The sequence below is a fragment of the Rathayibacter sp. VKM Ac-2928 genome, from assembly GCF_022815545.1.
GTDB classification, from domain to species: domain Bacteria; phylum Actinomycetota; class Actinomycetes; order Actinomycetales; family Microbacteriaceae; genus Rathayibacter; species Rathayibacter festucae.
On sequence record NZ_JALGRU010000005.1, the window covers coordinates 1 to 110,508 of the forward strand.

Consider the following 110,508-nt stretch of genomic DNA (forward strand, 5'->3'; position numbering starts at 1 on the left):
TGAGTTCTCAAGAATCGGACACGTCCCGCCTCCACACCTGAAGAGGTGCTTCACAACGGAAGTGATCGAAGATGTTGTACCGAGAGCCGGCCTGATTCAGGCGGGCCGTTCGATTTGTTCGTGTCGCCGAGACCGGGTAGACTTATCAGAACCGAAGTCCCGATCGCCTCCGTGGCAACTCGACTAACTTAGCACATCCGCAGGCCGTGTCAAGTCGGCGTCTTCGTGATGATCAGCGTCGGATCCGGAGATCGTCTCGCCGTCATCGTGCGCAGCCGAGGCCGTGCACCGAAGCCGAGGACCTGGGTCCCGCGGAGGCTTTGCATCTTACGCTCGCGATCCGCCGCCATCAAGAGACGAATCTCTAAGAGGCTTGAGAGCGAGGGGATGGTCATCGCTTGAGGGGGGTCGGCGGGTCACGATGCTCTGCATCCGACTCTCGCTGTCCGCTCCTTTGGGCTGACGAGGAGTTACATTACGTCGAGGTTTCGCGGCCCTGCAAATCGCTCGTCGCCCGGGCGTGTCGCGATCCGGGCTCCTCTCGGGGCGAACCGCGTCCGCGTCAGGAGACGAAGGCGCCGGCGAAGCTCTTCTTGCCGCGGCGCAGCACCGCGATTCCGTCGATCAGCGGGAGGTCGCCGAGCACGGCGGCGTCGTCCGACACCGCGCTGTTGTTCACCGAGAGCCCGCCCTGGCCGATCGCCCGGCGGGCCTCGCCGAGGCTCGCGACGAGCCCGGCGTCCACGAACGCCTGCACCACCGGAGTCGCCGCGGTCGCCTCGACCGTCGTCACCGCCTGCAGCGCTCCCCGCAGGATCCCGGGGTCGATGCCCTCCAGCGACCCGCGACCGAAGAGCGCCGAGGAGGCCGCGATCACCGAGGCCGTCACCGCCTCCCCGTGCACGAGGACGGTGACCTCGCTCGCGAGCGCGCGCTGCGCCTCGCGCTTGAACGGTGCTTCCACACTCGCCTGCTCGAGCCGCTCGATCTCCGTGCGCGGCAGGAAGGTGAAGGTCTTCAGCCGGGCCGCCACATCGCGGTCGTCGGTGTTGAGCCAGAACTGGTAGAACGCGTACGGGCTGGTGAGCGACGGGTCGAGCCAGACGGCGTTGCCCTCGCTCTTGCCGAACTTCGTCCCGTCGGAGTTCATCACCAGCGGCGTCCCGATGGCGTGCACCGAGACCCCCTCCGTCCGGTGGATCAGATCGGTCCCGCTGGTGAGGTTGCCCCACTGGTCGCTGCCACCCGTCTGCAGGATGCAGCCGTACTGGCGGTAGAGCTCGAGGTAGTCCAGCCCCTGCAGGATCTGGTAGCTGAACTCGGTGTAGCTGATCCCCGCGTCGGAGTTCAGGCGGGCACTGACCGCGTCCTTCTTGAGCATCGTGCCCACCCGGAAGTGCTTGCCGATCTCCCGGAGGAAGTCGATCGCCGACAGCGGCGCCGTCCAGTCCAGATTGTTCACCAGCCGCAGCGGGTTCTCCCCCTCGGTCGAGAGGAACCGCGACACCTGCGCCTGCAGGCGGGACACCCACTCGACCACCGTCTCGCGGGAGTTGAGCGTCCGCTCCGCCGTCGGCCGCGGGTCGCCGATCAGCCCGGTCGATCCGCCGACGAGACCGAGGGGCCGGTGCCCGGCGAGCTGGAGCCGGCGGAGCACGATCAGCTGGACCAGGTTGCCCAGGTGCAGGCTCGGCGCGGTCGGGTCGAAGCCGCAGTAGTAGGTGATCGGGTCCCCGGCGAGGAGCTCGCGCAGCGCTGCCGCGTCGGTCGACACGTGGATCGCGCCACGCCAGACGAGCTCGTCCCAGACGTTCTCGAACGAGGGATCGAGCGACGGCATGGTCGCGGATCCGCGGGAGTCCTGATCGGTCACCCGTCCAGGGTAGCGCGAGGCCGGCGGCTCGCCCGGCGCGCGATCAAGTCCAAGAGCTTGATCTCACGGCATCAAGCCCTGATACTTGATCGAGGAGGTCATCGTGTTCGTCATCACTGCCGATCAGCGCGACAGTCGTCACGACGACGACCGGGTCGAGCAGGCGATCGCCGCTCTGCTCGAATCGGAGGAGTCGTCCTTCGTGCTCCCTCCCGAGCGCACCGCGGGCGACGAGTTCCAGTTCGTGCTCGACCGCGCCGAGGCCGTCGTGTCCGTGGTCCTCGCGCTCCACCGCTCCGGGCACTGGAGCATCGGCCTCGGCATCGGCGCGATCGAGCGGCCGCTGCCCCGGACCACCCGCGCCGCCCGCGGAGCGGCGTACTTCGCGGCGCGGCGCGCGGTCGAGGCGGCGAAGGGACGGGCGACCCGCTTCTCGCTCGACCCCGATGCCTCCGGCTCCGATCCGTCCGGCCACGGCTCCCCCGACGACGCCTTCCCCTCGGTCGGCGACGCCCAGGCGCTGTTCGATCCGCTGCTCCACCTCCGGGACTCGCGGACCCCGGCCGGCTGGGAGATCGTCGACCTCCTGGACGCGGGGCTCTCGCAGAAGGAGGCGGCCGAGCGTCTCGCCGTCTCCCCCCAGGCGGTCAGCCTCCGGGTGCGGACCGCGAGCGCGCGCGCCGACGGACCGGCACGGGACGCCCTCGCCCGGCTGCTGACGGTGGTCGACCGTACGCTCGACCCCGACGCGGCGGCGACCGCCGACCCGTCGGCGCACGGCTCCACGGAGACCAGCGACCCTTCCGCTTCTGCTTCCGCTTCCGAGAGGACACCCCGATGACGGCACTCCGCACCGCACTGCCCGAGACCTTCGCCGTCGCCGCGCAGTCCGCCTCCTGGACCGGCGTGCTCCTGGTGCTCCTCGCCGGAGTCGCGGGCGCCGTCCTCGCGGCGCGCCTGCGCCGCCCCTCGCTCGGCTGGATCAGCATCGGCGCCGCGGCCGCCGCCTTCCTGCTGACCGGCGTGGCCGGCGCCTCCGCTCCCCCGGCGCTCGCTCTCGCCGTCGTGGTGCTCGCCTTCGCACTCGCGGTCCTCGGCGGCGGGCCGGTGGTCCTGCTCACCCTCGATCTCGCGACCACCGACTCCCGCAGCGGCGCACACGGCGGCATCATGATCGCCGCCGCTCAGCGTCCCGGGACCCCCGGGGTCGCTCCGTCCGCGATCGGCCAGCCGATCGAGGTGCTGCGCGGCGGCACCACCATCGGCGTGCTCGAGCGGATCGCCACCGCGGGCGCCCTGCTCAGCGGTCTGCCGGAGGGCGTCGCCGTGATCGTCGCCGTCAAGGGCGTCGGCCGCTTCAGTGAGCTGGCGTCCCCGGAGGCACGCGAGCGCTTCATCATCGGCACGCTCGCCAGCCTCGCCTGGTCCGCGGCGCTCGGGATCCTCGCGCGGCTCTACCTGGCGGGCTGACCGCCGCCCGTCTCCGGGCGACGACGCGCCACCGCGCGCCGGTACGGCGAGACGGTCGGGTCGCCGGCGATGAGGAACCGCCAGGGGAAGGCGGCGTCGCCGCCCTCGCCGGAGACCCCGGTCCGGGCGGACGACTCGATCGGCACCGGCGACTCGCGCGGCAGCAGCTCGAAGGAGAGAGCCATCGGATCGCCCGACTCCGCGAGGGTCACCCCCAGCGCCTTGGCGAGCCGCGCCGGACCGCGGGCGAGGTCCCTCGGGCGGACCGGTCCGCGTCGGAGCAGGGCCAGCTCCTCCCCCGCCACGATCTCGCCCGCGCGGAGCAGCACCGCGGAGGCTGTGCCCGCCGGGGAGCAGACCAGGTTGACGCAGGTGTGCATGCCGTAGGTGAAGTACGCGTAGACCGTCCCCGGCTCCCCGAACATCGGGGCGTTCCGCGGCGACCGGCGCCGGTGCGCGTGCGAACCCGGGTCCTCGCCGAGTCCGAGGTAGGCCTCGACCTCGGTCAGCCGGACGCCGACGACGCCCTCGCCGGTGCGGTGCAGCAGCACCGCTCCGAGCAGATCGGGAGCGACCTCGAGGGCCGAGCGCGACAGGTCGAGCGGCTCCGGCATCCCTAGAAGAAGCTCTGGCCCGAGACCACGGTGACGATGATCACCGCGATGATCACGACGCCCGCGACGACGACCAGGGTCCGCTGCTGCCACGGCGGCAGCGGCGGACGGCCGTCGTCGCCGGGCGGGCCCTGGAGCGTCACGACGCGTCCCCGCGGAGGGCGGACCGGACGACGCGCACGCGCTCGGTCAGCTGCGCGAGCTGCTCCGCCACCCGGTCGGGTGCGGTGCCGCCGACCCCGTCGCGGCTGGCGACCGAGCCCTCGATGCTGAGCACCGAGCGGACGTCGGGCGTCAGCAGCGGCGACACCGAGCGCAGCGCCTCGTCGTCGAGGTCCTCGAGACCGAGGCCCCGGGTCTCGGCGAGCTTGACCAGCTCTCCGGTGATCTCGTGCGCGTCGCGGAACGGCACGTGCTTCTTGACCAGCCATTCCGCGACGTCGGTCGCGAGCGAGAAGCCCTGCGGGGCGAGCTCGGCCATCCGCTCGGTGTGGAAGGTCAGCGTCGCGATCATCCCGCTGAAGGCGGGGAGGAGCACCTCGAGCGTGGTCACCGAGTCGAAGACCGGCTCCTTGTCCTCCTGCAGGTCGCGGTTGTATGCGAGCGGGAGCGCCTTCAGCGTCGCGAGCAGGCCGGTCAGGTTGCCGAGCAGCCGACCCGCCTTGCCGCGCGCGAGCTCGGCGATGTCGGGGTTCTTCTTCTGCGGCATGATCGACGACCCGGTCGAGTAGCCGTCGTCGAGGGTGACGAAGGCGAACTCGCGCGTGTTCCAGAGGATGATCTCCTCCGCGATCCGCGAGACGTCGATGCCGATCATCGCGCTGACGAAGGCGAACTCGGCGACGAGATCGCGGCTCGCGGTGCCGTCGATCGAGTTGGGCACGCTCGCGGCGAAGCCGAGCTCGCGGGCGACCGCCTCGGCGTCGAGCCCGAGGGTCGAGCCGGCGAGGGCACCGGAGCCGTACGGCGACACGTCGGCGCGGACCGCCCAGTCGCGCAGCCGCTCGAGGTCGCGCAGCAGCGCCCAGGCGTGCGCGAGGAGGTGGTGCGCGAGCAGCACCGGCTGCGCGTGCTGCAGATGCGTGCGGCCGGGCATGATCGCCGCCGGGTGGGCGGAGGCCTGGGCGGCGATCGCGTCGATCAGCTGCACCACCAGCTCGGCGATGACGGCGGCGTGGTCGCGGAGGTACATCCGCACGAAGGTCGCGATCTGGTCGTTGCGCGAGCGCCCGGCGCGCAGCTTGCCGCCGAGCTCCGGGCCCGCCTCGAGCATCAGGCCGCGCTCGAGTGCGCCGTGCACGTCCTCGTCGGCGTCGTCCGCGGTGAAGCGGCCCTCGACCACCGCCGAGCGCAGGCGCTCGAGCGCGTCGAGCATCCCGGTCAGCTCGGCGTCGTCGAGGTAGCCGGCGGTCGCGAGGGCCCGGGCGTGCGCGCGGGAGCCGGCGATGTCGTACTCGGCGAGCTGCCAGTCGAAGTGCGTCGACTTCGAGAGCGCGGCCAGCTCCGGCGACGGGCCGCCGGCGAACCGGCCTCCCCAGAGCGCGCCGGCCTCGCCCGCGCGGGCGGAGGGTCGTTCCGTCATGGTTCTCCTCGGGGTCGGCTGTCGAGTCTACTGAGCGGCGTCGGGCGTGCCGGCGCGCTCGAGGAGCCAGACCAGCAGGGCCTTCTGGGCGTGCAGGCGGTTCTCCGCCTCGTCCCAGATCACGCTCTGCGGGCCGTCGATCACGTCGGCGGTCACCTCGTAGCCGCGGTCGGCCGGGAGGCAGTGCAGGAAGAGCGCGTCGGACGCGGCGGCCGCCATCGTGTCCGAGTCGACGCGGTAGTCGCGGAAGGTGGCGACCCGCGCGGCCTTCTCCTCCTCCTTGCCCATCGACACCCAGGTGTCGGTGATCACGATGTCCGAGCCGGCGGCGCCCGCGGCCGGGTCGGTCGTGGTGGTGGCCGAGCCGCCGGTGGTGGCGGCGATGCGCTGGGCGTCCGCGAGCACGGCCGGAGCGGGAGCGTAGTCCGCGGGCGAGACGATCCGGACGTGCATCCCCGCCGTCGCGCCGGCCAGCAGGTAGGAGTGCGCCATGTTGCTCGCGCCGTCGCCGAAGAAGGTCAGCGTGAGGCCGGCGAGGCGGCCGCGGTGCTCGCGGATCGTCAGCAGGTCGGCGAGCAGCTGGCACGGGTGGAACTCGTCCGAGAGCGCGTTGACGACGGGGACGCGGGTGCCCGCCGCCATCTCCTCCAGCCCGGACTGCGCGTAGGTGCGCCAGACGATGGCCGCGACCTGGCGCTCGAGCACGCGCGCGGTGTCGGAGGCGGTCTCCTTGCCGCCGAGCTGGCTGCTCGCCGTCGAGATGATCAGCGGGCTGCCGCCGAGATCGGCGATGCCGACGGCGAAGGACACCCGGGTGCGGGTGGAGGACTTGTCGAAGATGACCGCGACGGTCTGCGGGCCGGCGAGCGGCGTCCGCGAGAAGCGGTCGCGCTTGAGCTCCAGGGCGAGATCGAGGATCTCGGCCTGCTCGGCGGGGGTGATGTCGTCGTCGCGGAGGAAGTGGCGGGTCACGGCTGCGGTTCGCTTTCGATCGGGGAAGGAGGTCGGGTCGTTCAGGCGTCGAGCGCCCGCACCGCGCGGCCGAAGCGGGCGACGAACTCGTCGACGTCGGCGGCGGTGATGATGAGCGGCGGAGCGATCCGGATGCTGGACTCGTTCGGCGCGTTGACGATCAGTCCCTCCGCCATCGCGGCGGCGGCGAGCCGGGAGGCGACGGGCTCGCTGAGCGCGATGCCGAGCAGGAGACCGGCGCCACGCACGCCGGCGATCAGCGGTGAGCCGAGGCCGAGCACACCCGCGGTCAGCTGCGCCCCGCGCTCCCGGGCGTTCCGGAGCAGGTCGGCGCGCTCGATCTCGCCGATCACCGCACCGGCGACCGCGGTCGCGAGCGGGTTGCCGCCGAAGGTGCTGCCGTGGTGGCCCTTCTGCAGCAGCTCGGAGGCCGCGCCGAAGGTGACCAGGGCTCCGACGGGGAAGCCGCCGCCGAGTCCCTTGGCGAGGGTGATCGCGTCGGGGAGGATGCCGGCCCGCTGGTAGGCGAACCAGCTGCCGGTGCGGCCGATGCCGGTCTGGATCTCGTCGACGATCAGCAGGGCGCCCCGCTCCCGGGTCAGCTCCCGCGCCCGCTCGAGGAAGCCGTCCGGCAGCGGGATCACGCCCGCCTCACCCTGGATCGGCTCGACGATCAGCGCGGCGACCGACTCGTCGATCGCGGCCTCGAGCGCCTCGAGCGTCGCCTCGATGTGCTCGACTCCACCGGGCATCGGCTCGAACGGCGCGCGCATCGCGGCCTTGCCGGTCATCGCGAGGGCGCCCATCGTGCGACCGTGGAAGGCGTTCTGCAGCGCCAGGATCCGGTGCCGACCACCGGCCGCGTGCAGGCGCGCGAGCTTGAAGGCCGCCTCGTTCGCCTCGGTGCCGGAGTTCGCGAAGTAGACGCGGCCCGCCTCGCCCGCGCCGGTCAGCTCGCGGAGCTTCTCGGCCAGCCGGATCTGCGGGGCGGTGGCGAAGTAGTTGGAGACGTGCGCGAGAGCGCCGGCCTGGCGGCTCACGGCCTCGACGAAGACCGGGTGCGCGTGGCCGAGCGAGTTCACCGCGATCCCGCCGAGGAAGTCGAGGTACTCGCGGCCGTCGACGTCCCAGACCCGGCAGCCCTCGCCGCGCTCGAGGACGGCGAGCGGAGCGGCGAAGGTCTGCATCATCGCGGCGGCGTAGCGGCCGCGGGCCTCCGCGGTGCGGGCGGAGACGGGTGCGGGATCGGAGGCGGGGACCTCGGGCGCGGGGACGCCGGGAGCGGTATCGGTGGACATGTCGAGCCTTTCGAGCAGAAGCGGTCCGGCCGGGAGGGCCGTCGGTGCGCGCACCCCGTCGGGGCGGCGCTCGGAGCCGGGGCCGCTGGTGGTCAGCGGCCCGACGTTCGCTCCCGGTCGCGGGGGTCGGCCGAGGCGACGACCTCGGTGCCGACGCCCTCGGAGGTGAAGACCTCGAGCAGCATCGAGTGCGGGACGCGGCCGTCGATGATCGCGGCCTTCGGCACGCCGCCGCGGACCGCGTCGAGGCAGGCCGTCATCTTGGGGATCATCCCCGACTCGAGCGACGGCAGCAGCGCCGCGAGCTCGTCGGACGCGATGTGCGAGACGAGCGAGTCGCGGTCGGGCCAGTCGGCGTAGAGACCGGGGACGTCGGTGAGGATCACGAGCTTCTCCGCGCCGACGGCGACGGCGAGCGCGGCCGCGGCGGCGTCGGCGTTGACGTTGAGCGACTGCGTCGGGTCGTCGGAGTCGGGCGCGATCGAGGAGACGACCGGGATGCGGCCGGCGTCGAGCTGGGCGAGGACGGCCGCGGGGTCCACGGAGATCACGTCGCCGACCAGGCCGAGGTCGTGCTCGACCCCGTCCAGGACCACGCCGCGCCGGCGGCCGACGAAGAGGCCGGCGTCCTCGCCGGAGATGCCGGCGGCCAGCGGCCCGTACTCGTTGATGCGCCGGACGATGTCGCGGCTAATGCTGCCGGTGAGCACCATCCGCACGACGTCCATCGCCTCGGGGCTGGTCACCCGGTAGCCGCCGCGGAACTCGCTGGCGATTCCGAGCCGGTCGAGCATCGCGGAGATCTGCGGACCGCCGCCGTGCACGACGACGGGGCGGATGCCCGCGTAGTGCAGGTAGACGATGTCCTGCGCGAAGGCGCGCTGGAGCTCCTCCGACACCATGGCGTTGCCGCCGAACTTGATCACCATCGTCCTGCCGTGGAACCGCTGCAGCCAGGGCAGCGACTCGATCAGGGTGCCGGCCTTGACGGCCACGGCATCGCGCAGCGCGAGCGTCTCGGCGTCGGTGGGGTCCCCGGTGCTCACCGGGTTCTCGGAGTCCCTCGGATTCTCGTCGGCCATCAGCTGGAGTACGCCGAGTTCTCGTGGACGTAGTCGTGGGTGAGGTCGTTGGTCCAGATCGTCGCCGTGGCGTCGCCGGCGTGCAGATCGATGTCGACCGAGACCTTGCGCGGGGCGAGGTCGACCAGGTCGCGGCTCGCGTCGGGCTCGCCGGCCCGGCAGACCTGCACGCCGTTCATCGCCACGTCGATGCCGTAGGGGTCGAACTGCGCATCGGTGGTGCCGACCGCGGCCAGCACCCGGCCCCAGTTGGGGTCGTTGCCGAAGATCGCGGCCTTGAAGAGGTTGCTCCGCGAGACCGCGCGGGCGACGACGACGGCCTCGTCCTCGGTCGCGGCGTTCAGCACCCGGATCGCGACGTCGTGCGCGGCGCCCTCGGCATCGGCCTGGAGCTGGAGGGTGAGATCGCGGCAGACGTCGGTGAGCGCGGCGGTGAAGTCGGCCGCCTCGGGGCGCACCCCGCTCGCGCCGCTCGCCAGCAGCGCCACGGTGTCATTGGTCGACATGCAGCCGTCCGAGTCGAGGCGGTCGAAGGTGACCCGGGTCGCCGCCCGCAGCGCGGTGTCGAGCTCGGAGGAGTCGAGGACCGCGTCGGTGGTGATCACGACGAGCATCGTCGCCAGCCCGGGAGCGAGCATCCCCGCGCCCTTGGCCATGCCGCCGACGGTCCAGCCCTGCTCGGAGCGGACGGTCGCCTGCTTGGGCACGGTGTCGGTCGTCATGATCGCGCGGGCCGCGTCCTCGCCCGCCTCCGGACCGGTCGCGCCCGGAAGAGCCGCCGACGCCTCGGTCACCCCGGCCGTCAGCTTGCCGAGGTCGAGCTGATCGCCGATGAGACCGGTGGAGCAGACGAGCACATCGCCGGCCGAGACGCCCAGGCTCCCGCCGACGGCCTCGGCCGTCGCGTGGGTGACCTGGAAGCCCTCGGCGCCGGTGTAGCAGTTGGCGCCGCCGGAGTTGAGGACGATCGCCGAGACGACGCCGTCGCGCATGACCTGCTCGCTCCAGAGCACCGGGTTCGCCTTGCAGCGATTGCTGGTGAAGACCGTCGCGGCGTTCTGCAGCGGGCCGAGGTTGTGCACGAGGGCGAGGTCGCGGGCGCCGGTCGACTTGAGACCGGCGACGACGCCGGCCGCGGCGAATCCTGCTGCGGCGGTGATGCTCACGGCGCGACTCCGTTCGTGCTCAGGCCGAGGGTCTCCGGGAGACCGAGGGCGATGTTGGTCGACTGGATCGCGGCGCCGGCGGTGCCCTTGACCAGGTTGTCGAGCGCGGTGACCACCACGACGCGGCGCGCGCGCTCGTCCACGGCGACCCCGATCAGCGCCGTGTTCGCGCCGACGGTGTCGGCCGTGCGCGGGAACGTCCCCTCCGGCAGCAGCTGGACGAAGGGCTCGTCGGTGTAGGCCGACTCCCACGCGGCGCGCACGTTCTGCGCGGACACGCTCGGCGCGAGCCGAGCGGTCGAGGTCGCGAGGATGCCCCGCGACATCGGCACCAGGATCGGGGTGAACGAGATCGAGACGGGACCGGCACCGGCGAGCGCGAGGTTCTGCCGGATCTCCGGGTTGTGGCGGTGCCCGCCGCCGATGCCGTAGGCGTGCGCCGAGCCGAGCAGCTCGCTCGCGAGCAGATCGGTCCGCAGGCTCTTGCCCGCCCCGGACGGGCCGACGGCGAGGACCGAGACCAGGTCGGCGGCCTCGATCACGCCGGCGTGCAGCCCCGGCGCGAGGCCGAGAGTGATCGCGGTGACGTTGCAGCCGGGCACCGCGATGCGGCGGACGCCCGCGAGCACGTCGCGCTGCCTGCCGGTGCCGGGCAGCATCAGCTCGGGCAGCCCGTAGGGCCAGGCGCCGGCGAACTCGCCCCCGTAGTAGTCGGCCCAGTCCTGCTCGTCGGTCAGCCGATGGTCGGCGCCGCAGTCGACGACGAGCACGTCGTCGGGGAGCGTCGCCGTGATCTCGCCGGACTTGCCGTGCGGCAGGGCGAGGAAGACGACGTCGTGGCCCGCCAGGTTCTCGGTCGTCGTGTCGACGAGCTCGAGGTGGCGCAGCGAGCGCAGGTGCGGCTGCACCGCGGCGAGGGGCTGGCCGGCGTTCGAGTGCGCCGTGACCGTGCGCACCTCGAACTCGGGGTGATCGGCGAGCAGGCGGAGCAGCTCGCCGCCCGCGTACCCGCTCGCTCCGGCCACCGCCACGGAAAAAGTCATGCCCGAGAGCCTAGTCGCTGGCGGGACCCGCCCTGGCCCGGTCGCCGCGGGCGGCCGCCGACCGGAGCCGGCGGCCGTCCGCTCACTCGCGCGGGCTCGCGCCGAAGCGCTCGGCGGCGAGCGCGGTGCCGCTCTCCTTCGCCGCGCTGGCCTCGGCGGCGGTGAGCGTCCGGTCGGCGGCACGGAAGCGCAGCGCGAAGGTCAGCGACTTCGAGCCCTCGGGGACGCCCGCACCGCGGTAGTCGTCGACCAGGCGGATCGCCTCGAGCAGCTCGCCGGCGCCCTCGGCGACGGCGGCCTGCAGGTCGGCCGCCGGCACGGCCACGGGCACGACCAGCGAGAGGTCCTGCGTCGCGGCGGGCAGCGCCCCGACCGGGCGCGCCACCACGAGGCGGCCGGCGCGGGCGATCAGCGGATCGAGGTCGAGCTCGACCACCGCCACGCGGTGCGGCAGGTCGAGGTCGTCGGCGAGCGACGGGAGCAGCTCGCCGGCGTGGCCGACCACGGCGCCGTCCAGCAGCACCTCGGCCGTGCGGCCCGGGTGCAGGGCGGCGTGCGAGCCCTGCCGGATCTCCAGCTGCACGCCCGAGGCGGCCGCGACGTCGCGGACGACGTCGAGCGCGTCGCGCCAGTCGAAGTCGCGCGCGGCCACTCCGGGCTGACGCTCGAGCGCCGAACCCGTCAGCAGCGCGGCCACGTGCAGCGGCTGCCGCGGGATCCCCGCGTTCAGGGCCGCCTCGATCTCCGCGGACGGACGCGCGCCGGCGAGGGGCAGCCCCTCGGAGCCGAACGGAGCGCCGCTCTGCGGCAGGAAGACCGAGCCCATCTCGTAGACGGCCAGGTCGACGAGACCGCGCGAGCGGTTGCGGGCCGCGACCTGCACGAGTCCGGGGAGGAGGGAGAGCCGCAGCTGTCCCGCGGTCGCGTCCAGCGGGTTCGCCAGCGAGACCTGCTGCACCGGCTCGCCGTCGACGGAGCCGAAGCGGTCGTTCATCGAGCGGGAGAGGAACGGGTAGGACAGCACCTCGGTGAGCCCGGCGGCCGCCAGCGACTGCGCGACCGTCCGGCGCAGGCGCTGACCGGGCGTGAGGCCGCGACCGGGAGGCGCGACGGGGAGGATCGACGGGATGCGGTCGTACCCGGTGATCCGGGCGACCTCCTCCGCGAGGGTCGAGCGGTCGGTCAGATCGGGCCGCCAGCTCGGCGGGGTGACGAGCAGGCCCCCTCCCCCGGCCTCGACGCTCGCGCCGATCTCGACCAGGGCGCCGCGGATCTCCTCGGGCGTGTACTCGAGGCCGATCAGGCCGGAGATGTAGCCGTCGGGGAGCTCGATCGCCGACGCCATCCCGGAATCGGCGAGCACCGAGCCGAGCTCGTCGGCGGTGCCGCCCGCGAGCTCGACCAGCAGCTGCACCGCGCGCGCGGCGGCGACCGGCGCGACCAGCGGGTCCACGCCGCGCTCGAAGCGGCGCGAGGCCTCGCTCGGCAGCTTGTGGCGGCGGGCCGTCCGCGCGATCGAGACCGGGTCGAAGTTCGCGGCCTCGATCAGGACGTCGACGGTCGTGTCCGTGATCTCGGTGCGGGCGCCGCCCATCACGCCGGCGAGCCCGATCGGCCCGCCGTCGTCGGTGATCAGGAGGTCCTCGTGGTGCAGGCGGCGGGTCTGGCCGTCGAGCGTCTCGAGCGTCTCGCCCGAGCGCGCGCGGCGGACGACGATGCCGCCCTCCAGGCGCTCGAGGTCGTAGCCGTGCAGCGGCTGGCCGAGCTCGAACATGACGTAGTTGGTGATGTCGACGACCAGCGAGATCGAGCGCACACCGGCCAGGCGCAGCCGCGCGATCATCCACGGCGGGGTCGGCAGCGACGGGTCGATGCCGCGCACCACGCGGGTGACGAAGACGGACGAGCCGACGCGACCGCGGATCGGCGCCTCGTCCTCGACCGTGACAGGGAAGACGGGAGCCGACTCGAGCCGCTCGGGCGCGCTGATCGCCAGCGCGGGATCGCGGAAGGCGGCGCCGGTCGCGTGGGCGTACTCGCGGGCGATACCGCGGATGGAGAAGGCGTAGCCGCGGTCCGGGGTCACGTTGACCTCGACCGCGGCGTCGTCCAGCCCGAGCAGCGCGATCGCGTCGGTGCCGACCTCGGGGTCGATGCCGAGGCTCGCCAGCCGGAGGATGCCCTCGTGGTCGTCGCCGAGGCCGAGCTCGCGGGTGGACGCGATCATCCCGTCGGACACGTGCCCGTAGGTCTTCCGCGCCGAGATCGGGAACGGCCCGGGCAGCACGGCGCCGGGCAGCGAGACCACGACCTTGTCGCCGGCCGCGAAGTTGTGCGCGCCGCAGACGATGCCGCGGACGTCGTCGCCGCCGTCGGCCGCGCGCTCACCCTCGGGCGCGACGCGGACGGTGCACCAGTTGATGGTCTTGCCGTTCTTCTGCGGCTCGGGCACGAGGTCGAGGACCTCGCCCACCACGACGGGGCCGGAGACCTCGAAGCGGTGGACGTCCTCCTCCTCCAGGCCGACCGACACGAGCGCCGCGTGCACGGCCTCGGTCGTGACGCCCTGCTCGAGGTCGACGTACTCGCCCAGCCAGCTCAGCGGGATGCGCATCAGATCACCATCCCGTACTGCTTGCTGAAGCGGACGTCGCCCTCGACCATGTCGCGCATGTCCTTCACGTCGTTGCGGAACATCAGGGTCCGCTCGATCCCCATCCCGAAGGCGAAGCCGGAGTACTCGTCCGGGTCGATGCCGACCGAGCGCAGGACGTTCGGGTTCACCATCCCGCAGCCGCCCCACTCGATCCAGCGGGCACCGCCGACGAAGGTCGGGTGCCAGATGTCGAGCTCGGCGCTCGGCTCGGTGAAGGGGAAGTAGTTGGGGCGCAGGCGGATCTTCGCCTCGTCGCCGAACAGGAGGCGGGCGACGTGCTCGAGGGTGCCGCGCAGGTGCGCCATCGTCAGGCCGCGGTCGACGGCGAGGCCCTCGAACTGCGTGAAGACAGGGGTGTGGGTGGCGTCGAGCTCGTCGGTGCGGTAGACGCGGCCGGGCGCGATCACGTAGATCGGCGGGGTGCGCTCGAGCATCGAGCGGATCTGCACCGGCGAGGTGTGGGTGCGCAGCACGAGGTGCGACTCGACCGGGTCGACGAAGAAGGTGTCCTGCATCGCGCGGGCCGGGTGGTCCTCGTCGAAGTTCAGCGCGTCGAAGTTGAACCACTCGTTCTCGAGCTCCGGCCCCTCCGCGATCTCCCAGCCCATGCCGACGAAGACGTCGGCGATCGACTCCTGGAGGAGCGAGAGCGGGTGGCGGGCGCCCTGGCGCACGAAGCTCGCGCCGGCGGTGACGTCGACGCGCTCGGCGTCGAGCGCCGCGGCCTGCTCTGCCTCGACCAGCTCCGCCTCGCGCTCGGCGTACACGTCGCCGACCTGCTTGCGGGCGCCGCCCACGAGCTTGCCGGACGCCGCCTTGAACTCCGGGGGAACGGAGCGCATCAGCGCGTTCAGTCGGGCGAGGGCCGAGCCCTCGCCGAGGTGGGCGGTGCGAGCCGCCTTCAGGGCGGCGGAATCGGCGGCCGCGCGGATCGCGGTGAGCGCCTCCGCGGTCGCCGCCGAGACGGCCTCGTCGGTGATCGGGTTGCTGTCAGACACGATCCCCCAGTGTAGGGATGCCTCGCGCGGCCCGCTCGCTGCGCCGGGCGTACGCGCTTGCCCGCCGGCGCGGCTGATCGCGGACCCGGCCGGCCCCATGCTGATCGAGCGGCCCGCGGAGCAGGCGTATCGAGATCCACCAGCGCCGGAACCGACGCCCGCCAGTCCTCCTCGCGGAGCGGTGGGTCTCGATACGCCCCTCCGGCGCTACTCGACCAGCATGTGCACCGTTGCCGGACAGGAACCCTGCAGATCGGCGATCGCCCTCGAGGCGAACGTGTGAATCGCATACGAGCGATTCGCGCTAGCCGGACGCAAGACGCTCTTCCCAATGCGACCGCCTCGGTGGCCGACCGCGGTGGGGGTCGCCGCAGGCGATCCCCACCATCGGATTCAGTCCTGCGCGGCGATCAGTGCCGTGTCAGTGGTCGCGCGAGCCGCCGGGTGGCCGGTGCCCTTGCGGCCGCCGGTCTTGGTGCGGATCTCGACCCACTTGGCGATGCCGGAGAGGATCAGGCAGATGCCGATGTAGATGGCGCCGACCACGATGGCGGCGGGGATGATCGGGCTGTCCAGGCTCGGCTGGTTGCCGAGGTAGCGGGCGTAGTAGAGCAGCTCGTTGTAGGTGATGATCGAGCCGAGCGCCGTGTCCTTGAGGGCGACGACGAGCTGGGCGATGATCACGGGCAGCATCGACCGGATCGCCTGCGGGAAGAGGATGAGGCGCATGACGCCCGCCTTGCGCAGGCCGATCGCGTAGCCCGCCTCCTTCTGGCCGCGCGGGAGCGCCTCGATGCCGGCGCGGAAGATCTCGGAGAAGACGGAGCCGTTGTACAGCGTGAGCGCGATGACCACGGCGAGGTACGGCGTGAGCTTGAGCCCGACGAACGGGAGCCCGTAGTACATCAGCATCATCAGGATGAGGACCGGGATCGCGCGGAACAGCTCGATGAAGAGCGTGACCGGGATGTTGATCCAGCGGCGGTCGGAGAGGCGGCCGATCGCCAGCAGCAGGCCGAGCACGATGCTCGCGACGCCGGCGGTGGCGAAGGCGGCGAGCGTCTGCCCGAGAGCGGCGCCGATGCTCTGCCAGACCAGCGGGTAGCCGAACGCCCGCCACTTGGCCGGCGAGAACTGGCCGGACTCGGCGAAGCGCCAGAGCACGAAGGCCAGCAGCGCCACGAGGACGAGGACGACGACGGCGCCGATGACGCGGTTGCGGGCGACCGCGCGGGGTCCGGGGTTGTCGAAGAGGACGGAGCTCATCGGGCGACCCTCCACTTCTTCTCGAGCTGACGTTGGAGGAGGGAGAGTGCGGTGACGAGGACCACGAAGACCAGGGCGACCCAGAGCACGACGATGAGGCTGTTCTCGCCGCGCTCGTTCAGCACGCGGACGATCGTCCCGGCCTCGGCGACCGAGAAGCCGGCGGCGACGGTGGTGTTCTTGAGGAGGGCGATCAGCACGCTCATCAGCGGCGGGATGACCGAGCGGAACGCCTGCGGCAGCACCACCTGGGTCATCGTGAGCCCGAAGTCGAGGCCGATCGCTCGAGCCGCCTCGGCCTGGCCGATCGGCACGGTGTTGATCCCGGAGCGGAGCACCTCGGCGACGTAGGTCGCGGTGTAGATGCTCAGGGCGGCGATCGCGAGGTTCGTGTACTCGACGTCCGGCAGGTCGAGCTTGGGGTAGCCGAAGGCGAAGAAGAACATCAGCAGCGTCAGCGGCGTGTTCCGGATGGTGTTGACGTAGACGGTGCCGACCGCTCGCGCGATCGGGACGGGCGAGACGCGCATCGCTCCGACCACGGTTCCGAGGAGGAGGGCGAAGACGAGCGACACGACGAACAGCAGCAGGGTGTTGCCGAACGCGGGGACGAACACGTCGAGGTTGTTCAGGAGAACATCCATGCTGCGTGCCCTTTCATCGGGGAGGTGGAAGCGGTCGCCGGTGCGGCGCGGGGCAGAGGAGGTCCCGGGGCGAGGCGCGACGCACCGCCCCGGGACTCCTCAGGGGTGTCGGCCTAGTACGCGTCGACCGCGGGCTGCTCGACCGTGGTGCCGGACTGGCCGAGGGTCTCGTCGTAGATCGCGCTCCAGGTGTCACCGCCGTCGGTCAGCATCTCGTTGATGAAGCCGCGCAGTGCGGTGTCGTCCTTCGCGAGGCCGATGCCGTAGAGCTCGGTGCTGAAGGGCTCGCCGACGACCTTCAGGTCGTCCGGGCGCTGGGCGGCGTAGCCGATCAGGATCGCGCCGTCGGTGGTGACCGCGTCGACCTGGCCGTCGGCCAGGGCGTCGACGCACTGCGAGTAGGTGTCGAACTCCTCGGTCGGGACCTCGGGGTAGTTGGTGCGGATGTTCTGGATCGGGGTGGAACCGGTCGCGGAGCACACGGTGGTGTCGGCCGAGAGGTCGTCCGGACCCGTGATGGTGTCGTTGTCCGCGGCGACCAGCAGCTGCTGCCCGGTCTCGAAGTACGGTCCGGCGAAGCCGACCTGCTCCTTGCGCTTGTCGGTGATCGAGTAGGTGCCGACGTAGTAGTCGATGTCGCCGTTCACGATCGACGCCTCGCGGTTCGCCGAGGGGATCGGCTGGTACTCGATCTTGTCCGCGGAGAAGCCGAGGGAGGCGGCGACCCACTTCGCGATCTCGATGTCGAAGCCGGAGCGCTCGCCGGTCGCGGCGTCGAGGTAGCCCAGACCGGGCTGGTCCTCCTTGACGCCGATGGTGACCGTGCCGTCCTCCGTCATGGCGTCGAAGGTGGGGCTGCCCTCGAGGGTGACGTCGGTGGCGACCTCGTAGGCCGCTCCGCTCCCCTCGGAGCCGGAGTCGGAGCCGGTGCCGGTCCCGGAGTCACCGGCGCAGCCGGCGAGGGTGAGGGCCGCTGCGGCGAGTCCCGCGGTCATGAACATGAGCTTGGTGCGCATGATCGTCCTTCCTGGGGTGTGGCCCGCTGGAGCGGGCGATGTCCGGTCGCTCCCGGGGGTTCGGGGGGCGACCTGTCGAACGGCGGCCGAGGCGGAGTCCGTCCGCGGCGCCGGAGACCTAGTGGGTGATCAGCTTCGAGAGGAAGTCCTTGGCACGGTCGGTCCGGGGAGCGGTGAAGAACGACTCGGGATCGGTGTCCTCGAGGATCTCGCCGTCGGACATGAAGACGACCCGGTGCGCGGCCTTGCGCGCGAAGCCCATCTCGTGGGTGACGACGATCATCGTCATGCCCTCCTCGGCGAGGCCGACCATGACGTCGAGGACCTCGTTGATCATCTCGGGGTCGAGCGCCGAGGTCGGCTCGTCGAAGAGCATCACCTTCGGCTTCATCGCGAGGGCGCGGGCGATGGCCACGCGCTGCTGCTGACCGCCGGAGAGCTGGGCGGGCGTCTTGCCCGCCTGGTGCCCGACGCCGACGCGGTCGAGCAGCGCCTGCGCCTCCGCCTCGGCCGCCTTGCGCGAGAGCTTGCGGACCTTGATCGGCCCGAGCGTGACGTTCTCGAGGATCGTCTTGTGCGCGAAGAGGTTGAAGGACTGGAAGACCATGCCGACGTCGGCGCGCAGGGCGGCGAGCCCCTTGCCCTCCTCCGGCAGCGTCTGACCGTCGATCGAGATCGTGCCGCCGGAGATGGTCTCCAGGCGGTTGATCGTGCGGCAGAGCGTGGACTTGCCCGACCCGGAGGGACCGAGGACCACGACCACCTCGCCGCGGTTGATCGTCAGATCGATGTCCTTCAGCGCCTGGAACTCGCCGTAGTGCTTCTGGACCCCGTCGAGGACGACGAGGGGCTCGCGGGCGGCAGCGGACGATCGCCCGGCCTGGGAGGGTGCTTCCATTCCGTCAGAGAATCACACGGGCATGGGTGGGTCAAATCATGAGCGGATTCTTAACCAGAGCGCAACAACCGAGGCTCGCTCCCAGCCTCGTACCATGCCGAGGTGGTCTTCTCTCAGTTCTGGCGTGAAACGTCTCAGGTCGAGTGCGCGTCGGGTCGTCAGGAGCGGAGCGCGAAGGCGCTCTCGTAAAGGCAGACCGAGGCGGCGGTGGCGAGGTTCAGCGACTCCGCGGCGCCGTAGATCGGCACGGCCACGACGCCGTCCATCAGCTCGAGCGACTCGTCCTCGAGGCCGCGGGCCTCGTTGCCGAACACCCAGACCGTCGGCTGCGCGAGGTCGCCCCGGGCGCGCACGTCGAGCAGGCCCTCGCCCTTGACGTCGGCGGCGACGGCGCGAAGGCCCGCGGAGCGCAGCCGCTGCAGCACGTCGGGCAGCTCGGCACCGACCGCGACGGGCAGGTGGAACAGCGAGCCCGTGGTCGAGCGGACGACCTTGGGGTTGTAGAGGTCGACGGAGCGGCCGGTCAGCACGACGGCGTCGGCACCCGCGGCGTCGGCCGCGCGGATGATCGTGCCGAGGTTGCCGGGGTCGCGGACCTCCTCGAGCACGGCGACGAGGCGGGGCTCGGAGGCGACGACGTCCTTGAGGGAGGTCGGGAACTGCCGGCAGACGGCCACGAAGCCCTGCGGCGTGACGGTGTCGGCCATCGAGTCGAGGACGTCCTCGGTCACGTACTCGATCTCGACCTCGGCCTCCTCGGCCGCGGCGACGATCTCGGGGTGGCGCTCGAGCGCGGTGGGGGTCGCGAAAGACTCCATCAGCAGCTCGGGCCGGTAGCGCAGCGCCTCGGACATCGCCTGCGGGCCTTCGAGGAGGAAGAGCCCCGACTCCTGCCGTGCCGGACGCCGGGTGAGCTTGGCGACGGAGCGGACACGGGGAGAACGGGGGTTGTCGAGCATGCGGCGAGCCTATCGGCGCACCGTCGCGGGGCCCGGTCGACACGTCGCCCGTGGGGAAGGCCGACCCGCGGGGACGAGGTCCTGCGGGAACCAGGTTCTGCGGGAACGACGAAGGGGGTCACGACTGTCGTCGTGACCCCCTTCGGGGAAGTGCTGCGGACTACGCGGCCTTCGGGGCCGAGGTGTCGGCGGGCAGTGCGGCCTTCGCGCTCGCCACGAGGGCGGTGAAGGTCGCGGGCTCGGTGATCGCGAGGTCAGCGAGGATGCGGCGGTCGACCTGGATGCCGGCCAGGGCGAGGCCCTGGATGAAGCGGTTGTAGGTCAGGCCGTTGGCGCGGGACGCGGCGTTGATGCGCTGGATCCAGAGGCGGCGGAACTCGCCCTTCTTCGCGCGGCGGTCGCGGTACGAGTAGACGAGGGAGTGGGTGACCTGCTCCTTGGCCTTGCGGTACAGACGCGAGCGCTGGCCGCGGTAGCCCTTGGCGCGCTCGAGGATGACGCGACGCTTCTTGTGGGCGTTGACCGCCCTCTTGACTCTTGCCATTTCTCTTTCTTCCTTACGATCCGGGTCGGTTGTCGAGGACTACGGCGGCAGCGGGCTGCCGCGGTGGTCGACTACAGGCCGAGAAGCTTCTTGGCGACCTTGGCGTCCTGCGGGGCGAGGACCTGGTCCTGGTTCAGGCGGCGGGTGCGGACGCTGGACTTCGACTCCAGGTTGTGACGCATGCCGGCCTGCTGCTTCATGAGCTTGCCGGAGCCCGTGACCTTGAAACGCTTCTTGGCACCCGAGTGGGTCTTCATCTTGGGCATGTTCTCTCCTTGTCGACGTCGCACGCGCACTCGGCGGGCGAAACTGGTGCCCCGCGAGCGGGGCGTCCACCGGCCCCGAGGACGGGGCGGCGAAGTATCAGACGGATTCGGACTCGGCCGATTCCTCTTCGGGGGTGTTGGCCTCGCGACGAGCGGCGCGGACGGCGTTCGCCTCGGCCTTCGCCTCGGACTTGTTCTTCAGCGGGCCGATGACCATCACCATGTTGCGACCGTCGATGGTCGGGGTGGACTCGACCTGGCCGAACTCGGACACGTCCTCCGCGAAGCGCTGCAGGAGCCGGACGCCCATCTCGGGGCGGGACTGCTCGCGACCGCGGAACAGGATCATGGCCTTGACCTTGTCGCCGGCCTTCAGGAAGCCCTCGGCGCGCTTGCGCTTGGTCTCGTAGTCGTGCTTGTCGATCTTCAGGCGGAAACGGACCTCCTTGAGGATCGTGTTCGCCTGGTTGCGACGGGCTTCCTTGAGCTTCTGGGCCTGCTCGTACTTGAACTTCCCGTAGTCCATGATCTTGGCGACGGGAGGCTTGGAGTTGGGAGCAACCTCGACCAGATCCAGGTCTGCGTCCTGCGCGAGTCGCAGGGCGACCTCGATTTTAACGACGCCGACCTGTTCTCCGGCGGGACCCACGAGGCGGACCTCGGGGACGCGGATTCGGTCGTTGGTACGGGGATCGCTGATTGCGTTTCTCCTCTGATCTCGGTGAGTTGCTGCTCTGCGGCCGGATTCTTCGTCCGGCGCATCCCGAGAGAGGTGATTCCCTGTGCGAAGCGCATCTACTGCGCTGCGCTGCACCCTACGACGCGCTCCCCGAGACGTGTCTCGAGGACCGCAGCCCTGCCCCCGTTGCCGGAGGCGGAGTGCTTCTGACCCGGTAACCTAGTGAAGCGGTCAAGCGCGGGTGGGAGAATCTCCACTTTCGAACCGAGGACATGCCTCGGAGCCCGCATCACCATAGCAGACTTCCGGCCGGAAGGGCAGCGGGCGGAGCCCGCCACTCCCCCTCCCCCGCGAGCGCCCCCTCGAGCACCGCCTCGGGGTCCTCGCGAGCGCCGGACTCACCGAACGAGGGACCCATGGCTCAGCACGACGACGACTACGCCCGACGGTTCGGCGACGACTCCGACGTGGAGGCGACCCGCGACATCGCCGAGGTGCCGGCGGTCGAGATCATCACGACCGCCGCGGTGCACCTGATGAGCGCCGCCGCGGTGAAGTGCGGTCTCGCCGACGAGCCAGGCGCGCAGGTCGACCTCGACGAGGCGCGCAAGCTGATCAACGCCCTCGCCGGCCTGGTCACGGCGGGTGCCCCCGACATCAGCGACATGCACGCGCGCAGCCTGCGAGACGGACTCCGGACGCTGCAGCTCGCCTTCCGCGAGGCCTCCCCGATCGCCGACCCGATCGGCAAGGGCCCCGGCGAGAAGTGGACCGGCCCGGTCACCTGAGTCGGGAGGCCCCGCGTCAGCTCGGAGGAGCGGACGCCAGCTGGAGGGTCATCGAGTCGACCCGGGCGGCGACGATCTCGTCGGCGGCCCAGCGCTCGCCCAGTCGCGCGACCAGCTCGCCGAGCGCCGAGCGGTCGAGGCCGGGCCGCAGCTCCAGCACGATGACGAGCTCCGGTCCCGTCAGCCGCTGACGGGCGTCGCCCGGCCGCACGGCGAGCGAGACGACGGCGTCCTCCCCCTCGGCGCTCGCCCGCAGCGCGGTGAGGACCTCCGGATCGGCCGGGCTCGATCGCCACGGCGAGCCCTCGGCGATCGCCCAGAGCGCGGGGCGCCGGACGGCGAACTCGTGCGGCGAGGCGGGGTCGAGGACCATCAGCTCGGTCTCCTCCGCCACCGCGGCCAGCGCCGCGCGCCGGCCGTCGACCGGGACGGGGCGTGCGAGGCGGTCCCAGCGCCGCATCGCCTCGACGTCACTGAAGACCGGGAGCACGGTCCGGCCGTCCGGCCCGGCGACCGTCACGATCGAGAGCTCCTGCGACTTGTCGGCGCGGAGCCCTGCGACTCCCTCGCCCTCCTCGCCGAGCTTCGCGACCAGGGGGATGAGCAGGCGCGAGACCCGCAGCGCGTCGACCACCGCCTCCGGGCCCGCGTCTCCGGCGCCGAACGAGCGCAGGGCACCGACCAGGGCCTCGGGCGCGCTGCCGTCGTCGTCCGTCGAGGCGCTCTGCTCGAAGTGGCGGCCGGCCCACGGGGTCCCTGCCGAATCGGTCAGGTGCGCGGGGAGCGCCCGGCCCTCACCCGAGGGCGACCCGGTCACTCGGAGGCGACGTCGAGCGCCTCGGCGAGCGTGAACGCTCCGGCGTAGAGCGCCTTGCCGACGATCGCGCCCTCGAGGCCCTGCGGTACGAGGTCGCGGAGCGCGGCGATGTCGTCGAGGTTGGAGATGCCGCCCGAGGCGATGACGGGGCGGTGGGTGCGCGCCATGACCTGCTCGAGCAGCTCGAGGTTAGGGCCCTTGAGGGTGCCGTCCTTGGTGACGTCGGTGACGACGTAGCGGGTGCAGCCGGCCTCCTCGAGGCGCTCGAGGACCTGCCAGAGGTCGCCGCCCTCCTTGGTCCAGCCGCGCGCCGCGAGGGTGGTGCCGCGCACGTCGAGGCCGACGGCGATCTGGTCGCCGTACTGCGCGATGACGCTGGCGGCCCACTCCGGGTTCTCCAGGGCGGCCGTGCCGAGGTTGATGCGCTTCGCCCCGGCGTTGAGCGCGGACTCCAGGCTGCGGTCATCCCGGATGCCGCCGGAGAGCTCGACGTTGACGCCCTTGACCTGGCGGATGACCTTCTTCATGATGCCGTGGTTGTCACCGCGGCCGAAGGCGGCGTCGAGGTCGACGAGGTGGATCCACTCCGCGCCCTGGTCGGCCCAGTCGCCGGCCGCGTCGATCGGGTCGCCGTAGTTCGTCTCGGTGCCCGCCTCGCCCTGCGTCAGGCGGACGGCCTTGCCGCCGGCCACGTCGATCGCGGGGAGAAGGACCAGGCCCGGGGCCTTGGTGAACTCGCTCATCGTCATCCTCAGTCTCGGAGCTGGTGCGGCCGCGGCTCCACCGGAGCCGCCGACCACCGGCCGATCCTAGTTCGTGCGGAGCCCGCCCAGCCAATTCGAGAGCAGGCGCAGGCCCGCGGCGCCGGACTTCTCGGGGTGGAACTGCGTCGCCGAGAGCGGGCCGTTCTCCACCGCGGCGATGAAGGGGCCGCCGTGGTCGGCCCAGGTGACGGCCGGACGCGGGAACGGCGGCATGACGTCCAGCGTCCACTCCCGGGCGCCGTACGAGTGCACGAAGTAGAAGCGCTCGTCCTCGATGCCGTCGAACAGCCGCGAGCCGGACGGCACCGCGACTGTGTTCCAGCCCATGTGCGGCACGACCTCGGCGGGGAGCAGGTCGACCGTCCCCGGCCACTCCCCCAGACCCTCGCTCTCGACGCCGCGCTCGACGCCGCGCTCGAAGAGCACCTGCATCCCGACGCAGATGCCGAGCACCGGGCGACCGCCGGCGAGGCGCTTCTCGATGATCTCGCCGCCGCGCGCCGCCGTCAGCGCCGACATCACCGCGCTGAACGCGCCGACCCCCGGGACCAGCAGGCCGTCGGCCTCGAGGGCGCGGGTGCGGTCGGAGGTCAGCTCGACGTCGGCGCCGGCGAGCTCGAGCGCCTTGACGGCCGAGTGGACGTTGCCGGAGCCGTAATCGTAGACGACGACGGACGGCCGGGCGCCGCTCACAGCGCGCCCTTCGTCGACGGCACCCCGGCGACCAGCGGGTCGAAGGCCTTGGCCTGGCGGAACGCGCGCGCGAACGCCTTGAACTCGGCCTCGGCGATGTGGTGCGGGTCGCGCCCGCCGAGCACGGTGACGTGCACGGTCAGACCGGCGTTGAAGGCGATCGCCTCGAAGACGTGGCGGACCATCGAGCCGGTGAAGTGGCCGCCGATCAGGTGCAGCGCGAAGCCCTCCGGCTCGCCGCCGTGCACGAGGTAGGGACGGCCGGAGATGTCGACCACGGCCTGGACCAGCGCCTCGTCGAGCGGCACGAGGGCGTCGCCGAAGCGGGAGATGCCGGCCTTGTCGCCGAGCGCCTGCTTGATCGCGGTGCCGAGCACGATGCCGATGTCCTCGGCGGTGTGGTGGATGTCGATCTCGACGTCGCCGGTGGCGCGGACGGTCAGGTCGGTCAGCGAGTGCTTCGCGAACGCCGTCAGCAGGTGATCGAAGAAGGGCACGCCGGTGGAGAGGTCCGCGACACCGGTGCCGTCGAGGTCGATCGACAGCTCGATGCTCGACTCGCTGGTGGCACGACGGAGGGAGGCGGTGCGCCCGGGAGCGGCGCTCGAGGAGGTCATGGTCTCCAGTGTATTCGGGGGCCGCCGACCCTCCGGGCGGCTACTCGCGGGCCAGGGCGACCGCGGGGTCCGCCGTCCGGGCGGGCAGCGCGGCGACCGCCTCGAGGAAGGCGGTGGTCTCGGCCTCGGTGCCCGCGCTCACCCGCAGGTGGTTCGGGATGCCGACGTCGCGGATCAGGATGCCGCGGGCGAGGAGCGCCTCGAACATCGCTCCGGGGTCGGCGACGCCGCCGAAGAGGACGAAGTTGCTGCCGGTCTCGTGCGGGGTGTAGCCGAGCTCGCGCAGTCCGTCGATCATCCGGTCGCGCTGGACGATGATCTCGCCCACCATCGCGAGCATCTCGTCCGCGTGGGCGAGCGCCGCGGTCGCGGCCGCCTGAGTCAGCGCGGAGAGGTGGTACGGCAGGCGCACCAGTCGGAGGGCGTCGACGACGGCGGGGTCGGCGGCGAGGTAGCCGAGGCGGACGCCGGCGAAGGCGAAGGCCTTGCTCATCGTGCGGGAGACGAGCAGGCGAGGGCGGCCCTCGAGGAGGCCGAGGGCGGTCGGCGCGTCCCGTCCGGCGAACTCGGCGTAGGCCTCGTCGACGACGACGATGCCGTCGGTCGCGTCGTAGACGGCGGCGATCGTCTCGAGGTCCAGCGGGGTTCCGGTGGGGTTGTTCGGCGCGCAGAGGAAGACGATGTCGGGGCGCTCGCGGCGCACCGCGTCGGCGGCGTACGAAGCGGACACGCGGAAGTCGGCCTCGCGCTCGACGCCGATCCAGCGCGTGCCGCTGCCCGAGGCGAGGATCGAGTACATCGAGTAGGTCGGCGAGAAGCCGAGCAGCGACCGTCCGGGGCCGCCGAAGGCCTGCAGGATGTGCTGGAGCACCTCGTTCGAGCCGTTGGCGGCCCAGATCGAGTCGGCGGTCAGACCGTGGCCGAGGTAGCCGGCCAGGGAGTCGCGCAGCTCCCGGAACTCGCGATCGGGGTAGCGGTTCACCGTGCGGAGGGCGACGGACACCCGCTCGACGATGTCGGCGATGACGTCGTCAGGGACGGGGTGGGTGTTCTCGTTGACGTTGAGGGCCACGGGCACGACGGCCTGCGGAGCGCCGTAGGGCTGCTGACCGCGCAGGTCGTCGCGGAGGGGGAGATCGTCGAGAGTCGTCACCCCGGAATGGTACCGGGGCACTCGGTGCGCTCGATCAGTCCGCGAGGTCGTACTGCGCCGGGATCGCGAGGCGCTGCCCGGGCTCGAGACCGGCGTTCGCCAGCTGGTTGAGCGACTGGATGTCGTAGACGACGTCGCGCGGGTCGGAGTCCGGTGCGAGCTCCTCCGCGAGGGACCAGAGGGACTCGCCGGCGCGGACGGTGACGTACTGGAACTCGACGTCGGCGCTCTCGCCCGAGGCGACGGCTCCGCCGCCGTTGAGTCCGAAGACGAAGGCGCCCGCGACGAGGGGCAGGGCGCCGAGCGTCGCGAGGACGGCGCGGCCACGACGGGTCAGGCGCAGGCGGGTGCGCGCACCGGGCTGCTCGGCAGCGGTGACGTGCTGTGCGGAGGTCTGGTGCTGCGCGATGGTGGAGGGCTGTGCGGTCATGGTGATCGCTCCTTTCAGCAGGGGTTCGGGCCGGGTCCTCGGCCGGGAGGACCCGGTCCGAACCTCTGTTCCGAATATATCTTCGAACACCGCGCCGGGCAAGACCCGGTCGCGTCGCATCCGTTGCTGGATCGCGCGACACACTCGAACGAATGTTTCGAACGCGGACCCCCGCCGGATACAGTTTCGAGAGTCCGCAGTCAGTACAGCAGCGACCACCGACATCGGTGCTCGACGCGGACGGAGAGGGCGCGCACGCGGCGTGCGCACCGAGAGAGGGACGATCGTGAGCGACGCGCAGACGGCCGGGGCGAAGGCGGCCAGGACGACGACTCCGGCGCCGAAGGCGAAGGCGGCGGCGAAGCCCGCGGCGGGCCGCCGACGGAAGAACCTCAGCGCGAAGCAGCTCGCGATCCTCGACGCCATCCAGCGCTCGGTGTCCAGCCGCGGCTATCCGCCGAGCATGCGGGAGATCGGCGACGCCGTCGGGCTCGCCTCGCTCTCCAGCGTGACCCACCAGCTCAACCAGCTCGAGCTGAGCGGATATCTGCGCCGCGATCCCAACCGCCCCCGGGCGCTCGAGATCCTCATCGACGTGCCGAGCTCGACCGAGGACGACGGCTCGTTCGAGTCGACGGCGACGGTCGCCGACGCGGCGATGGTGCCGCTGGTGGGCCGGATCGCGGCGGGTGTGCCGATCATGGCGGACCAGCAGATCGACGAGGTCTTCCCGCTCCCCCGCCAGCTGGTCGGCAAGGGCGAGCTGTTCATGCTCAAGGTGGTCGGCGAGTCCATGATCGACGCCGCCATCTGCGACGGCGACTGGGTCGTCGTCCGCTCGCAGCGCACCGCGGAGAACGGCGAGATCGTCGCCGCGATGCTCGACGGCGAGGCGACCGTCAAGGTCCTCCGCCAGCGCGACGGCCACACCTGGCTGCTCCCCCGCAACTCCAACTTCGAGCCGATCCTCGGCGACGAGGCCGAGGTCCTCGGCAAGATCGTCGCGGTGCTCCGCTCCGTCTGACGCGGCGGCGCACACGCGCAGGAGGGGCGGACGGCATCGAGCCGTCCGCCCCTCCTGCGTTCACCGGGACGCACGGCGAGCAGCTCGCGCAGCGTGACGACGAAGCGCCCGCGACCGCGGAGGTGATCCGTGGTCGCGGGCGCTTCGAGCGCCGGGTGCCGGCTCCGCCGCTACGCCTCGACGGCGGCGACGGGAGCCGCGAACTCGCCGAGCGAGCCGGCGAGGTCCTCGTGCACGAGCGCGTGGACGTGCGTGCCGCCCTCGACGTACTGCGTCGAGAGGATCCGGCCGTTGCGGTGCAGCGAGGAGACCACGTCGCCCCGGTCGTACGGGACCAGCAGGTCGATCTCGATCTGCGGCTCCGGCAGGATCTCGGCGATCTTCGCCTGGAGCTCGTCCATCCCCTCGCCGGTGCGCGCCGACACGAAGACGGCGCCGGGGGCGAGACCGCGCAGCACGAGCCGCTGGCCCTCGTCGACGAGATCGGACTTGTTGAACGCGATGATCTCGGGGATGCTCCGCGCGCCCACCTCGCCGATGACGTCCCGGACGGTCGCGATCTGGCCCGCGGGATCCGGGTGCGAGGCGTCGACGACGTGGACGATGATGTCCGAGTCGGCGACCTCCTCCAGGGTCGAGCGGAACGCCTCCACCAGCTGGTGCGGCAGGGCGCGCACGAAGCCGACGGTGTCGGCGAGCGTGTAGCCGCGCCCATCGGGGGTCTCGGACTTGCGGATGGTCGCGTCGAGGGTCGCGAAGAGCGAGTTCTCGACGAGCACGCCCGCGTGCGTCATCCGGTTGAGCAGGCTGGACTTGCCGGCGTTGGTGTAGCCGGCGATGGCGACCGACGGCACCGCGTTGCGCTTGCGGTTGGCGCGCTTCGCCTCCCGGGCGGGCTTCATCGCGGTGATCTGCTTGCGCAGGCGCGCCATGCGGGTGTGGATGCGGCGGCGGTCGAGCTCGATCTTCGTCTCACCCGGACCACGCGAGCCCATGCCGGCGCCGGCGCCGACCTGGCCGCCGGCCTGGCGGGACATCGACTCGCCCCAGCCGCGCAGGCGCGGCAGCAGGTACTCGAGCTGCGCGAGCTCGACCTGCGCCTTGCCCTCGCGGCTCGTGGCGTGCTGGCTGAAGATGTCGAGGATGACGGCCGTGCGGTCGATGACCTTGACCTTCACCACGTCCTCCAGCGAGCGGCGCTGGCTCGGAGCCAGCTCGGTGTCGGCGACGACCGTGTCGGCGCCGAGGGCGGCGACGAGCCCGGCGAGCTCCTCCGCCTTGCCCTTGCCCAGGTAGGTGCTCGGGTCGGGGTGCGGCCGGCGCTGCAGCAGACCGTCCAGGACGGTCGCTCCCGCGGTCTCGGCCAGGGCGGCGAGCTCGTGCAGCGAGTTCTCCGCGTCCTCGATCGAGCCCTGCGAGTACACGCCGATCAGCACCACGTTCTCGAGGCGCAGCTGGCGGTACTCGACCTCGGTGACGTCCTCGAGCTCGGTGGAGAGGCCCGCCACGCGCCGCAGCGCCTGCCGGTCCTCGCGATCGAACTGATCGCCGTCGCCGGTCTGCTCGGCGTCGCGCTCGACGTCGCCTCCAGCGCTCTGCAGCGCCTGGGCTCCGCCCGCGACGAACCGCGAATATCCCGACGAGCGCGACTGCGCGTTCGCCAGGACCCGCGAGACGACGTCCACGGCCTCGGTCGTGTCGGTCTCGTTCAGGTCTTCCGTCATCCGGATAACACTAACTCCTCAGCTGTTGATAAGTTCACTTCTCATGGCCGCCGAGCACTACTTCACCAGCACTCCCGACGGCGACCTCCGACCCCGGAGGATCAGCGCCCGGATCGCCGGCCGCGACCTCGAGGTCACGACCGCCGGCGGGGTGTTCAGCCCCGGCCACGTCGATCTCGGCACCCGTGTTCTGCTCGACGCGGTCCCCGACGCCCCCGCGAGCGGGGACCTCCTGGATCTCGGCTGCGGCTGGGGACCGATCTCGCTCGCCCTGGCGCTCGGCTCCCCCGACGCCCGGGTGTGGGCGGTCGACGTCAACCAGCGGGCGCTCGAGCTCGTCCGTCGCAACTGCGCAGAACTCGGTGTCTCCAATGTCAACGCCGTGCTGCCCGAGGATGTTCCCGAGGACGTCCGCTTCGCCGCCGTCTGGTCGAACCCGCCGATCCGGGTCGGCAAGGCCGAGCTGCACGCGCTGCTCGAGCGCTGGCTGCCGCGCCTCGAGCCCGATGCGGAGGGCTGGCTCGTCGTGCAGCGCAACCTCGGCGCCGACTCGCTGCTGACCTGGCTGACCGAGACGTTCGAGGGCCGGCTCGAGGTCGATCGGATCTCCTCGGCCAAGGGCTTCCGCGTCATCCGCACCACGCGCATCGCCTGATCGCAGGAGTCGGCCGCGCTCGCCGGAACGGATCGGTGCCGCGCCGGTCGATCGATCGATCCCGAGCTAGTCGATCCGGATCGTGCCGGTGTAGACGAGGTCGGCCGGGCCGGACAGGCCGACGTGCTCGCCCTCCTCGGTCGGGAACATCGTCACGCCCAGCGTGCCGCCGGGGACCTCCACGCGCCAGGACTGCGGAGCGCGCGCTCCGGCCCAGTAGCGCACGGCGAGGGCCGCCGCGGCGGCGCCCGTGCCGCAGCTGAGCGTCTCGCCGCTGCCGCGCTCGTGGACGCGCATCCGGATCCGGCCGATGCCGTCGTGCACCAGCGGCTCGCCCGGCACGACGAACTCGACGTTCGCCCCGTCGGCCGGCTCCGGCTCGATCTGCGGAATGTAGCTGAGGTCGGCCTCGTCGAGCTCCTCGTCGTTGCTCAGCGCGACGACGATGTGCGGGTTGCCGAGGTCGAGCCCGAGACCGGGACGCGGCACCTTCAGCTCCTTGGCCCGCACGAGCGGCTCGCCGCCGGCCAGCTCCCAGCGGCCGAGGTCCACCTGGAAGCCGGCGCCGCTGCGGGTGACGTCGCGGACCCCGGCACGCGTGCCGATGGGGAGGGTGTCGCCCTGCTCGAGGGTCGCCAGACCGCCGGCGAGCAGGAACGCCGCGTAGACGCGGATGCCGTTGCCGCACATCTCGGCGATCGAGCCGTCGGCGTTGCGGTAGTCCATGAACCACTCCGCCTCCGGCTCCTGCTCGAGGGCGGCGGCACCGTCGGCGAGGGACCGGGAGCGGACCGCGCGGATGATGCCGTCGGCGCCGACGCCGAAGTGCCGGTCGCAGATCATCGCGATCTGCGCGGGCGAGAGGTCGACCTCACCGTCCGGGTCGCTGAAGAGCACGAAGTCGTTGCCGGTGCCCTGGCCCTTGGTGAAGTGCAGCTCGATCGTCATGGCGCTCAGCCTAGCGAGGCGCCGGAGCGCCGGCCTGGGCGAGGACGAGCGCCTGCTCGAGCAGGTCCGGAGCGTCGAAGGGCAGCCAGTGCGCCGCCTGGTAGCGGCGGAACCAGCTGTTCTGCCGACGCGCGTAGCGGCGGGTGAGCGCCTGGGTGGAGGCGATCGCCTCCTCCCCGGTCAGCTCGCCCGAGCGCTGCGCGAGCGCCTGGGCGTAGCCGATGGCGCGGCTGGCGGTGACGCCCCGCTCGATGCCGAGCGGCACGAGGCGCTCGACCTCGTCGAGCATGCCGCCCGCCCACATCCGCTCGACGCGGCGGTCGAGCCGCTCGACGAGGACGTCGCGCGGCGCGGACAGCGCGAGGACCGTGCTCGGCCGCCACGGGACGGGGGTGTCCGACATCAGCGCGCTGTTCGGCGAGCCGGTGAGCTCGGTGATCTCGAGAGCGCGCACGATCCGTCGGACGTTGTGCGGGCCGATCCGGGCGGCGACCTCGGCGTCGACGGCGCGGAGCCGCTCGAAGAGCACCGCGGACCCCTCGCGCTCGGCCGTCTCCTCGAGAGACCGCCGGAGCGCGGGATCGGTGCCGGCGAAGGAGAACTCGAAGATCACGCTCGAGACGTAGAGGCCGGAGCCGCCGACGAGGATCGGGGTCGCGCCGCGCGCCAGGACGTCGTCGATCACCGCGCGGGCCTCGCGCTGGTACCGGGCGACGGAGGCGTCCTCGGTGACCTCGAGGACGTCGAGCAGGTGGTGGGGCACATCCTGCCGATCCTCGACGGGGAGCTTGGCGGTCCCGATGTCCATCCCGCGGTAGAGCTGCATCGCGTCGGCGTTGACGACCTCGGCCGCGCCGCCGGACGCGCGGATCGCTGCGGCGAGGGCGAGCGAGAGGTCGGACTTGCCGGTGCCCGTGGCGCCGACGACGGTGAGGAGGGCGGACGCCGCCCGCTCAGCGCTCGCCATCGAGGGCGTCGTAGATCGGCGTGGTCAGCGTCTCCGGCGCGGCCGGCGTGATCGGGCGGAGGCGGAGCGAGGGCAGCCCGAGCGAGACCCTCGGTGCTCCGGTGGCGTCCGGCGCGGCGGGGACACCGCAGGACTCCGTCTGAGCACGGTCCCAGGCGTCGCCGGCGCGGGTGCGGCGGACCTGCAGCGGAGCACCGTCGAGGGAGTCCGCGATCAGGTAGAAGGGTGCGGCGCGGGTGACCTCGACACTGACGACGTCGCCCGGGCGCGGCTGCTCGGAGCCGGCGGGCACGTCGAAGTGCACCAGGCGGCTGTCCTCGGCGCGGCCGCTGAGGCGGTGCGTCTCGCTGTCGCGGCGACCCTCGCCTGTCGCGACGAGCACCTCGACCCGGCGGCCGACGACCGTGCGGTTCTCGCTCTCGCTGATCGAGTCCTGCAGCGCGGCCAGTCGCTCGAACCGCTCCTGGACGACGGCCTTCGGGATCTGGTCGGGCAGCGTCGCCGCGGGCGTCCCCGGGCGGATGGAGTACTGGAAGGTGAAGGCGGAGGCGAAGCGGGCCGCCTCGACCACGCGGAGGGTCTCCTGGAAGTCGGCCTCGGTCTCACCGGGGAAGCCGACGATGATGTCGGTGCTGATCGCCGCATGCGGGATCCGGTCGCGGACACGGTCGAGGATCCCGAGGAAGCGCTCGGAGCGGTAGGAGCGGCGCATCGCCTTGAGGATGCGGTCGGAGCCGGACTGCAGCGGCATGTGCAGCTGCGGCATGACGGCCGGCGTCTCGGCCATCGCGTCGATGACGTCGTCGGTGAAGGCGGCCGGGTGCGGGCTGGTGAAGCGGATCCGCTCGAGGCCCTCGATCGTGCCCGCGGCGCGGAGCAGCTTCGAGAACGCCTGCCGGTCGCCGAACTCGACGCCGTAGGAGTTCACGTTCTGGCCGAGGAGGGTGACCTCGATCGCGCCGTCGTCGACGAGTGCCTGGATCTCGGCGAGCACGTCGCCGGGACGGCGGTCCTTCTCCTTGCCGCGCAGCGCGGGGACGATGCAGAAGGTGCAGGTGTTGTTGCAGCCGACGGAGATGGAGACCCAGCCGCTGTAAGTCGAGTCGCGCTTGGTCGGCAGCGTCGAGGGGAAGACGTCGAGCGACTCGAGGATCTCGAGCTGGGCCTCGTCGTTGTGCCGGGCCCGCTCGAGCAGTCTCGGTAGTGCGCCCATGTTGTGCGTCCCGAAGACCACGTCGACCCACGGAGCCTTCTCGAGGATGACGCTCTTGTCCTTCTGCGCGAGGCAGCCGCCGACGGCGATCTGCATGCCCTCGTGCCGGCGCTTGACCGAGGCGAGGTGGCCGAGGTTGCCGTAGAGCTTGTTGTCCGCGTTCTCGCGGACGGCGCAGGTGTTGATGACGACGATGTCGGCCTCGGCGCCGTCGGCCGAGACGTAGCCCGCCGCCTCGAGCGAGCCGCTGAGCCGCTCGGAGTCGTGGACGTTCATCTGGCAGCCGAAGGTGCGGACCTCGTAGGTCCTCGGCCGCGCATCGACGAGGGGGGAGGTCACCGGACCGAGCGTGCTCATGGTGTGCGATTCTACGCGCCGCTCCGGCCGACTCTCGGCGACCGGGCGGCGCGGAGGCTCAGCGGAAGCGGACGCTCGAGCCGGGCTTGCGCACCGTCTCGCGGACGACGCGCTGGACGAGCGCGCCGGCGTAGCCGCGGCGCGCGAGGAACCCGGAGAGGCGGCGCTCGGCGACCTCGTCGGAGAGCGACCGCAGGCTCGGCAGGCGCTTGCGCGCGAGTTCCATCGCGGTGCGGTACTCGTCGTCGCCGTCGAACTCGTCCAGCGCGGTCGCGATCGCGTCGGGGTCGAGCTTGCGGGCGCGCAGCTCCTGCATGATCGACGAGCGCCCGAGCTTCTTGCGCTCGCGCAGCTGGATCACCAGCGACTCCGCCATCTTGTAGTCGTCGAGGTAGCCGAAGCGGGTGAAGCGCTCGAGGATGTCGATCGCGTCCTTCTCGGCGACGCCCTCGGTGTAGAGGCGTGCCTCGACCTCGGCGACCGAGAGGCTCTTGCGCGACAGGCCGCGGACGATGCGGTCGGCGATCTGCTCGGGGTCGGGCTCCTCGGGGAGATCCTCAGCGAAGGAGTCCTCCTCCGGGGAGTCCTCTGCGACGTCCGCCGCGGAGTCGTCCGATCGGGACGACCGACCCGGAGCCCTCGAGGGCGCGGCGTCGCGCCGCGCGACGTGAGCCGACAGCTCGGAGATCGCGTCGACGGCGGGCCCGGCCGCCTCGGCGGCCGCCCCGTCGTCCTTGACCCAGGGGAGGAAGGCCACGGGCCGACCCTGTGCCCCCTCCGCAGCCTTCTCCCCCACGGGCTAGGCGCCCTTGCGGACGGGCGGCTTGGTCTCGCGGACCGGCTGCTTCGTCTCGATCGCGACCGGGGCGGCGTCGACCACGGCGTTCGGGTCGGCGACGACGCCGAGCTTGATCAGGATGCGCTTCTCGATCTCCGCCGCGATGTCCGGGTTGTCGATGAGGAACTGGCGCGCCTTCTCCTTGCCCTGGCCGAGCTGGTCGCCGTCGTAGGTGTACCAGGCGCCCGACTTGCGGACGATCTCGTGCTCGACACCGAAGTCGATCAGGCTGCCCTCGCGGGAGATGCCGATGCCGTAGAGGATGTCGAACTCGGCCTGCTTGAACGGCGGCGCCATCTTGTTCTTGACGACCTTGACACGGGTGCGGTTTCCGACCGCGTCCGTGCCGTCCTTGAGGGTCTCGATGCGGCGGATGTCGAGGCGGACCGACGCGTAGAACTTCAGCGCCTTGCCGCCCGCGGTGGTCTCGGGGCTGCCGAAGAAGACGCCGATCTTCTCGCGGAGCTGGTTGATGAAGATCATCGTGGTGTTCGTGGTGTTCAGGCCACCGGTGAGCTTGCGGAGGGCCTGCGACATCAGGCGGGCCTGGAGGCCGACGTGCGAGTCGCCCATCTCGCCCTCGATCTCGGCGCGGGGCACGAGCGCCGCCACGGAGTCGATGACGATGAGGTCGATGGAGCCGGAGCGCACGAGCATGTCGGCGATCTCGAGCGCCTGCTCGCCCGTGTCCGGCTGCGAGACGAGGAGCGAGTCGATGTCGACGCCGAGCTTCTTGGCGTACTCGGGGTCGAGCGCGTGCTCCGCGTCGATGAAGGCCGCGATGCCGCCGTTGCGCTGGGCGTTGGCGATCGCGTGCAGGGTCAGCGTGGTCTTTCCCGAGGACTCGGGGCCGTAGATCTCGACGATGCGGCCGCGCGGGAGTCCGCCGATCCCGAGCGCGACGTCGAGCGCGATCGAGCCGGTCTGGATCACCTCGACGGGGGCGCGGTCGTCGCTGCCGAGGCGCATGACGGCGCCCTTGCCGAACTGGCGGTCGATCTGGGCGAGTGCGGTCTCGAGGGACTTCTCGCGGTCTGAGGAACTGGGCATGGCCGTCTCGCTCTCGTGTCGTGGTGGTATCGCCTACAGGCTGTCGTGTCGTACCGGGACCGTTCGCGGGCGAGTGCCCCTGAATGCGGTCCCGGCCGGTTGCGACAAGGCGGTGAAGCAGTCCGTGTGACTGATGTCGACGGTAGGCCCGACCACCGACATCGGCGCCGAGCCGGACCGCTTCTGTGGAGACGGAGGCGATCCTGCTTCTGGTGAGGAGCTTAGACCCGTTCGAACAGGGATTCGATGGTGGCGCGCCCGGCGTGTCGAACACGACTTCGGGCCGCAGACCGCCGCCGGAGCCGCGCGACGTCAGTGCCGGCGCTTCGCCGGGTCGATCCCGTGCCAGCGGCCCTCGGGGACGTCGTTGGCGCGGCACAGCGCGATCCAGACCTCTCGGGGCTCCGCGCCGTCGCGGAGGGCGCTCTGCGCGGTCCTCCCGCCGAGCTCGGTCAGCACGAGGTCGGAGACGAGGACGCGCGCGTACGCGTCGCCGAACTCGTCGTCGACCAGCTGCTGGAACTCGCTCAGGCGCATGCGTCCACGGTAACAAGCCGAACCGGGGCGGAAGCCCGGAGGGTGCGGGCGGGTGCGTCTCCGGGAACGACGAAGGGCGCCGGAGCCGGAGCTCGGGCGCCCTTCGCGAGGTGCGGTGCGGTGGGTGGGAAGAGGTCGGATCCGCTACTGCGAGACGAGGTCCGCGTCGAATCCGGCGACCATGTCGGCCGGGATGGTGTCGGGGATCGTGTCGATCCCCTCGATGACCGCGAGACGGTCGCCGACCTCGCGCATGATCACCGAGATCGGAGTGTCGAGCGCATCGGCCACCGAAGCGAGGATCTCGGACGACGCCTCCTTCTGACCGCGCTCAACCTCGCTGAGGTAGCCGAGAGCGACACTCGCCTTGCTCGCCACCTGGCGCAGGGTGCGACCTTTCTGCAGGCGAAAGTCCCTGAGGACATCGCCGATCTCCTGACGAACTAGAACCACTGGACCCTCCTTCTCCACGTCAACCGCTTCTCGCGCACCGCTTCGAGGAATGCCGGAGCATCGGATTCGAAGGGGATGTGTACGAGAGAGCCGGATAGCTGTTCACTACCCGGCTCGTGTGAGTCGACTCTAATACCGGATGACTGGACTTTGCGTGTGAGCGACGTCAGATGTAACCCGGCCGAAACCCCGCGCATTCCACGATTCCGAGGCGGTTCGGGACTCTCGGACGTCACACGGCCGAGGCCGCGAGCTCGCCGGCCAGATCGAGTGCCGCGGCGACGGACGCGGCGCGGATCTCGGGCCGCCCGCCGCCGAAGCGGTACTCGCGCACGAGCTCGACCCCGCCCAGGACCGCCGCGACGAACACGGTGCCGACGGCCGCTCCGCCCTGCGGCTCCGGGCCCGCGACCCCCGTCGTCGCGACGCCGACGGTCCGCGCGCGGGCCTCGCCGAGCTGCCGGGCGACGCCGCGCGCCATCTGCACGGCGACCACGGGGTGGACGGGTCCCTCCTGCGCCAGGAGCTCCGCGTCGACCCCGAGCAGGCGGTGCTTCAGGTCCGTGGCGTAGGACACCACTCCCCCGCGGTAGACGGCGGAGGCGCCGGGCACCTCGACCAGTGCGGAGCTCAGCGCCCCGCCCGTCAGCGACTCCGCGACCGCCAGCGCGAGACCGCGCTCCGCGAGTGCCTGCAGCAGCTCCTCGGCGCTCATCGGCGCCCGCGGGCCGCGCGACTCTGGCGCGCCGCGTCGGCGAGGTAGTCGATGCCGGTCACGACGGTGAGCACGACCGCGGCCGTCATCGTGATGCCGTTCAGCCAGTGCACCCACTCGCCGAGGAAGGTCCAGAGCGGCAGGAGCGCGAGTGAGATCGCGACGGACTGCACGATCGTCTTCAGCTTGCCGCCGCGGGAGGCGGGGATCACCCGGTCCGAGAGGACGGCCATCCGGAAGACGGTGATGCCGATCTCGCGGACGAGAATGACGATCGTCACCCACCAGGGCAGCTCGGCGAGGATCGAGAGGCCGACCAGCGCGGCGCCGGTGAGCACCTTGTCCGCGATCGGGTCGAGCAGCTTGCCGAGGTCGGTGACCAGCCCGCGGCTGCGCGCGATGTGGCCGTCGATCCCGTCGGTCGCGATCGCGACGACGAAGAGCAGCGCGGCCGCGATGCGCACGCCGCCGTCCTCGCCGTTGTCGGCCAGGAGCAGCCAGAAGAACACCGGGGCGAGCAGGATGCGCACCACGGTGATCGCGTTGGGCAGGTTCCAGTTGCTCGGGGCGGCGTCGGCGTGCGCGGTGGGGCTGGTCATCGGTCTGAGCCGTTCCTCGTGATCGGTCGATTCGGCGGCGTGGTCATCGCTCAGTCGCGCCCCGTGAGCGCCCAGGCGTCGTCGTCGGAGCCCTCGTCGTCGTCGTGGTAGTCGGTCGCGACCGGGCCCGAGGGCTCCGCCAGCGGATCGGCGTAGGCGTCGGGTGCGGTCGGCGACGGCGCGGCGGCGTGCTCGCCGGGCTCCTCGCCGCGCATCCGCGAGAGGACCCCCGGCAGCTGCTCGGCGGTCACCAGCACGTCGCGCGCCTTGGACCCCTCGGAGGGGCCGACGACCTCGCGGGACTCGAGCAGATCCATCAGGCGGCCCGCCTTAGCGAAGCCGACGCGGAGCTTGCGCTGCAGCATCGAGGTCGAGCCGAACTGCGTGCTGACCACGAGCTCCGCCGCGGCCATCAGCAGCTCGAGATCGTCGCCGATGTCGGAGTCGATCTCCTTGCGCTGCGCCTGGACCGTGATGTCCTGGCGGTACTCCGGCTGGGCCTGCCGCGTGACGTGCTCGACGACCTTGGCGATCTCCTCCTCGCGGACCCAGGCGCCCTGGACGCGCATCGGCTTGTTCGTGCCCATCGGCAGGAACAGGCCGTCGCCCTGGCCGATGAGCTTGTCGGCGCCGGGCTGGTCGAGGATGACCCGAGAGTCGGTGACGCTCGTCACGGCGAAGGCCAGGCGGCTGGGCACATTGGCCTTGATCAGGCCGGTGACGACGTCGACGCTCGGCCGCTGGGTGGCGAGCACGAGGTGGATGCCGGAGGCCCGGGCGAGCTGGGTGATGCGGACGATCGAGTCCTCGACGTCGCGCGGGGCGACCATCATCAGGTCGGCGAGCTCGTCGACGACCACCAGGAGGTAGGGGTAGGGCCGGAGGACGCGGTTGCTGCCCGCGGGGAGCTTGATCTCGCCGCTGCGCACCGCCGCGTTGAAGTCGTCGATGTGCCGGTAGCCGAACGACGCGAGGTCGTCGTACCGCATGTCCATCTCCTTCACGACCCACTGAAGTGCCTCGGCGGCCTTCTTGGGGTTCGTGATGATGGGCGTGATCAGGTGCGGGACCCCGCCGTAGATCGTGAGCTCGACGCGCTTGGGGTCGATCAGCACCATCCGGACGTCCTGCGGGCTCGCGCGCATCAGCAGGCTCGTGATCATCGAGTTCACGAAGCTGGACTTGCCGGAGCCGGTGGAGCCGGCGACGAGGAGGTGCGGCATCTTGGCGAGGTTGGCCACCACGTAGCCGCCCTCGACGTCCTTGCCGACGCCGATCGTCATCGGGTGGGTCGACGTGGTCGACGCGGCGGAGCGCAGGACGTCGCCGAGCGAGACGATCTCGCGGTCGGTGTTCGGGATCTCGACGCCGATCGCGCTCTTGCCCGGGATCGGCGAGAGGATGCGCACCTCGTTGCTGGCGACCGCGTAGGAGAGGTTCTTGCTCAGCGCCGTGACGCGCTCGACCTTGACGCCCGGGCCGAGCTCGATCTCGTAGCGGGTGACCGTCGGGCCGCGGGAGAAGCCGGTGACCGTCGCGTCCACGTTGAACTGCTGGAGCACCTCGGTGAGCGCGCGGACCATCTCGTCGTTCGCCGCCGAGCGCGCCTTCGACGGCGTGCCGGTGGAGAGGGCGGAGGCGGACGGCAGGCGGTAGGGGGTCTCCTCCTCGAAGGAGGAGTCGAAATCGGCGGTCGGGTCGGCGGCGATCGGCGCGATCGGACCGGTCTCGATCACCGGCGGGAGCGGGACCGCGGGGGCGACGTCGAGGTCGTCGAGCGCGATGACGCCGGTCGCGTCGTCGTCCACCACGCCCAGCGGGATGCGGGTGGTCGCGCTCTGATCGTGGCGGGCCAGGGCGGCCTCGGCCGACTCGGCCTCGGAGATCACCTCGGTCGCGTAGGAGCGGGTGGGCGGGTCGGCCGGCTCGTCACGCTCGGCGGACGCCGGCTCCTCGAGCGCGGTGTCGAAGCCCTTCGCGCGGCCGCGGCCCTTCCGGCCCTTCGGCGCCTCGTCCTCGTCGCCGAGCGCGTCGATCGGCAGCTCGGCCTGGACGGTCGGCTCGTCCTCGCGACCGGAGTCCGTGCGGCGCCACCAGGGCAGCTCGCCGCCGTCCTCCTGCTCGTCCTCGGCCTTCTCGCTCTCGGCCTTCGCGGCGGCCTTGCTCGCCGCCCTCTCCGCCTTGAGGCGCGCGCGCTCCTCGTCGTCGAGGACGGGGGCGCCGAAGAGGTAGCCGTAGAGCTCGCGCGAGCGGGCGGCGATCCGGTTCGGCGGGGTCTTGGTGATGATGAAGAGGGAGAGCAGGACGACCAGGGAGAGGAGCACCGTGGCGCCCGGCACGGTCGCGATCGCCACGAGGGGCGCGCCCACGAGCCAGCCGAGGACACCACCGGCGGCGGCCATCTGCTCGATGCCCGACCCCGGCTGCGGCGCGCCGAGGTGCGCGTGGCAGAGCCCGGCGGAGGAGATCAGCAGGACGGCGAGGCCGACGCCGATGCGGCCGTTGTCGTCGACCGAGCGCGGGTGGCGGAACAGCCAGAGCGAGAAGAGCAGCAGCACCACGGGGAGGACGTAGGCGACGCGGCCGAACAGGCCGCCGAAGCTCCAGGCGTCGAGCACGAGGGCGACCGGGTCGGTCGCGAGGAACCACTCCACCACCGCGCCGGTGATTGCGAGCAGCAGGAGCAGGAAGGGGACGCCGTCGCGGCGCTCCTCCTTCGCCAGGCGCTCCGGACCGAGCGCGCGGGCGGCACCGCCGGCCAGGTGCGCCAGCGCCATCCAGACGGTGACGAGCGGATTGGTGCGCGGGGTCGAGCTGAACGCGACCGTGCTCTTCTCGGACGATCCCCGCCCGGAGCCGCGGCCGTTGCGCGGAGTGCTCGAGCGCGCGGGGGCGCTCGCCTTCGCGCGGGGGGTCGTCTTCGGAGTCGTCGCCATAGGGCCACCGTACCCGCCGCCTCCGTCATCGCCGCGGACCCGCGCCGGGGGGCGGCGGGCGCGCGGGGCCCGTACCGCGCCCTCACCGCGCCTGCTCAGCGCAGCGTCGCGACCATCGTCTCCGCGTCGCCGCGGTCGGCCACCGCGCTGAAGCCCTCGCTCCGGTAGAGCCGGCGGGCGAAGTTGTCCGTCGACACGTTGAGCGAGACGCGCGCGTAGCCGGCGGTGCGTGCCTGATCCAGTGCGGCGCGCAGCAGCCCGCGGCCGATGCCCTGCGCGCGCCAGACCGGCCGCACCCCGAGGGTCAGCTCGGGCACGCCCGCGGCGACGAACCCGCGGCCGGGTGCGGCGGCGCTGAAGAGGCGGAACCAGCAGGCGCCGATCCGCTCGCCGTCGGCGGTCTCGGCGACCGAGCCGAGATCGCCGGGCCGGGGCCAGCCGGCGACGTAGCGGCGGGTCGACTCCTCCTCGAGGACGTCGATGCGGGTGCGGGCCGCCGTCCAGTTCCAGTTCGCCGCGTCGACGAGCATGTCGGCGAGGAAGGGGGCGTCCTCGCGGCGGGCGGGGCGGATCGAGTGGTCCATGCGCGGTCTCCGTGGGGGATCGGGTCTGGCATGAGGTGCGGACGGGTGCCCGGGGGCGGGTGACGGTGCGGGAACGGGTCGGAGCGTCGGGGGCACTCCGCCCGGGGTCAGGCCTCGATGACGAGGGGGACGATCATCGGGCGGCGGCGGTAGGTGGTGTTCACCCAGCGGCCGACGACGCGGCGGATGCTCTGCGAGAGCGCGTGCTGGTCGCTGACTCCGCTCTGCACCGCCTCCTCGAGGGCCTTTGCGATGCGCGGCTTCACGTCGTCGAAGACGCGGTCGTCCTCGGCGAACCCCTTGGCGTGGATCTCGGGACCGACGACGATCCGGCCGGTGCCCGCCTCCACGACGACGATGATCGAGATGAAGCCCTCCTCGCTGAGGATGCGGCGGTCCTTGAGGTCGGCGTCGGTGATCTCGCCGACGGACGAGCCGTCGACGTAGACGAAGCCGAGGTCGAGCTGGCCGGCCACGGTCACCACGCCGTCGCGGAGGTCGAGGACCGTGCCGTCCTCGGCGATGATCGTGTTCTCCTCCGCGATGCCGGTGGCCTGCGCGAGCTTCGCGTTGGCGACGAGGTGGCGGTACTCGCCGTGCACCGGCAGGACGTTGAGCGGCTTGAGGATGTTGTAGCAGTAGATCAGCTCGCCGGCGGCGGCGTGACCCGAGACGTGCACCTTCGCGTTGCCCTTGTGCACCACGGTGGCGCCGAGCTTGGTCAGGCCGTTGATCACGCGGTAGACGGCGTTCTCGTTGCCCGGGATGAGGCTCGACGCGAGGATGACGGTGTCGCCCTCGCCGGGCTGGATCTGATGGTCGAGGTTCGCCATCCGGCTGAGCACCGCCATCGGCTCGCCCTGCGAGCCGGTGGACATGTAGACGATCCTGTCCTCCGGGATGTCGCCCGCCTTCTTGACGTCGATCAGCACACCCTCCGGCACCTTGAGGTACCCCAGGGTGGCCGCGATGCCCATGTTGCGCACCATCGAGCGGCCGAGCAGTGCCACGCGGCGCCCGTTCGCGTGCGCGGCGTCGAGCACCTGCTGCACCCGGTGCACGTGGCTGGAGAAGCTGGCCACGATCACCCGGCGGGTCGCCTTCGCGATCACGCTCTCGATGACCGGGCCGATGTCGCGCTCGTTCGGCGTGAAGCCGGGAACGTCCGCGTTGGTCGAGTCGACCATGAAGAGGTCGATGCCCTCCTCGCCGAGGCGGGCGAAGGCGCGGAGATCGGTGATGCGACCGTCGAGGGGGAGCTGGTCCATCTTGAAGTCGCCGGTGTGCAGCACCGAGCCCGCGTCGGTGATGATCGCGACGGCGAGAGCGTCCGGGATGGAGTGGTTGACGGCCACGAACTCGAGCTCGAAGGGCCCGAGGTTCTCGACGTCGCCCTCCTTCACCGCGAGCGTGTACGGCTTGATCCGGTGCTCCTTCAGCTTCGCCTCGACCAGTGCGAGCGTCAGGGTCGAGCCGATCAGCGGGATGTCCCGCTTGAGCTTGAGGAGGTAGGGGACGGCGCCGATGTGGTCCTCGTGGCCGTGGGTCAGCACGACGCCGACGATGTCCTCGAGGCGGCCCTTGATCGGGGTGAAGTCGGGGAGGATCAGGTCCACGCCCGGCTGGTTCTCCTCCGGGAAGAGCACGCCGCAGTCCACCACGAGGATCTTGCCGTCGATCTCGAAGACCGTCATGTTGCGGCCGATCTCACCGAGGCCGCCGAGCGGGATGATCCGCAGCGTGCCCGCCTCGAGCGCGGCAGGAGTGATCACGGGACTGGGCATGCGCCCTCCTCTTCCTCGGTCGGGAGTCGTCCGTGCCGCTCGTGCGGCGTCAGCGTGTGGTGCCGGCGACCTTCGGCAGCGCGCCGCCCGCGGCGGCGTTGCGGTCGGGCCGGAAGTTGCGGAAGTCGACGCCGGGGATGTCCCGCACGAGGCCGAGCTCGTCCTCGATCAGGGCGGCCTCCGACTCCTCGGGGCCGACCAGCGGCAGGCGCACGCGGGGCGAGGAGATGCGGCCGAGGCCGTGCAGGATGTACTTCGCCGCGACGGTGCCGGGGACGTGGGTCATCACGGCGCGCACGAGCGGCTCGAGCTGCTGGTGCGCGAGGGTGGCGGCCCTGAGGTCGCCGGAGTTCACGGCGTCGACGATGGTGCGGTACGGCGAGGCGGCGATGTTGGCGGTGACGCCGATCAGGCCGGTGGCGCCGATGGCCAGCTCGGGCAGGACGTTGGCGTCGTCGCCGCAGAAGTACATCAGGTCGGTCTGGTTGAGGACGCGGCTGACCTCGGAGAGATCGCCCTTGGCGTCCTTCACGGCGAGGATGTTGGGGTGCTTAGCCGCGCGGAGGATCGTCTCGTAGCGGATGGGCACGCCGGTGCGGCCGGGGATGTCGTAGAGGATGACCGGGAGGTCCGTCACGTCGGCGATCATCCGGAAGTGGGTGAGGATGCCGGCCTGGGTGGGCTTGTTGTAGTACGGCGTGACGATCATGTTGCCGTCGGCGCCGGCCTTCTCGCTCTGGCGGGCGAGCTGCATCGCGTGCGCGGTCTCGTTCGAGCCGCCGCCGGTGATGATCTTCGCGCGTCCCGCGGCGACGGACTTGCCGACCTCGACGAGCCGGATCTTCTCCGGGTCGGTGAGGGTGCTGGTCTCGCCGGTGGTGCCGGTCACGACGATGCCGTCGGCGCCCTTCGCGATGCAGTCGTCGATGTGCTTCTCGACACCGGGCCAGTCGACCTCGCCGTCGGCGGTGAACGGGGTGACCAGGGCGACCAGGACCTGGCCGAAAGGATTCTCCGGAGTTGACACGAGCCCAGGGTAACGGGTCGGCGGCCGCGGGCTGGAGGCGTTCTGATCCGCGGGTGCCGGCCGGGTCTGCGGGCGCTCGTTCGATCTGCAGGCGTCGCCGAGCCGAACGGCTCTTCAGCCGCGCCGGAGACCTCGACGGGGCTGGAACACCTGCAGATCGAACGGATCCCCGCCGTGCGCCGACGGAGGGAGTCAGGTGCGGACGTGATCTCCGCGGGAGAGGGCGGCGAGGATGTCGGCCTCGACGAGGGGCCAGTCGTCGAGGACGAGGGAGGTGCGGTAGTGGCGGACGCGGTAGCCGAGCAGGCCGAGCTCGACATCGCGCCGGTTGTCGTGCTCGGGATCGTGGAACGCAGCACCGTCCACCTCGAGGGCGAGCACCTCGCCGAGCAGGAAGTCGATGCGCCGGTGGCCGATGCGCACCTGCTGGCGGAAGGCGATCCCGAGAGTTCGCAGCCGGAAGGCGACCATCGACTCCAGCCCGCTCTCGGAGGACGAACCGGCCCAGCGGAGGAGCCGCCGATGGGGAGCCGGCAGCCGCGCGAGGAGCCGCGCTCGACCTGCGGAGTCGAGGAGCCGCCGGTGCAGCGCCGATTCCAGGAGGACGAAGGCGAACTCGGCACCCTGGCAGGCCGCCGCCTCGACGACGCAGTCCTCGAGCGCCTGGATCAGCGCGGAGGGCCGCGGTGCCTCCTTCGACCAGTGGACGACGACGCCGGGATCATGGGAGAGCCGGACGGCGTGACGGTCCGGATCGCGGAGTCGCGAGGCGTGGGCGCGGACAGCGATGTGCAGGCCACGGAAGCGCGGCACCCAGAGCCCGTGCGCGACGGCGGCGTTCGCGCAGGCGAGGGCCCCGCCGACGCGGAAGGCGCGCTCGACTCCGGTGTCGACTCCGGGAAGGGCGTACCAGCCCTTCCTGACGCGGAGGAGCGCTCCGGTCTTCACCGCCTCGCGGAGCTCGCGTGCGGAGGAGCCCTCGCGGAGGAACTGCTCGGTCTTCACCAGGCCTCCGGCGCGGAGGACGGAGCCGGAGGACGCGCGCACAGGGAGAGCGTGGCCGCGCAGGAAGGGCGCGCGGGCGGCGCGGGCTCCGATCGGTGGAGAATCCGACGCCACGGCTCCTGTGGAGGGTGATGCCTCCGCGGGGAGTGGTGCGGTGTGCAGGCGATCCCGGCCTGCCCGGGCCTACGCGCGCGGCTCGAGGCGGCTTCGTCCTCGGATCGCCTGCAGACCGGACAGGTACCTGCACAACGGAGAGGCGCCTGCAGAGCGGACGCGGTGCGGGCAGGGACGCTGCTAGGGGGCGACGCGGCCGTTCGCGGTGAAGGCGGCGGCGGTGAGGGGCATGAGCTGCTCGAAGTGCTGCTCCATCTGCTCGGCGGCCATCTCGATCTCGCGCTGCGGGAAGGAGGGGAACGTCGAGTCCTCGCGCTTGGTGCGGAGGGAGAGGAAGTTCATCAGCGAGCGGGCGTTCAGCGTCACGTACATCGAGGAGTAGATGTTGAGCGGCAGGACGATGCGGGCGACCTCGCGGGCGACGCCCTCGCCGAGCATCCGCTGGTACGCCTCGAAGGCCTGGGTGCTGGCGCGTCGCGTCTCGTCTACCACGAGCTCCGTCTGCTCGGGGGTGCCGGGCTCGAAGGAGTAGGCGCCGGGCTTGCCGACCTGGACGAGGTTGCGCTGGGGGCCGGGCACGTAGAAGACGGGGCGGAGCTCGCGGTAGCGGCCCGACTCCTCGTTGTAGGAGGCGATGCGGTGCCGCATGAACTCGCGGAAGACGAAGATCGGCGCCTGCACGTAGAAGGTCATCGAGTTGTGCTCGAAGGGCGAGCCGTGGCGGTCGCGCATCAGGTAGTTGATCAGGCCGCGGTCGCGCTTGCCCTGCAGCTCGCTGTCGGCCGACTCCTCGTCGAGGGCGCCGGCGAGGGTCTTCTCGCCCTGCGTCGAGACGCGGGCGGCGAAGAGGACATCGGAGTCGTGGGCACTGGAGCGGACGAGCTCGACCACGACATCGGAGCGGAAAACGGGGCTGTCGGGTTCGCTCTGCTCGGTCACGGCTTCGACGATAGAGCACGGTCCGTCGACGCAGAGCGCAATGAACGGGCGTGCAGGGCAGTCGGCGCCTACCGTGATCGCGTGGACCCTCTCCAGATCGCGGCCGCCCTGCTGGGTCTCGTCGCGCTCGGAACCGCCCTCGGGCTGCTGCGCCGCCGCGCGGCCGGGCGTGTCCGCGCGCGGCCCGACGCCTCCGCCGAGCGCATCGATCCGGCCGCGCTGGTCGACGGCGCGGTCCTCGGCCGGCGAGCGACGATCGTGCAGTTCTCCACCGACTACTGCGCGCGCTGCCCGGCGGTGCACCGGATGCTCACGGACGTCTCCGGCGGTCGCGACGGCGTCGTGCACCTCGACGTCGACCTGACCCGCCGCGCCGACCTGGCCGACCGCTTCCGCATCCTGCAGACCCCGACCCTGCTCGTGCTCGACGCCGACGGCGTGGCCCGCAGCCGCATCGCCGGCGCTCCGGCCCGCGCCGTCGTCCTCGCCGAGCTCGACCGACTGGAGACAGCATGACCACCGCCCCGCCTGCCGGCTCCGTCGATCCGCGCGGACCGCGCTTCGCCGCCTCCGTCACCGCCGTGCTGCTGCTCGCTGCCGTGGGGCTCGGGCTCGCGGCGCCGGTGCCGGCGGACTCCACCGCCCGACTCGTCCAGCCCGGCTTCCTGCTGCTGGCGGTCCTCGCGGCGCTGTTCGCCTGGTCGGCCTCCCGCGGTGTCGGCTCGGGGCCCTGGGCGGTCGTCTTCCGCCGCCTCATCCGGCCCCGCCTCGCTCCGCCGGCGGAGTGGGAGGACGCCCGCCCCCCGCGCTTCGCCCAGCTGGTCGGGCTGCTCGTCACCGCCGCGGGAGTCGTCCTGCACCTCGCCGGAGTGCCGGGCGCGGTCCCCGTCGCCGCAGCGATCGCCTTCCTCGCCGCCTTCCTCAACGCGGCGTTCGGCCTCTGCCTGGGCTGCGAGCTCTACCTGCTCCTGGTGCGCGCCGGGGTCCTCGGCCGCACGGCCGGCTCCCGGGCCTGAGGCCCTAGGCTGAATCCCGCTTCGCGGGCGGCCCGCGACGGGCCTCGGGAGGCACCATGAGCGAATCGACCGCACGGCACTCGGACCAGGACGGCACCGGCAGCGCCGGCGACTCCCCCCGGCGCTCCACCCGCACGGCGGCACCGCGGCCGGCCGTGCCGCCCGGCGAGGCGCCGGACACGGCGACCCGCGCGCAGGAGGAGCCCGCGGCTCCGAAGCGGCTGCGGGTCCTGATCTCCGGGGCGAGCGGCATGATCGGCTCGGAGCTGGTGCGCCAGCTCCGCTCGGACGGGCACGAGATCTTCCGCCTGGTCCGCCACGCCCCGACCAGCCCGGACGAGTTCCACTGGGCGCCCGCCTCGCACATGCTCGACTTCAGCGTGCTCGACCGGGTCGACGCCGTGATCAACCTCTCGGGCGCCTCGATCAGCCGCCTCCCGTGGACCTCCTCGTACAAGCGCGAGATCCTCGATTCGCGGGTGCAGGCCACGCAGACCATCACCGACGCGATGCGGATGGCGTCCACTCCCCCGTCGATCCTGCTCAACGCCTCGGCCGTCGGCTACTACGGCGACCGGCCGGGCGAGGAGCTGACCGAGGAGTCCCCCCGCGGCGAGGGCTTCCTCGCCGACGTCGTCGAGCGCTGGGAGCAGGCGGCGCTGCTCGCTCCCGAGACCGCGCGCGTCGTGACGGTGCGCACCGGGCTCGTGCTCGGGAACGGCGGCGCCCTGAAGCCGCTGCTGCCGTTGACGAAGCTGGGACTGAGCGGCCCGCTCGGCGGCGGACAGCAGTACTGGCCGTGGATCAGCCACTACGACGAGGCCGCCGCGATCCGGCACCTGCTGACCTCGTCGCTGTCCGGCCCGGTCAACCTCGCGGGGCCCGAGGCCGCGACGGCGAACGAGGTCATGAGCACGCTGGCCGAGCTGATGCACCGGCCGTTCAAGCTGCCCGTCCCCGAGAAGATCATCGAGCTCGCACTGCGCGACGCGGGGCACGAGCTGCTGCTCTCGAGTCAGCGGCTGGTGCCGCAGCGGCTGCTCGACGACGGCTTCGTCTTCCGGCACCGCACGGTGGCCGAGGCGCTGCAGGCGGTGCTGGCGGACTGAGCGCCGCCGATCAGGCGGGCCGCTCGCGCTCCAGGGCGATCGAGCGGCGGATCGCCCCGCGGGCGCGCTTGCGGTCACCGCTCGCGTCGTAGGCGAGGCCGAGCCGGTACCAGGCGCGCCAGCTCTCGGGGTCCTCGTCGACGTCGGCCGCGTAGCGCGGGAAGAGCGCGTCGGCCTCGGTCCGGTCGAGTCGGCCGGTCGCACTGGATTCGAGGACCTCGGAGGGCAGGGCGTCCTCGGACTCGAGGCGCCGGGCCAGCTTCTCGGCGCGGACGCCGAAGGAGATCTCGCGCACGAGCCCCCAGACGCCGACTCCGCCGAGGACGAGCAGGCCGATGCCCATCACGATGCCCGGCACCGTTCCGGCGGCGAAGGCGACGTACGAGTACTGCAGGCAGACGAAGAGGTAGAGCGCGAGGAGGACGGCCATCAGGCCGACGCCGATGCGGGTCCTCACGGGGCGCTCGTGGCGGCCGCGGCCTGGCCGGAGGGCACGTCGTCGCTGATCGCCGGCTCGTCGCGGACCTGCTCGGCCAGGGGTGCGGCGTCGAAGGCGGCGCGGAGGTCGATCAGCGCGTCGAGGCCGACGACCACGCCGGTGGTGCTGCGCACGGCGTCGAGGGCGCGGAGGATGCCGGCCTCGTAGGACGCGGAGGACGTGGTGTCATGGCGGATCGTGACCGTCTCGCCGGTGCCGCCGAAGACCACCTCCTGGCGCGCCTCGACCCCGGGCAGGCGCAGGCTGTGCACCGGGATGCTCGCCACCTGCTGGCCGCGGGCGCGCTGGTCGGTGTGCGGCGCCTGAACGGGGCCCAGCTCGGCGCGCGCGCGGAGCAGCAGCTCGGCGGTGCGCACGGCGGTGCCGGAGGGCGAGTCGACCTTGCGCGCGCCGTGGGTCTCGACGATCTCGACCGCGTCGAAGAAGCGCGCCGCGACGGTGGACAGCGCGGTGGCGAGGACCGAGCCGAGCGAGAAGTTGGGGATGATCACCACGCCCGCGCCGGGCTGCGCGTCGACGCTGCGGCGGAGCGCCGCGATGCGGTCGCCGGTCCAGCCGGAGGTGCCGACGAGCACCTTCCTGCCGTTCGCGACGGCGAGGTCGACGATCTGCTGGCTGACGGCGGGAAGCGTCATGTCCACGACGACGTCCGCCGCGAGCATCTCGCGCGGGTCGCTGCGCGAGCCGAGCCGGGCGACGAGGTCGAACTCCTCCGAGGCCTCGATGAGCGAGCAGGTGAGGGAGCCGAGTTTGCCGGTTGCACCGACGACGGCGACGGAGGTGGTCACCGTGCCAGCCTAACGACCGCGGGTGGGGTGGGACTGCGGGCGGAGCGGGATCTCGATACGCCCGCTGCGCGAGCTACTCGATCAGCATGAGGGCGACACGGCCGCAGGCGACTGCGCGATCACGGGGACGGCGACAGCTCCGCTTCATGCTGGTCGAGCAGCCCCGGTGGGGCGTATCGAGACCGACCGTCGCCGGCAGGGCGGGTCTGCAGGCTTCTGTTCTGACGCTGGTGGATCTCGAGACGCCCGCTGCGCGGGCTGCTCGATCAGCATGCAGGCGATGTCAGTAGGACTGGGCCTCGGGGAGGCCGGTGCGCAGCTCGACCGGGAGGTGGGCGAGGTCGTTGTGGACGACGAGGACCGGGGGCTTGCGGGAGCGGACGCGGATGATCGTCAGGCCGCAGTTGGCCTGGTTCACGCCGAGCCAGCGCCAGTCGGGGGCGTCGAAGACGTGCCGGACGAACCAGCCGATGACGAAGTTGTGCGTGATGAGCAGGTCGTGGCGGTCCTCGCGGGACGGGGCGAGGAACTCGGCCACGGCGTCCTGCATCTGCGCGTGCCCGGCGTCGATCTCGGCCGGGGTGACGCTGCCGAAGAACGGCTCGAAGGCGCGCGGCATGTCCGGGGTCGGGCCGGAGGGGATGCAGTCGAACAGCAGCGAGGACGGCTCGATCGACAGCCCGGGCAGGACCGCCTGGAAGCGTGCGGCGGTCTCCTCCGCCCGGCGCAGCGGCGAGTGCCACGCCCCGGTGAAGGGGACGCCGCCGAGCCGCTCGGCGATGAGCCGGGCCTGGCGCTCGCCACGGGCCGACAGCGGCCCGTCGGGCATGCCGTGCTCGGCGTCCTGCTGCTCGCCGTGGCGGACGAGGTAGATGTAGTGGGACACGGAGGTCCTCCCTGGTGCGGCGCGACGGTGCGCGGTCAGCGGGTGTTCTCAGAGCGGATCAGGCCGCTGGAGTGGTCTCGATCTCGGCGATGCCGGCGAAGGTCGACTCGTCGACCGCCCCGACGGCCGAGATCGACGACGGCCCCCGGGCCAAGTCTGCCGCGAGTGCCTGGACGTCCTCCGCGCCGACGAGGGCGAGTCGGCGCAGGCTCTCGTCGAGGTCGACGAACTCGCCGAAGGTGAGCTCGGAGCGGCCGAGCCGCGACATCCGGGTGTCCGAGTCCTCCAGGGCGAGCGCTGCCGCGCCCGAGAGCTGGCCGCGGGCGCGGGCGAGCTCCTCGGCGGTGACGCCGTGCTCCGCCAGCCGGGTGAACTCGGCCAGCAGCAGCTCGGCGACGGTGCCGGCCTTCGACGGCGTGCAGGCCGCGTAGAGGCCGAAGAGCCCGGCGTCGGAGTAGGACGGGGCGAAGGAGTAGACGGAGTAGGCCAGGCCGCGCTTCTCGCGCACCTCCTGGAAGAGGCGCGAGGACATGCCGCCGCCGAGGATCGAGTTCAGCACGCCCATCGTCATCCGCCGGTCGTCCGCGGCGGCCAGGCCGGGGAAGCCGATCAGCAGGTTCGCCTGCTCGGTCGGGCGGTGCGTGATCGAGAGGGCGGTGCCGCGGGTGAAGACGGCCGAGCCGCCGACCCGGCGCTCGACCGGCGCGGCCGGCGTGCTGAGATCCCAGCCGTCGGCGGCGAGGACGCGCTCGAGCTGCGCGACGAGCACCTCGTGGTCGACCGCTCCCGCGACCGTGACGACGAGGTCGCGCGGGCGGTAGGCGGCGCGGTAGTGCGCCCAGACGGCGTCCCGGGTGGCCTCGCCGATGATGGCGGGGGTGCCGCCGATCGGGCGCCCGAGCGGGTGCTCGCCGAAGACGGCCTCGAAGAGCCGCTCACTGGCGACGTCGGCCGGGTCGTCATCGGCCATCGCGAGCTCCTCGAGGATGACGCCCCGCTCCGTCTCGAACTCGGCCGGGTCGAGCAGGCTCGAGGTGACCATGTCGCCGATGACCTCGACCGCCATCGGCAGATCGCGGTCCTGCACCTTGGCGTAGTAGCAGGTGTACTCCTTGGCGGTCAGCGCGTTGTGCTCGCCGCCGACCGAGTCGAAGGCGACCGCGATGTCGAGCGCCGACCGGGTGCCCGTGCCCTTGAAGAGCAGGTGCTCGAGGAAGTGCGTGGAGCCGAAGTTGGACGGCACGGCGGGACGTCCGTCGACCGCGGGAAGGGCGGGCGCCTCGTCGCGGGAGCCGGCCGCGACCCAGAAGCCGATCGTCGCGCTGCGGGCTCCGGGCATCGCCTCGCTGAGGATGCGGACACCGCTCGAGAGGACGGTCCGGCGGACGAGCGAGCCGCCGGCGGCCCCGATGGTCGTCTCCGGCTGTTCGAGAGGGAGTGCGACACCGTGGTTCATCCGGCACAGCCTAGGCCACCTGCACCGGGTGATCCCTGCGCGACCCGTCAGCGGCGGGCGCGCTCCAGGGCCGCCAGGTGCCCGGCGTCGAGCTCGAGCGAGACGGCGCGCACCACCGCGTCGACGTCGGCGGGAGATCGCGGGGCGACCGCAGCCGCGGTCACTCCCGGCCGGAAGAGCAGCCAGGCCAGTGCGACGGCGGCCGGGGTGGCCGAGAGCTCGGCGCCGATGGCGTCGAGGGCGACCAGCACGCGCCGCCCGCGCCGCCCGACGTGGGCGGCGGCGAGGACGCCGTCGGGGAGTCGGCCGAGCTGCCGTCGTCCGCGCTCGACGCCGTCGAGGAAGCCGTGCGCGAGCGGCGCCGTGCAGAGCAGCGAGAGACCCTGGCCGGCCGCGACGAGACCGAGGTCGCCGTCCGCCCGGGTGCTGTCGAGCAGGCTGTAGGGCAGCTCGACGCCGGCGAACCGCGGGTGGCCGTGGCCGGCGAGCACGCGCGCCTCGAAGAGCTCCTCGGCGGCGAATCCCGAGGCGACGGCGGTGCCGACGAGACCGCGCGCGAGCAGCACCTCGACGGCGCTGAGCAGCTGGTCGAGGCGACCGGCGCCATCGGGGCGGACTGCGAGGACGTCGAGTCGCTCGACTCCGAGGCGTCGCAGCGACTCCTCGACGCGGGTCACCAGGGCGCGCGGGGAGGCGACGGCGGACGGGGAGCCGCCGAATCGGCCGAGCAGCCGGAACCGATCGCGGTCGCGGTGGCCGGCGAGCCAGGCGCCGATCCGCTCCTCCCCCGACGCGGATCCGGCCGTGTCCGCGACGACGACGCCGTCGCCGCCCCAGGCCGCGAAGCGCTCGAGCAGCTCGGGGCCGCCGACCTCGCGCCGCGCGAGCGCTGCGGCGTCGAGGACGAGCGGGAAGAGGGACTCGGCCGTGTCGCCGAGCGAGCGCCGGAGGGCGGCGGGGGCCACGACGGGTCCGCTGTCCGCGAGGGGCGGATGCGCCGCGGTGCCGCGCACCGTCCGCGCGCCGGAGCCGGCCTTCACCCTCGCCACTCGCCCACTCCCCCGCGGCGGTCGGGTCCGCCGAGACCGAGGGTATCCGAGCGCGGCGGGCGCCTCGCGGGGCGCTCGGGAACGCTTAATCCGATCGTTACACGGTGTTCTCCGGCGGTCTCGCGAGGGTGCCCGGCGACGGTGCGGCGACCCCGCCGGCGTCGGTGGTGGCGGCTAGATTCGGGCCATGGAGCCCCTCACCCCGACCCCCGCGACGCCCTGGTGGACGAGCGCGGTCGTCTACCAGATCTACCCCCGCTCGTTCGCCGACTCGAACGGCGACGGGTTCGGCGACCTCGGCGGCATCCGCGCGCATCTCGACCACCTCGCCGACCTCGGCGTGGACGTCGTCTGGCTGTCGCCGGTCTACCCGTCGCCCCAGCACGACAACGGCTACGACATCTCGGACTACCAGGACATCGACCCGCTGTTCGGCTCGCTCGAGGAGTTCGACCTGCTCCTCGCCGAGGCGCACGAGCGCGGCATCAAGCTGGTGATGGACCTCGTGGTGAACCACACCAGCGACGAGCACGCCTGGTTCGTGCAGTCGCGCTCCTCGCAGGAGGACGCGCAGCGCGACTGGTACTGGTGGCGGCAGGGGCGCGAGAACGCGGCTCGGGAGGCGGTGCTCGCGCCGGACGCCGAGCTCGAGGCGACCGCGGAGGCGGGCCTCGACGTCGCCGAGCCCAACGGCTGGCGCTCCTACTTCTCCGGCCCGGCCTGGACCCTCGATCCGGCGACCGACGAGTACTTCCTGCACCTCTTCGCGGTGCAGCAGCCCGACCTCAACTGGGAGAACCCGGAGGTCCGGCACGCGGTGCACGCGATGATGAACTGGTGGCTCGACCGCGGGGTCGACGGCTTCCGGATGGACGTCATCAACCTGGTCTCGAAGAACGTCGAGGAGATCGACGGGCCGGGCGGCGGCTCCGGGATCGTCGGCGGGGTGGGCCCCCGGCTGCACGAGTACCTCCGCGAGATGAACGAGGCGGTGTTCGCCGGGCGCGACGCCGCGCTGATGACGGTCGGCGAGATGCCGGGCGTCACGCTCGAGGAGGCGGTGCTCGTCACCGACCCGGAGCGGCGCGAGCTCGACATGGTCTTCCAGTTCGAGCACGTCGGGATCGACCACGGCGTCGACAAGTTCCACCCGGTCCCACTCGATCTCGTCGCCCTCAAGGCGAATCTCGCCCGCTGGCAGGACGGACTGGCCGAGCGCGGCTGGAACAGCCTCTACCTCGGCAACCACGACCAGCCCCGGCTGGTGTCCCGCTTCGGCGACGACGCCACCTGGCGCTACGAGTCGGCCACGCTCTGGGCGACGCTCCTGCACCTGCAGCGCGGCACGCCGTACATCTACCAGGGCGACGAGATCGGCATGACCAACGTGCCGTTCGCCGGCATCGAGGACTTCCGCGACGTCGAGTCGCTGAACTACTACGCCGAGGCGGTGGAGGAGCGCGGCGAGGACCCGGAGCAGGTGCTCGCGGGACTGCGCGCGCAGAGCCGCGACAACGCGCGGACGCCGGTGCAGTGGGACGGCGGACCGCAGGCCGGCTTCACGACGGGCGAGCCGTGGATCCCGGTCAACCCGAACCACGTCGAGGTGAACGTCGCGGCCGACCGTGCGGCGGAGCGCTCCGTCTTCGAGTACTACCGCGCGCTGATCGCGCTGCGGCACGAGGACGAGACGGTGCAGCTGGGCCGCTTCGCCCTGCTCGAGGCCGAGCATCCGACGCTCTTCGCGTTCACCCGCACCGGGGCGAGCGAGCTGCTCGTGGTCGGCAACGTCTCCGGCGAGCCGCTCGAGGTCGCGCTGCTCGAGGAGTGGGCCGGAGCCGAGACGGTGCTGGGCAACGTCGCGGGCGCGTCGGGATCGACGCTCGGGCCGTGGGAGGCGCGCATCCTGCGTCGCTGACCGCCGGACCGGCAGCACCCCTGCTCGGCGGGGCGCTGCCGGGCCGGCCTGTGCTGCCCACCGACCTGTGGGGGCGCCGCTCAGGCGGAGGCGCGGTCGAGCTGGGCGATCTCGCTCCGGGTGATCGGCAGCGTGGCGGCTCCGAAGATCGATGCCAGTTCCTCGGCGCCGCGGGCGCGCACGATGACGGCCGAGACCTCCTGGTGCGCGAGCACCCAGGCGAGCGCGGCGGTGCCGGGGTTGCTGCCGTGCGCCTCCGCGACCTCGTCGAGCGCCGCGAGCACCTTGTTGCCGTGCCGGCCGACGTAGTCGAGCGCGGCCTCGAACATGACCGACTCCGGCTCGTCGGAGCGGTGGCGCAGCCGACCCGTCAGGTAGCCGCTCGCGAGCGGCAGGCGGGCGAGGGTGCCGAGACCCTGGCGGAGCACCTCGGGGGCGACGTCGGCCTCGTAGTGCTTGCGCTCCATCAGGTTGTACTCGGCGATCACCGCGGTGAAGGCGGGCAGGCCGAGGTCGCGAGCCGCCGCCTCCGCCTCGGCCAGGGCGGCCCCGCTGAAGTGCGCCGCGCCCAGGGCGCCGACCGAGCCGTTCTCGATGAACGGGGCGACGGCGGCGAGGCTCTCGGCGATCGGGACCTCCGGGTCCTCGCTGTCGAAGGAGAGCAGGTCGATCCGGGTGCCGAGCCGCTCCAGGCAGCCCTCGATCGCGACCCGCACGTCCTCGGCCGCGAGGCCCGGGGCGTCGGGGTGGCGGCCGACCTTGGTGGCGACGAGCAGCTCGTCGCGCCGGGTGGACTGCTCGAGCCAGCGGCCGATCATGTACTCGCTGCGCCCGGTGGCGTAGTGGTCGGCGGTCGAGATCAGCGTCCCGCCGAGCTCGGCGAACGCGTCGAGGACCTCGGTGGTCTCGTCGATGCTCGCGGCCCAGCCGAAGACGGAGCCGTCGAGGGCGACCGGGTGCACGGGCAGACCGGTGGCTCCGAGGAGGCGGGGCGGAAGGGGCGTCTCCGGCGCGAGGGCCGGGGGCGTCGAGTCGGTCACGGGGTCCTCCGGTCGGGGCGGTGCGACGGCACGGTCCCGCCACCGTACCCCACGGACGACGGGCCGCCGGCCCACCGGGGTGCGGCCGTACTCCGGGAACGACGGACGCCCGCCCCACCGGAGGGGACGGCCATCACCCCCGGGAACGACGGACGCCCGCCCCACCGGAGTGGGACGGGCGTCGGTCGTGCGGGAGGGATCAGCTCTCGGCGGGGACCTCGACGGGCGCCTCGGCGTCCTCGGCCACGACGGGCGCGAGGGACAGCTTGCCGCGGTCGTCGATCTTGGTGATCGAGACGAGCAGCTTCTGGCCGACTCCGAGGACGTCCTCGACGTTCTCGACGCGCTTGCCGCCGGCGAGCTTGCGGACCTCGCTGATGTGCAGGAGGCCGTCCTTGCCGGGGAGGAGCGAGACGAACGCACCGAAGGTCGCGATCTTGACGACGGTTCCGAGGAACTGCTCGCCGACCTCGGGGTTGGTCGGGTTCGCGATGGCGTTGACCTGGGCGCGAGCGGCCTCGGCCGACGGTCCGTCGACGGCACCGATGTAGACGGTGCCGTCCTCCTCGATGGAGATGTCGGCGCCGGTCTCGTCCTGGATCGCGTTGATCGTCTTGCCCTTGGGGCCGATCAGCTCGCCGATCTTGTCGACGGGGATCTGGACCGAGATCACGCGGGGCGCGGTCGGGGCCATCTCGTCGGGCTGGTCGATGGCCGCCGTGAGCACCGCGAGGATCGTGGTGCGCGCGTCCTTGGCCTGCTTGAGCGCGGCGTCGAGGACCGACGACGGGATGCCGTCGAGCTTCGTGTCGAGCTGGATGGCCGTGACGTACTCGGAGGTGCCGGCGACCTTGAAGTCCATGTCGCCGAGCGCGTCCTCGGCGCCCAGGATGTCGGTCAGCGCCGCGTAGCGGGTGTGACCGTCGACCACGTCGGAGACGAGGCCCATCGCGATGCCCGCGACCGGGGCGCGCAGCGGCACACCGGCGTTGAGGAGCGACAGGGTCGATGCGCAGACGGAGCCCATCGAGGTGGAGCCGTTGGAGCTGAGCGCCTCGGACACCTGGCGGATCGCGTAGGGGAACTCCTCGCGGCTCGGCAGCACCGGCACGAGGGCGCGCTCGGCGAGGAAGCCGTGCCCGATCTCGCGACGCTTCGGCGACCCGACGCGGCCGGTCTCACCGGTCGAGTAGGGCGGGAAGTTGTAGTGGTGCAGGTAGCGCTTCTTCGTGACGGGCGACAGCGAGTCGATCTGCTGCTCCATCTTGAGCATGTTCAGCGTGGTGACGCCCAGGATCTGGGTCTCGCCGCGCTGGAAGATCGCCGAGCCGTGGACGCGCGGGATGACCTGCACCTCGGCGTCGAGCGGTCGGATGTCGGCCAGGCCGCGGCCGTCGATGCGGACGCCGTCGCGGAGGATGCGGCCGCGGACGACCACCTTCGTGACGGACTTGTACGCGGCGCCGACCTGCGCGAAGGCCTCGGCGGAGAGGCGGCCGGAGGCGATGCGCTCGGCGATCTGCTCCTTGACCTTCGCCTTGAGGGCGTCGTCGGCGTCCTGACGCTCGACCTTGTCGGCGATCTGGTAGACGCGGACGAGCTCGTCGTAGCTGAGCTCGGCGACGTTGTCGTAGGTCTCCTGCGCGTAGGGCAGGAAGACCGGGTAGTCCTTGACCGGCTTCGCGGTCTCGGCGGCCAGCTTCGACTGCGCCTCGACGAGCGCGCGGAGGAAGGGCTTGGCGGCCTCGAGGCCCTGGGCGACGACGGCCTCGTCGGGCTTGGTGGCGCCCGCCTTGATGAGGTTCCACGACACGTCGGTGGCCTCGGCCTCGACCATCATGATGGCGACGTCCGAGGAGCCGTCCTCGTTGGTGACGACGCGGCCGGCCACGGTGAGGTCGAAGACGGCGTTCTCGAGCTGCGAGGCCTTGGGGAAGGCGACCCACTGGTCGTTGCCGGAGCCGTCGGACATGAGCGCGAGGCGCACACCGGCGACCGGGCCCGAGAAGGGCAGGCCGGAGATCTGGGTCGAGGCGCTCGCGGCGTTGATCGCGAGGGCGTCGTAGAACTCGTCCGGGGCGATGCTGAGGACCGTGATGACGATCTGGACCTCGTTGCGCAGGCCCTCGACGAACGAGGGGCGCAGCGGCCGGTCGATCAGACGGCAGACCAGGATCGCCTCGGTGGAGGGGCGGCCCTCGCGGCGGAAGAACGAGCCGGGGATCTTGCCGGCGGCGTAGGAGCGCTCCTCGACGTCGACGGTCAGCGGGAAGAAGTCGAAGTTGTCCTTCGGGTTCTTCGACGCCGAGGTGGCGGAGAGGAGCATGGTGTCCTCGTCGAGGTACGCGGCGACCGCGCCCTGAGCCTGCTGCGCGAGGCGGCCGGTCTCGAAGCGGACGGTGCGGGTGCCGTACGAGCCGTTGTCGAGAACGGCTTCGGCGAATGTGATTTCAGGACCTTCCAAGAGGTCTGTCTCCTTAACGTCTGCAGCGGCACCCCTCTGGGCGCCGGCGTTCGTCGGAGCGGCATGACGGTCAGGAATCGCACGCGATCCCACGGCAGGGCTTCGTGCCGTGCCGTCGTGTGGAGGGCGTTCGTGCTGGCCACCAGTAGAAGGGCTCCGGGTCTGCCCGACATCGTCCACTGCGCTGCAGCAGCGCGTGATGTCGCGAACCGGGACTCCACCACCGAGGACCAGCTTCCTGCCGGCCTGCTCCGTGGTTCGAACCCGACGGCGACCGGCGGTCGCTCCCGGATTCGGAACCGGTTCATGCTATCAGTGCGGGCCCCGATCGACCAGGAACCGCGGGATCGCCGCGCGGCTCCGCCCCGGGATCACCGCCGCACGGCTACCAGATCGTGCCGGCCCCGACGGTGATCGCCGCGAGCATCAGCGCGCCGAGGACGAGTCCGACCACCGCGCGGGTCACGCCCGCGCCCCGCCGCGCGCCGCCCTTGACGAGTCCGACGACACCGAAGACGACGGCGAGCAGGTCGAGCGGGCCGCCGAGCAGCAGGCCGATGAACAGCGGGATCGGGGTGAGGAGCACGCCCAGGATCCCGAGGACGAGAGACGCGGTCGCGGCGGCGTTGCCGAGCGGGGCCGCGGGCGGTGCGAGCGGAGCGAGGTCGCCGGTCCACGCGCGGCCGTCCCAGTAGCGCTGCGTGTTCACCTGCGCCGGGTCCGGGTACCAGCCGGCCGGCGGACCCGCCGCAGCCGGCTCGTCCCAGAAGCCGGCCGCCGAGCGGTCGGCGCCGGCCGGGCCCTCGGCGTCAGCCACGGGTCTCGTGCATCAGCAGCTGGACCCGGAGACCGCCCTTGCCCTTCACGATGCGGGCGGGGATGCGCGGCTGCTTGCCGGCCTCGGCGAGCCGGGCCAGGGCCGCCTCGACCACGTTCTCGAGCCCGCGGGGCACGTAGCCGACGAGATCGGTCGGCCGGTGGTTCGCGAAGAGGCGGACCGGCATCGGGGCGTCGGTGCGCTCCTCCTCGATCGTGCGGCGCGGGATGACCGCCGTGATCTCCTCCTCGCCGAGGGCGTGCACGCGGGCCAGCTCGTCCTGGTGCGGCAGGGAGTCGGCGATGCCCAGGAGGGTGTCGCCGCGCTTGGACTTCGGCCGCAGCTCGTAGTCGTAGTCGTCGAGCTTGCCCGAGCCGCGGTCGCCGGCGGGCAGGGGGTCGGAGTCGGAGCGGCCGAACGAGAAGAGCTTCATGCCTCCATCATGGAGCGCCGGGGCCGCCCGTGTCGCGGGCCGCGCCCGCCTCCCGCGGCGGGCGTCCTCAGACGGCCGAGCGCAGCATCCGCGCGATCGCCACCAGCACCAGCGCGAGCACGATCGCGACGAAGCCGACCAGCACCGGGACGGCGGGGAGCACGGCGAGCGCCGCGCCGATCAGGAGCACCGGGACCGCGAGACCGACGTAGGAGGCGAGGAACATCCCGGCGAGGACCTCGCCGCGGGTCTCGTCGGAGGCGAGCGAGCCGGCGACCCCGAGCGCCAGGCGGAAGATCAGGCCGACGCCGGCCCCGGCGATCACGCCGCCGCCGATGAAGGCGGGCAGCACCACGGCGACGGCGCCCCAGGCGACCAGGGCGAGCCCGACGGTGAGGGCCGCGGCGGAGAGGAGCAGCGCGCGGCGGACCGGCAGGCGCGCGGCGGTCAGCTGGGCGACGGCTCCGGCGGCGAAGACACCGAAGGAGACGACGCCCGCCAGCAGGTGCGAGGTCTCGCCGAAGCGGCCGGCCAGGAAGATCGGTGCGAGCGAGGTGAAGAGGCCGAAGACGGCGAAGCCGGCGAACGCGCCGACCGCGGCCGACAGGAAGGTGCCGCGCGAGGCGGCGGGGACGGCGAGCCGCTGCGGGCGGTAGGCGGGCAGCTCCTCGCGGCGCTCGACGGTCTCGGGGACGAGGGCGACCGCGATGCCGAGCACGACGAGCAGTACCAGGAAGACCTCGTAGGGCACGACGAGGGGGCGGTCGACGGTCACCGCGAGGACGCCGCCGATCAGCGGGCCGAGGGCGAGGCCGCCGACGTTGACGAGGGTCGAGACGGCGCGCGAGGCGCCGGGTCCCTCCTCCGGCCGGGCGATCGCGCGGAGCTCGGAGAGGTGGGCGGTGGCGGTCGCGGTGAGCGCGCCGACGCCGATGCCGGTCAGCAGGCGGGCGACGATCAGGCCCGGCACGTCCGGCCAGAGCAGGAAGACGATGCTCGCCAGCACTTCGACGAGGATCGCGGCGAGCAGGATGCGCCGCCGGCCGAGCCAGTCGCTGACGTGACCGGCGAGGAAGAGGCTGGCCACCACTCCGACGGCGTAGGCCGCGAAGATCACCGTCACGACGAAGGCGGGGAAGCCGTCGCGCTGCTGGTAGATCGCGTAGAGCGGGGTCGGCACGGTCGAGAAGGCCATCACGGAGAGGAAGGCGACCGCGATCACCCAGAAGCCGAGGTGGTGCCCGAGCTCGGGGCGGCGTGCGGCGGAGGAGGCGGTGCGGGCGGTCGTGCGCTCGGCGGGGGTTCCGGTGGTCGGCATGCGCCCAGACTGCTCCTCCCGATCGTCCACGTCCAACGGAGGATCATGGACGCATTGATCGACGATCCTGCATGATTCTCGGATGGACGATCGTCAGCTCGCCGCCTTCGTCGCCGTCGCGGAGGAGCTCAGCTTCACCCGCGCGGCCGCCCGCCTCTACGTGGTGCAGTCGACGCTGTCGGCGACCGTCCGCGCGCTCGAGCAGGACCTGGGGGCGCCGCTGTTCACCCGCTCGACGCGGCGCGTGGCGCTGACGGCCGTCGGCGAGGCGCTGCTGCCCTCGGCCCGCGCGGCGATCGACAGCGTCGACCGGATGCGCTCGCTCGCGGCGGAGGACGCGGCGGGGCTCCGCGGCCGGGTCCGGGTCGGCACCTTCTCGGCGCTCGACATCCTCGACCTGCCGGGTGTCCTCGGCGCGTTCCGGCGGCGGCATCCGCTGGTCGACCTGCTCCTGCGCACCTCGCCGAGCGGATCGACCGGGCTGGCAGAGGACCTGCGCCGTGGCCGGCTCGACGTCGCCCTGCTCGCGCTGCCTGTCGCCGAGCTGGACGATCTCGCCGTGACGACCGTCGTCCGCGACCGGTACGTGCTGCTGGTCGACAGCGCGGACCCGCTGGCAGGGCTGGTGCGGCCCTCCCCCGCGGACCTGGAGGGCGCGGCGTTCATCGACACCCCGTCCGGCTTCGGCAACCGCGTCAGCGTGGACCGGGCCTTCCGTGCGGCGGGAGCGACGCGACGGGTCGCGACCGAGGTCGCCGATCTGCCCGCCATCCCGCTCTTCGTGCAGGCCGGTCTGGGACCCGCGGTGGTCCCCCGATCGGGCATCGCGCCGCTGGAGGGGGTGACCGCGATCGAGCTCGACTGGCCCGGGCTGGTCTGGGAGGTCTCGGTCTGCAGTGCGCAGCGCCCCTCCGCGGCCGTGCAGGCCCTCACCGCGCTGCTGGCGGAGCGGACCGGGGCGGTCTGACGCCTCGGCCGGTCCGGCCCGCGGGCGCTCAGCCCTGGCGTAGGGGCCCGCGGACGATCGAGTCTCCCGAGTGCTGCGGGTCTCCGTCGTCGGGCTCCTCGGAGATGTCGACGAGCGAGTACTCGGAGAGGTCGATGTCGGCGGGGACCGTGAAGCGGCCGTCCGTGCCGTCCAGCACCCCGAGCCCCACCAGTCCGGTGGCGTCGGCGGCGATCAGCCAGACCTCGCGGTAGGAGTCGGTCGCGCCGGCCGCGTCGAGGTGCACGACCAGCCGGCGCTCGCCGTCGGCGTCCTCGAGCTCGGCGCTGCCGCTCGCGCCCTGCCAGTCGGGGAAGGCGGCGAGATCGGCGCGGGCGACCACGACCGCGTCGGTGCCCTGCGACGCCTGCAGCCAGAAGCCGCCGACGACGCCGATCGCCAGGGCCGCGAGGGCGGCGAGCGCTGCGGGGAGCAGCCGGCGAGCGCGCGGTCGGCGGTGCGAGGGCGTGTGGCGGCCCACCGGGAGCGCGGTGACCGGGGCGATCGGCGCATCCGCGCTCCCCAGCGCGAGCTCCCCGCGGATCCGGTCCCAGACCTCCGCCGGCGGCGCCTCGAGGGTCAGCGAGCGGCTCTGCCGGCCGAGACCGGCGGCGTGGCCGAGCTCGACCAGCTGCTGAGCGCACTCGGGGCACGCCTCGAGGTGGGCGGCGGCGTCGGCGGAGGAGTCCTCGCCGAGGGCGAGGAGGGCGAGCTCGTCGGGATCGAGGTGGGTCATGTGCTGCTCACCTCCAATCGGGAGCGGAGTCTGTCGAGACTGCGGCGGATGTGGCTCTTGACGGTGCCGAGCGGCAGGCCCGTCAGCTCGGCGATCTCGGTGTGGGTCAGGTCGTCGTAGAAGGCGAGGCTCATCACCCGCCGCGGGACAGGGTCGAGGCGGGCGAGCTCGTCGGCCACCAGGACCCGCTCCTCGAGATCGACCGCCGGCTCGCCCTCGTCCGCCGGGGCGACCGCGACCAGCGCGGCGGTGAGCCGGCGCTCGCGCGAGCGGTTCTCGTGGGCGTCCGCGATGCGCTTGCGCGAGATTCCGACCAGCCAGGCGCCGAGCGCCGCGCGGCCGGGGTCGAAGCTGCCGCGCCCGGTCCAGGCGGAGACGAAGACCCGCTGGACGACGTCCTCGGCGTCGCCGCGGTCGCCGAGCGAGCGCAGGGCGAGGGTGAACACGAGCGGGGACCAGCGGGAGTAGGCCTCGGCGAGCGCCGACTCCTCCCCCGCGGCGAACCGGAGGCCGAGGCGCTGGACGAGGGCGCGCTCGTCGGCGGCCTCGTCGTCGGGCTCGCGGGTCTGGGCGTCGCTCAGGGGGGTCCTCCTGGACTGGGGGCGGCAGCGGAGCCCGGTCGCGAGTGGCTCTGCGGCCGGCGGCGCTGCGGTGACGCTCATGCTACGGCTCGCTCACGGCGGGAGCACGGAAGCGGCCGGCGGGAGTCATCGTCGGGCGGTCACGGCGAGGGGGTCGCGGTGACGACCACGTTGCTGAGGTAGTGGCGGGTGTCGTAGTCGAAGTCGCCGCCGCAGGTGATCAGGACCAGCCGGGCAGCGCCGTCCTGGACGAAGACGCTGGAGAGGTCGACCGTGGTCTTCTCCGTGGTCTCGACGGTGTCCACCGTGTAGACACGCTGGACGCCGTCGTCGCCCGTGAGGCCGATGCGCTGGCCGGGCTGCGCCTTCTTCAGCTCGGCGAACGGGCCGAGGCCGTAGGTGAGGGAGTCGACGTGGGCGGCGATCACGGTCGTCCCCTCCGCGGCGTCGAGCCCCCGGCCGTAGCGGTACCAGCCGGCCACGTCGGTGTCGGCGACCAGCTCCATCGTGCCATCGTCGGCGACGCCGACCGGCTGCACGGGCATGTCGATCGGCAGGCCGTCGACGACCAGGCGCGTCGGCGCGAGCACCACCGGCGCGGGAGTCGCACCGAGGCGGGCGTCCGCGACCGGGACGTCCGGCACCGCGGCGGCGGACGGGCCGGGAGTGCTGGAGGGGATCGCGGCCGGCGTCGACGTCGGGAGCGGCGCACTCGCGTCAGGGGCGGGCACGACCCCGACCGCCTGTGCCGAGCAGCCGCCGAGGCCGAGGCCGACCGCGATCGCGCCGACCACGAGGAGAGCGCGCGGCCGGGTGGGGATCCTGCTCATCACGTCCTCCTCTCGTCGTGGTCGGCGGCCGGCCCGGGTGCGGGGGCACACCGGGCCGGCGGTCTTCGGTGCCGGTCGGGGACCGGCGGTCGTCCGCGTCGGTCAGCGACCGGCGGCGGCCTTGCGGCGGCCGACCAGCGCGGCGCCGATCAGCGCGAGCGAGGCGAGGGCGGCAGCGCCCCACCAGCCCGCGGCCGCGTCGGTGCGGTTGTCGGCGGCGAGGCCGGCCTCACCGGCGGGGACACCGGACGGCGAGGAGTGCAGACCGCCGATGGTCTGCGTCGCGAGGGCGAGGTTGCCCTTCTCCAGGCTGCCCCAGGCGTAGACGATCGTGCTGACGCCCTCCTGGACCTGGACGTCGGCCGGGCCGATGACCGGGGTGGTGGTCCCGGTCGCGGCGACCACGGTCGAGATCGTGGCCGGAGCGAGGTTCAGGACGCCCTCGTTCGGGTTGGTCACGTTCGTCAGCACGGGCGAGCCGCCGGCGAGGATGTCCACGGCGGGCGCCGCGGCGATGTGGCGGACCGTGAGGCGTCCCTCTCCGGCCGCGGTGGCGGAGATGTCGTTCGGGAACAGCGTCGCGGTGGGGGTGTTCTCGGGCGTGAGGTGCGCGGCGACGGTGTAGCTCTTGCCGGCCTCGAGCGCGAGGTCGACCGGGCCGATGACGGGAGCGCTCGCGTCGGCGGCGTCCGCGGCGGTGATCGCGACGGTGTACGTCCCGGTGGGCAGGTCGAGCGGGCCGGCCAGCGAGCCGGGCGTGAAGTCGTCGAGCGTCAGTGCTCCGTTGACGTACACGTCGACCGGGGTGTCGGGGACCGCGTGCAGCACGTAGAGGTCGGCCGAGTCGGCGTCGGCCGCGCTCGCGGGGGCGGCGGCGAGACCGGCGACGGCGAGGGTGCCGAGGCAGGCTCCGGCGAGCAGGCGGTGGGTGAGGCGGGAGGTGGTCACGGTGTTCCTCTTTCACGACGGGACCCGCGGGCGGGTCGGTGGGTTCTCGAGAAGGGCCTTCACCACTACTTCCGGCCGAGGGGCCTCCGCGGATGCACCGGACCGGAGAATTCTCGAAGGAATTCCCGTCCCTTCCCCACCGGTCGCGCTCAGGGCCTGGTCAGGGTCCGGTTCCGGGTCTAGCCTCCGAGCAGAGGGAGTCCCGCATGGTGCGTCGAGGCACGGTGGCGTCCGCGCTCGATCGGGTGCGGCGGGGTGGAGTGCGGCCGAATCGCTCCGTCGCCGCCGTGCGTCGCCGCGATTCCCCCGGCCGGCTCCTCGGCGCGACCGCCGCCTCCGCCGCCGCGATCGCGGTGCTCGCGCTCGCCCTCGCCGCCCTCGCTCCCCTCGCCGGGCTGCCCTCCGCGGCCGGCGGGACGACCGGGCCGTGCGACGAGCCGCGCGAGCTGCTCGCCGCCTCCTCCGTGCTCGACCGCGAGGGCGAGGCGCTGGCCGGGCATCTGCTGGCCTGCGTCGACGCCGACCACCGGAGTCTGACCATCCACAACGACACCCCCGTCGTCTGGGTGCTGAGCGATCCCGGGGTGCGCGGGGTGGTCGGTCAGAGCGACCCGCGCCGCGACGCCGGAGTCACCGGTCTGCTGAGCGCGTACTCCGCTCGGATCGGCCGCGGCCTGGTGCTCCCTCCGGGAGCGTCCGCCGCGATCTCGGCCGGTCCGGGCCGGCTGGCACCGCGACCGGACGAGGAGGCGACCCGGCTGTTCCTCGCGCTGACGGCGATCGTCGGGGCCCAGGACCAGGTGCGGGCCACCGAGCCGGCGCGGGCGCCGCGGAGCGTGGTCCGGACGGCGGCGCTGACCTGCGCGCTCGCACTCGTGCGGGACGGCGCCGCCCCCGGCGCCGCGTCGATCACCCGGGCGGCCGGCGAGCCCGCCTGCTCGGACGCCTGGCAGCGGGCGCAGGCGAAGGCCCTCGACGACCGGTGGACTCTGCCCGGTCTCGCCGAGGCCCTGGCGCTGCCCGGACGACCTGAGGCGGACGCCACGCTCGCCCGATCGGCGGACGACTGGTTCGCGGCGTCGGCCGGCTTCTCCTGGGGCGGCGTCGACCGGCCGGAGCGCCTGGACTGAGCACGCCGCCGGGGCGCGCGATGCCGGGGAACTCGGTGGCCGGGAACGCGGAACGGGCCGCCCTCCCGGAGGAGAGCGGCCCGTTCTGAAGAAGATCGCGGTGTCATCGAGACCCCGCGCTCGACCCGGTGAGGGGAGGAGCGGAGGGGACTATCGACGCAGGCCGAGACGCTCGATCAGCGAGCGGTAGCGGCTGATGTCCACGTCCGACAGGTAGCCGAGGAGTCGACGGCGCTGACCCACGAGCAGCAGCAGACCACGACGCGAGTGGTGATCGTGCTTGTGCTCCTTGAGGTGCTCGGTGAGGTCCTTGATCCGCTTGGTCAGGACGGCCACCTGCACCTCGGGGGATCCGGTGTCACCGGGGTGGGTCGCGTACTCTTCGATGATCGCCTTCTTGACGTCTGCTTCGAGTGCCATGAATGGGATCCCCTCTCTCTCGTTGCGCGGTGCCCGGCGCCTGATGCGTGGGCTCTCTTGATCCGCGGCCGTTGGACGGCAACCTGAGGAGCCTACCAGAGCGCAGGGGCCGGTGGTCGAGCGGATCGGGAGCCGGCCGGCGGGGACCGGTGGTCAGGCGCCGACGGCCCGGTTCCAGAGCTCGACGAGCCACGGCGAGACGAGCAGCTCCCAGAACACGACGACGAGCACGTTCAGCACGACGCCGATCCAGCCGGCGATCGCCGGACGGCCCTCGCGGCGCCGCGCGCGGATCGAGGAGACGCCGAGCAGCACGCCGGCGAGCAGGAGCGCGTGGATGATCGCGGTGTAGAGGACGCCGACGAGCAGGTCGCTGACGGCCTGGTCGCCCGGGTAGGCGCCGAGCGAGATGATCGCGTACCAGACGAAGAACGCGATCGGGACGACGACGATCGCGAGGAGGATCGAGGCCGTCGCGGCCCCGTAGCGACGACGGAGCGTGGCGAAGCGGCCTCCCGAGGCCGCGGCGCTCGAGCTCGCGGTGCGGGTCCGGGTGCGCGGAGCGGGGGCGGCGCGGCGCGCGGGGGCGGCGCCGGCGACGCGCGACGCGGTGGTGCGCGGGCGTCGGGGCGCGCCGTCGGATGACGTGCTCATGCTCCCCACCCTACGGGCTCCGTCCTGACGGCCCCGTGCGGCCGATCGCCGCGCGGCACGACCGCGCAGCACCTCCGCGCAGCACCACCGCCGTCGCTTCCGCGCGGTCCCTGCGGTCAGGCACGAGAATGGATTGGGTGAGCCAGCCCCCCTCCGCGCCCCGGCGCAGCCACGTCGTCGACCTCTCCCCCCTCCGCGAGTCCCCCGCCTTCGCCCGCCTCTGGGCGGGCAACGTGATCTCCGGCATCGGCGGGCAGATGACGATCGTCGCCGTCGGCCTGCACATCTACGAGCTGACCGGATCGACGCTCGCCGTCGCGATGGTCGGCGTGGTGGCGCTGGTGCCGACCGTGATCGCCGGGCTGTACGGCGGGATGCTCGCCGACGCCTTCGACCGGCGGCTGGTGCTGCTGCTCTCCGCGATCGTCGCCTGGGGGTCGACCGCGGCGATCGCGGCGCTCGCCTGGTTCGGGGCGGAGACCCCGCTCACCCTCTACGCCCTCACGGCGGTCAACGCCGTGGCGACGACCATCATCGGCGCGACCCGGATGACGGTGGCGCCGCGGCTGCTGCGGCTCGAGCTGGTGCCGGCGGCGGCGGCGCTCGGCGGGATCGCGGGCGGCGTGGAGGTGACGGTCGGGCCGGCTCTCGCGGGCGTGCTGGTCGCCTCCTCCGGCTTCGCGGTGACCTACACGATCGACGTGGTGCTCTTCCTCGCGGCGTTCCTCGGCATCGCCGGGCTGCCCGCGCTGGTGCCCGAGGGCGAGCGGCAGCGGCCGGGGCTGGAGTCGCTGCGCTACGGGCTGCGGTTCCTCCGCGGGGCGCCGAACATCCGGCTGTCCTTCCTCGTCGACATCGTGGCGATGACGTTCGGGCAGCCGCGGGTCGTCTTCCCGGCGGCGGCCGCGCTGCTGCTGGGCGGCGGGGCGGTGACCGTCGGCTTCCTCACCGCGGCGTACGCGGTCGGGGCGCTGCTGAGCAGCGTCTTCTCGGGGCGGCTGACCGGGGTGCGGCATCAGGGGCTCGCGATCGGCCGGTCGATCCAGGCCTACGGCGCGCTGATCCTCGGCTTCGGCGCGGTGCTGCTGGTCGCGGAGCTGACGGCGCACGACGCGTCCGAGCCGAACCTGGGCCTGATCGCGGCGGCATCGGTCGCGCTCGCGGGAGCCGGTGCGGCCGACAACGTCAGCTCGATCTTCCGGCAGACGATGCTGCAGACCGCGGTGCCCGACAACATGCGCGGGCGGCTGCAGGGCGTCTTCATCGTGGTGGTCACGGGCGGGCCGCGGGTGGGCGACCTCTACACGGGGCTGCTCGCCTCGCTCGCGCTGCTCTGGCTGCCGCCGCTGGCCGGTGGCCTCGCGATCGTCCTGATCCTGGCGGCGGTGCTGCGGCTCAGCCCGGGCTTCCGGCGCTACGACGCGCTGCACCCGGTGGCCTGAGGCCCGGGGCGGGGCGACCGCGCCGCACCCCGCTGCACGGGCGTGCGACGCGGTCGAGGGCTACTCGCCCGCGTAGGCGCCGGCGGCGTTGCCGTCGGTGAGGTCGTCCGAGACCTCGCCGCTGTCGTCGTCGCGTCCCTCGACGCGGACGGGGCGGTAGACGTGGAAGCCGTCGATCTCGCCGTCCAGCTCCCAGACGACCTCGACCTCCTCGCCGTCGATGTCGGCGACGCGGGTGAGGGAGCGCTGCGGGGAGCCGTCGATGAGTTCGAGGCGGATGCTCTCCTGCTCCGCGCCGCTGTCGAGCATGGCCGTGTACGTGGTGGTGTCCATCCCTCGACGCTAGCCAGGCCGTCGGCGCGCTCGCCACCCCTTGCGGCGGCCGTGCTTCCGCGTAGCGTCGGCAGCATGACCGACACCACCATCACCCCCGCCACGGACGACGACCGCGCTCAGATCACCGAGATCGTGAAGAGCGCGAAGATCGGACTCCTCACCACCGTCAACGAGACCGGGCAGCTCGTCAGCCGGCCGCTCGCCGCGCAGGACGTCGACTTCGACGGCGACCTCTGGTTCTTCACCCAGGACCCGTCGGCGAAGGTCGACGACATCCGCGCCAACCCGAGCGTGAACGTCGCGTTCGAGTCGAAGAAGGGCTACCTCTCGGTGGCCGGCTCGGCGACCGTCGTGCACGATTCCGCCAAGGTGGACGAGCTGTGGTCGCCCTCGATCTCGGCCTGGTTCCCCGACGGCAAGGACGACCCGACCGTCGCGCTGCTGCGCGTCTCGGCCGAGACCGTCGAGCTCTGGGTGACCGACTCCCCCGCCCCCGTCGTGCTCTTCAAGGTGGCCAAGGCGGCCGTCACCGGTGGCCAGCCCGACATCGGCGAGAACCGCACCGTCTCCTTCGAGTAGCCGCGACTCCTTCCTCTCCGCGAGATGCCACTTGTGCACGCTTTTCACGGCGTGTCGTGCTCATAAGTGGCATCTCGCGGGAGGGGTAGAAGTGCGGACTCTTTCCGCGAGATGCCAGTTGTGCACGCCTTCTGCGGCGTGTCGCGTGCACAAGTGGCATCTCGCGGAGGGGGGCAGGGGTTACGGGCCGCCGAAGCGCTCGGTGCGGACGCGGGCGGGGTCGTGGCCCTGGGCGACGAGGGCGGTGGCGACGGCCTCGACGAAGGCGGTGGGACCGCAGACGTAGACCGTCGGCTCCTCCGAGGCGGGGATCGCCGTGGCGGCCAGCAGCTCGGGCGTGAGCCGGCCCGCGGGACGGGCGGCGTCGGGCGGGGCGACGCGGGTGTACACGAGCTCGGTCTCGACGCCGCCGCGGTCGGCGGGAAGCTCGCCGAGTGCGCGCAGGTCGTCGCGGTAGTAGGCGAAGACGCTGGAGCGCACGGAGTAGAGCAGGCGCATCGGGGCGGCGCTGCCGACGCGGCCGTGCTCGCGGGCCATCGCCATCAGCGGGACCAGACCGCTGCCGCCGGCGATCAGCTGCACCGGCTCGGTCTGCTCGGGACGCCAGACGAACCAGCCGCCGATCGGACCGCGCACCTCGAGGCGGTCACCCGCCTCCAGGCCCTCGACCAGGTAGGGCGAGACCTCGCCGTCGTCGAGGCGCTCGACGGCCAGCTCGACGCGCTCGCCGTCGGAGGGGGCGCCGATGGAGTAGGAGCGGCTCGCCTGGTAGCCGTCGGGCGCGGTCAGCCGCACGTCGAGGTGCTGCCCGGCGAGGTGCCCGGGCCAGCCGGGGACGCGGAGCGCGATGAGGCGAGAGGTCGGAGTGAGCGGCAGGACCGACTCGGTCACCGCCTCCGTCCAGATCACCAGTAGCGCTCCTCCTTCCAGGGATCGCCGTGCATGTGGTAGCCGTTCTGCTCCCAGAAGCCGGGCTCGTCGCCGGGCATGAGGCGGAGGCTACGGACCCACTTCGCGCTCTTCCAGAGGTAGAGGTGCGGCACGAGCAGCCGCGCGGGGCCCCCGTGCTCGGCCGCGAGCGGCGCACCCTCGAACTCGGTCGCGATCCAGGCCTTGCCGTCGCGGATCTCGGAGAGCGGCAGGTTGGTCGTGTAGCCGCCGTAGCTCTGCGCCATCACGAAGCCGGCGTCGCTCTCGATGCCGTCGAGCAGGAGGTCGACCGAGACGCCGCGCCAGTTCGTCGCGAGCTTGGACCAGCGCGTGACGCAGTGGAGGTCGGTGTGGATGTCCTCGCGGGGCAGCGCGGCGAACTCGTCCGCCGTCCAGCGGCGCACTCCTGCGGGGCCGGCGTCGATCGAGAAGGCCCACTCGTGGATGTTCGGGGTCGGTCCGATCGAGAGGACGGGGAAGCCTTTCTCCAGGTACTGGCCCGGCGGGATGTCCGGGTTCTGCTCGCGCTTGCCGAAGAAGCCCCGCGTGATGATGCCCATGTCCGCCTCAAGTCCTCGGGTGCGCCCCGGTCCGTGGATGCCGCTCGTCGCTCGCCAGGCTAGCGCGCGGCGCCCCGCTACCGCATCGGGCCGCGAGCGGCGAGCCCGCGACCGTGTCGGGGGTGGGTGCGAGGATCGGGCCATGAGCAGAACAGTCGTGCCGCCGTATCTCCTCGTCCGCATCGCCCGACTCGACGACCCGGCGTTCGCCCGGGCCGCGCGGGCGGCCAGCCGCTCGCTCGAGCAGGACGTGCCCTTCCGTCGCGTCCGGCCGGGCGAGCCCTCCCCCGGTCGCTCGACCGCCACCGCGTCGCCGGTCCCCCGCGCGGAGCGGGTCGCCGCCCTCCAGCGGACCATCTCGGACGCGCAGTCGACCGAGACCCTGCCCGGCACCGTCGTGCGCACCGAGGGCGCTCCCGCCACCGGCGACGCCGCGGCGGACGAGGCCTACGACGGGCTCGGCGCGATGTCCGAGTTCCTGCAGCAGGCCTTCGGCCGCGACTCGATCGACGACGCCTGGCTGCCGCTGGACGCGACGGTGCACTTCGGCGAGGACTACGACAACGCCTTCTGGGACGGCTCGCGCATGGTCTTCGGCGACGGCGACGGGCAGGTCTTCCGCCGCTTCACGGTCTCGCAGAGCGTGATCGGCCACGAGCTGGCGCACGGGATCACCGAGTACACCGCCAACCTGGTCTACCGCGGGCAGTCGGGGGCGCTCAACGAGTCGATCTCGGACGTGTTCGGCGCGATGCTCGAGCAGTTCGGCGCCGGCCAGAGCGCGGAGGACGCGAGCTGGCTGATCGGCGAGGGCCTCTTCACCGACGAGGTGCAGGGCACCGCGCTGCGCTCGATGATCGCGCCGGGCACCGCCTACGACGACGACGTGCTCGGCAAGGACCCGCAGCCCGGATCGATGGCCGACTACGTCGACACCGAGGACGACAACGGCGGCGTGCACATCAACTCCGGCATCCCCAACCGCGCCTTCGCGGTGGCGGCGATCGAGCTCGGCGGTCCCTCGTGGGAGCGCGCGGGCCAGGTCTGGTACGACGTGCTGACCGGCGGCGTGCTCACCGCGACGGCGGATTTCGAGGGCTTCGCCGCCCTCACCGTGGCCGCCGCGGCCGAGCGCTTCGGCGGCGGCTCCGAGGTCGAGGCGGCGGTCCGCACCGGCTGGACGACGGTGGGGGTCGCGCTGCCGGAGTAGCCGGCTCCCCCTGCTGGTCGAGGAGCCCCGCAGGGGCGTATCGAGACCCACCATCGTCAGCAGTCCCGTCTGCAGGCTCGCCTCTCGGCGGTGGTGGATCTCGATACGCCCGCTGCGCGGGCTACTCGATCAGCATGGGGGCCCAACGCGCGGGTCACACGGCCAGCATGAGCGCCCGTCGCGCGGACCACACGGGCAGCATGAGGGGCCGTCGCGCGGGCTGCTCGACCAGCATGCTGTGGGGGCGGGCGCGTACGATCGCGGCCATGGATGTGATCGTGTCGCGCAGTGGCGGCTTCGCCGGGCTCCGCCGGGTCTGGCGGATCGATGTCGATCAGCAGCCGGACGAGGGCGCCTGGCACGCTCTGATCGGCTCGCTCGACTGGGACGACCGGCCGCGCGCCGCGGCGACCCCCGCCGGGCGGCCCGACCGGTTCGTCTACGAGATCCGGGTGCAGACGCACACGGTGCGGCTCGGTGAGACGGAGCTCGACGGGGCCTGGCGCGAGCTGGTCGAGCGGGTGAAGAGGGCGCAGCCGCGCTGAGGGCCTCGGTAGTCGACGAGCGAAGGCGCAGACCCCGGTGATCCGGGGGCTGCGCCTTCAGTGCTTGCGGGGTGGGTCTCGATACGCCCCTTCGGGGCTACTCGACCAGCATGAATCGAGACGCCCCTTCGAGGTACTCGACCAGCACGAATCGATACGCCCCTTCGGGGCTATTCGACCAGCATGCGGCGGAGTGCGGGCTACTTCGTGCCGAGGAGGTCGATCACGAAGATCAGGGTCTTGCCGGAGAGGGGGTGGCCTCCGCCGGCGGGGCCGTAGGCGAGGGCGGGCGGGCAGATCAGCTTGCGACGGCCGCCGACCTTCATGCCGGGGATGCCCTGCTGCCAGGCGCGGATGAGGTTGTTGAGGGGGAAGTTGATCGACTGGTTGCGGCTCCAGGAGGAGTCGAACTCCTCGCCGGTGTCGTACTCGACGCCGAGGTAGTGCACGTCGACGGTGGAGCCGGGCTGGGCCTCGGCGCCGTCGCCGATGACGAGGTCCTCGACGACGAGGGTGTCGGGGGCCGGGCCGTCGGGGGCGTCGAGCTCGGGCTTGGTCAGGTTCTCGCTGCTCATGCTCTCCATCCTAGGAGGGCCGCCCTGGACGCTCGGTCCGGCCGCTCCCCCGCCCGGGCCGCTCACTCGACCAGGGTGAGGCGCTGCGTCGGCCGGGTCATCGCGACGTACAGCGAGGCGGCGCCGCGCTCCTCCGCCGCGATCAGCCGCGGCCGGGCGATGACGACGGAGTCGAACTCGAGCCCCTTCGCGTCGGCCGTCGAGAGCACGACGACCGGCCGGTCGAGTCCGCGGGAGCCGCGGCCGACCTCGCGGCCGAGCTCCTGCTCCAGCCGCGCGGTGATCGCGTCGAGCTCGTCGTCGGGCGCGATCACGGCGAGCGTGCCGTCCCCGATCGCCCGGTCCTCCAGGACGACGGCGAGCACCCGGTCGGCGACCAGGGCGTCGCCGCGATCGCGCACGGTGCGGACCGGCCACTCCGTGGAGCGCACCGCCTCGCCCGGGGTGATCTCGAGTCCGTTCTCGCGTGCGGTGCGCTCGGCGTAGGCGACGATCTGCGCGGGCGTGCGGTAGTTGACCGTCAGCTCCTCGAGGCGCCACGGAGCCGCCTCGCCGTCGCGGCCCTGCCGGCCGAAGGTGTCGCGGAGGGCGGCGTCCCAGCTGGACGCGGCCGAGGCGCCGGACGCCTGGGCGACGTCGCCGACGATGGTGAAGGAGCGCATCGGGCAGCGGCGCAGCAGCACCCGCCACTGCATCGGCGAGAGCTCCTGCGCCTCGTCGACCACGACGTGGCCGTAGGTCCAGGAGCGGTCGGCCGCGGCTCGCTCGGCGGTGGTGCCGACGCTGGTGCGCTCGGCGAAGCCGGCCGCGAGGTCCTTGGCGTTGACGAGCCCGTCGACGCCCATGTTGCGGATCGCGGCCTCGGCGTTCTCGACGTCGCGGCGGCGCTGCTCCTTCTCGGCCTTCTTCTGCGCGTCGGCGTGGTCGTCGTAGGCGCCGAGGAGCTCGGCCGCCTCGTCGAGCAGCGGCACGTCGGAGACGGTGAAGGCCGCGTCGCGGTCGCGGCGGAGCAGGGCGCGCTGCTCGGGAGTCCAGCGCGGGGTGAGCGAGGCGAACCAGTTCGGCCGGGCGTAGAGGTCCTGCAGCAGCTTCTCCGGGGTGAGCGGGATCCACGCGGTGTTGAGGGCGACGCGGACGTCGTAGGCGGTGCGGACGTCCTCGCGGAGGACGGCCTCGTCGGCCTCGTCGACCGTGTTGCCGTGGCTGCGGAGCTGGTCGGCGAGCTGCCGCGTCAGCTGGGTGATCATCGCCTTGACGAAGGTGACGCGGGCCTCGTTGTGCGGCTTCCGGGAGTCGCGGGCGCGGGTGATCGCCCGCTCGACCTCGTGCGGCTCGAGCCGCAGCTTCTCGCCGTTGACGTCGAGGACCAGCGTCTCGGCCGGCACGGCCTGGCGCGAGCGGACGGCGCGCTTGAGCAGCTCGGCCATCCGCGCGGAGCCCTTGACCCGGGCGACCGCGGGGCGGTCCTCCTCGATCAGGTCGAGGCCCGGGTAGAGCTGGCCGAGGGTGGAGAGCACGACGCCGGTCTCGCCGAGCGACGGCAGCACCGCCTCGATGTAGCGCAGGAAGGAGCGCGACGGCCCGACGACGAGCACCCCGGAGGACGCGATGCGGTCGCGGTGCGAGTAGAGGAGGTACGCGGCGCGGTGCAGCGCCACCGCGGTCTTGCCGGTGCCAGGGCCGCCCTGCACGACGAGCACGCCCCGCAGCTCGGAGCGGATGATGCGGTCCTGCTCGCTCTGGATGGTCGCGACGATGTCGTGCATCCGCCCCGTGCGCTGGGCGCCGAGGGCCGCCATCAGCGCGCCCTCGCCCTGAAGCGCCGTGCCCTCGCGGAGCAGCTCCTCGTCGAAGACCTCGTCCTCGAAGCGGACCACCTCGCGGCTGCGGAGGGTCAGGTGCCGGCGGGCGCGGGTGCCCATCGGCCGGGCGGCGGTGGCCTGGTAGAAGGCGGCCGACTGGGGAGCGCGCCAGTCGAGCAGCAGGGTGTCCTGCTCGTCGTCGCGGAGGCCGATGCGGCCGATGTAGCGGTGCTCCGTCTCGGCGTCGGCGAGGGTGAGCCGGCCGAAGGCGAGCCGGTCGTCGGCGCCCGAGAGCGAGCGGATGCGGTCCTCGTAGAGGCGCGCGAACGCGTCGCGCTCGGACCGGCTCTGGTGGTTGCCGCCGACGCTCTCGATCCGGACGGAATCGAGCGCCTCCCTGGACTGCGCGATCAGCTCGTCGAGGCGGGCGTAGAGCCCCGCCACGTACGCGCGCTCGCGCGAGAGCTCGGACTCGAGGATCGTGTCGCTGTCCGTCATCGTGCGCCCTTCCCTGCCGGTTCCGCGGTCTCGGGCGGGAGGCGGATGCGCTCCGGGGACCGTCGAAAACAGGCGGTCCAGTCTAACGACCGCGCGGGCGCCGACCGGCGCGACGGGGCTTCTCGCGCCTCGCCGTGGGCGAACGGCGCCGCCCTCTTGCGGGCGGCCGCCGAGAGGCGCATGCTGTCCTCCAAGAAGAGCTCGACGCCCCGTCAGAGCAGCCGGCCCTGCCGCTGCCGCAGGGCGTCGAGGTCTTTAACGGGCGTTCTCCGGCGCCGATCTCGTCGGACCCGCTCGGGAAGAGAAGCGGCCGCCCCCGCGTTGCAGGATGCATGCCTTCGACGAGCAGCACTGTCACCGCCCCCTCCCGCGCCTCGATCGACACCACCGAGTCGGCTCGCGCCGGCTGGGAGTCGTGGCTCGCGCGCCGTGCCGAGCGGGTCACCGGCCCGCACGGCGACCTGGCCCTGGTCGAGACCCGCTGGCTCGAGCCGGGCGAGCGCGTCGACGACGAGGCCGCGCTGGCCGGCTACGGGCCGACGGCGACCCTCACCCGGATGCGCCGCGCGAGCCTGGACACCGGCGAGGAGGAGTACGGCTATCGCGTCTGGGACGCGGCCTCCGAGGGCATCCGCTCCTTCGACGCGATCGAGACCTTCCCCTTCGACGCCGCCTGGGTACTCGAGGCCTGGTTCGAGCCGGTCGACGACGCGCGCACCATCCCGTTCGAGCACCTCCGCGACAACGGGGCGACGCGCGACCTCGTCGTGCCCGGCGACATCACCTTCTCGCTCGTCGACGACGGGCGGGCGCACGAGTACACGGTCGCCGCGTTCGACGACGGCGGCACACTGCTCGTCCCGTTCGGCGACCCGACCAACCGCAGTGACGACCCTGAGCTGAAGAGCTACCCGGTCGGCCGGTTCCTCGTGGTGCAGCGCCTGGGCGGAGCGGCCGACGCCGGGACGCCCGGCCCGGTGCTGCTCGACTTCAACCGCGCCTACATCCCGCCGTGCGGGTTCTCGCCGCACTACAACTGCCCGCTGCCGCCCGCGCAGAACCGCCTCGGCGTCGCTGTGACCGCCGGCGAGCGCCGGGTGCTGCGCGCCGACTGAGGCCGCTCGGGCTCAGGATCGGCCGTCTCCCGCGGGAGGCGCCGGCCTCGGGTCCGCCGGCCTCGGCTCAGAGACTCTCCCAGGTCGTGCGCGCGGCAGGGCCCGGCACGATGCGGACGCGGTCGATCGACGACCGACGCCCCTCCCGGTCGACGAAGGCGAGCTCCAGCCGCTCGCCCGAGTCCGCATCGGAGGCGAGCGAGGCCGCGCCGTGCGGGGCCGGGCGGTTCTCGTCGCCCCACTGGGCGAGCGCGACGAGGACGAGCTTGAGCGCACGGCCCTGCTCGGTCAGCTCGTAGCGCGAGCGCTCCCGCGAGCCCTCCGGCCGGTAGGGCACCTTCTCGAAGACGCCCGCCTCGGTCAGGGTCCGCAGCCGCGCCGAGAGCACATCGCTCGGCACCCCGAGCCGCTCGCGGAACTCCGAGTAGGTGCTCGCCCCGCGCAGCGCCTCGCGGACGATCAGGAGGCTCCAGCGCTCGCCGAGCAGTTCGAGCGACCGGGCGACCGAGCAGCGCTCGGCCCGGTCGTCGTCGACATCGACGGGGCTGCGGGCAGTGGGCACTCATCGAGACTAACCCGGCTCGACCTCGCTTGGACATTCCAAGCCAGGGCACTAGCGTGACCTCCATGCCGACTCCCAGCACCCTCGTCCGCCCTCCCGCGCGCTTCGGGCGGCGAGGCGCCTTCTGGGTCTCGACGCTCGTGCTGGCGCTCTGCCTCTGGTCCAGCGGCGCCCCCTCCGTGCTCTACCCGAGCTACGCCCAGGAGTGGGGCCTCTCCCCCGTCGTCATCACCTCCGTCTTCGGCGCCTACCCCGTCGCGCTGCTTCTCGCGCTGCTCCTGGTCGGCGGACTGTCCGACGTGATCGGGCGGCGGCGGACGATGCTGCTGGGCATCGCGCTGATCGCGGTCTCGGCGGTCGTGTTCTCGCTCGCGGACGGCGTCGCGCTCCTCTACGTCGGCCGGGCGATGCAGGGTGTCGGGACCGCGCTGGCGCTCAGCGCGGCGAGCGCCTCCCTCGTGGACGACAACGTGTCCGCGAACCCGCGCCTGCCCTCCTCGCTCACGACCGTGTCGACCGCCGCGGGGCTCACCCTCTCGCTGCTGCTCTCGGGCGCGCTGGCGCAGTACGCGCCGCTGCCGCTGCAGCTGAGCTACTGGGTCCTGGCGCTGGTCGGGGCGGTCACCCTCGTCCTGCTGGCGCTCGGCCGCGACGACCGCCCGGTCGCGGGCGCCCGCTGGCGGCCGCACCTCCCCTCCGTGCCGGTCGGCCTCCGAAGGGCGTACGCCGGCGCGACCCTCGCCGTCTCGGTCGCCTACGCGGTCGGCGCCCTCGTGCTCTCCCTCGGCGCCCAGATGGCCCGGGAGCTGACCGGCACGACCGACCTGCTCGTGATCGGCTCGGTGCTCGCGCTCTCGTCGATCGTGATCGGGCTCACCGCCCTGGCGATCCAGCGCGTGCTCGCGCACCTCGCGATCATCGTCGGCGCCGTGGTCGCGATCGCCGGGCTCGCGCTGATGGAGTGGACGGCGGCCAGCGGCTCGCTCGTGCTGTTCGTCGCCTTCATGATCGTCGGCGGCGTCGGCTACTCGCTCAGCTTCTCCGGCGGGCTCGCGCTGGTCGGGCAGGCGGCTCCGGCCGAGCACCGCGGCTCGATGATCTCGGCCGTGTACCTCCTGAGCTATCTGGTCCAGGCGATCACGGCCGTCGCGGCCGGGGCCGTGGCGACGGCGCTCGGGCTGGAGGCGGCGATCGACCTGGTCGCGCCGGCCGTGGCGGTCCTCGCTCTCGCCTCGGGGGTCGTCGCCGTCGTCGATCTGCGGCGTCGCCTCGCGGAGGGGCGCGGCGTCGAGACGGCGCCTGTCGCGGAGGTCGCGGCGGTCCAGCCGCGCTGATCGGCGCGCTCGACCGCGGAGAGCGGCGTCAGCTGAGGGCGGCGTCAGCTGACGGCGATCAGGCGGCCGAGCGCCTCGGGCAGCCGGCGCAGCACCGAGACGTGGCCGTCGTCGGGGTGCTCGATCAGCTGGGCGGTCGGGAGCAGCGCCCGGAGCCGTCGGGCGTGGTGCGCCGGGATCACGCGGTCGAGGCCGCCCTGGACGAGGACGACCGGGCAGCGGATCGCCGCGAGGTCGACTCCCCACGGCGCGGCGAAGGCGACGTCGTCGTCGATCAGGCCGCCGTCACCCCACTCCTCCGAGCGCGCGACGTCCTCGCCGAGGGCCGTCCACTCCTCCTCGAGGGCCGCGTAGTCGGCCGCCACGAACGACTCGGGGTCGAACTCGTCGGTCTCGGCGAAGCGGGCGCGCGCCTCGCGGCCGTCGCGCGCCGACGCGAGGCCGCCCGGAGCGGCCATGCCGTCGAACCAGGCGGGGTCGCCGTCGTCCGGGGCGGGTGAGGCGAGGACGACGACGCCGTCGACCCTGTCGCCGAGCAGTGCGGCGCAGGCCAGGGCGTGCGGGCCGCCACCCGAGGCGCCCGCGGTGAGGATCCGGTCGAGGCCCAGCGCGTCGAGCACGGCGCGGACGTCCTCCGCCGCGGAGGCGACGTCGCGGCCCGGGAGCTCGGTCGAGCCGCCGTAGCCGGGGCGAGCGTAGGAGAGGAGGCGGAGTCCGCGCGCGCGGGCGGCCTCGAGCACCGGGGGGAGCAGGGCGCCGGTCTGCGGGGAGCCGTGCTGCCAGAGCAGCGGCCGCCCCTCGTCGCCACTGTCGTGGACGACGAGCGTCCTGCCGTCGCCGGTCGCGACCTCGATGGTGGGGGCCATGTCCTGCTCCTGTCCTCTCGCGGACCCCGCGGCCCGCTGATGCCTCGGTCCGGACCGCTCAACCGCCGGTGAGCGCCGCGCGGCGGGCGACGAGCTCGTCGAGCAGCATGCGCTCGTCGACGGCGGCCGCTCGACCGCCGCGGCCGGCGAGCTGCTGCTGGCGCACGTGCGCGAGCCTCGTCGCGGAGCGGATGAAGCCGCGCATCGCCCGGGGCCGGTCGCCCCCGGCCACCCGGGCCCAGCGCGCCGCGGTGCGACGACCCTCGGCTGTGCCGATCATCCGCACCTCGGTCGGCGAGAGCCAGCCCGCAGCCGCGTAATCGCCGAGTCGCTCGAGCGTGACCCGCCGCTCCTGCCGGCGCAGGAGCGCCACGACCACCACGGCGACCACGAACAGCGGCACCTGCACCACGCCGTAGAAGCCGAACCAGTCGGCGACGAGGAAGGACGAGCCGTTCCAGAGCGCGTGCAGGAACGCCGCGAGGGCGAGTCCCAGGAGCGCGATCGGCAGGCGCGCGGCCGGCGGGCGGCTCATCGCGAACCCGAGGGCCGCACCGGTGCAGGACGTGAAGAGCACGTGCGCGAAGGGCGACAGCACGCCGCGGAGGAAGAACGTGACGGCGAGCGAGCCGAGACCGCCCTCCACCAGCGCGCTGCCGAAGTAGAGGATGTTCTCGACGAAGGCGAAGCCGGAGGCGACGACCGCCGCGTAGACGATGCCGTCGACCGGTCCGTCGAAGCTGCGGCGCCAGATCAGCAGGATCAGCAGCACGCCGAGGCCCTTCGCCGACTCCTCGACGATCGGCGCCTGGATCACGGCGCCGACGAAGTCCGACTCGCTCGGCTGCGCACCGGAGGCGTAGACCGCGATCTGCACGCCGAGGTCGACCAGCAGCGAGATGGCCACCGAGCCGGCCGCTCCCCAGAGGAAGGCGAACCAGAGGCCGAGCGGCGCTTCGGGCTCCCAGCGGTCGACCCAGCGGACGCCGGCCAGCACGATCAGCAGCGGCACCAGGGCGACGACCGCGCAGATCCCGGCCGCGGTCGCGCCGAGCCCGGAGACGACGTAGGCGAGGACGAGGAGCAGCAGGACCCCGAGCAGCGCGACGCCGATCGCGCCCAGCACCGTCGGGACGATCGAGGGGCGGGCGGGGGCCGGCGGCGGATAGGCGCTCATGGGCTCCGAGGGTAGGGCACCGGCGGGCGCGCGGTCCGGCGGTTGACAGGGGGTGCGGGTGTGGCGTGCCGCGGGACCGCCAGGGTGATCGAGTAGCCCGCGGAGCGGGCGCATCGAGATCCGCCGTTGTCAGAAGCCCTGTCCGCAGACCCGCCCCGCCGACGACGGCGGGTCTCGATACGCCCCTCCGGGGCTACTCGACCACCATGACCTCGTCGGTGCGGGGATGTCCATGCTGATCGAGTAGCCCGCGCAGCGGGCTTATCGAGATCCACCACCGTCAGAAGCCCGGTCCGCAGACCCGCCCCGCTGGCCACGGCGGGTCTCGATACGCCCCTCCGGGGCCACTCGACCACCATGACCTCGTCGGTGCCGGGAGGTCCCTGCTGATCGAGGAGCCCGCGCAGCGGGCGTATCGAGATCCACCACCGTGAAGACGGACGCCGCCGCATCCTCCCCCTCACCACCGAGTCGCGAAGCGGCTTCGTCGTGCGGGTCGGAGGCAGCGCAGCGCGCGGAGCCGTGTCCGATTCCCGCGATCCTCCGGCCGCGGGGCGTGCCAGTCTCGGAGCATGATCGAGGATCCGCTGTTCGAGGAGCGCTACCGCGCGGTCGCCTCGCGCGACTCCCGCTTCGACGGCCGGTTCATCACCGGGGTGCACTCGACCGGCATCTACTGCCGGCCGAGCTGTCCCGCCACGACGCCCCGGCCCGCGAACGTCCGGTTCTACCCGACCGCGGCGGCCGCGCACGAGGCGGGCCTGCGCGCCTGCAAGCGCTGCCTGCCGGACGCGGTGCCCGGGTCGCCGGAGTGGAACCTGCGCGACGACACCGCGGCGCGCGCGATGCGGCTGATCGGCGACGGTGTGGTCGATCGCGAGGGGGTCGAGGGGCTGGCCGGGCGCCTGGGCTACGGCGCCCGCCAGCTCGGGCGGATCCTGCGCGTCGAGCTGGGTGCGCCGCCGCTCGCCCTCGCCCGGGCGCAGCGGGCGCAGACCGCCCGGCTGCTGCTCACCGGCACGGAGCTGCCGGTGTCGGAGGTGGCGTTCGCCGCGGGGTTCGCGAGCATCCGGCAGTTCAACGCGACGATCCAGGAGGTGTACGAGCGGAGCCCGAGCGCACTGCGGGCCTCGGCCCGGGGAGGCCGGTCGGAGGCGGCCGTCCACGCGGGCGCGACGACGCTCGAGCTGCGGCTCGCCGTGCGGGCGCCGTTCGATCCGGGCGTGCTCGCCGTCCTCGGCGCCGACGCAGTGCCGGGGCTCGAGGAGGCGGGGCAGGGCCGGTACTCGCGCTCGCTCGCGCTGCCCGGCGGCCCGGCGGTCGTGCGGCTCGAGCCGGACGGCGAGGCGATCCGCTGCACCGCGACCCTGGTCTCGGTGGCCGACGTCGGCCCCCTGGTCGCGCGGGTGCGCCGGCTGCTCGACCTCGACGCCGACTCCGCCGCGATCGACGAGGCGCTCGGCGCCGATCCGGTGCTGGCGCCGCTGGTCGCCGAGACCCCCGGGATACGCCTGGCGGGCTCCGTCGACCCGGCCGAGACCCTGCTGCGCGCGCTGATCGGGCTCGGTGCGCCGGCTGCGGTCGCGCGCACGGCGCTGACCCGGCTGGTCGCGGCGCTCGGCGAGCCGCTGCCCGCCGGCCTCGCCGCCGGCGGCGTCACCCACGCGTTCCCGTCTCCCGCGGCGATCGCGGAGAACGGAGCGGACGTGCTGCGCGGCTCCGAACGCCTCATCGAGACGGTCCGGCGGAGCGCGGCCCTCCTGGCTGACGGCACTCTGCGCCTGGACGCGGGCCTCCGCCGCGAGGACCTGGTGGAGCGCCTGCTCGCCGTCGACGGCATCGACCCGGCGACGGCCGTCTCCGTCGCGGCGCGGATCACCGGCGACCCGGACGTCCTGCCGGCCGGCGACCAGGCGGTCCGCGCCGGCGCCGCCGCACTCGGCCTTCCCTCGACTCCCCGAGCTCTGACCGAGGCGTCCCGCCCCTGGGCCCCCTGGCGCAGCTACGCCGCCCGCCACCTCGCCGCGAGATGCCACTTATGAGCGCGACACGCCGCAAAGGGCGCGCACAAGTGGCATCTCGCGGAAAGCTGACCGCGACGCACCAGCACTGAGTGCGACCCGCCCGGGTGATGCTCCTCGGCAGCTGCGCGCAGGCGCTCCCCGCGAGATGCCACTTATAAGCGCGACACGCCGAGGAAAGCGTGCACAAGTGGCATCTCGCGGAGGGGGCGGGGCGGGCTACTCCGTGGGGGGCTCGATGATCGGGAGGGCGGCGGTCATCGCCTCGATGCCGGAGAGGCGGGCGGGTGAGATGAGGCGCAGGACCTCCTCGCGGGACATCAGGCCGGCCTCGACGACGAGGTCGGCGACGTTGCGGCCGGTGGCGAGCGCCGCCTTCGCGATCGCCGCCGACGCGGTGTAGCCGATGCTCGGGGTCAGCGCGGTCACGACGCCGACGGAGGAGGCGACCATCGCCTCGAGCCGGTCGACGTTCGCGGTCATGCCGTCGATGCAGTTGATGCGAAGGGTGAGGCAGGCCTGGGTCATCCAGGTGATGCTCTGCAGGAGCGAGTGCGCGATGACGGGCTCGAACGCGTTCAGCTGCAGCTGACCCGCCTCGGCCGCCATCGTCACGGTGACGTCGGCGCCCGCCACCGAGTAGGCGACCTGGTTGACCACCTCGGGGATCACCGGGTTCACCTTGCCGGGCATGATGCTCGAGCCCGCCTGGCGCGACGGCAGGTTGATCTCGCCGAAGCCGGCCTGCGGGCCGGAGGAGAGCAGGCGCAGGTCGTTGCAGATCTTCGACAGCTTGATGGCCGAGCGCTTCAGCGCGCTCGAGAACGACATGAAGACCCCGGTGTCGCTGGTGGCCTCCACGAGGTCCTGCGCCATCTCGAGGTCGAGGTCGGTGAGCTCGTTGAGGTGGCGGACGGCGGCCGCGCCGTAGCGCGGGTCGGCGGTGATGCCGGTGCCGATCGCGGTGGCGCCGATGTTGACCTCGGCGAGCAGCCAGATCGTCTCCGAGAGGCGGGCGTGGTCCTCGCCGAGCGTGGTGGCGAAGCCGTGGAACTCCTGGCCGAGGGTCATCGGGACGGCGTCCTGCAGCTGGGTGCGGCCGACCTTGAGGACGCTGCCGAACTCGACGGCCTTCCGCGAGAACGCGGCCTGGAGCAGGGCGAGCTCGTCGAGCAGGCGGCGCAGCGACCAGGTCATCGCGATCTTGATCGAGGTGGGGTAGACGTCGTTCGTCGACTGGCTGCGGTTCACGTCGTCGAGCGGGTGCAGGAAGGCGTAGTCGCCCTTGGGGCGCCCGGCGATCTCGAGGGCGACGTTGGCGACGACCTCGTTCGCGTTCATGTTGGTCGAGGTGCCCGCGCCGCCCTGGATCACGCCGACCACGAACTGGTCGTGGAACTCGCCGTCGATGATCCGCCGGCAGGCCTGCTCGATCAGCTCGGCCTTCGCCGGGGCGAGGCTGCCGATCTCGGTGTTCGCCCGCGCGGCGGCGAGCTTGACGGTCGCCAGGGCGCGGACCAGATCGGGGTAGATCGAGATCGGGCGCTTGGAGATCGGGAAGTTGTCCAGCGCTCGGGCGGTGTGGATGCCCCAGTAGGCGTCGGCCGGGATGTCGAGCGGGCCGAGCGAGTCGGTCTCGGTGCGGGTGGCGGCGTCCACGGGGGGTCCTTCCGGCGGGGCCTGCAGGGCGGTGCCCCGCGGGCCGTTGCTCACGGGGTCGTTGCTCAGGGGGTCGTTGCTCGCAGGGTCGGTGCTCTCGGGGAGGGTGGTCGAGGCGGATGTCACGTCAGCTCCGTCGCTGTCGTCGTGCGGCCCCGAAGGGTGCAGGGGGTCCGCGAACTGCGCCGCCAGCCTACGCCGGGGCTCCGCTCCGGGCGGATCGGCGGCGTTCGGCGCAGGCTCCGGCCCGCCTCCTGCTCGACGGATCGCCGGACGCCGGTCGGGTGGACGGATCCACCGTCGGTCGGGCCACCTCGGACGAAGCGGCCACCGAAGGACCGTGACGCGCAGAGTGGCCCTTCTTCTCGCCCCCAGGGACGCGTGGACCGGGCCACTCTCGGAGCATCACCTCGAGATCGGATGCCCCATGCTCGCCCTGCTCCTCGTCCTCGCTCTCCTCGCCGCCGTCGCGGTTCCGCTCGCACTCGCGGTCCGGCGCGACGGCTACTCCCCCGTCGCGTTCGACCGCGCCTACGACAGCCGGGGCGGCGGCGCCTGACACGGTGCCGCCACCCCGCGCTCAGTCGACGCGGTCCGGCTCCGGGATGCTCGGCGCGGCCTGCAGTCCGCCGCTCAGCGCGTAGCGCTCCTCGGGCGAGAGGACGAGGCGCTTCCGGCCCCAGACGGCGAAGCCGATCAGGATGATCACGTAGACCACGGCGATCGCGATGATCGCCGGCTGGAACGCGTCGTTGAAGAGGAAGCCGAGGAAGATCAGCACGTTGATCAGTGCCGCGATCACCGCACCCGGGAGGCCCCACGGGCTGCGGTAGGGCCGGCTCGCGTTCGGGAACCGTCGGCGCAGCAGCACGAACGACACCATCTGCATGAAGTAGGCGACGACCGCGCCCCAGACCGCGATGTTCAGCACGATCGCGCCCGCGACGGCGCCGGCGTTGTCCGGGTCGAGCCTGCTGAGCACGTCGACGACGACGAGGGCGACGAAGCCGATCACGGCCCCCACGGTGAGCGCGATCCACGGAGTCTGGCGCTTACCGGTGAGCGAGAACACCCGCGGGTAGTAGCCGGCCCGGGAGAGCGAGTACATGTTGCGCCCGTAGGCGAACATGATGCCCTGCAGCGACGCGAGCAGCCCGATCAGGGCGAAGAGCGCGAGCACAGCGGCCGCGCCGTCGCCGACCATCGCGCGGAAGCCGTCGAGCAGCGGCTCGGTCGAGACGCCCATGTCCTCGGAGCCGATCAGCGCCGTGTTGAGGAAGAGGACGAGCAGGCCGGTCACGATCAGGGTGCCGCGGGCCCAGAAGCCGGCACGGGGGATGTCGCGGACCGGGTCGTGCGCCTCCTCGGCCGCGAGCGGCAGCTCCTCGATGCCGAGGAAGAACCACATGGCGAACGGCAGCGCGAAGAGGATCGGCAGGACGCCGTGCGGGAGGAACTCGGTCTGACCCGCGTCCGGCGCGATGTTCCACAGACTCGACCAGTCCAGCGCCGGCGACAGCAGCGCCATCACGGAGAAGGCCAGGAGGATCGCGATGGACACGATCGAGACGACGATCGCGAAGCGGAACGAGATCGCCGCGCCCGCCGAGTTCAGGGCGACGAAGACGATGTAGAGCACCAGCCACCAGATCCACATCGCACCGGAGAGATCGAAGCCGAGCAGCTCGCTCGTCACCCCGTTCGCGTACTGCGCGGAGAAGAACACGACGACGGCGGTGGTGGCCACGTACTCGATGGTCTCGGCCAGCCCCGTCACCAGGCCGCCCCACGGCCCCATGGCCGAGCGGGCGAAGGAGTAGGCGCCGCCGGTGTGCGGCATGGCGGCGGACATCTCGCCGATCGAGAAGATCAGGCCGTAGTACATCACCACGAGGACGGCGAAGGCGATGAGCATCCCGCCGAAGCCGGCGAAGGCGATGCCGAAGTTCCAGCCCGAGAAGTCGCCGGAGATGACGGCGGCGACCGCCAGGCCCCACAGGCCCCAGACGCCCGCGGAGCGGCGCAGGGTGCGCTTCTCGAAGTAGCCCTCCTCGGCCTCGCGATAGGTCACCCCCGCGGTGCTGGTGACGTTCGCGGAGTCGGGTCCCGACGCCGCCGGGCGCCGCGCACCCTTGCTCGTCGGAGTCTGCTTCGTCTGCTCTGCCATCGGGTCTCCTCGGCTCGGGTGGTCCGAGCATAGGGACCTCAATGGACGCTGGGAAGACCGATGGCGTTACGACGGTGTGAACGGCGCGATCCGAAGGATCCGACGATCGGCGCGAGCTCCGCGCCAGCGAGCGCGGCGTCACTCCCCGGCGACAGCGGCTGTGCTTCAATGGACCCCGATCCGACCATGCGGCCTCGTCCGGCCACCCGGCGGAGTGACCCCCGGAGGCATCCCATGGCACCTGTCAGCGCCGAGAGCCGTGCCGCCGATCGACGAGGTGCCGCCGATCCCGCCCCGGTGCGGGGCATGCTCACCCTCGAGCGACTCGACGATCTCATCGACGCCGGTGAGATCGACACGGTGATCGTCGCCTTCACCGACATGCAGGGCCGGCTCGTCGGCAAGCGGATCTCGGCGAGGCTCTTCCAGGACGAGGTCGCTGCGCACGGAGCCGAGTGCTGCAACTACCTGCTCGCCGTGGACGTCGAGATGAACACCGTCGAGGGCTACGCGATCTCGAGCTGGGAGCGCGGCTACGGCGACATGAAGATGATCCCGGACCTCTCGACGCTGCGTCTCGCGCCGTGGCTGCCGGGGACCGCGCTGGTCACGGCCGATCTCACCTGGCTCGACGACGCTCCGGTCGGCGAGGCGCCGCGGCAGATCCTCCGCGCGCAGCTGGACCGCCTGGCCGAGCGCGGCCTCGAGGCGTTCGTCGCCACCGAGCTCGAGTTCATCGTGTTCGACGACTCCTACCGCGAGGCCTTCGCGAAGGGCTACCGCGGCCTCACGCCTGCCAGCGACTACAACATCGACTACGCGCTGCTCGCCTCGACGCGGATGGAGCCGCTGATGCGGGACATCCGGGTGTCGATGGAGGGCGCCGGCCTGTACTGCGAGGGCATCAAGGGCGAGTGCAACCTCGGCCAGCAGGAGATCGGCTTCCGCTACGACGCCGCCCTCGTCACCTGCGACAACCACTCGATCTACAAGTCGGGGGCGAAGGAGATCGCCGACAAGCACGGCAAGAGCCTGACCTTCATGGCCAAGTTCAACGAGCGCGAGGGCAACTCGTGCCACATCCACCTCTCCCTCCGCGGCACCGACGGCACGCCCGTCTTCGCCGACGCGGAGAGCGAGCACGGGATGTCGCCGCTCTTCCGGCACTACCTGGCCGGCCAGCTCGCCGCGATGCGCGAGTTCACCCTCTTCTTCGCGCCGAACATCAACTCCTACAAGCGCTACGTCGACGGGTCGTTCGCGCCGACCGCCGTCGCCTGGGGTCTCGACAACCGCACCTGCGCCCTGCGCGTCGTCGGCCACGGCGCCGGGATGCGCGTCGAGAACCGGGTTCCGGGAGGCGACGTCAACCAGTACCTGGCCGTCGCCGCACTCGTCGCCGCGGGGCTGCACGGCATCGAGAACGAGCTGGAGCTCGAGGACGTCTGCACCGGGAACGCCTACGGGTCCGGAGCGCCGCGCGTCCCGACGACCCTGCGCGAGGCCGCCGACCTGTTCGAGTCCTCCGCCCTGGCGAGGGCCGCCTTCGGCGACGAGGTCGTCGACCACTACGTGAACAACGCCCGGGTGGAGCTCGCCGCCTACGACGCCGCCGTCACCGACTGGGAGAGGGTGCGCGGCTTTGAGCGGCTCTGACCCGCGGACGGACTCCGAGCAGGGTCCCGTCGCCCCGCGTCCGATCATCGGGCTCACCACCTACCGCGAGCGCGCCGTCTCCGGCGTCTGGGACGTCGAGGCGTCCTTCCTGCCCGCGAACTACATCGACTCGGTGACGCGGGCAGGCGGCGTCGCGCTGCTCCTGCCGCCGCAGCCCGCCTCGGCGGAGACCGCGCGCGCCGTCGTCGAGCGCCTCGACGGGCTGATCGTCTGCGGCGGCAAGGACATCGACCCCGCCCGCTACGGCCAGGAGGCGCACCCCGAGACCGACGTCCCCCGCCCCGAGCGCGACGCCTGGGAGGACCACCTGATGACCGCCGCGCTCGAGGCCGACCTGCCGTTCCTCGGCATCTGCCGCGGCGCGCAGCTGCTCAACGTCTCGCTCGGCGGCACCCTGCACCAGCACCTGCCCGACGTGGTCGGCGACCGCCGCTACCAGGCGGGCGGCGGCGTGTTCTCGCACGTGGACGTCGCGGTCGAGCCGGAGTCACGACTGCGCGGACTGCTCGGTGAGGACGCCGTCGTCGCGCAGGTGTACCACCACCAGGCGGTCGACCGGGTCGCCGACGGCCTCGAGGTCGCCGCGCGGACCGCCGACGGCACCATCGAGGCGCTCGAGCTGCCGGGGCGCCGCTTCGCGCTCGGCGTGCAGTGGCACCCGGAGGAGGACACCGCCGACACCCGCCTCTTCACCGGCCTGGTGGCCGCCGCGATCGCGCACCGCGCGGGCACCGGCGCGGCAGAAGGCTCCTCCCTCAGCACCCCGAAGGACGCACTCCGATGACACCGCAGACGCCCGCCCCGCCGACGACGACCGCGCAGACGACGACGCAGACCCTCGTCGACCCCTCGACGGGCGCCGCCTTCGACGAGGTCGACCTCGCCGACCTCGCGACCATCGACGCCGCGATCGAGCGCGCGGCCGTGACGCAGCGCGGCTGGGCGGCGCTGGCCCCGCTCGACCGGGCCCGCGCCCTCCGCCGCTTCGCCGCCGCCGTCGACGACGCGATCGAGGAGCTGGCGCAGCTCGAGACCCGGAACTCCGGTCACCCGATCACGCAGTCGCGCTGGGAGGCGGGGCACGTCCGCGACGTCCTCGAGTACTCCTCCGCCGCTCCGGAGCGGCTGCTCGGCGCGCAGATCCCGGTCGCCGGCGGCCTGGACGTGACGGTGCACGAGCCGCTCGGCGTCGTCGGGATCATCACGCCGTGGAACTTCCCGATGACGATCGCCTCCTGGGGCTTCGCGCCGGCGCTCGCCGCGGGCAACGCCGTCGTGCTGAAGCCGGCCGAGTGGACGCCGCTGACGAGCCTCCGCCTCGCCGAGCTGGCCCTCGCGTCCGGACTGCCGGAGGGCCTCTTCCAGGTGCTGCCCGGCCGCGGCGACGTCGTCGGCGAGCGCTTCGTGACCCATCCGCTGGTCCGCAAGGTCGTCTTCACCGGCTCGACGCGCGTCGGCAAGCGGGTGATGGCGGGCTGCGCCGACCAGGTGAAGCGGGTCACGCTCGAGCTCGGCGGCAAGAGCGCGAACATCGTCTTCGCCGACTCCGACCTGGAGCGCGCCGCGAGCACCGCCCCGTACGGCGTCTTCGAGAACGCCGGCCAGGACTGCTGCGCCCGCAGCCGGATCCTGGTCGAGCGGAGCGTCCTCGACCGCTTCCTCGAGCTGCTCGAGCCGGCCGTGCAGGGCGTCGTCGTCGGCGACCCGCGCGAGGAGGCGACCGAGATGGGCCCGCTGGTCGCGGCCGCGCACCACGAGCGCGTCGCCGCCTTCGTCCCGGAGGGAGCGCCCGTCGCGTTCCGCGGCTCGGCGCCCGCCGGCCCCGGCTTCTGGTTCCCGCCGACCGTGCTGCTGCCCTCGAGCGGCGACCCGGTCTGGCGCGAGGAGGTCTTCGGCCCGGTCGTCTCCGTCCTCCCCTTCGAGGACGAGGCCGACGCGATCCGGCTCGCCAACGACACCGACTACGGCCTCTCCGGCTCGATCTGGACCCGCGACCTCGGCCGCGCGCTGCGGATGTCACGGGCGGTCGAGAGCGGCAACCTGTCGGTCAACTCTCACTCCTCGGTCCGCTACTCGACCCCGTTCGGCGGCTTCAAGCAGTCCGGGCTCGGCCGTGAGCTCGGACCCGACGCGGCACTCGGCTTCACCGAGACCAAGAACATCTTCTTCGCGGCCGATTGACCCGCCCCGTTCCACCCCCGCACCCTCCCGTGAAAGGCCGCACCATGGCTCTCCCTCCCCTCGACACCACCCCGATCGACCTCACGCAGCGCCTCGCCGGCAAGGTCGCCGTCGTCACCGGCGGCGCCAGCGGGATCGGCCTCGCCACCGCGACGCGCTTCGCAAGCGAGGGGGCGCGCGTGGTGATCGCCGACGTCGACGTCGCGCGCGGCACCGAGGTGGCGGAGGCGCTCGGCGGGATGTTCGTCCGGGTCGACGTCACCAGCGAGGCGGAGGTCGACGCGCTCTTCCAGGCCGCGGTCGACGCCTACGGCTCGGTGGACATCGCCTTCAACAACGCGGGCATCTCGCCGCCCGACGACGACTCCATCGAGACCACCGAACTGCCGGCCTGGGAGCGCGTGCAGGACGTCAACCTGAAGTCGGTCTACCTCTGCTGCCGTGCGGCACTCCGGCACATGACGAAGCAGGGTCGCGGATCGATCATCAACACGGCCTCGTTCGTCGCGGTGCTCGGCTCGGCGACGTCGCAGATCAGCTACACCGCGTCGAAGGGCGGCGTGCTCGCGATGAGCCGCGAGCTGGGCGTGCAGTTCGCGCGCCAGGGCATCCGGGTCAACGCGCTCTGCCCGGGTCCGGTGAACACCCCGCTGCTGCAGGAGCTGTTCGCGGCCGATCCGGTGCGGGCTCAGCGTCGGCTGGTGCACATCCCGGTCGGGCGCTTCGCGGAGCCGGAGGAGCTCGCCGCCGCGGTGGCGTTCCTCGCCAGCGACGACGCGTCCTTCATCACCGGGGCGACGTTCCTCGTCGACGGCGGCATCTCCTCCGCCTACGTGACCCCGGAGTGAGCACGACGTGAGCGCGGGCACCGGGACGGGCGGGACGGACGACGACGCGGAGGGCCGCCCGGCGGCTCCCGCGGCGAGCGCCAGGGAGGCGATCCTCCGGCGGCTGCTCCGGATCAACGCCTTCGAGGAGACGGTGCAGCGGCTGATGCAGACGGTGAGTCTCGGGCTCGTGGGGCCCGGCGAGCGGCTCCCCTCCGAGCGCGAGCTCGCCGCGCAGCTCGGCGTGGGGCGCGACACCCTGCGCGAGGCGATCGCCTCGCTCGCGGACGCGGGCTACCTGGTGGTGCGGCGCGGCCGGTACGGCGGGGCCTTCGTGGCGGAGGAGCTGCCGGCGGCGCCGGTCGGCCGGCGCGGCTTCGACCGGGCCGAGATCGACGACGTGGTGGCGCTGCGCGAGATCCTCGAGGTGGGGGCGGCGCGGCTCGCGGCCGGCGCGGACCTGACGGCCGCCGATCGGGAGCAGCTGTTCCGGGCTCTCGCCGACGTCGAGGACGCGAGCCCCGAGGACTACCGGCGGCTCGACTCCCGGCTGCACCTGACCATCGCCGAGCTGGCCGGCGTCCCGTCGCTGCTGCCGCTCGTGGCCGAGAGCCGGACGCGGGTGAACGCCCTGCTGGACGACATCCCGCTGCTGCCGCGGAACATCGCCCACGCGGACGAGCAGCACCGGGCACTCGTGACGGCGATCCTCACCGGTCGGGCGGCGGAGGCGGCCCGGCTGATGACCGAGCACGTGCACGCCTCCGCGGCGCTGCTGCGGGCGTTCCTGACCTGAGTCGGGAGCGCCTGCCCGGTCAGTCGACGTCGGTGCCGGTGGCGATCGCGACGAACGGGACCAGCAGGCCGAGGAAGAGCAGGGCGACGACGAAGAGCACGACGAGGCTGATCATCACCGCGTTGAGGACGATGCCCCAGATCGCGAGCGTGCGGCCGGTCGGCTCGCGGCGGAGGCCCAGGATGCCGAAGACGAGGCCGGCGACCGGCGCGATGACGGTGAGGCCGAAGAAGACGGAGGTGACGCCGAGGATGAGGCTGGTCAGCGAGAACGGAGTGGACGGCGCCGGGGCGACGGCGACGGGCGGGACGCCGTAGGGGGCCGGGTGCGGCGCGGCGGGCCGCTCGAACGGCGGGTCCTGCTGCTCGGACTGCTGCTGCCGCGACTCCGGGGCCGGGTCGGTGAGGACGGCGGTCGAGCCGTAGACCTCGGTGGGCTGCTCGTCGGCGGAGGTGGTGCGGGTGGTGCTGGCGGACGGGGTGGTCTCGGCGTTCGACATGGTCGGTGCTCCTTCTGCGGGGTGCGGTGCCGGGGCGCCCGGCGATGCCTCCACGCTACGGAGGACGCGGATCCTCCCCCATCCGGCTAACCCCCGGGCGGGAGGGGGAACCCCCCACTCACTCCCGGGGGCCGGTGCGAGACTGGGACGACCGGCGGTGCGCCGGGACGATCGCGAGGGAGCGGCCGCGGATGGACGACGACGAGACGCTGCGCCGTCGCCGCGACGGCCGCGGGGCCCGCGCGGTCTGGCTCGCCGGACTGTCGGCGATCGCGGGCTTCGTGATCCTCTCCCCGCTGATCTCGGTGACGGCGACGGTGCTGGCCTGGGGCGCCCGGCGTCGCGGCGGCACTCTGAGCGACCGCAACGGCGTCGTCGCTGTGAACTGGCAGCTGACCTATCTCGCCCTCCAGCTGATGCTCGTGCCGCTGCACCTCGCGCTCGTCTCGGTCCGCGACACCTGGGGCGGCGGCTGGCCCACCCTCACCATCGCGGCCATCCTCGGCCTCTTCGTGCTGAACCTCGTGCTCTGCGTCGTGCTCGGCGTCCGCTCGGGCCGCGGCCGGAGCGTCCGCCTCGTCATCGCGGTGCCGTTCGTCCGCTCCTCCCGTCCGGTGCGCTGACGGCGACTCGAGGTCCTGTTCCGCGACGCTGACCGCGGCGTCCGTCGGTCGTCGTGCTCAGCGTCGTCGGTGCCGGAGGAAGAGCACCAGCCGGCTGATGAGGAAGGTGGTCACGACGGAGACGGAGATCGATGCGATGTTCATCGCGCTCGCGGGAGGATGGCGCCGGACGCGGGCTCGTCGCCGTCCGAGGGTCCGACACCGGCTCGCCGGTCCGGACACCGCGGAGCGCGGAGGAGCAGGCGTCCGCGGGATGGCAGGGTGGTGGGGTGACGCCGATCGCCTTCCCCCCGCCCGTGTCCGTGGTCGCCGACGACGGGACGCGGATCGCGACGTACGCGCTCGGCGACGAGGGGGCGCCGACCGTGCTGGCCGTGCACGGATTCGCGTCGAACGCGGTGCTGAACTGGGAGACGGCGGGCTGGCTGCGGACGCTGACTCGCGCCGGGTACCGGGTCGTCGCGCTCGATCAGCGCGGGCACGGCGCCAGCGAGAAGCCGCATCGCGCCGGCGCGTACGGGGTCGACCTGATGGTCGCCGACATCGTGCGGGTCATCGAGACCTACGACCTGATCGCTCCGCACTATCTCGGCTACTCGCTCGGCGCGCGGATGGGCTGGGTGCTCGGGCTGGAGCGCCCGGAGCTGCTGGCGACGCTCAGCCTCGGCGGGCTCACGGTGGGCGAGCCGCTGCGGCACTTCGATGCGGCGGCGGCCCGGGCGCGGGTGGCCGACGGCGGCGAGATCGACGACCGGTTCACCCGCGCGTTCATCGGCATGGCGGAGGGCGTCGCCGGGAACGACCTGGCCGCCCTGGTGGCGGTGGCCGACGGGGTGCGCGGTGGGGCGCATCCGGAGCTCGGCGCGCACCCCGAGCTGCCGACGCTGATGGTGACGGGCGGGGCCGACCCGATCGCGCCAGGCGGGGCGCGGCTGGCGGAGGAGGCGGGCGCGCGCTTCGTCAGCGTCCCGGGCCGCGATCACACGAGCACGGTGCCGGCGCGGGCGTTCAAGGACGCGGTGCTGGCGTTCCTCGCGGAGCACGCCTGACGCCGGCGCGCGATCCGCAGGCGGTCCCGGCGGGAGCGCGCTCTCGTCCGCGCGGAGGCGCCGGCGGAGCGCCGGATCACCTGCGGATCGGACGGGACCGCCCGTGGAGGCGCGCGGCGTAGCATCGCGGGATGCTTGCGATCCGCGTCGAGAACCCCGGCCCCGACTCCCGCCTCGTGCTCGAGGAGACCGCCACCCCCTCCCCCGGACCCGGCGAGGTGCTGCTCCGCGTGGCCGCCGCGGGCGTGAACCGCGCCGACCTCGGGCAGCGCGCCGGCGTGTACCCGCCGCCGGCCGGAGCGTCGGAGATCCTCGGCATGGAGGTGTCCGGGACCGTCGTCGGCCTCGGCGAGGGCGTCACGACGGTCGCCCAGGGCGACGAGGTCTGCGCGCTGCTCTCCGGCGGCGGCTACGCCGAGCACGTCGTCGTCGACGCGGGGCTGCTGCTGCCGGTGCCGGAGGGCGTCGACCTGATCTCGGCCGCCGCGCTGCCCGAGACGACCGCGACCGTCTGGTCGAACCTGGTCCTGGTCGCCGGGCTCCGCGCCGGCGAGACCGTGCTGATCCACGGCGGCGGCAGCGGGATCGGCACCACCGCGATCCAGATCGCCTCCGCGATCGGCGCCCGGGTGGCCGTGACGGCCGGCAGCCCGCGGAAGCTCGACGCCTGCCGGGCGCTGGGCGCGGACATCCTGATCGACTACCGCGAGCAGGACTTCGTGGAGCGGATCGCGGCCGAGACGGACGGCGGGGTCGACGTGATCCTGGATCCGGTCGGCGGCGACTACCTCGCCCGCGACGTCGAGGCGCTCGCGCTCGGCGGCCGCGTCGTCTTCATCGGCAACCAGTCCGGCGCGCAGGGCTCCCTCGACATCGGGACGCTGATGCGCAAGCGCGCGGCGGTCCACGCCACGACGCTCCGCGCCCGGCCGCTGGAGGAGCGGCGCGCGATCGTCGCCGCGGTGCGCGAGAGCGTCTGGCCGCTCGTCGCGGACGGGACGGTGCGGCCGGTGGTCGACGAGGTGATCCCGCTGGCCGAGGCCGAGCGGGCCCACGAGCGGATGACCGCCTCCGGACACATCGGCAAGCTGCTGCTCAGCCCGTGACGGAGAGCTGACGACACAGCATCAGCCGAGAGGCCCCGTCAGCCGCGATCGGCGATGACGGGGCCTCTCGGCTGACGTTCTGCGGCGCGGACCGGTCAGACCGCCGCGCGGAGCAGGCCGAGCGAGCGGTTGATGCCGTCGACGTCGACGCTCGCGGGGTCGAACGCCGCCTCCGGGGCGAGCCCGAGGGCGTCGAGCGCCTCCGCGTGGTCGGCGGACGACGGGTCCGTCGCGGCGCGGACCGTGTCGGCCCAGGCGGCCGGGCCGCCGGGCGCGTCGAGCGGAGCGGCTCCGCGCGCGCCGGTGCAGCGCGGCAGGGCGGCGCCGAGCGGCGACACCGACTCGAGGCGGATGACGTGGCGCCACTCGTCCTCGAGGTCGTAGACGTAGAACAGCTCGTCGCCGACGCTCTCGAGCACCTCGGCGAGCGCGACACCGCCCTCGTCGACGAGGCCGGAGCCGAGCTCCTCCGCGTCGGCCGGCGAGCCGATCGGCGCCTGCTCCTCGTCGGGCACGCCGACGCTGAAGTAGTGCGGCTGCGCGTCGGTCCAGCCGAGCGAGAGCTGCAGGGCGAGGTGCAGATCGCGCAGCGACGACTCCGAGGACAGCTCGAGCCGACGCCAGACGACCGGCTTCGTGCCGAGCAGCGAGACGTGCAGGGCGTAGGCGGCGTCGGTGTCCTCCGTCGCCTCGTCGAGGATCTCGAGGCGGGTGGCGTCGCGGGCGCCGAGCAGCACGATGCTCGCGCGGACGACCGAGGCGAGGACCGGCTGCAGGCCCTCGGGGAGCACGTAGCCGAACTCGGGCGAGTGCAGCAGCAGTCCGAGCTCGGCGGCCTCGTCGAGCATCCGCTCGGCCGCGCCGACCATCCGCTCGCGCTCGTCCAGCGCGTCCTCGAGCGAGACGTCGAGATCGGCGGCGAGCTCGTCGACCAGCTCGCCGACGACGAGGCCCTCGTGGATCTGCGCCTGGCAGGCGACCGCGATCCGCGCGAGGACGGCGTCGGTGGTGGTGATCGCGCGCTCGCGCGGCGAGAAGGCGCCGTTCTCGGTGTCGGCGACGGCGAGCGCCTCCTGCGCGCTGACGAGCCAGAGCTCGATGAAGCGGGCGATGTAGGCGATGCGCTCGACCGTGGCCTCGCGCGCCTCGGAGCTGCGCCAGGCCGGCGCGGCGTCACCGAGGCCCGCGGTGGAGCCGTCGGTGTCGAGCACCTCGGAGGCGACGAGCGCGTCCCACCAGGCGGAGACCGGGATGCGGACGGCGTCGTCGCTCGGCGACGAGCCGGCGGAGGCGACACCGGCCTCGACCATGATCTCGCGGGCGGCGCGCTCGGAGATCGTCGCTCCGTCGGTGGCGGCGAGGTGCTCGACGACGACGTCGGCGGCGTGCACGAGGGCGGTGGCGCGGGCGGCGGAGAGCATCTCGGCGTCCGGGATCTCCTCGACCTCGAGCAGGTCGTCGAGGACGGCCTCGACGAAGGAGCCGGCGAGGTCGAGGACCTCGTCGAGCACGGCCTGACACTCGTCGAGCTCCTCGTCGGTGCCGGTCCAGAGGTCCTCGTCGGTGAGGAAGTCGAGGAAGTGCTCGACGACCTCGGCGACGGTGAAGAGGGTGTCGTCCAGGTCGGCCTCGCTCTCCTCGCCGGAGAGGTCGGCCTCGATCTGGTCGAAGACGGCCTCGAGGAGCTCGGCGTCCGGCTGGGCGAACGAGCCGCGCGGGCGGAGGTCGCGGGTCATGGCGAAGAGGTCGGTGAGGACCTCCACGGCCTCGTCGACGTCGAGGTGCTCGTGCAGGACGGCGACGTCGGCGAGGTGCGACCGGTACCAGCTGCGGAACCGCACCATCAGCGCGGTCTCGGCCGTGCGGCCGCCGCCCTGGCCGCCGGAGCCGCCGGAGCGCCCGTTCCCGGATCGTCCCTGATTGCGCTTCTTGCCCATCGTTCCTCCGCGACCGCTCCCCCTCGACGACGGAGCAGTACAGCCTACCCAGTGCGGGCGAGCCGGGTCACGCGCGAGGGACTCCCGGTGATGAACGCCTCGGGAACTCGGAGCGGCGGGCCGACCCGCCCGCTCACCGCCCCGGAGCAGGGATCGGCCGCCCGTTGACAGCGGGCCCCCACCCTGCCTGACTGTGCTCGACACGAGGAGGCGCTCATGGTGGGGATCACCGCATTCGACCACGTCGGCGTGACAGTGCACGATCTCGAGACGGCGACGGCGTTCTTCGTCGTCGGGCTGGGCCTCGTGCTCGAGGGGCGGGCGCCCGTGGAGGGCGAGTTCCTCGACACGGTGGTCGGCATGCAGGACGCCCGGACCGACATCGTGATGCTGCGGCCGCCCGGCGGCGGGACCGCCGTCGAGCTCTCGCGGTTCGTCCGGCCCGCACCGCGGCCCGTCCCCGCCCCCGTTGAGGCGGACGAGCCGGGGCTCCGGAGTCTGGCCTTCGTCGTCGACGACCTCGCCGCCGTCCTCGAGCGGCTCGCAGGCGACGGGTACGGGCTGGTCGGCGGTGTCGGCGAGTACGAGGGTGCCTGGCGGATGGCGTATGTCCGCGGCCCGGAGGGCGTCATCGTCGCGCTCAGCGAGCGGCTGGCCTGAGGCACGACCCTCCTCCGCGCGGATCGATCCGTCGCGAAGGGCTGTCCCGCCCGCTTCGATCCGTCGTGAAGGGCTGCCTCGCGTTCTCCGGCAGGTGCTTCCCCGACGGATCGATCGGAGCGTCGGCGATGCGGCCGCGCGCGCGTCGGCGTAGCGTCGGGCCATGGGTGCATGGAGTGGAGAGCCGTTCGGCAACGACACGGCGAGCGACTGGGTCTACGAGCTCGACGAGGCCGGCGACTGGCAGTACGTCCGCGAGGCGCTGGACGCCGCGGTCTCGCCGACGCAGGTGAACGCGGATGCCGCGACCCTCGCGATCGCGGCCGCCGAGGTGGTCGCACGCGGACTCGGCCGGGAGGGCGGTCCGCACGCCGAGACGATCGCGCACTTCGTGCAGCGCGCCGGGCGACCCGACGACGAGCTCGTCGCGCTCGCCCTCGCGGCGCTGGCCGCCGCCGACTCGCCCGGGAGCGAGCTCACCGAGCTCTGGGAGGAGGCGGACCCGGAGGAGTGGCGGGAGGCCAACGACGCGGTGCGGAGCGTGCTCGAGGAGGCCTGATCGCGAGAGTCTCCCCGCGGGCGGCGACGCGCCACTCACGCCGCACTAGCGTGGCGGGGAGCGGCCGGAGCAGGCCGCGACGAGAGCGACAAGGGGCCACGATGCCGGACTTCACCACGGACGACGGGGTCCGGCTGAGCTGGACCGAGCAGGGCGACCCGGCCGGGCGGCCGGTGGTGCTGATCGCCGGGTTCAAGGCGCCGGCGACGAGCTGGAAGCCGCAGCAGGGGCCGCTCGCCGAGGCCGGCTACCGGGTGATCTCGTTCGACCGGCGGGGGCACGGGCTGTCCGAGCGGACGGAGGCCGGCGCGACGATGCTCCGGCACGGCGCGGATCTCGCGCAGCTGCTGCGCCACCTGGATCTGTGCGGCGCGGCGCTGGTCGGCGGGTCGATGGGCGGGAACTCGATCTGGGCGTTCCTGGCCGGCTCCGCGGGAGGCACGGCGGGAGGCACCGACGAGAGCACCGGAGCGAGTACCGGAGAGAGCGCGGACGAGAGCACCGACGAGAGCACCGACGAGAGCCGCGTCGACCGCATCGTGATCGTCGACCAGACGCCCCGGATGCTCAACGGCGACGACTGGCCCTACGGCTTCTACGACTACACCGAGGCGAACCGCGACACCCTCTTCGCGACGACGATCCCGGATCCCGGACGCTGGAGTGTCGCATCCAAGGGGCCGGTGCGGATCGCGCGGCTGCTGAAGGCGCTCGGCGGCGGCGAGCGCCGGGAGCTGACGGAGACCGAGCGGCGGCTGCTGAACGACCACGCGACGGCGGACTGGCGGCCGGTGATCGCGCGGACGAGCGTGCCGGTGCTCTTCGTCGCCGGCCGCGAGAGCGAGTTCTGGCCGGCCGAGCACGCGGCCGCCGCGGCCTCGCTCGCCCCGCGCGGCGACTCCCTCGTCATCGAGAAGGACGGTCACGCGGCGAACATCGAGCAGCCGAAGGCCTTCACCGAGGCACTGCTGGAGTTCCTGGCGCGCTGATCCCGGGAGAACCGACAGCGGCGCTTCAGCCCGGGAACGCCTTGCCCGGGTTGAGCACGCCGAGCGGATCGAGCGCGTCCTTGATCGAGCGGTGCATCCCGAGCACGCGCGGGCCGAGCTCGTCGGCCGCTCCCGGCAGCTTCAGGAGGCCCACGCCGTGCTCGCCGGTGACGGTGCCGCCGAGGTCGAGGCAGTCCTCGACGATGCGGTCGAAGGCGCTCTTCGCGCGGGCCTTCGCAGCCTCGTCGCCCTCGGGCGCGATGATCAGCGGGTGCAGGTTGCCGTCGCCGGCGTGCGCGATGGTCGCGATGACCACGTCGTGGTCCGCTGCGGCCGAGCGGATGCGGGAGAGCATCTCCGGGACCGCGCGGCGCGGCACGCAGACGTCCTCGGTGAGCACCGGCCCGAGGCGCTCCAGCGCCGGATAGGCGAGGCGGCGGGCGAGGAAGAGCCGGTCGACCTCGTCCTGGTCGGTGGCCTGCTCGACCGAGAGCGCGCGGGCGCCGGCCATCAGCGCCTCGACGCGGTCGGCGGCGGTGCGGCCCGCCTCCCCCGGCTCGTCGACCTTGGCCAGCAGCAGCGTGTCGACGCCGTGCGGCAGCCCGAGGTGCTGCCAGTCGTCGACGGCGCGCAGGCAGGTGCTGTCGATGATCTCGAGGGCGGAGGGGATGATGCCGGCGGCCGAGATCGCGGCGACCGCGACTCCGGCGTCCTCGAGCGAGCCGAAGGAGCCGACGATCGCGCGCTGCTCACGGCCCGCGAGCGGGAGCAGGCGGAGCGTCAGCTCGACGATGATGCCGAGTGTGCCCTCCGAGCCGACCATCAGGCCGGTGAGGTCGTAGCCGACGACGCCCTTCGCGGTGCGGCGGCCGAGGCTGACGAGCGAGCCGTCGGCGAGGACGACCTTCATGCCGAGGACGTAGTCGCGGGTGACGCCGTACTTCACGCAGCAGATGCCGCCGGCGTTCGTGGCGGCGTTGCCGCCGATGGTCGAGATGGCGGAGCTGGCCGGGTCCGGCGGGTACCAGAGTCCGGCCTCGGCGACGGCCGCCCGCAGCGCGTCGTTGATCACGCCGGGCTGAGCGACGACGAAGCGCTCGTCGGCGTCGATCTCGAGGACGGCGTCCATCCGCTCGAGCGAGACGACGAGGCAGCCGGCGAGCGCGTTGGCGCCGCCGGAGAGGCCGGTGCCGGCTCCGCGCGGGACGACGCTCAGACCCGCGCGGGCGGCGAGGCGGACGGCGTGCGCCACGTCCTCCGCGCTCTCGGCGAGGACGACCGCCAGCGGCAGCCCGGAGGGCGCCCACTCGGCGTCGTCGTGGCGGTAGGCCTCGAGGACGTCGGCGTCGGTGAGGACGAGGTCGCCGAGCAGCTCGCGCAGATCGGCGAGCACGCGGTCCCCGGCCGCTGGCCCGTCCTGGGTCCGCTCGTGATCCTGGGTCTGCATCGGCACCGTCTCCACGACGGACGAACCTACACCCGGCGCCTGCGCGGCCTGCGGCTCACCGGGCCCTCACGCGTCGAGCCCGGTGATCAGGGCGCGGTGGAAGAGCTCGCCGCGCTCGAGGGCCGCGATGTCGGCGTGCTCGTCGACGCCGTGGATCCCGGCGCGCTGCTCCTTCGTCATCAGGAGCGGTGCGAAGCGATACACCGCGGGGGCGAAGCGGTGCAGGTGGCGCGAGTCGGTCGCCGCGTTGATGACGTAGGGGACGACCGCCGCCTCGGGGTGCGAGACGGCCAGCGCCGCCCGCAGCGCCGCGAAGGGGGCGCCGTCGCTCGGCGACTGCGGCGACGGGTCCTCCCCCAGCACGACCTCGACGGTCACCTCGCGGTCGCGGATCCGCCGGCGGACGCGCTCGGCGGCCCCGGCCGCGGTCTCCCCGGGGGCGAGTCGCAGGTTCAGCACGGCGGACGCCTCCGCCGCGAGCACGTTGTCGGCGGTCCCCGCGCGGAGCATCGTCGGCGCGATCGTGGTGCGGACCAGGGCTGCCGTCTCGCCGCCGAGCGCCGCGAGCACGGGCGCGGCGAGCTGCGGCCGGGCGCCGAGCAGCCGGTAGAGCGCGCCGCGGGCGCCGGGTGCTCGGTCGGCGAGGAGCGCGAGCGCGCGGGCCAGCGCCTCCGGGACCCGGGCGGGGAAGGTCGAGGGCGTGAGCCGGGTGATCGCCCGCGCCAGCCGGCCGACCGCGGTGAGTCGCGGCGGGGCGGAGGCGTGACCGCCGGCGGAGCGCGCGGTCAGCCGGAGCGTGAGCAGGCCCTTCTCGCCGACGCCGATCATCGCGACCGGCCCGACGACTCCGGGCAGCGGCGCCTCGACGACGGCGCTGCCCTCGTCGAGCACGAGCCAGGGAACGATCCCGCACTCGTGCAGCGTCTCGGCGATCGCGCGGGCCGATGCCCCGCGCACCTCCTCGTCGCCGCCGAGGGCCAGCAGGACGTCGCGGGCCGGCACGACGCCGGCGGACAGCAGGTTCTCGACCGCCTCGAGCACGACGACGAGCGGGCCCTTGTCATCGAGGGCGCCACGGCCCCAGACGGCGCCCTCGACGATGTCGCCGCCGAAGGGCGGGTGCGTCCAGGCGGCCGGGTCCTCGACCGGCACCACGTCCAGGTGCGCCATCAGGACCAGCGGGTCCGCATTGGAGTCGCGGCCCGGCCAGCGGTAGAGGAGTCCGCGGTCGGTGATCCGCTCGGGCTCGAGACGCTCGTGAGTCAGGGGGTAGAGCTCGCGGAGCAGCGCGAGCGCCTCGTCGACGCTCTCGAGCTCGGCGGAGACGGTGCGGAGGCGGATCAGGCGCCCGAGCCGCTCGGGCAGACCGGGACGCGGGGCGATGTCGTGCAGGGGGTCCTCGATCCGTCGCGGGGCGTGGGCCCATCGTGGCGCACGGCGGGAGGGGCCGCGTGTTTCGAGCATGAGAAATCACGCAGCGATCTCGCGGCAGGGGTTGCGCCTGGCGCTCGTTCTCGTTGGAATCACCGGATGACCGAAACGACGAACGCCGCCGCCAGTGCCCCCGCGAAGGGCGGAGGGTCGCTGAAGAAGGTCATCACCGGCCCGCTGCTCTTCGCCTTCATCGTCGGCGACACGCTCGGCGCCGGCATCTACACGCTCGTCGGCACGATGGCCGCGGACGTCGGCGGCGTCATCTGGCTGCCGCTGCTGATCGCGCTCGTCATCGCCCTGCTGACCGCCGGCACCTACGCCGAGCTGATCACCAAGTACCCGCACGCCGGCGGCGCCGCCCGCTACGTCGACCGGGCGTTCGGGAAGCCCTACCTGTCGTTCCTCGTCGGCTTCCTGATGATGGCGTCCGGGATCACCACCGCCGCCTCCCTCGCCAACGCCTTCGCCGGCGACTACCTCGGTGCGCTGCTCGACGTGCCGCCCGTGCCGACCGCGATCGTCTTCATCGCGGTGCTCACGCTGATCAACCTGCGCGGGGTGAAGGAGTCGCTGACCGCGAACCTGGTCGCCTCGGTGATCGAGGTCAGCGGACTCGTGATCGTGATCGTCTGCGCCGCGATCTTCTTCGGCGGCGGCAACGGCGACGCCGGCCGCGTCCTGGAGTTCAACCCGGAGGTCGCGCCGCTGCAGGGCGCGTTCGCCGCATCCATCGTCGCCTTCTTCTCCTTCCTCGGCTTCGAGGCCGCGGCGAACATGGCCGAGGAGGTCCGCAATCCCTCGAAGGTCTATCCGCGGGCGCTGTTCGGCGCGCTGATCACCGCCGCCGTGGTCTACCTGCTGATCGCCCTCGGCGCGGTGATCGTGCTGCCGAACGAGGAGCTCGCGGAGTCGACCGGCCCGCTGCTCGACGTGGTCGCGGCCAGCGGCGTGGCGGTGCCGCCGTGGCTGTTCGGCCTGATCGCGCTCATCGCGATCGCGAACGGCGCGCTGCTGTTCATGGTGATGGCGAGCAGGGTCGGGTTCGGACTGGCGTCCTCCGGTCTGCTGCCCAGCGCCTTCGGCCGCGTGCTGCCGAACCGCCGCACCCCCTGGGTCTCGATCGTCGTCGTCGGCGGCGTGACCATGCTGCTCAGCCTGATCGGCGACGTCGGCACGCTGGCCGAGACGACCGTGCTCCTGCTGCTCCTGGTCTTCATCTCGGCGAACATCTCGGTGCTGGTGCTGAAGAAGGACCGCGTCGACCACCCGCACTTCTCGGTGCCGCGGGTCGTTCCGATCCTCGCGATCATCGCGAGCGTCGTGCTGCTGACGCAGCAGACCGGCGTGGTCTGGCTGGGTACCGCCGGCTACGTGATCGTGGGCACGCTGCTGTTCCTGGCGACGCGCTTCGGCAAGAAGAAGCACGCGGAGCAGACCGCGGCGGCGGAGAACGAGGGCGCGGACCGCTCCTGATCGCGGTTCGGCGCCGGAGCCGCGCGCAACATCAGCTGAGAGGGGTGGGCCTCCCCTGTGGGGCGAGGCCCACCCGTCTCAGCTGATGTTGCGCGGCGGGTGTGCGAGCGTGGGGGCATGCCCGTGTCGCTCGCACCGTTCCCGCTCGCCGAACTCGCCGAGTGGATGTCCGTCCAGCGCGCGTCCTACGTCGCGGACCGGATGCGCGCGGGCGACGACGAGGCCGCGGCGTTACGGAACGCGGACGCGAACGACGAGCGGCTGTTCCCGGGCGGAGTGCTCGCACCGGGCCACGACCTGCTGCGGATCCTCGACGAGGGACGCCCGGTCGGCGTGATCTGGGTCGGCCCGCACCCGCAGGAGCTCGAGGGCGTCGCCTACATCTGGGACGTCGAGGTCGACCCGTCGGAGCGCGGCCGCGGGTTCGGCCGCGCGGCGATGCTGCTGGCGGAGGAGCACGCCCGCTCGCGCGGCTACCGGGCGCTTGCGCTCAACGTCTTCGGCTTCAACACGACGGCGCGGGGACTGTACAAGTCGCTCGGCTACGAGCCGACGTCGATCCAGATGCGCAAGGAGTTCGGCTGACCGGACGCGGAACGCGGCCCGGCGTCGCCGCGGGGCCCCGTTCGGGTCCGGTCGGCGACGGACCGAGAGTCGAGTGGGCGCGGAACGGGGCCACAACGGTCCGATGACCGGGGCGGCGGCGGGACACCTCTCGTCGGAGGAAGGGGGTATCGGGAGCACCGCTGTAGGTTGGCAGCCATGTCCGATGACGACGTCCTCGACGCCCTCCGCGCCTTCGTCCGGGAGCGGGAGTGGGCGCAGTTCCACTCGCCGGAGAACCTCGCGAAGAGCATCAGCATCGAGTCGGGCGAGCTGCTCGAGTGCTTCCAGTGGGGCGGGAGCGACCTCCCGGCGGCGGTCGAGGAGCTCGCGGACGTCCTGACGTACTGCTTCCTCCTCGCCGACCGGCTCGGGGTCGATCCCGGCGCGATCGTCCTCGACAAGCTCGAGAAGACGCGCGCGAAGTACCCGGTGGAGAAGGCGCGGGGCCGGAGCGAGAAGCATGACCGGCTTTGAGCTCGAGCGGCTCCCGTTCGAGGCGGACCGGGTGCGCGTGTGGGGAGCCGCCGACCCTCGCCACCGCAACTGGCCCGTCGTGTACGTCCTCGACAGCGCCTCGGAGGTCTACGTCGGCGAGTCGCTGAACGCGGAGGCGCGGCTGCGCCAGCACCTGGACTCGCCGGCGAAGAGCCGACTCGATCGCGTGCGGGTGGTCTTCGACGACACGTTCAACAAGTCGGCCTGCCTCGATCTCGAGTCGTTCCTCCTGCGGATGCTCGCCGGCGAGGGACGTCTGACGGTTCTCAATCAGAACGCCGGCATCACCGACGCCGACTACTTCGACCGCGCGTCGTACCGCGAGACGTTCGACGAGGTCTTCGAGGTGCTCCGCACCCGGGAGCACCTCTTCCAGCGGACCCTCCCGGAGATCGTCAACAGCGACCTCTTCAAGCTGTCGCCGTTCAAGGCGCTCAACCACGATCAGGCCGTCGCCGTCGAGGACATCCTCGAGGGGCTGTTCGCCGACCTCGAGTCCGGCGAGCGGAGCACCGTCGTCGTGCAGGGCGACCCGGGCACCGGGAAGACCGTCATCGCCATCTACCTGCTGAAGCTCCTGCAGGACATCCGCCGGCACGACCCGGAGGAGCCGCTGGACGCCGACTCCGTCTTCAGCGAGTTCTTCACCCCGGGGCACGCCGAGCTGCTCGCGACACTGCGGGTCGGCCTGGTCGTGCCGCAGCAGTCGCTGCGCGGATCCATCTCGCGGGTCTTCACGCTCACGCCGGGACTGTCGAAGGAGCTCGTGCTGACGCCGTTCCAGGTCGGCGAGAGCCACGAGCCGTTCGATCTGCTGCTCGTGGACGAGGCGCACCGGCTCAGCCAGCGCGCGAACCAGCCGTCGGGGCCGCTCAACCGGAAGTTCATCGACATCAACGAGCACCTCTTCGGCGAGGACTCGCTGGAGCACACGCAGCTCGACTGGATCCGCGCGCAGAGCCGGCACACGATCCTGATGCTGGACACCGCGCAGACCGTGCGCCCGGCGGACCTGCCCGCCCGGGTCACCCGCGGGGTGCTGGCGGAAGCGTCGGCCGCGGGTCGGCTCTACCCGCTCCGCTCGCAGATGCGCATCGCCGCGGACAAGGACTACGTCGGCTACGTGCGCGCAGTGCTGTCCGACGAGCCTCCCGAGCATCGCGAGGACTTCGGCGGGTACGACCTGCGCTTCTTCGACGATCCGAGCGAGCTGCGGCGGGAGGTGGTTCAGCGTGACCTGGAGCACGGCCTCTCGCGCCTGGTCGCCGGCTATGCGTGGAAGTGGGTCACGAAGACGGACAAGGGCGCCTTCGACATCGTGATCGGCGACGAATCGCTCCGCTGGAATCAGACGCAGCGCGACTGGATCAACTCCGCCGGCGCGATCGACGAGGTCGGCTCGATCCACACGGTGCAGGGCTACGACCTGAACTACACCGGAGTGATCATCGGCCGGGACCTGCGCTACGACACCGCCTCGGGCCGCATCGTCTTCGACCGCGCGCACTCCTTCGACAAGAAGGGCCGCGAGAACAACAAGAAGCTCGGCATCACCTACAGCGACGAGGACCTGCTCGCCTACGTCCGCAACATCTACACGGTGCTGCTCACCCGCGGAATCAAGGGGACCTACGTGTACGTCTGCGACGAAGCGCTCCGCGCGCACCTGGCGCGCTACTTCTGAGCGGGGTCCGAGGTCATCAGCTCACCCATCAGTGTCGCCACAGCCGGCGACCTCCTCGAGGATCCGGGTCAGCCAGGTCCTCGCAGCATCGGCTGTCGGCACAACCGGAGTCCGACCACCGACCTCCGTCTCCGCACGAGCGTCCTGATAGGCGGACCCCCAGCCGTCCATGGACCGCAGAGGGAGAGGCGGCCACGGCTGTCGACGTCGCCAGCCGAAGGTCCGGACGCACAGGCTGAGGACGAGCGCCGGATCGGGACCGGCCTCCCACAGCAGCTGCAGGTCGACCAGATCGTGCGCCCGCACGCAGGTGGGGTCGGTCACGGCGTGGAGCTTCTGCGCGATCTGGTATTCGAGACCGACCACCCTGACGGGCCGCAGATCACCGAAGCCGAAGGCGGCCCCGAACCGCACGAGCTCGTCGTCGATCTTCAAAGGCAGGTGTCCGTCCGGCTCCGTCTCCGGGTCGGACACCTCGACGTCGAGGGCACCCCAAGAACTGCCGAGGAAAGCGATCGATACCCGGTAAGGGTGCATCACGTACTCGGGGCGGGTGAGCCCTGGATCGTGGAGCCTGACGGCGCGCACCGTCGCGGTGAACGCCACACGGGGTGGCGCATCCGGGTCGCGGCGCTGCTCGCCCCGGGACGCCGGAACCGCGCCCCACCCCTCGGCCAGACGCGAGCGGAAGTCGCGCTCGAACTCCTCCCCGCGGTCACGGGTGGAGACATCGAAGTCCGAGGTGGCGCGAGTGCCGCGCTCACCGAAGCGGAGCTTCACACCCATTCCACCCTTCACCGCGACGGAGTCGGGAAGCATCTGCGACACGATCAGCGTGCAGAGCATCACCCGTGCACGCGCTACCGGGATCCCCAGCTCGCTCGCCGACTGCGCGAGTCTCTCGTTCAGCTGTGTCACGTTCAGCGGAGGCACCGCCGTCATCGCGCCGCTGCCTTCCACGTCCTGACCTCCTGGTCTTCGACCAGTTCCCGCCGCCCTGCCTCCTCGACCAGGGCGGACCAGCGGTCGGGCGGCATCCGGTGCTCCATGTCCTCCAGCGCTCGCCGAACGGTCGTCGCCGGGACACCCTCGTAGCGGGTGAGCTCGTGGTCGGAGAGGTCGGTCCGGTTCTGCAGATCGAGCCAGTCCGGCAGAGCCCGCCGAACCCGGCGGCGGGTGCCCACGCGCACCTTCGGCGGATTGAACTGCCCGAGTGTCAGCAGATCGAGCACGGACTCCCGATGCAGGAACGCACCCTCCCCCGCGAGCGCGACGGCGATCGCCGGCTGGGTGACCCGGGTCGTCGGCACGTCGCGGTGCGTGTACACACCCTGGCCGTGCGCCCGGAGCGCCCCACGAGCAGCGAGCTTCCGGACCTCGACGGCCGGAACGCCGGCATCCCCCGCCTCCGCGATGGTCACCACGCCGCTCCGCGCGGCGGCCAACTCCCACAGGTCTCTGCGATATCCCATCTCGCCCTCCTCTGCCAAAAGAGTACCGAAATCAGGACTGTTTTGACCGTGGTCGGCCCGGTCAGCGTCATTCTGGCGTGCGCTGCGTGATGGGCAGCGAACGGAGTGGCGTCCTCGGCGGTCAGGGGCCGGAGAACGTGACGGCGGTCGCGCCGCTGGGGACCGCGGCGGCCGCGAGTGTCGCCGCGGCGCGGTCGGCGTCGCTCGTCAGGGTCACGGCGAGGTGGTCGGGGGCGGCGCGGAAGCCAGCGGTGGGGACGGCGGCCGAGATCGCGGACCAGAGGCGCTGGGCGTCGTCGAGCCAGGGGCCCGGGGTGCCGGTGACGAGCAGCGAGCGGTCGGCGCTCTGGACGCTCACGTGCAGGGGCGGGGCATCGGGGAGGAGCGCGGGGGCGTCGCGGGCGAGCGCGAAGGCGTCGTCGGCGGTCGCCTGCTCCGCCAGGAAGAGGCTCAGGCCGCTCACGCGGTCCTCGCTGTCATCGGCCGCGAGGGCGAGGGAGGAGACCCGCGGGTCGTCCCGGAGCGCGAGGGCGGCGGCGATCCGGCCGGACGTGAGGTCCTCGTCGCCGGACACGGGCAGGGTGAGGTCGTCGGCGTCGAGGAGGATCCGCACGTCACCCGTCGGGCGCTTCGCGGCGAAGGCGGCCAACCGCTCGGCGAGGGACGTCAGGTCGGCGTCGGACAGGTCCCCGCGGGCCACGATCTCGGCGCTGACGCCGCCGGTGAACGGCATGTCCTCGACCGTCGCGAGCTCGACGTGGGCGACCGCCTCGTCAGTGGCGAAGGTGCGTGTGAAGTCGGCGCGGAAGGAGTCGCCGCTGCAGCCGGCCAGCAGGAGTACCGCCGTCAGGGCGAGGGCCGCGAGGCCGAACCCGCGCGTCCGACCCTGCCTCATCGCGCCAGCGTACGTCGCAGCTGCGGAGCGCACCGGGAGTGGACGGATCGGCCTCCGCGTGCTCGGTGCGCAGGAGGGCGCATCGACCCGGCGCGGAGGGTCGTCTGGAGACCGTCGAGGCAGCCGTTGGTGACGGATCGATGCGGCGGCAGCGGCGGGGGCGGGGCAGGTCGGGGCCGCCCGCGTCGAGGGCGGGCGGCCCCGGGGGTCAGCTCGTCGAGGGGACGGCGGTGGGATCGGCCGACGGGGCGGGCTCGGCGGCCGAGGTCGAGGCCACGCCCCGGCCGAAGGCCTGGCCCTGCAGGATGGCTCCGAGGTCGACGCCGGTCGCGGACTTGACGCTGTCGAACGTGGCCGTGAGGCTCGCCGCCTGCTCGCGGGCGATGTGCGTGGCCGCGGTGTCGCCTCCGATCAGGGTGATGGTGCCGACGTTCTGGTAGCCCTTCGCGAACTCCGCCATCAGGGACGGCAGTTGGCCGATGAGCTCGCGGCCCAGGATCGCCTCCTGGTTCTCGCGGAGCGCCTCCGCCTCGGCCTGGATCGCGGCCGCGCTCGCCTCACCCTTGGTGCGGATGGCCTCCGCCTCGGCGGAGGCGTTCGCGCGCAGGGCCTCGGCCTCGGCGCCGGCCTTGGCGCGCAGAGCGTGGGCCTCCGCCTCGGCGCGGGCGCTGACCGCCGCCGCCTCGGCCGCAGCCGACGCCTGACGGGCCTCCGCCTGGCGCTGGACGGCGTAGGCCTCGGCGTCGGACACCTGCTGCGCGACCTGGCGGTCGGTCTCGGCCTTCTTCGCTCGGCCGTAGGCGTCGGCGTCGGCCTCCGTCTGGCGCCGGTACTTCTCGGCGTCGGCCACGCGCTTGACGTCGGCGTCGAGCTCGGCCTGCCGGTTCTCGGCCCGCTGGACGAGGACGGCCTGCTCGCGCTCGGCGCGGGCCAGGTTCTCGGCCTGCTCGGCCTCGGCGTTGGCACGGCCGACCTCGGACTTGGAGGCGGCGGTGTTCTTGTCGAAGGCGGTCTGCTCGATCAGGTTCGCCTCGTCGGTGGCGAGCTGACGGGCCTTGACCTCGCGGGCCGCGTTGATCCGGGCGACGTCGGCCTCGCGGCGGACGCGCTCGATCTCCTGCGCGCCGAGCGCCTCGATGTAGCCGTTGCGGTCGGTGACGCCCTGGATGGCGAAGGAGTCGAGGACGAGGCCCTGGGCGAGCAGGTCGCCCTTGATGCCCTCGGCGATCTCGTCGCCGAGCTTCTGGCGGTCCTGCATCACCTCCTCGACGCTGAGCTTCGCGACGACGCCGCGCAGCGCGCCCTCGAGCTGCTCGGTGGTGAAGACGTCGATCGACTGGTCCTGCGAGGCGAACCGCTCGGCGGCGGCGCGCACCTGGTCGGGCGTGGAGCCGATCTTCACGAGGGCGACGCCTGCGAGGTGGATCGTGACGCCGTTCTTGGTCTGCGCGACCGGCTCCATCTTGATCTGCCGCGACCGCAGCGAGATGCGGTCGGAGCGCTGGGTCAGCTTGTTGACGAACGCGCCGCCGCCGGTGATGACGGTCATGTTCGAGGTCAGGCCGTCGTCGCCCTTCTGCTTCTTTCCGACGATCACGATGGCCTCGTCGGCCTGCGGGACCTGGTACCAGGCGCGGAAGATGAAGAAGCCGATGATGGCGAGCAGCAGCACGACACCGACGACGATGCCGGCGCCGACGACCCAGAGCAGATCAGAATTCATGGACGAGGGACCCCCTTCTCGGAACCCGCGCGGGGCGGGTTTCTGAGCGATGTACAGGTTCATCGTGGCATGGACGGGGTTCCCGGGCGTCGGCCGGACGGCGGATGCGTGGTCGTTCGCGCGGGACGGGCGGAGGTGCCGGGCGGAGAGCAGGACCGCGCTCG

Annotated in this window: 109 protein-coding genes; 34 read left to right on the forward strand and 75 right to left on the reverse strand. The window is 72.7% G+C overall.

Features of this window, described 5'->3' with window-relative positions; translation table 11 throughout:
- Window positions 1–562: 562 nt before the first annotated feature.
- On the reverse strand, window positions 563–1,840 hold the full coding sequence (gene tyrS / locus MT350_RS17215) for a tyrosine--tRNA ligase (RefSeq protein WP_243598716.1): 1,278 nt from the start codon (window positions 1,838–1,840) through the stop codon (window positions 563–565).
- A 136-nt stretch (window positions 1,841–1,976) separates the two neighbouring features.
- Between tyrS and MT350_RS17220 the strand changes: the two genes are divergently transcribed.
- Both MT350_RS17220 and MT350_RS17225 read left to right on the forward strand, forming a co-directional pair.
- Window positions 1,977–2,714, forward strand: a complete 738-nt coding sequence (locus tag MT350_RS17220) for a DNA-binding protein (protein WP_243598683.1) — start codon at window positions 1,977–1,979, stop codon at window positions 2,712–2,714.
- Window positions 2,711–3,343: a hypothetical protein gene (locus tag MT350_RS17225; protein ID WP_243598682.1), complete on the forward strand. Its 633-nt coding sequence runs from the start codon at window positions 2,711–2,713 to the stop codon at window positions 3,341–3,343. Before MT350_RS17220 ends, MT350_RS17225 begins: the two co-directional genes overlap by 4 nt.
- Here MT350_RS17225 and MT350_RS17230 read toward each other — a convergent pair.
- The 18 genes from MT350_RS17230 to infC form a co-directional block, all read right to left on the reverse strand.
- Complete coding sequence (locus tag MT350_RS17230) at window positions 3,328–3,957, reverse strand: DNA-3-methyladenine glycosylase (protein ID WP_243598681.1); 630 nt, start codon at window positions 3,955–3,957, stop codon at window positions 3,328–3,330. The genes MT350_RS17225 and MT350_RS17230 overlap by 16 nt on opposite strands.
- A gap of 2 nt (window positions 3,958–3,959) precedes the next feature.
- On the reverse strand, window positions 3,960–4,100 hold the full coding sequence (locus tag MT350_RS17235) for a hypothetical protein (RefSeq protein WP_159422422.1): 141 nt from the start codon (window positions 4,098–4,100) through the stop codon (window positions 3,960–3,962).
- Window positions 4,097–5,539 (reverse strand): argininosuccinate lyase, encoded by a 1,443-nt coding sequence (gene argH / locus MT350_RS17240; RefSeq protein WP_243598680.1) that lies wholly within the window; start codon window positions 5,537–5,539, stop codon window positions 4,097–4,099. The genes MT350_RS17235 and argH overlap by 4 nt, the downstream gene beginning before the upstream one ends.
- Window positions 5,540–5,566: 27 nt before the next feature.
- Window positions 5,567–6,511, reverse strand: a complete 945-nt coding sequence (gene argF, locus MT350_RS17245) for an ornithine carbamoyltransferase (RefSeq protein ID WP_127887041.1) — start codon at window positions 6,509–6,511, stop codon at window positions 5,567–5,569.
- A gap of 41 nt (window positions 6,512–6,552) precedes the next feature.
- Entirely contained in the window at window positions 6,553–7,809 is a 1,257-nt protein-coding gene (locus MT350_RS17250) for an acetylornithine transaminase (RefSeq protein WP_279392005.1), read from the reverse strand.
- 92 nt (window positions 7,810–7,901) lie between these two features.
- The gene (gene argB / locus MT350_RS17255) at window positions 7,902–8,855 is read right to left on the reverse strand and encodes an acetylglutamate kinase (protein ID WP_374206650.1); all 954 of its coding nucleotides are present in this window, start codon (window positions 8,853–8,855) and stop codon (window positions 7,902–7,904) included.
- 35 nt (window positions 8,856–8,890) lie between these two features.
- Entirely contained in the window at window positions 8,891–10,057 is a 1,167-nt protein-coding gene (gene argJ / locus MT350_RS17260) for a bifunctional glutamate N-acetyltransferase/amino-acid acetyltransferase ArgJ (RefSeq protein WP_243598678.1), read from the reverse strand.
- Entirely contained in the window at window positions 10,054–11,100 is a 1,047-nt protein-coding gene (argC, locus tag MT350_RS17265) for an N-acetyl-gamma-glutamyl-phosphate reductase (protein WP_243598677.1), read from the reverse strand. Before argC ends, argJ begins: the two co-directional genes overlap by 4 nt.
- 82 nt (window positions 11,101–11,182) lie before the next feature.
- Window positions 11,183–13,714: a phenylalanine--tRNA ligase subunit beta gene (pheT, locus tag MT350_RS17270; protein WP_243598676.1), complete on the reverse strand. Its 2,532-nt coding sequence runs from the start codon at window positions 13,712–13,714 to the stop codon at window positions 11,183–11,185.
- On the reverse strand, window positions 13,714–14,754 hold the full coding sequence (gene pheS / locus MT350_RS17275; RefSeq protein ID WP_243598675.1) for a phenylalanine--tRNA ligase subunit alpha: 1,041 nt from the start codon (window positions 14,752–14,754) through the stop codon (window positions 13,714–13,716). The genes pheT and pheS overlap by 1 nt, the downstream gene beginning before the upstream one ends.
- A gap of 393 nt (window positions 14,755–15,147) precedes the next feature.
- Window positions 15,148–16,020 (reverse strand): amino acid ABC transporter permease, encoded by an 873-nt coding sequence (locus MT350_RS17280; RefSeq protein WP_132438236.1) that lies wholly within the window; start codon window positions 16,018–16,020, stop codon window positions 15,148–15,150.
- Window positions 16,017–16,664: an amino acid ABC transporter permease gene (locus MT350_RS17285; RefSeq protein WP_123444515.1), complete on the reverse strand. Its 648-nt coding sequence runs from the start codon at window positions 16,662–16,664 to the stop codon at window positions 16,017–16,019. Before MT350_RS17285 ends, MT350_RS17280 begins: the two co-directional genes overlap by 4 nt.
- 113 nt (window positions 16,665–16,777) lie before the next feature.
- A complete protein-coding gene (locus tag MT350_RS17290; protein WP_243598674.1) occupies window positions 16,778–17,680 on the reverse strand; it encodes a glutamate ABC transporter substrate-binding protein in 903 nt (300 codons plus the stop codon).
- A 118-nt stretch (window positions 17,681–17,798) separates the two neighbouring features.
- Window positions 17,799–18,578 (reverse strand): amino acid ABC transporter ATP-binding protein, encoded by a 780-nt coding sequence (locus tag MT350_RS17295; protein WP_123444517.1) that lies wholly within the window; start codon window positions 18,576–18,578, stop codon window positions 17,799–17,801.
- Window positions 18,579–18,736: 158 nt separating this feature from the next.
- The gene (locus tag MT350_RS17300; protein ID WP_123444518.1) at window positions 18,737–19,537 is read right to left on the reverse strand and encodes an RNA methyltransferase; all 801 of its coding nucleotides are present in this window, start codon (window positions 19,535–19,537) and stop codon (window positions 18,737–18,739) included.
- Between the two features lie 160 nt (window positions 19,538–19,697).
- The gene (gene rplT / locus MT350_RS17305; protein WP_123444519.1) at window positions 19,698–20,081 is read right to left on the reverse strand and encodes a 50S ribosomal protein L20; all 384 of its coding nucleotides are present in this window, start codon (window positions 20,079–20,081) and stop codon (window positions 19,698–19,700) included.
- Between the two features lie 71 nt (window positions 20,082–20,152).
- On the reverse strand, window positions 20,153–20,347 hold the full coding sequence (gene rpmI / locus MT350_RS17310; RefSeq protein WP_056042364.1) for a 50S ribosomal protein L35: 195 nt from the start codon (window positions 20,345–20,347) through the stop codon (window positions 20,153–20,155).
- Window positions 20,348–20,444: 97 nt separating this feature from the next.
- Complete coding sequence (gene infC / locus MT350_RS17315; RefSeq protein ID WP_123444546.1) at window positions 20,445–21,047, reverse strand: translation initiation factor IF-3; 603 nt, start codon at window positions 21,045–21,047, stop codon at window positions 20,445–20,447.
- A gap of 395 nt (window positions 21,048–21,442) precedes the next feature.
- Between infC and MT350_RS17320 the strand changes: the two genes are divergently transcribed.
- The gene (locus MT350_RS17320) at window positions 21,443–21,814 is read left to right on the forward strand and encodes a DUF1844 domain-containing protein (protein ID WP_123444520.1); all 372 of its coding nucleotides are present in this window, start codon (window positions 21,443–21,445) and stop codon (window positions 21,812–21,814) included.
- A gap of 16 nt (window positions 21,815–21,830) precedes the next feature.
- On the opposite strand, the gene MT350_RS17325 is transcribed toward MT350_RS17320, so the two are convergent.
- The 6 genes from MT350_RS17325 to MT350_RS17350 all read right to left on the reverse strand — a co-directional run bounded on the left by MT350_RS17325 (window position 21,831) and on the right by MT350_RS17350 (window position 26,288).
- Window positions 21,831–22,631: an SseB family protein gene (locus MT350_RS17325; protein ID WP_243598673.1), complete on the reverse strand. Its 801-nt coding sequence runs from the start codon at window positions 22,629–22,631 to the stop codon at window positions 21,831–21,833.
- Complete coding sequence (gene priA, locus MT350_RS17330) at window positions 22,628–23,374, reverse strand: bifunctional 1-(5-phosphoribosyl)-5-((5-phosphoribosylamino)methylideneamino)imidazole-4-carboxamide isomerase/phosphoribosylanthranilate isomerase PriA (RefSeq protein ID WP_123705565.1); 747 nt, start codon at window positions 23,372–23,374, stop codon at window positions 22,628–22,630. Before priA ends, MT350_RS17325 begins: the two co-directional genes overlap by 4 nt.
- 66 nt (window positions 23,375–23,440) lie before the next feature.
- The gene (hisH, locus tag MT350_RS17335) at window positions 23,441–24,088 is read right to left on the reverse strand and encodes an imidazole glycerol phosphate synthase subunit HisH (RefSeq protein WP_243598672.1); all 648 of its coding nucleotides are present in this window, start codon (window positions 24,086–24,088) and stop codon (window positions 23,441–23,443) included.
- On the reverse strand, window positions 24,085–24,705 hold the full coding sequence (gene hisB, locus MT350_RS17340) for an imidazoleglycerol-phosphate dehydratase HisB (RefSeq protein ID WP_243598671.1): 621 nt from the start codon (window positions 24,703–24,705) through the stop codon (window positions 24,085–24,087). The genes hisH and hisB overlap by 4 nt, the downstream gene beginning before the upstream one ends.
- 40 nt (window positions 24,706–24,745) lie before the next feature.
- Complete coding sequence (locus tag MT350_RS17345; protein WP_243598670.1) at window positions 24,746–25,858, reverse strand: histidinol-phosphate transaminase; 1,113 nt, start codon at window positions 25,856–25,858, stop codon at window positions 24,746–24,748.
- Window positions 25,859–25,892: 34 nt separating this feature from the next.
- Entirely contained in the window at window positions 25,893–26,288 is a 396-nt protein-coding gene (locus tag MT350_RS17350; RefSeq protein ID WP_123737180.1) for a LysM peptidoglycan-binding domain-containing protein, read from the reverse strand.
- Window positions 26,289–26,700: 412 nt separating this feature from the next.
- Here MT350_RS17350 and lexA point away from each other — a divergent pair, with 412 nt between their 5' ends.
- Window positions 26,701–27,312: a transcriptional repressor LexA gene (gene lexA / locus MT350_RS17355; protein ID WP_243582392.1), complete on the forward strand. Its 612-nt coding sequence runs from the start codon at window positions 26,701–26,703 to the stop codon at window positions 27,310–27,312.
- 170 nt (window positions 27,313–27,482) lie between these two features.
- On the opposite strand, the gene hflX is transcribed toward lexA, so the two are convergent.
- Window positions 27,483–29,036, reverse strand: a complete 1,554-nt coding sequence (gene hflX / locus MT350_RS17360) for a GTPase HflX (RefSeq protein ID WP_243598669.1) — start codon at window positions 29,034–29,036, stop codon at window positions 27,483–27,485.
- Between the two features lie 43 nt (window positions 29,037–29,079).
- Between hflX and MT350_RS17365 the strand changes: the two genes are divergently transcribed.
- Window positions 29,080–29,691 carry a class I SAM-dependent methyltransferase gene (locus MT350_RS17365; protein ID WP_243598668.1) on the forward strand — a complete coding sequence of 204 codons (612 nt, stop codon included), beginning with the start codon at window positions 29,080–29,082 and terminating at the stop codon, window positions 29,689–29,691.
- 66 nt (window positions 29,692–29,757) lie between these two features.
- Here MT350_RS17365 and dapF read toward each other — a convergent pair whose 3' ends face one another.
- The 15 genes from dapF to thyX all read right to left on the reverse strand — a co-directional run bounded on the left by dapF (window position 29,758) and on the right by thyX (window position 45,757).
- A complete protein-coding gene (dapF, locus tag MT350_RS17370; RefSeq protein ID WP_123737183.1) occupies window positions 29,758–30,639 on the reverse strand; it encodes a diaminopimelate epimerase in 882 nt (293 codons plus the stop codon).
- Between the two features lie 10 nt (window positions 30,640–30,649).
- Window positions 30,650–31,606 carry a tRNA (adenosine(37)-N6)-dimethylallyltransferase MiaA gene (gene miaA / locus MT350_RS17375; protein ID WP_243598667.1) on the reverse strand — a complete coding sequence of 319 codons (957 nt, stop codon included), beginning with the start codon at window positions 31,604–31,606 and terminating at the stop codon, window positions 30,650–30,652.
- Complete coding sequence (miaB, locus tag MT350_RS17380; protein WP_243598666.1) at window positions 31,593–33,176, reverse strand: tRNA (N6-isopentenyl adenosine(37)-C2)-methylthiotransferase MiaB; 1,584 nt, start codon at window positions 33,174–33,176, stop codon at window positions 31,593–31,595. The genes miaA and miaB overlap by 14 nt, the downstream gene beginning before the upstream one ends.
- A 58-nt stretch (window positions 33,177–33,234) precedes the next feature.
- Complete coding sequence (locus MT350_RS20540) at window positions 33,235–33,933, reverse strand: regulatory protein RecX (RefSeq protein WP_243598665.1); 699 nt, start codon at window positions 33,931–33,933, stop codon at window positions 33,235–33,237.
- A gap of 42 nt (window positions 33,934–33,975) precedes the next feature.
- Entirely contained in the window at window positions 33,976–35,064 is a 1,089-nt protein-coding gene (recA, locus tag MT350_RS17390; RefSeq protein ID WP_123444530.1) for a recombinase RecA, read from the reverse strand.
- A gap of 312 nt (window positions 35,065–35,376) precedes the next feature.
- On the reverse strand, window positions 35,377–35,601 hold the full coding sequence (locus MT350_RS17395) for a DUF3046 domain-containing protein (protein WP_123737187.1): 225 nt from the start codon (window positions 35,599–35,601) through the stop codon (window positions 35,377–35,379).
- A gap of 144 nt (window positions 35,602–35,745) precedes the next feature.
- Entirely contained in the window at window positions 35,746–36,054 is a 309-nt protein-coding gene (locus MT350_RS17400; RefSeq protein WP_123704950.1) for a helix-turn-helix domain-containing protein, read from the reverse strand.
- 232 nt (window positions 36,055–36,286) lie between these two features.
- Window positions 36,287–36,769, reverse strand: a complete 483-nt coding sequence (locus MT350_RS17405; protein ID WP_243598664.1) for a CinA family protein — start codon at window positions 36,767–36,769, stop codon at window positions 36,287–36,289.
- Window positions 36,766–37,368 (reverse strand): CDP-diacylglycerol--glycerol-3-phosphate 3-phosphatidyltransferase, encoded by a 603-nt coding sequence (gene pgsA, locus MT350_RS17410; RefSeq protein ID WP_243598663.1) that lies wholly within the window; start codon window positions 37,366–37,368, stop codon window positions 36,766–36,768. The genes MT350_RS17405 and pgsA overlap by 4 nt, the downstream gene beginning before the upstream one ends.
- A 50-nt stretch (window positions 37,369–37,418) precedes the next feature.
- Complete coding sequence (locus MT350_RS17415; RefSeq protein WP_243598662.1) at window positions 37,419–40,304, reverse strand: DNA translocase FtsK; 2,886 nt, start codon at window positions 40,302–40,304, stop codon at window positions 37,419–37,421.
- Window positions 40,305–40,399: 95 nt separating this feature from the next.
- Window positions 40,400–40,888, reverse strand: a complete 489-nt coding sequence (locus MT350_RS17420; RefSeq protein WP_123444536.1) for a GNAT family N-acetyltransferase — start codon at window positions 40,886–40,888, stop codon at window positions 40,400–40,402.
- A gap of 107 nt (window positions 40,889–40,995) precedes the next feature.
- Window positions 40,996–42,672 carry a ribonuclease J gene (locus MT350_RS17425; protein WP_243598661.1) on the reverse strand — a complete coding sequence of 559 codons (1,677 nt, stop codon included), beginning with the start codon at window positions 42,670–42,672 and terminating at the stop codon, window positions 40,996–40,998.
- Between the two features lie 49 nt (window positions 42,673–42,721).
- Window positions 42,722–43,699: a 4-hydroxy-tetrahydrodipicolinate synthase gene (gene dapA, locus MT350_RS17430; protein WP_173287593.1), complete on the reverse strand. Its 978-nt coding sequence runs from the start codon at window positions 43,697–43,699 to the stop codon at window positions 42,722–42,724.
- A gap of 192 nt (window positions 43,700–43,891) precedes the next feature.
- Window positions 43,892–44,746 carry a type IV toxin-antitoxin system AbiEi family antitoxin domain-containing protein gene (locus MT350_RS17435; RefSeq protein WP_243598660.1) on the reverse strand — a complete coding sequence of 285 codons (855 nt, stop codon included), beginning with the start codon at window positions 44,744–44,746 and terminating at the stop codon, window positions 43,892–43,894.
- A gap of 252 nt (window positions 44,747–44,998) precedes the next feature.
- Window positions 44,999–45,757 carry an FAD-dependent thymidylate synthase gene (thyX, locus tag MT350_RS17440; protein ID WP_243598659.1) on the reverse strand — a complete coding sequence of 253 codons (759 nt, stop codon included), beginning with the start codon at window positions 45,755–45,757 and terminating at the stop codon, window positions 44,999–45,001.
- A gap of 81 nt (window positions 45,758–45,838) precedes the next feature.
- Here thyX and MT350_RS17445 point away from each other — a divergent pair, with 81 nt between their 5' ends.
- The 3 genes from MT350_RS17445 to MT350_RS17455 are packed head-to-tail and all read left to right on the forward strand — an operon-like array spanning window position 45,839 to window position 47,882.
- A complete protein-coding gene (locus MT350_RS17445) occupies window positions 45,839–46,273 on the forward strand; it encodes a thioredoxin family protein (RefSeq protein WP_243598658.1) in 435 nt (144 codons plus the stop codon).
- A complete protein-coding gene (locus tag MT350_RS17450) occupies window positions 46,270–46,773 on the forward strand; it encodes a DUF4395 domain-containing protein (RefSeq protein WP_243598657.1) in 504 nt (167 codons plus the stop codon). The genes MT350_RS17445 and MT350_RS17450 overlap by 4 nt, the downstream gene beginning before the upstream one ends.
- Window positions 46,774–46,829: 56 nt before the next feature.
- On the forward strand, window positions 46,830–47,882 hold the full coding sequence (locus tag MT350_RS17455) for a TIGR01777 family oxidoreductase (protein ID WP_279392004.1): 1,053 nt from the start codon (window positions 46,830–46,832) through the stop codon (window positions 47,880–47,882).
- Window positions 47,883–47,892: 10 nt separating this feature from the next.
- Here the strand turns inward: MT350_RS17455 and MT350_RS17460 are convergent, their stop codons facing one another.
- The 5 genes from MT350_RS17460 to MT350_RS17480 form a co-directional block, all read right to left on the reverse strand.
- Complete coding sequence (locus MT350_RS17460) at window positions 47,893–48,339, reverse strand: hypothetical protein (RefSeq protein WP_243587340.1); 447 nt, start codon at window positions 48,337–48,339, stop codon at window positions 47,893–47,895.
- On the reverse strand, window positions 48,336–49,169 hold the full coding sequence (gene dapB / locus MT350_RS17465) for a 4-hydroxy-tetrahydrodipicolinate reductase (RefSeq protein WP_243616322.1): 834 nt from the start codon (window positions 49,167–49,169) through the stop codon (window positions 48,336–48,338). The genes MT350_RS17460 and dapB overlap by 4 nt, the downstream gene beginning before the upstream one ends.
- A 283-nt stretch (window positions 49,170–49,452) precedes the next feature.
- Window positions 49,453–50,055: a histidine phosphatase family protein gene (locus tag MT350_RS17470; protein WP_123447881.1), complete on the reverse strand. Its 603-nt coding sequence runs from the start codon at window positions 50,053–50,055 to the stop codon at window positions 49,453–49,455.
- Between the two features lie 58 nt (window positions 50,056–50,113).
- A complete protein-coding gene (locus tag MT350_RS17475; protein WP_123737198.1) occupies window positions 50,114–51,511 on the reverse strand; it encodes a pitrilysin family protein in 1,398 nt (465 codons plus the stop codon).
- A gap of 47 nt (window positions 51,512–51,558) precedes the next feature.
- Window positions 51,559–52,560 (reverse strand): aldo/keto reductase, encoded by a 1,002-nt coding sequence (locus MT350_RS17480; RefSeq protein WP_243598655.1) that lies wholly within the window; start codon window positions 52,558–52,560, stop codon window positions 51,559–51,561.
- Between the two features lie 187 nt (window positions 52,561–52,747).
- Here MT350_RS17480 and MT350_RS17485 point away from each other — a divergent pair, with 187 nt between their 5' ends.
- Window positions 52,748–54,478, forward strand: a complete 1,731-nt coding sequence (locus tag MT350_RS17485; RefSeq protein WP_243616323.1) for an alpha-glucosidase — start codon at window positions 52,748–52,750, stop codon at window positions 54,476–54,478.
- A gap of 80 nt (window positions 54,479–54,558) precedes the next feature.
- Here MT350_RS17485 and MT350_RS17490 read toward each other — a convergent pair whose 3' ends face one another.
- The 5 genes from MT350_RS17490 to MT350_RS17510 all read right to left on the reverse strand — a co-directional run bounded on the left by MT350_RS17490 (window position 54,559) and on the right by MT350_RS17510 (window position 60,550).
- Window positions 54,559–55,518, reverse strand: coding sequence for an aldo/keto reductase (locus MT350_RS17490; protein ID WP_185020530.1), 960 nt, complete (start codon window positions 55,516–55,518; stop codon window positions 54,559–54,561).
- A gap of 199 nt (window positions 55,519–55,717) precedes the next feature.
- Window positions 55,718–57,982, reverse strand: a complete 2,265-nt coding sequence (locus MT350_RS17495; RefSeq protein WP_123447886.1) for a polyribonucleotide nucleotidyltransferase — start codon at window positions 57,980–57,982, stop codon at window positions 55,718–55,720.
- Window positions 57,983–58,367: 385 nt separating this feature from the next.
- Window positions 58,368–58,799, reverse strand: a complete 432-nt coding sequence (locus tag MT350_RS17500) for a DUF2510 domain-containing protein (protein ID WP_243598653.1) — start codon at window positions 58,797–58,799, stop codon at window positions 58,368–58,370.
- Window positions 58,792–59,232, reverse strand: a complete 441-nt coding sequence (locus tag MT350_RS17505) for a hypothetical protein (RefSeq protein WP_243616324.1) — start codon at window positions 59,230–59,232, stop codon at window positions 58,792–58,794. The genes MT350_RS17500 and MT350_RS17505 overlap by 8 nt, the downstream gene beginning before the upstream one ends.
- A gap of 67 nt (window positions 59,233–59,299) precedes the next feature.
- Window positions 59,300–60,550 (reverse strand): MFS transporter, encoded by a 1,251-nt coding sequence (locus MT350_RS17510; RefSeq protein ID WP_243616325.1) that lies wholly within the window; start codon window positions 60,548–60,550, stop codon window positions 59,300–59,302.
- Window positions 60,551–60,632: 82 nt separating this feature from the next.
- Between MT350_RS17510 and MT350_RS17515 the strand changes: the two genes are divergently transcribed.
- Window positions 60,633–61,517 carry a LysR family transcriptional regulator gene (locus MT350_RS17515; protein WP_123447890.1) on the forward strand — a complete coding sequence of 295 codons (885 nt, stop codon included), beginning with the start codon at window positions 60,633–60,635 and terminating at the stop codon, window positions 61,515–61,517.
- A 28-nt stretch (window positions 61,518–61,545) separates the two neighbouring features.
- Here the strand turns inward: MT350_RS17515 and MT350_RS17520 are convergent, their stop codons facing one another.
- The 4 genes from MT350_RS17520 to MT350_RS17535 form a co-directional block, all read right to left on the reverse strand.
- Window positions 61,546–62,271 (reverse strand): anti-sigma factor, encoded by a 726-nt coding sequence (locus MT350_RS17520; RefSeq protein WP_243598650.1) that lies wholly within the window; start codon window positions 62,269–62,271, stop codon window positions 61,546–61,548.
- Window positions 62,268–62,933, reverse strand: a complete 666-nt coding sequence (locus tag MT350_RS17525; protein ID WP_243598649.1) for an RNA polymerase sigma factor — start codon at window positions 62,931–62,933, stop codon at window positions 62,268–62,270. The genes MT350_RS17520 and MT350_RS17525 overlap by 4 nt, the downstream gene beginning before the upstream one ends.
- Before the next feature lie 59 nt (window positions 62,934–62,992).
- A complete protein-coding gene (locus tag MT350_RS17530; protein ID WP_243616326.1) occupies window positions 62,993–63,682 on the reverse strand; it encodes a class F sortase in 690 nt (229 codons plus the stop codon).
- Window positions 63,683–63,784: 102 nt separating this feature from the next.
- A complete protein-coding gene (locus tag MT350_RS17535; RefSeq protein WP_243598647.1) occupies window positions 63,785–64,630 on the reverse strand; it encodes a DUF4397 domain-containing protein in 846 nt (281 codons plus the stop codon).
- A 206-nt stretch (window positions 64,631–64,836) separates the two neighbouring features.
- Between MT350_RS17535 and MT350_RS17540 the strand changes: the two genes are divergently transcribed.
- Entirely contained in the window at window positions 64,837–65,760 is a 924-nt protein-coding gene (locus MT350_RS17540; RefSeq protein ID WP_243616327.1) for a hypothetical protein, read from the forward strand.
- 150 nt (window positions 65,761–65,910) lie between these two features.
- On the opposite strand, the gene rpsO is transcribed toward MT350_RS17540, so the two are convergent.
- Together rpsO and MT350_RS17550 are read right to left on the reverse strand one after the other, a co-directional pair.
- Entirely contained in the window at window positions 65,911–66,180 is a 270-nt protein-coding gene (rpsO, locus tag MT350_RS17545; protein ID WP_123447896.1) for a 30S ribosomal protein S15, read from the reverse strand.
- Between the two features lie 153 nt (window positions 66,181–66,333).
- A complete protein-coding gene (locus MT350_RS17550) occupies window positions 66,334–66,834 on the reverse strand; it encodes a hypothetical protein (protein ID WP_243616328.1) in 501 nt (166 codons plus the stop codon).
- A gap of 128 nt (window positions 66,835–66,962) precedes the next feature.
- Between MT350_RS17550 and MT350_RS17555 the strand changes: the two genes are divergently transcribed.
- Entirely contained in the window at window positions 66,963–68,276 is a 1,314-nt protein-coding gene (locus tag MT350_RS17555) for an MFS transporter (RefSeq protein WP_374206651.1), read from the forward strand.
- Between the two features lie 60 nt (window positions 68,277–68,336).
- Here the strand turns inward: MT350_RS17555 and MT350_RS17560 are convergent, their stop codons facing one another.
- On the reverse strand, window positions 68,337–68,609 hold the full coding sequence (locus MT350_RS17560; protein WP_123704987.1) for a hypothetical protein: 273 nt from the start codon (window positions 68,607–68,609) through the stop codon (window positions 68,337–68,339).
- Between the two features lie 75 nt (window positions 68,610–68,684).
- Here MT350_RS17560 and MT350_RS17565 point away from each other — a divergent pair, with 75 nt between their 5' ends.
- Window positions 68,685–69,191 (forward strand): pyridoxamine 5'-phosphate oxidase family protein, encoded by a 507-nt coding sequence (locus tag MT350_RS17565; protein WP_243616330.1) that lies wholly within the window; start codon window positions 68,685–68,687, stop codon window positions 69,189–69,191.
- 180 nt (window positions 69,192–69,371) lie between these two features.
- On the opposite strand, the gene MT350_RS17570 is transcribed toward MT350_RS17565, so the two are convergent.
- Together MT350_RS17570 and MT350_RS17575 are read right to left on the reverse strand one after the other, a co-directional pair.
- The gene (locus MT350_RS17570) at window positions 69,372–70,100 is read right to left on the reverse strand and encodes a ferredoxin reductase (RefSeq protein WP_243598642.1); all 729 of its coding nucleotides are present in this window, start codon (window positions 70,098–70,100) and stop codon (window positions 69,372–69,374) included.
- Window positions 70,097–70,681 carry a molybdopterin-dependent oxidoreductase gene (locus MT350_RS17575; protein ID WP_123447901.1) on the reverse strand — a complete coding sequence of 195 codons (585 nt, stop codon included), beginning with the start codon at window positions 70,679–70,681 and terminating at the stop codon, window positions 70,097–70,099. The genes MT350_RS17570 and MT350_RS17575 overlap by 4 nt, the downstream gene beginning before the upstream one ends.
- 142 nt (window positions 70,682–70,823) lie before the next feature.
- On the opposite strand from MT350_RS17575, the gene MT350_RS17580 reads away from it, so the two are divergent.
- Both MT350_RS17580 and MT350_RS17585 read left to right on the forward strand, forming a co-directional pair.
- Window positions 70,824–71,891, forward strand: coding sequence for a M4 family metallopeptidase (locus tag MT350_RS17580; RefSeq protein ID WP_243598641.1), 1,068 nt, complete (start codon window positions 70,824–70,826; stop codon window positions 71,889–71,891).
- Window positions 71,892–72,157: 266 nt separating this feature from the next.
- On the forward strand, window positions 72,158–72,436 hold the full coding sequence (locus MT350_RS17585) for a protealysin inhibitor emfourin (RefSeq protein ID WP_133963663.1): 279 nt from the start codon (window positions 72,158–72,160) through the stop codon (window positions 72,434–72,436).
- A 200-nt stretch (window positions 72,437–72,636) separates the two neighbouring features.
- On the opposite strand, the gene MT350_RS17590 is transcribed toward MT350_RS17585, so the two are convergent.
- Together MT350_RS17590 and MT350_RS17595 are read right to left on the reverse strand one after the other, a co-directional pair.
- Window positions 72,637–73,011 (reverse strand): FKBP-type peptidyl-prolyl cis-trans isomerase, encoded by a 375-nt coding sequence (locus MT350_RS17590; RefSeq protein ID WP_123447904.1) that lies wholly within the window; start codon window positions 73,009–73,011, stop codon window positions 72,637–72,639.
- Window positions 73,012–73,073: 62 nt separating this feature from the next.
- Window positions 73,074–75,311: a UvrD-helicase domain-containing protein gene (locus tag MT350_RS17595; protein ID WP_243616331.1), complete on the reverse strand. Its 2,238-nt coding sequence runs from the start codon at window positions 75,309–75,311 to the stop codon at window positions 73,074–73,076.
- 332 nt (window positions 75,312–75,643) lie between these two features.
- Here MT350_RS17595 and MT350_RS17600 point away from each other — a divergent pair, with 332 nt between their 5' ends.
- A complete protein-coding gene (locus tag MT350_RS17600) occupies window positions 75,644–76,426 on the forward strand; it encodes a DUF1684 domain-containing protein (RefSeq protein WP_243598639.1) in 783 nt (260 codons plus the stop codon).
- A 67-nt stretch (window positions 76,427–76,493) separates the two neighbouring features.
- Here MT350_RS17600 and MT350_RS17605 read toward each other — a convergent pair whose 3' ends face one another.
- Complete coding sequence (locus MT350_RS17605; RefSeq protein ID WP_243598638.1) at window positions 76,494–76,988, reverse strand: helix-turn-helix domain-containing protein; 495 nt, start codon at window positions 76,986–76,988, stop codon at window positions 76,494–76,496.
- A 65-nt stretch (window positions 76,989–77,053) separates the two neighbouring features.
- Here MT350_RS17605 and MT350_RS17610 point away from each other — a divergent pair, with 65 nt between their 5' ends.
- Complete coding sequence (locus tag MT350_RS17610; protein WP_243598637.1) at window positions 77,054–78,322, forward strand: MFS transporter; 1,269 nt, start codon at window positions 77,054–77,056, stop codon at window positions 78,320–78,322.
- A gap of 44 nt (window positions 78,323–78,366) precedes the next feature.
- Here the strand turns inward: MT350_RS17610 and MT350_RS17615 are convergent, their stop codons facing one another.
- Window positions 78,367–79,188, reverse strand: a complete 822-nt coding sequence (locus MT350_RS17615) for an alpha/beta fold hydrolase (RefSeq protein ID WP_243598636.1) — start codon at window positions 79,186–79,188, stop codon at window positions 78,367–78,369.
- A gap of 58 nt (window positions 79,189–79,246) precedes the next feature.
- Entirely contained in the window at window positions 79,247–80,365 is a 1,119-nt protein-coding gene (locus tag MT350_RS17620) for a PrsW family intramembrane metalloprotease (protein WP_243598635.1), read from the reverse strand.
- Window positions 80,366–80,937: 572 nt separating this feature from the next.
- Here MT350_RS17620 and MT350_RS17625 point away from each other — a divergent pair.
- Complete coding sequence (locus tag MT350_RS17625; RefSeq protein WP_243598634.1) at window positions 80,938–82,407, forward strand: Ada metal-binding domain-containing protein; 1,470 nt, start codon at window positions 80,938–80,940, stop codon at window positions 82,405–82,407.
- A gap of 198 nt (window positions 82,408–82,605) precedes the next feature.
- Here MT350_RS17625 and MT350_RS17630 read toward each other — a convergent pair whose 3' ends face one another.
- Window positions 82,606–84,072, reverse strand: coding sequence for an aspartate ammonia-lyase (locus MT350_RS17630; protein ID WP_279396505.1), 1,467 nt, complete (start codon window positions 84,070–84,072; stop codon window positions 82,606–82,608).
- A 400-nt stretch (window positions 84,073–84,472) separates the two neighbouring features.
- Here MT350_RS17630 and MT350_RS20255 point away from each other — a divergent pair, with 400 nt between their 5' ends.
- Window positions 84,473–84,604 carry a hypothetical protein gene (locus tag MT350_RS20255; protein WP_279392003.1) on the forward strand — a complete coding sequence of 44 codons (132 nt, stop codon included), beginning with the start codon at window positions 84,473–84,475 and terminating at the stop codon, window positions 84,602–84,604.
- Between the two features lie 21 nt (window positions 84,605–84,625).
- Here the strand turns inward: MT350_RS20255 and MT350_RS17635 are convergent, their stop codons facing one another.
- Window positions 84,626–86,212, reverse strand: coding sequence for an amino acid permease (locus MT350_RS17635; protein WP_243598633.1), 1,587 nt, complete (start codon window positions 86,210–86,212; stop codon window positions 84,626–84,628).
- Between the two features lie 306 nt (window positions 86,213–86,518).
- On the opposite strand from MT350_RS17635, the gene MT350_RS17640 reads away from it, so the two are divergent.
- From MT350_RS17640 to MT350_RS17660, 5 genes are read left to right on the forward strand one after another with little or no spacing between them, the layout of a single operon-like run.
- Window positions 86,519–87,868 (forward strand): glutamine synthetase family protein, encoded by a 1,350-nt coding sequence (locus MT350_RS17640; RefSeq protein WP_243598713.1) that lies wholly within the window; start codon window positions 86,519–86,521, stop codon window positions 87,866–87,868.
- Window positions 87,855–88,673: a gamma-glutamyl-gamma-aminobutyrate hydrolase family protein gene (locus MT350_RS17645; RefSeq protein ID WP_243598632.1), complete on the forward strand. Its 819-nt coding sequence runs from the start codon at window positions 87,855–87,857 to the stop codon at window positions 88,671–88,673. The genes MT350_RS17640 and MT350_RS17645 overlap by 14 nt, the downstream gene beginning before the upstream one ends.
- Complete coding sequence (locus tag MT350_RS17650) at window positions 88,670–90,070, forward strand: aldehyde dehydrogenase (protein ID WP_243616332.1); 1,401 nt, start codon at window positions 88,670–88,672, stop codon at window positions 90,068–90,070. The genes MT350_RS17645 and MT350_RS17650 overlap by 4 nt, the downstream gene beginning before the upstream one ends.
- Before the next feature lie 44 nt (window positions 90,071–90,114).
- Window positions 90,115–90,918: a 3-oxoacyl-ACP reductase gene (locus tag MT350_RS17655; protein ID WP_243616333.1), complete on the forward strand. Its 804-nt coding sequence runs from the start codon at window positions 90,115–90,117 to the stop codon at window positions 90,916–90,918.
- A gap of 7 nt (window positions 90,919–90,925) precedes the next feature.
- Window positions 90,926–91,693 carry a FadR/GntR family transcriptional regulator gene (locus tag MT350_RS17660; protein ID WP_243616334.1) on the forward strand — a complete coding sequence of 256 codons (768 nt, stop codon included), beginning with the start codon at window positions 90,926–90,928 and terminating at the stop codon, window positions 91,691–91,693.
- A gap of 19 nt (window positions 91,694–91,712) precedes the next feature.
- Here the strand turns inward: MT350_RS17660 and MT350_RS17665 are convergent, their stop codons facing one another.
- Window positions 91,713–92,192 (reverse strand): DUF4190 domain-containing protein, encoded by a 480-nt coding sequence (locus MT350_RS17665; protein WP_243616335.1) that lies wholly within the window; start codon window positions 92,190–92,192, stop codon window positions 91,713–91,715.
- Between the two features lie 191 nt (window positions 92,193–92,383).
- Here MT350_RS17665 and MT350_RS17670 point away from each other — a divergent pair, with 191 nt between their 5' ends.
- From MT350_RS17670 to MT350_RS17680, 3 genes are all read left to right on the forward strand, one after another.
- Window positions 92,384–92,815 carry a DUF4870 domain-containing protein gene (locus MT350_RS17670; RefSeq protein ID WP_165909216.1) on the forward strand — a complete coding sequence of 144 codons (432 nt, stop codon included), beginning with the start codon at window positions 92,384–92,386 and terminating at the stop codon, window positions 92,813–92,815.
- 269 nt (window positions 92,816–93,084) lie between these two features.
- Window positions 93,085–93,864: an alpha/beta fold hydrolase gene (locus tag MT350_RS17675; RefSeq protein WP_243598624.1), complete on the forward strand. Its 780-nt coding sequence runs from the start codon at window positions 93,085–93,087 to the stop codon at window positions 93,862–93,864.
- A 131-nt stretch (window positions 93,865–93,995) separates the two neighbouring features.
- Window positions 93,996–94,970, forward strand: a complete 975-nt coding sequence (locus MT350_RS17680) for an NAD(P)H-quinone oxidoreductase (protein WP_243598623.1) — start codon at window positions 93,996–93,998, stop codon at window positions 94,968–94,970.
- A gap of 95 nt (window positions 94,971–95,065) precedes the next feature.
- Here the strand turns inward: MT350_RS17680 and MT350_RS17685 are convergent, their stop codons facing one another.
- Window positions 95,066–96,907 (reverse strand): plasmid pRiA4b ORF-3 family protein, encoded by a 1,842-nt coding sequence (locus MT350_RS17685; RefSeq protein WP_243616336.1) that lies wholly within the window; start codon window positions 96,905–96,907, stop codon window positions 95,066–95,068.
- A 216-nt stretch (window positions 96,908–97,123) separates the two neighbouring features.
- Here MT350_RS17685 and MT350_RS17690 point away from each other — a divergent pair, with 216 nt between their 5' ends.
- The 3 genes from MT350_RS17690 to MT350_RS17700 all read left to right on the forward strand — a co-directional run bounded on the left by MT350_RS17690 (window position 97,124) and on the right by MT350_RS17700 (window position 99,115).
- Window positions 97,124–97,567 carry a VOC family protein gene (locus MT350_RS17690; protein ID WP_243598621.1) on the forward strand — a complete coding sequence of 148 codons (444 nt, stop codon included), beginning with the start codon at window positions 97,124–97,126 and terminating at the stop codon, window positions 97,565–97,567.
- Window positions 97,568–97,730: 163 nt separating this feature from the next.
- On the forward strand, window positions 97,731–98,126 hold the full coding sequence (locus MT350_RS17695) for a DUF4259 domain-containing protein (RefSeq protein ID WP_243616337.1): 396 nt from the start codon (window positions 97,731–97,733) through the stop codon (window positions 98,124–98,126).
- A 101-nt stretch (window positions 98,127–98,227) separates the two neighbouring features.
- The gene (locus MT350_RS17700) at window positions 98,228–99,115 is read left to right on the forward strand and encodes an alpha/beta fold hydrolase (RefSeq protein ID WP_243598620.1); all 888 of its coding nucleotides are present in this window, start codon (window positions 98,228–98,230) and stop codon (window positions 99,113–99,115) included.
- A 25-nt stretch (window positions 99,116–99,140) separates the two neighbouring features.
- Here MT350_RS17700 and MT350_RS17705 read toward each other — a convergent pair whose 3' ends face one another.
- Entirely contained in the window at window positions 99,141–100,562 is a 1,422-nt protein-coding gene (locus tag MT350_RS17705) for an FAD-binding oxidoreductase (RefSeq protein ID WP_243598619.1), read from the reverse strand.
- 66 nt (window positions 100,563–100,628) lie between these two features.
- Window positions 100,629–102,026, reverse strand: coding sequence for a M20/M25/M40 family metallo-hydrolase (locus MT350_RS17710; protein ID WP_243598618.1), 1,398 nt, complete (start codon window positions 102,024–102,026; stop codon window positions 100,629–100,631).
- A gap of 66 nt (window positions 102,027–102,092) precedes the next feature.
- On the opposite strand from MT350_RS17710, the gene MT350_RS17715 reads away from it, so the two are divergent.
- The 4 genes from MT350_RS17715 to MT350_RS17730 all read left to right on the forward strand — a co-directional run bounded on the left by MT350_RS17715 (window position 102,093) and on the right by MT350_RS17730 (window position 106,254).
- On the forward strand, window positions 102,093–103,469 hold the full coding sequence (locus MT350_RS17715) for an APC family permease (protein ID WP_243598617.1): 1,377 nt from the start codon (window positions 102,093–102,095) through the stop codon (window positions 103,467–103,469).
- A gap of 117 nt (window positions 103,470–103,586) precedes the next feature.
- Window positions 103,587–104,054 (forward strand): GNAT family N-acetyltransferase, encoded by a 468-nt coding sequence (locus MT350_RS17720; protein WP_243598616.1) that lies wholly within the window; start codon window positions 103,587–103,589, stop codon window positions 104,052–104,054.
- Between the two features lie 177 nt (window positions 104,055–104,231).
- Complete coding sequence (locus tag MT350_RS17725; protein ID WP_243598615.1) at window positions 104,232–104,549, forward strand: nucleotide pyrophosphohydrolase; 318 nt, start codon at window positions 104,232–104,234, stop codon at window positions 104,547–104,549.
- Entirely contained in the window at window positions 104,536–106,254 is a 1,719-nt protein-coding gene (locus tag MT350_RS17730; protein WP_243598614.1) for a DUF2075 domain-containing protein, read from the forward strand. Before MT350_RS17725 ends, MT350_RS17730 begins: the two co-directional genes overlap by 14 nt.
- Window positions 106,255–106,275: 21 nt before the next feature.
- Here MT350_RS17730 and MT350_RS17735 read toward each other — a convergent pair whose 3' ends face one another.
- The 4 genes from MT350_RS17735 to MT350_RS17750 form a co-directional block, all read right to left on the reverse strand.
- A complete protein-coding gene (locus MT350_RS17735) occupies window positions 106,276–107,214 on the reverse strand; it encodes a nucleotidyl transferase AbiEii/AbiGii toxin family protein (RefSeq protein ID WP_243598613.1) in 939 nt (312 codons plus the stop codon).
- A complete protein-coding gene (locus MT350_RS17740; RefSeq protein ID WP_243616338.1) occupies window positions 107,193–107,675 on the reverse strand; it encodes a hypothetical protein in 483 nt (160 codons plus the stop codon). Before MT350_RS17740 ends, MT350_RS17735 begins: the two co-directional genes overlap by 22 nt.
- A gap of 172 nt (window positions 107,676–107,847) precedes the next feature.
- Complete coding sequence (locus tag MT350_RS17745; RefSeq protein ID WP_243598611.1) at window positions 107,848–108,621, reverse strand: hypothetical protein; 774 nt, start codon at window positions 108,619–108,621, stop codon at window positions 107,848–107,850.
- Between the two features lie 208 nt (window positions 108,622–108,829).
- Window positions 108,830–110,344, reverse strand: coding sequence for an SPFH domain-containing protein (locus MT350_RS17750; RefSeq protein WP_123733991.1), 1,515 nt, complete (start codon window positions 110,342–110,344; stop codon window positions 108,830–108,832).
- Between the last annotated feature and the right edge of the window lie 164 nt (window positions 110,345–110,508).

What these genes read in the sequence shown, in the direction of transcription:
- MT350_RS17695 (WP_243616337.1), top strand. Translation starts at nt 97,731, where the DNA reads ATGGGTGCATGGAGTGGAGAGCCGTTCGGCAACGACACGGCGAGCGAC.
- dapF (WP_123737183.1), bottom strand. Translation starts at nt 30,639, where the DNA reads ATGACGATCGAGCTGCACTTCACCAAGGGCCAGGGCACCGGCAACGAC.
- rpmI (WP_056042364.1), bottom strand. Translation starts at nt 20,347, where the DNA reads ATGCCCAAGATGAAGACCCACTCGGGTGCCAAGAAGCGTTTCAAGGTC.
- MT350_RS17680 (WP_243598623.1), top strand. Translation starts at nt 93,996, where the DNA reads ATGCTTGCGATCCGCGTCGAGAACCCCGGCCCCGACTCCCGCCTCGTG.
- recA (WP_123444530.1), bottom strand. Translation starts at nt 35,064, where the DNA reads ATGCCCAGTTCCTCAGACCGCGAGAAGTCCCTCGAGACCGCACTCGCC.
- MT350_RS17665 (WP_243616335.1), bottom strand. Translation starts at nt 92,192, where the DNA reads ATGTCGAACGCCGAGACCACCCCGTCCGCCAGCACCACCCGCACCACC.
- hflX (WP_243598669.1), bottom strand. Translation starts at nt 29,036, where the DNA reads ATGACGGAAGACCTGAACGAGACCGACACGACCGAGGCCGTGGACGTC.
- MT350_RS17670 (WP_165909216.1), top strand. Translation starts at nt 92,384, where the DNA reads ATGGACGACGACGAGACGCTGCGCCGTCGCCGCGACGGCCGCGGGGCC.
- MT350_RS17640 (WP_243598713.1), top strand. Translation starts at nt 86,519, where the DNA reads ATGCTCACCCTCGAGCGACTCGACGATCTCATCGACGCCGGTGAGATC.
- MT350_RS17450 (WP_243598657.1), top strand. Translation starts at nt 46,270, where the DNA reads ATGACCACCGCCCCGCCTGCCGGCTCCGTCGATCCGCGCGGACCGCGC.
- MT350_RS17365 (WP_243598668.1), top strand. Translation starts at nt 29,080, where the DNA reads ATGGCCGCCGAGCACTACTTCACCAGCACTCCCGACGGCGACCTCCGA.
- MT350_RS17620 (WP_243598635.1), bottom strand. Translation starts at nt 80,365, where the DNA reads ATGAGCGCCTATCCGCCGCCGGCCCCCGCCCGCCCCTCGATCGTCCCG.
- MT350_RS17540 (WP_243616327.1), top strand. Translation starts at nt 64,837, where the DNA reads ATGGTGCGTCGAGGCACGGTGGCGTCCGCGCTCGATCGGGTGCGGCGG.
- MT350_RS17405 (WP_243598664.1), bottom strand. Translation starts at nt 36,769, where the DNA reads ATGAGCGCCGAGGAGCTGCTGCAGGCACTCGCGGAGCGCGGTCTCGCG.
- MT350_RS17750 (WP_123733991.1), bottom strand. Translation starts at nt 110,344, where the DNA reads ATGAATTCTGATCTGCTCTGGGTCGTCGGCGCCGGCATCGTCGTCGGT.
- hisB (WP_243598671.1), bottom strand. Translation starts at nt 24,705, where the DNA reads ATGACCTCCTCGAGCGCCGCTCCCGGGCGCACCGCCTCCCTCCGTCGT.
- MT350_RS17280 (WP_132438236.1), bottom strand. Translation starts at nt 16,020, where the DNA reads ATGAGCTCCGTCCTCTTCGACAACCCCGGACCCCGCGCGGTCGCCCGC.
- MT350_RS17720 (WP_243598616.1), top strand. Translation starts at nt 103,587, where the DNA reads ATGCCCGTGTCGCTCGCACCGTTCCCGCTCGCCGAACTCGCCGAGTGG.
- rplT (WP_123444519.1), bottom strand. Translation starts at nt 20,081, where the DNA reads ATGGCAAGAGTCAAGAGGGCGGTCAACGCCCACAAGAAGCGTCGCGTC.
- MT350_RS17505 (WP_243616324.1), bottom strand. Translation starts at nt 59,232, where the DNA reads ATGAAGCTCTTCTCGTTCGGCCGCTCCGACTCCGACCCCCTGCCCGCC.
- MT350_RS17225 (WP_243598682.1), top strand. Translation starts at nt 2,711, where the DNA reads ATGACGGCACTCCGCACCGCACTGCCCGAGACCTTCGCCGTCGCCGCG.
- MT350_RS17575 (WP_123447901.1), bottom strand. Translation starts at nt 70,681, where the DNA reads ATGGGCATCATCACGCGGGGCTTCTTCGGCAAGCGCGAGCAGAACCCG.
- MT350_RS17515 (WP_123447890.1), top strand. Translation starts at nt 60,633, where the DNA reads ATGGACGATCGTCAGCTCGCCGCCTTCGTCGCCGTCGCGGAGGAGCTC.
- MT350_RS17615 (WP_243598636.1), bottom strand. Translation starts at nt 79,188, where the DNA reads ATGGCCCCCACCATCGAGGTCGCGACCGGCGACGGCAGGACGCTCGTC.
- miaA (WP_243598667.1), bottom strand. Translation starts at nt 31,606, where the DNA reads ATGGCGAGCGCTGAGCGGGCGGCGTCCGCCCTCCTCACCGTCGTCGGC.
- miaB (WP_243598666.1), bottom strand. Translation starts at nt 33,176, where the DNA reads ATGAGCACGCTCGGTCCGGTGACCTCCCCCCTCGTCGATGCGCGGCCG.
- MT350_RS17550 (WP_243616328.1), bottom strand. Translation starts at nt 66,834, where the DNA reads ATGAGCACGTCATCCGACGGCGCGCCCCGACGCCCGCGCACCACCGCG.
- rpsO (WP_123447896.1), bottom strand. Translation starts at nt 66,180, where the DNA reads ATGGCACTCGAAGCAGACGTCAAGAAGGCGATCATCGAAGAGTACGCG.
- MT350_RS17415 (WP_243598662.1), bottom strand. Translation starts at nt 40,304, where the DNA reads ATGGCGACGACTCCGAAGACGACCCCCCGCGCGAAGGCGAGCGCCCCC.
- pgsA (WP_243598663.1), bottom strand. Translation starts at nt 37,368, where the DNA reads ATGACCAGCCCCACCGCGCACGCCGACGCCGCCCCGAGCAACTGGAAC.
- argC (WP_243598677.1), bottom strand. Translation starts at nt 11,100, where the DNA reads ATGACTTTTTCCGTGGCGGTGGCCGGAGCGAGCGGGTACGCGGGCGGC.
- MT350_RS17565 (WP_243616330.1), top strand. Translation starts at nt 68,685, where the DNA reads ATGACCGACACCACCATCACCCCCGCCACGGACGACGACCGCGCTCAG.
- MT350_RS17485 (WP_243616323.1), top strand. Translation starts at nt 52,748, where the DNA reads ATGGAGCCCCTCACCCCGACCCCCGCGACGCCCTGGTGGACGAGCGCG.
- MT350_RS17425 (WP_243598661.1), bottom strand. Translation starts at nt 42,672, where the DNA reads ATGCCCAGTCCCGTGATCACTCCTGCCGCGCTCGAGGCGGGCACGCTG.
- MT350_RS17650 (WP_243616332.1), top strand. Translation starts at nt 88,670, where the DNA reads ATGACACCGCAGACGCCCGCCCCGCCGACGACGACCGCGCAGACGACG.
- MT350_RS17705 (WP_243598619.1), bottom strand. Translation starts at nt 100,562, where the DNA reads ATGCAGACCCAGGATCACGAGCGGACCCAGGACGGGCCAGCGGCCGGG.
- MT350_RS17625 (WP_243598634.1), top strand. Translation starts at nt 80,938, where the DNA reads ATGATCGAGGATCCGCTGTTCGAGGAGCGCTACCGCGCGGTCGCCTCG.
- MT350_RS17395 (WP_123737187.1), bottom strand. Translation starts at nt 35,601, where the DNA reads ATGCGCCTGAGCGAGTTCCAGCAGCTGGTCGACGACGAGTTCGGCGAC.
- MT350_RS17290 (WP_243598674.1), bottom strand. Translation starts at nt 17,680, where the DNA reads ATGCGCACCAAGCTCATGTTCATGACCGCGGGACTCGCCGCAGCGGCC.
- MT350_RS17250 (WP_279392005.1), bottom strand. Translation starts at nt 7,809, where the DNA reads ATGTCCACCGATACCGCTCCCGGCGTCCCCGCGCCCGAGGTCCCCGCC.
- tyrS (WP_243598716.1), bottom strand. Translation starts at nt 1,840, where the DNA reads ATGCCGTCGCTCGATCCCTCGTTCGAGAACGTCTGGGACGAGCTCGTC.
- MT350_RS17655 (WP_243616333.1), top strand. Translation starts at nt 90,115, where the DNA reads ATGGCTCTCCCTCCCCTCGACACCACCCCGATCGACCTCACGCAGCGC.
- MT350_RS17700 (WP_243598620.1), top strand. Translation starts at nt 98,228, where the DNA reads ATGCCGGACTTCACCACGGACGACGGGGTCCGGCTGAGCTGGACCGAG.
- MT350_RS17600 (WP_243598639.1), top strand. Translation starts at nt 75,644, where the DNA reads ATGCCTTCGACGAGCAGCACTGTCACCGCCCCCTCCCGCGCCTCGATC.
- MT350_RS17725 (WP_243598615.1), top strand. Translation starts at nt 104,232, where the DNA reads ATGTCCGATGACGACGTCCTCGACGCCCTCCGCGCCTTCGTCCGGGAG.
- MT350_RS17455 (WP_279392004.1), top strand. Translation starts at nt 46,830, where the DNA reads ATGAGCGAATCGACCGCACGGCACTCGGACCAGGACGGCACCGGCAGC.
- MT350_RS17560 (WP_123704987.1), bottom strand. Translation starts at nt 68,609, where the DNA reads ATGGACACCACCACGTACACGGCCATGCTCGACAGCGGCGCGGAGCAG.
- MT350_RS17590 (WP_123447904.1), bottom strand. Translation starts at nt 73,011, where the DNA reads ATGAGCAGCGAGAACCTGACCAAGCCCGAGCTCGACGCCCCCGACGGC.
- MT350_RS20255 (WP_279392003.1), top strand. Translation starts at nt 84,473, where the DNA reads ATGCTCGCCCTGCTCCTCGTCCTCGCTCTCCTCGCCGCCGTCGCGGTT.
- MT350_RS17715 (WP_243598617.1), top strand. Translation starts at nt 102,093, where the DNA reads ATGACCGAAACGACGAACGCCGCCGCCAGTGCCCCCGCGAAGGGCGGA.
- MT350_RS17745 (WP_243598611.1), bottom strand. Translation starts at nt 108,621, where the DNA reads ATGAGGCAGGGTCGGACGCGCGGGTTCGGCCTCGCGGCCCTCGCCCTG.
- MT350_RS17580 (WP_243598641.1), top strand. Translation starts at nt 70,824, where the DNA reads ATGAGCAGAACAGTCGTGCCGCCGTATCTCCTCGTCCGCATCGCCCGA.
- MT350_RS17635 (WP_243598633.1), bottom strand. Translation starts at nt 86,212, where the DNA reads ATGGCAGAGCAGACGAAGCAGACTCCGACGAGCAAGGGTGCGCGGCGC.
- MT350_RS17710 (WP_243598618.1), bottom strand. Translation starts at nt 102,026, where the DNA reads ATGCTCGAAACACGCGGCCCCTCCCGCCGTGCGCCACGATGGGCCCAC.
- MT350_RS17295 (WP_123444517.1), bottom strand. Translation starts at nt 18,578, where the DNA reads ATGGAAGCACCCTCCCAGGCCGGGCGATCGTCCGCTGCCGCCCGCGAG.
- MT350_RS17685 (WP_243616336.1), bottom strand. Translation starts at nt 96,907, where the DNA reads ATGGGCAAGAAGCGCAATCAGGGACGATCCGGGAACGGGCGCTCCGGC.
- MT350_RS17230 (WP_243598681.1), bottom strand. Translation starts at nt 3,957, where the DNA reads ATGCCGGAGCCGCTCGACCTGTCGCGCTCGGCCCTCGAGGTCGCTCCC.
- MT350_RS17520 (WP_243598650.1), bottom strand. Translation starts at nt 62,271, where the DNA reads ATGACCCACCTCGATCCCGACGAGCTCGCCCTCCTCGCCCTCGGCGAG.
- MT350_RS17730 (WP_243598614.1), top strand. Translation starts at nt 104,536, where the DNA reads ATGACCGGCTTTGAGCTCGAGCGGCTCCCGTTCGAGGCGGACCGGGTG.
- MT350_RS17595 (WP_243616331.1), bottom strand. Translation starts at nt 75,311, where the DNA reads ATGACGGACAGCGACACGATCCTCGAGTCCGAGCTCTCGCGCGAGCGC.
- MT350_RS17585 (WP_133963663.1), top strand. Translation starts at nt 72,158, where the DNA reads ATGGATGTGATCGTGTCGCGCAGTGGCGGCTTCGCCGGGCTCCGCCGG.
- MT350_RS17285 (WP_123444515.1), bottom strand. Translation starts at nt 16,664, where the DNA reads ATGGATGTTCTCCTGAACAACCTCGACGTGTTCGTCCCCGCGTTCGGC.
- MT350_RS17610 (WP_243598637.1), top strand. Translation starts at nt 77,054, where the DNA reads ATGCCGACTCCCAGCACCCTCGTCCGCCCTCCCGCGCGCTTCGGGCGG.
- MT350_RS17690 (WP_243598621.1), top strand. Translation starts at nt 97,124, where the DNA reads ATGGTGGGGATCACCGCATTCGACCACGTCGGCGTGACAGTGCACGAT.
- MT350_RS17320 (WP_123444520.1), top strand. Translation starts at nt 21,443, where the DNA reads ATGGCTCAGCACGACGACGACTACGCCCGACGGTTCGGCGACGACTCC.
- MT350_RS17530 (WP_243616326.1), bottom strand. Translation starts at nt 63,682, where the DNA reads ATGAGCAGGATCCCCACCCGGCCGCGCGCTCTCCTCGTGGTCGGCGCG.
- priA (WP_123705565.1), bottom strand. Translation starts at nt 23,374, where the DNA reads ATGAGCGAGTTCACCAAGGCCCCGGGCCTGGTCCTTCTCCCCGCGATC.
- MT350_RS17525 (WP_243598649.1), bottom strand. Translation starts at nt 62,933, where the DNA reads ATGAGCGTCACCGCAGCGCCGCCGGCCGCAGAGCCACTCGCGACCGGG.
- argH (WP_243598680.1), bottom strand. Translation starts at nt 5,539, where the DNA reads ATGACGGAACGACCCTCCGCCCGCGCGGGCGAGGCCGGCGCGCTCTGG.
- MT350_RS17475 (WP_123737198.1), bottom strand. Translation starts at nt 51,511, where the DNA reads ATGAACCACGGTGTCGCACTCCCTCTCGAACAGCCGGAGACGACCATC.
- MT350_RS17555 (WP_374206651.1), top strand. Translation starts at nt 66,963, where the DNA reads ATGGATTGGGTGAGCCAGCCCCCCTCCGCGCCCCGGCGCAGCCACGTC.
- MT350_RS17350 (WP_123737180.1), bottom strand. Translation starts at nt 26,288, where the DNA reads ATGACCGCACAGCCCTCCACCATCGCGCAGCACCAGACCTCCGCACAG.
- MT350_RS17510 (WP_243616325.1), bottom strand. Translation starts at nt 60,550, where the DNA reads ATGCCGACCACCGGAACCCCCGCCGAGCGCACGACCGCCCGCACCGCC.
- MT350_RS17420 (WP_123444536.1), bottom strand. Translation starts at nt 40,888, where the DNA reads ATGGACCACTCGATCCGCCCCGCCCGCCGCGAGGACGCCCCCTTCCTC.
- pheT (WP_243598676.1), bottom strand. Translation starts at nt 13,714, where the DNA reads ATGCGCATCCCGCTGAGCTGGCTGGGCGAGTACGTCGACCTCGAGCAG.
- MT350_RS17300 (WP_123444518.1), bottom strand. Translation starts at nt 19,537, where the DNA reads ATGCTCGACAACCCCCGTTCTCCCCGTGTCCGCTCCGTCGCCAAGCTC.